The following is a 115,343-nucleotide window of genomic DNA, read 5'->3' as shown; positions in this document are numbered from 1 at the left end:
CGATCGTCGGGCAGCTGGCGCAGCCGTCCGGCCAGCCGGAACAGTTCGGCCTGGTGCTCGACAAGGGATCGTCGTTGACGGCGTGCGTCAGCGCCGCCGTCGACGAGCTACGCGGCAACGGCACCCTGGACAGCCTGCAGGCCGAGTGGCTGGCCGACGTGGCCGGCGCGCCGGTCCTGTCCTGACCAGTGCGCGGTTCCACGGCACCGGCCGGCAGCGCTCTGCCGTCCGCCGGCTATCAGCCCAGTGAGCTGCAGCGAGGGCGGGACGCGTACCGCCGCCGGCAGAGCGTCCGGTCGGTGCTGATCGCCGCCGCCTCCACGGCGGTGCTCGGCACCCTGCTGGTGGTGGCGGTCCGCAACTCCCCTGGCTGGCCCCGGGTCCAGCAGTCCTTCTTCGACCCGGCGGTGGCGGCCGACGCGCTGCCGGCGGTGCTGCGCGGGCTCTGGCTCAACGTACGGCTGCTGGTGTTCTGCGCCGCCGGGGCGTTGGCGCTGGGGTTGGCGGTCGCGCTGGCCCGGACCCTGCGCCCGGCGGTGTTCTTTCCGCTGCGGGCCGCCGCGACGTCCTACACGTACGTGTTCCGGGGCGCTCCGCTGATCATCGTGCTGTACCTGTTCACCTTCGGGGTGCCGGGGCTGCGGCTGGCCGGCACGCCGTCGGTGCTGGTCCTCGGCGGCTGCGCGCTGGTCGTCACCTACGGCGCCTACCTGGCGGAGGTGTTCCGGGCCGGCATCGAGTCGGTGCATCCGGCGCAGCGGGCCGCCGCCCGGTCGCTGGGGCTCAGCCACGCGCAGACGATGCGGTACGTGGTGCTGCCGCAGGCGGTCCGGCGGGTCGCGCCACCGCTGCTCAACGACCTGGTGGCGCTGCAGAAGGACGTCGGCCTGATCTCGTTGGCCGGGCCGATCGATGCGATCCGCGCCGCCCAGATCGAGACCGCGACCAGCTACAACTTCACCCCGTACGTGGTGGCCGGGGTGCTGTTCATCCTGCTGGCGATCCCGCTGGTGGCGGTCACCGACCAGGTGACCATGCGGGCCGCCCGGCGGCAGACCTGGGCCGGTACGGCGTGACACCGACGGCGGACCCGGGCGGGCGCGGTGGGCCGCCGGTGCTGGTCTGTGCCGGGGTCCGCAAGGTCTTCGGTGACCGGGTCGTGCTGCGCGATCTGTGTCTGGAGGTGGCCGAGCACGAGGTGGTGGCGCTGATCGGCGGCAGTGGCTCCGGCAAGTCGACCCTGCTGCGGTGCGTCAACCTGCTGGAGACCGTCGACGACGGCACGATCCACCTGGACGGTCGGGACATCACCGACCCACGGGTCGACCCCGATCAGGTACGCCAGCGCGTCGGGTTGGTGTTCCAGTCGTACAACCTGTTTCCGCACCTGACCGTGCTGGACAACGTCACGTTGGCGCCGCGCCGGGTGCACCGGGTCGGGCGGGCGCAGGCGCAGCGGCGGGCGATGGAGCTGCTGGACCGCGTCGGGCTGGCCGATCAGGCGAAGCAGTACCCGGACCGGCTCTCCGGCGGCCAGCAGCAGCGGGCGGCGATCGCCCGGACCTTGATCAACGCGCCCCGGCTGCTGCTGCTCGACGAGGTCACCTCGGCGCTGGATCCGGAACTGGTCGGTGAGGTGCTGGCGTTGATCCGGGAGCTGAAGACCGACGGGATGACCATGCTGATCGCCACCCACGAGATGGGGTTCGCCCGCGAGGTCGCCGACCGGGTCTGCTTCCTCGCGGACGGTGCCATCTACGAGCAGGGGCCGGCGCAGCGGGTGCTCGACAGCCCCGAGCACCCGCGCACCCGGCAGTTCCTGCGCCGGCTCACCGGCACCCAGGCGGACTGACTGTCACCGGCACTGGGACAGGCTGATTGCGAACCGGCCGGCCGGGTCGGTCCACCAGTGGGTCAGCTCGAACCCGGCAGCGGCCAGCTCGGCGGTCACGCCGGCCCGGCGGAACTTCGCCGACACCTCGGTCCGCAGCTCCTCCCCGGCGGCGAACGGCACCGTCAGCTCCAGGTCGGCGACCTCGACCGTCATGGCCCGCTCGGCCCGCAACCGCATCTCGATCCATTCGTGCCCGGCGTCCCAACGGGCAACGTGCCGGAACGCCGTCGGGTCGAAGTCGGCGCCGAGCTGGCGGTTGACCACGTGCAGCACGTTGCGGTTGAACTCGGCGGTCACCCCCTGGGCGTCGTCGTAGGCGGCGACCAGGGTCGACTCCGCCTTGACCAGGTCGGTGCCGAGCAGCAGCCATTCACCGGGCCGCAGCACCGCGCGCACCGCCGCCAGGAACTCGGCCCGTTCGGCCGGCACCAGGTTGCCGATGGTGCCGCCGAGGAAGGCGACCAGCCGGTGGTCACCGGCCGGAATCCGGTCCAGGTGCCGGGTGAAGTCACCGACGATCGCGTGGACCGTCAGCTGCGGGTAGTCGTGGTGCAGCGCGGTGGCGGCGTCGCGCAGCGCTGATTCGGAGACGTCCAGTGCCACGAACCGGTCCAGACTGCCGGCCCGGCCCAGCGCGTCGAGCAGCAGCCGGGTCTTCTCCGACGATCCGCTGCCCAGCTCCACCAGGGTGACCGCCCGGGTGGCGGCGGCGATGTCGGCGGCGTGCGCGGTCAGCGCGGCGCGTTCGGCCCGGGTCGGGTAGTACTCGGCCAGGGTGGTGATGCGGTCGAACAGTTCGCTGCCGTACTTGTCGTAGAACCACTTCGGCGGCAGCCACTTCGCCTCGGCGGTCAGCCCCAGCCGGACGTCGGCGCGCAACGCCTGCAGCTGGTCGGCCTCGGTCAGTGCGATGTCGATCCGCACAGTTCCTCCATGGTGTAGGCGGTCGGGGTCGCGACGACGAGTCGGTGGTCCGGTACGGCGGTCCACCCCGGATCGTCGTCGGTGGGTTCGGAGGCGACGACGATCCGGTCCGGGGCGGCCCGGACGGCCAGGCTGTGGCCGACGGTGCTGGCCCAGCCCTGTTCGCCGTCGGTGAGCAGCAGGTTGAGCCGGGACGCCGGGGCCACCGCGAGCACGCTGGTGACGGTGTCGGCGATCGCGGTGGCGGGCGGGACGCCGGCCCGCAGCCGGTGGCGCACCAGCGCCCACAGCAGCGCGGCGTCGGTGGGCGCGTCGAGGGTGAGCAGGTCGGTCACCGGCAGGGTGGCGGCGAGGTCGGCGACGCTGCCCGGCCAGCCGGCCACCACCCCGTTGTGGCTGAACAACCAGCGGCCCTCGGCGTGCGGGGCGCAGGCCGTCTCGACCACCGGCATCCCGGGGGTGGCCGAGCGGACGGCGGCGAGCAGCGCGCCGGTGACGGTGGCCCGGGCCAGTTCGGGCAGGCTCTGGTCGGCCCAGATCGGTACGGCCCGGCGGTACCGGACCGGACCTGCGCCGGTTGCGGACCCGGTGCCGGTGCCGGTGTACCAGCCGATGCCGAACCCGTCGGCGTTGACCGTGCCGCCGCCCCGCATCTGCCGGGGTGCCCAGGACTGGCGGTACAGGCTGTGCGCCGGATCGATCAGCAGCGTCGCCAGGCTCGTGGGTGGGCCCAGGTACAGCTGGTGGCGGCACACTAGGCGACCTCGCCGGGCAGCGGGTCGCGGGCGGTCCGGAAGCCGCTGAAGATCTGCCGCCGGATCGGATAGTCCCAGTTGCGGAAGGTGCCCCGGCAGGCGGACCGGTCGGTGCCGAACGAGCCGCCGCGCAGCACCCGGTGGTCGCGGCCGAAGAAGACCTGCGAATACTCCCGGTACGGGAAGGCGGTGAAGCCGGGGTAGCCGTCGAACCAGGTGTCGGTCCACTCCCACACGTCGCCGATCAGCTGGTGCACCCCGGCCGGTGAGGCACCGGCCGGGTAGGCGCCCACCGGGGCCGGGGACAGGTGCCGCTGGCCCAGGTTGGCGTGCTCGGGTCGCGGATCGTCGTCGCCCCACGGGTAGCGGCGGGACCGGCCGGTCGACGGGTCGTACCGGGCGGCCTTCTCCCATTCGGCCTCGGTGGGCAGCCGACGGCCGGCCCAGTTCGCGTACGCCTGCGCCTCGTACCAGCCGACGTGCACCACCGGCTCGTCGGGCACGATCGCCGACCGTCGGCCGAACCGGGTGGCGCTGCCGTCGCCGTGCCAGTGGGCCGGCCCGGCGAGCGCGGCCCGCAGCCGGTGGGCCCAGCCCTGCGGGCTCCACCATCGCTCGTCGTGGTAGCCGCCGTCGTCGATGAAACGCTGGTAGCGGGCGTTGGTCACCGGCGCGCGGTCGATGAGGAACGCCGGCACGTCGACCGGGTGCGCGGGGCGTTCGTTGTCCAGCGCCCACGGCTCGGTGGAGGTGCCCATGGTGAACGGCCCGGCGGGGATGAGCACCTCGCCGTCGACCGGCCCGGCCGACGGCGGGGTGGGCGCGGCGGTGAGCACCGGCGGCCCGGTCCGCAACTGGTGGGTGGCGAGCATCGTCTCGTCGTGCTGCTGCTCGTGCTGGACGATCATCCCGAAGGCGAAGCCCTGCTCGACCAGTGGTCGGCCGTCGAACGCCACCGTGTCGAGCAGGTCGAGGACCTTGTCCCGGACGGTACGGGTGTAGGCGCGCGCCTCGGTCGGGTCCAGCAGCGGCAGCGCGGGGCGGTCGGCGCGGGCGTGCTTGAACGCGTCGTACAGGTGGTCGATGTCGGCGCGGACCGGATCCCGGCCGCCGACGTCGCGGACCAGCCAGAGTTCCTCCTGGTTGCCGATGTGGGCCAGGTCCCAGACCAGCGGCGACATCAGCCGCGAATGCTGGCGGACCAGGTCGGCGTCGTCGACGGCGTCGGTGAGGGCGCTGCTGCGTCGTCGGGCGCGGTCGAGGTCGTCGGCGAGTACGGCGCGTAGGTCGGTCGGTCCGGTCACAGGTCCTCCTTCGGCAGCCGGCGACGCAGCGAGTGCCGGATCGTGGTGGCGGTCGTCGCCGGCAGGCCGGTGTCGGCGAGGTGGTCGCAGGCGAGGCCGACGACGGCCCGTGCGGCGGCGGCCAACGCCGGGTCGGCCAGGCCGACGCGGGCGGCGTCGGCCCACCGGTCGGCGACCGGGGCGGCGTGGCGCCACGCGGTACGCAGCGTCTCGTCGCGGGCGAACAGGCTGGCCAGTACGGCGACCGGCGCCAGCCAGTCGTCGGCCGGTTGGGCGTCGAGGTAGCGGATCTCCAGGTGGCCCTGCGGGCGTACCGGGGGGAAGAGCGTGCTCAGGTGCAGCGACAGGTCGGCGTAGGTGGGTGGGCGGGGCAGGCCGCTGCGGATCCAGTCGCCGAACCCGACGGCGCCGGACCGGGTCCAGCCGTGCCGCCCGTCGGCGATGAACAGCGGCGGGGTGTCCAGGACGCGGCGGGTCCAGGCCGCCACCGGGTCCGTCGGCGGTTGTCCCGCCGGCTCTCCCCGCAGTTGCCCCGGTGCGACGGCGGTCGGCGGGGCGGTGCGGGCAGGGTCGAGGGTGAGCCAGGTCCGCATCCGGTGCGACACCCAGCCGGTGTCCCGGTCGGCGTACCGTGCCGAGTTGGCGAAGGTCGCCAGCAGCACCGGCCCGAGTGCGTTCGCGGCCGCCCAGCGCAGCGGCAGTTGGGCGGGGGTCCCGGCGTCGAGGCACACCTGCAGGCCGGCCGTGGCGCACATCATGGTCGCTCCGGCTGCGCCGTACCGGCCGAAGGCGTCGGCCATCGCGGTGTACCGGCGGTTGTGCAGGATGCGCCGGGGCGGCCGGTGCGGGTCGCAGCCGTGGGAGCCGAGCCGCAGGCCGGCCCGGGCGAGCCGGGCGTCGAGGGCGGCGGTGTCGGCGACGGTGCGCAGGTGCAGGTCGGCGACGGAGTCGACCGGCAGGCTGGAGATCTCCACCTGGCCGCCGGGCTCGACGGTGACCTGCCCGCCGTGCGGCAGGGGCCGGTGTGGGCTGTCGCGGCGCAGGGTGGGTGGGGCGTGGTCGCCGAGCGCCCGGCCGAGGATCTCCGGGTCGAGTGGACGGGCGGGGTCGTCCACGTGGTGCACGGTCCATTCGAGTTCGACACCGACCCGCCGGGGCGGTCCGGTCTTGAAGCAGATCCGACCGATGTGGCCGACGGCGGCGGCGACGTCGGCGATGACCTCGTCACCGTCGGCCGGGCGCACGGCGTCGGACAGGTGCAGGTGCTGCACTCCCACCCCTCCAATTGTCACCGTATGTGACGTTGTGACAACAGTTCATCCCACCCTAGCCGCAGGGTCCGACAATCAGCGCCCCGGCGATCGGGCAGCGCCGCTATCCAGCCCCGTGACCAGGACACCTCGGCAATATGGAAGTTCCCTCAGACGTCCACCGGTCGGCATTCTGATGAACACGCGATCACCTTCAGTGATCGGACTGACACCGCATCATCCGTACGCCGCATCATCCGATCGCCGCACCATGAGGGAGCCACGATGGTCATCCGACGGGTCGTCGCGTCGGTCGCCCAACGCCAGGTGCGACACGTCCGTCCGGTGTCCGAGCAGTCGGCGCTCGGCACGGTCGCGACCGTGTACGCCCAGTGCGCCGAGGAGATGCGGCTGGTCATCCCACCGGTCCTGCTCCACTCGCCGGCACCGGAGACACTCAGCGCCTTCTGGATGCTGATGCGCGAACCGCTGCTGGTGGTGGGCGCGGTGGACCGCGTCGCCAAGGAGGCGGTCGCCGCCGGAGTGTCGGTCGCCAACATCTGCCCGTACTGCGTGGACATGCACAGCACCGGGCTGTACCCGCAGGCCGGCGAGCACGACGCCGAGGCGGTCGTCGCCGACCGGCCACAGACGATGACGGACCCGCGGCTGCGGGCGCTGGTCGAATGGGCCCGCAGCGCCCATCTGCCGGACGCCCCGACACCGGTGCCGTTCACCGAAGCGCAACGGCCGGAGCTGGTCGGCGTCGTCGTCGCCTTCCACTACCTGACCCGGATGGTCAACGTCTTCCTCACCAGCTTCCTGCTACCACCCGGACTCACCCCGGCGGCACGGCGACGGTTCAAGCACGTCGTCGGCCGGCAACTCGACCCGACGCTGCGGGCAGCACCCGTACCGGGGCGGTCGCTGCCGCTACTGCCGGCGGCGACGCTGCCTGCCGACGCCGGCTGGGCGGCCGGTGACCCGACGGTCGCCCAGGCGACGGCCCGGTCGTACGCGGCACTGGCCGCCGCCGGCGAACGCTGCCTGCCCGCACCGGTCCGGCAGCTGGTCGAGGAGCGGCTGGCGAGCTGGCGCGGCGAGGAGACGGGGCTGGCCCGGCAGTGGTGTGAGGACCTCGTCGCCCCGCTCTCCCCACCCGATCAGGCTGCCGCACGGTTGGCACTGCTCACCGCCCTGGCGTCGTACCAGGTGGACAACGAGACGGTCGCGGAGTTCCGCCGGCACCACCCGCGCGACCGGACGCTGATCGAGGCTGCGGCCTGGGCCAGCTTCGCGGCGGCCCGTCGGGTCGGCGCCTGGCACGTCCCGACCGACCCGGGCCTGCCCGAGGCGCCGTCGTCGGGCCGGCACGCCCGGACCGGATGACCGACCCAAAGGGGTACCGGCTGCCCGCGCCGGCCGGTGCCGGCATCGGCCGGCACCCGTACCGGAATGGAGAAACGCATGGCAGGCGTCATCGGCGCCGTCCGGCGGTTGGCCCTGGCGCCACCGCTGGCCGAGGTCACCTTCGCGCGCCGGGGCTTTCCCGGCGCATCGGCACCGGCCGCCCGCCGGTTGGAGGCGGTCCCCCAGGCGGTGATCTGCGGCTTCGAATGGGCCATCGACAGCGTCGACCTGTGGGAGCTGGAACGCCGGCTGGAGCTGGTCGAGCAGGAGCTGCGGGGCTTCGCCTACGAAGGGGCGACGATGGCGCTCACCGTACGGGACGTCACCGGCGCCCGGCGCGGCCGGCGCACCCGCGACCTGCTCACCGGCAGCGGCCGGCCGCACCTGCTGCTGGCGTACATCGGGATCGGGTTCGCGATGGCCCGGCTGCCCCGGCCGCTGTGGCGCAAGGTGCTGCCGGACCTGGCCGGGCTGCCCTACCACCCCACCATGTCGTGGCTGGCGGTCGACGGGCTCGGCTTCGACCGGGCGTACTTCCACACCCGACGCTGGGTCGTCGAGCAGCGGCAGCCGGCGCCCTACCCGTGGCTCGGCCGGCCCGACTACTTCGGCCGCGCCTTCGACCAGGGCATCGGCCGGGCACTGTGGTTCATCCACGGTGGTCAACCACGGGCGGTCGCCGCCGCCGTCGAAGAGTTCGCACCGGCCCGGCGGGCCGACCTGTTCAGTGGTGTCGGGCTGGCGGCGACCTTCGCCGGCGGTGAGCTCGACCTGCTACCGGAGCTGGCCGGCCCGTACCGCGCGGAGCTCGCCCAGGGCGCGGTGTTCGCCGCCAAGGCCCGCGCCGAGTCCGGCTTCGTGCCGGCCCACGTGGAGACCGCGACCCAGGTGCTGACCGGGACGTCGGCGGCGGCCGCCGCCGCGCTCGCCGACGAGGTCGCGGTGACCGACACCGACGGTACGGGCGCCGACGACACCGGTTCGGGCGCATCCCGGCCTGACGGCCCGCCGGCCTACGAAATCTGGCGGCGACGCATACGGGAGAGATTCGCCCCTGGCCTGCATTCGACCCACCACTGAACAACAGAAATCAGAGCAACGCGAAGGAACGGCTGTCACCGTAGACGGCCGGTTGACGCATGCCCGTTCCGCATCATCGAGCAATTTCGGAGAAATTCCCCAACGTGGCATTTCCAAAGAAGGAATTCCGTCGCCCCGCTGGCCATGATGCGGGGCGACGACTGCCATTCATCGAGGACAAGTGAGGGAGAGAGTTGGCAACGTACTGGCGTAAGACGAGACGCGCGCTCCTGACGCCGAAGCTTTCCGAGACGACCTTGGAAGTCCGCGGCTTCCATGCCAAGAACTCCACCTCACGCGACGTTCTGGAGACCGTCGGGCGGTCCTTCATCGCCGGATACGCGGCGGCCATGGAGGCGGGCACACCAGCGGAGGTCGCCACGCCACTGGCCGACCTGCCGGTGCGCTACCAGGGTTTCGCCTACGAGGGCGCGGCCATGGGTTTCGCCATTCTCGACGCACTGCCGTTCGGCCGTTCCGACCACGTCTCACGTTTCCTGGCCGGTCCGGGAGACGCACACGTCTACATGGCCTACGTCGGCATCGGCTGGGCAATGGCCCGGTTGCCGAGATTCCGGTGGCGGACACTGACCGCGCCGGATCCGCTGCTGCGCTGGCTGGCCCTGGACGGGTACGGATTCCACCAGGCGTACTTCCACACCGACCGGTACGTCCACCAGCAGCACGAGGAAACCGACTTTCCGTGGCCGATCAGCGGACCACGCTGGTACGCCAGCCGCGCGATCGACCAGGGCGTCGGCCGGGCCAGCTGGTTCGTCGGGGGCAGCGACCCGCAGCGGGTGGCCGAGCTGATCGACGCCTTCGCTCCCCACCGGCGTGCCGACCTGTACAGCGGTGCCGCGTTGGCGGCGACCTACGCCGGCGGCGCCGACGCCGACGAGCTCCGGACGTTGTGGGACCGCGCCGGTGACGCCCGGCCGCAGGTCGCCCAGGCCAGCGCCTTCGCGGCCGAGGCACGGGTGCGGGCCGGCCTGGTGGTGTCGCACAACGAGCTCGCCACCGAGATCTTCTGCGGAATGTCCGTGTCCGACGCGGCGGCGGTCAGCCGGCAGACCCGGCCCGACCCCGCGACCACCGGCCCGGTGCCGGCCTACGAGGTGTGGCGGGAGCGGGCCGCCAGCCAGTTCGTCTCTCTTGGGAGGTGCTAGTCCGTGTCGTCGACAGTTGGCTTGCTTCGCCGGCAACTCGCCGGGGTCATCGCGGTCCTGCTGATGGTGAGCCTGTTCGTGCTCGCCCGTCAGCCGGGCTACGCCGCTGACACCCGTGCGGGCCTGGCCGCCGGCTACTCCTTCACGCCGATGTCGATCGCGATGCCGGGTGGCTTTACCCAGCAGTCGATCCGCAAGGTCAACCAGGAGTACGAACACATCGACGCCTGGATCTCCTCGGTCGGTGCCGCGATCGCCATGAACGACCTCGACGGCGACGGCCTGGCCAACGACCTGTGCGTCACCGATCCCCGGATCGACCAGGTCGTAGTGAGCCCGACGCCGGACAGTCCGGCCCGGTACGCACCGTTCGCGCTCGACCCGGACCCGCTGCCCATGCACTTCGCGATGGCGCCGATGGGCTGCGCACCCGGTGACTTCAACGCCGACGGCCGGATGGACCTGCTGGTCTACCTGTGGGGCCGCACCCCGATCATCTACCTGGCCAAAGCCGACGTCGACGAACTCGGCCCGGACAGCTACCAGCCGACCGAACTGATGCCGGGGCCGTCCGGATCGGGCTACACCGGCCCGGACTGGAACACCAACACGGTCACCGTCGCCGACTTCGACGGCGACGGCTACGAGGACATCCACATCGGCAACTACTTCCCGCACAGCCCGGTGCTCGACCACACGGTATACGGCGGGGTGGAGATGAACCACTCGATGTCCCACGGGCTCAACGGCGGCCCGGACTACATCTTCCGGTGGGCCGGCGCGACCAGCGGCGCCACACCGACGGTGCGCTACGAACGCGTCGACGACGCCATCCCCGCCGAAGCCTCGACCGGCTGGGCGCTGGCCTCGGGCGCGGTCGACCTCGACGGCGACCTGCTGCCGGAGCTGTACCTGGCGCACGACTTCGGCCCCGACCGGCTGCTGCACAACCGGTCCACCCCGGGCAACATCGACTTCGCCATGGTCGAGGCGGTCCGCAAGGGCACCGTACCGAAGTCCAAGCAGCTCGGCCTGGACTCGTTCAAGGGCATGGGGGTCGACTTCGGCGATCTCGACGGCGACGGCAACTACGACCTGTTCGTCAGCAACATCACCACCACGTTCGGCATCGTGGAGAGCAACTACGCCTTCATCAACGACGCCGCCGACACCGAGGAGATGCGTCGCCGGCTCGCCGCCGGTGAGGCGCCCTTCACCGACCGCAGCGCCCCGATGGGCCTGGCCTGGTCCGGCTGGGGCTGGGACACCAAGCTGGCCGACTTCAACAACAGCGGCCAGACCGTGGTCACCCAGGCGCTCGGGTTCGTCAAGGGCGAGGTCAACCGGTGGCCGCAGCTGCAGGAACTGGCGACCGCGAACGACCTGCTGCTGTCCGATCCGGCCTGGTGGCCGAACGTACGCGCCGGTGACGACGTCGCCGGTGGGCAGACCCTGCGGTTCTTCGTGCCCGACGAGACCGGACGCTACGTCGACGTGGCTGCCGAACTCGGTCTGGCGGTCCCGGTGCCGACCCGGGGCATCGCCACCGGCGACGCCGACGGCGACGGGCTGCTCGACTGGGCGGTCGCCCGGCAGTGGGCCGAACCGGTCTACTACCACAACGACAGCCCGTCGGCCGGCGCCTTCCTCGGCCTGCACCTGACCCACCCCCACGACACCGACCCCGGGCAGGCCGGTTCGCCGGCGACCGGTGCCCAGGTCGTCGCCACCACCGCCGACGGGCGGGTCTTCCTGTCCCGGGTCGACGGCGGCAGCGGCCACTCCGGCCACCGCAGCCACGAGGTGCACATCGGACTCGGCGAGGTGACCGGGCCGGTGCAGGTGCAGATCAGCTGGCGGGACCGCACTGGTCAGGCACACGAACAGACCCTTGAGATGACCCCCGGCTGGCACTCCGTACAGCTCGGGTCCCAGGCCACGGTGAGGTGAACCGATGACCACGACCACCCCGCAGACCGCCCGTTCCGCCCCCCGACACGATCCCAAAGTCGTCACCGCGCTCCGCCGGTTCGCCATCTCGATCACGGTGTTCAACATCCTGGGCTACACCGTGCTCGGCTTCGAGCAACCGTGGCTGTGGCCGTTCGTCGCGCTCGCCACGGCGTACACGATCGAGATCGGCCTGGAGATCATCGGCGCCCGGACCGAAGGTCGCCCGCCACGGTTCCTCGGCGGCGGGGTACGCGGACTCGCCGAGTTCCTGTACCCGGCGCACATCACCGCGCTGGCGGTGAACATGCTGACCTACGTCAACGACCAGATCCTCGCGATGATGTTCGGTGTCGCGGTGGCGATCGGCGCCAAGTGGGTGCTGCGGGCACCGGTACGGGGCCGGCTGCGGCACTACATGAACCCGTCGAACTTCGGGATCATGATGATCCTCGTCGTCTTCCCGTGGGCCAGCATCGCGCCGCCGTACCACTTCACCGAGAACGTGGACGGCTTCGTCGACTGGTTCCTGCCACTGGCCATTCTCGGCCTGGGGACGATGCTCAACGCCAAGCTGACCGGCCGGATGTGGCTGATCGGTGCCTGGCTCGGGGTCTTCGCGCTGCAGTCGGTCGTGCGCGGCGTCCTGCTCGACACCTCGATCCTGGGCGGGCTGGCCACCATGACCGGCGTGGCGTTCGTCCTGTTCACCAACTACATGATCACCGACCCGGGGACCAGCCCGTCCAAACCGGCCTCGCAGGTCGCCTTCGGCGGCAGCGTGGCGCTGGTCTACGGCATGCTCACCGGCGCCGGCATCGCGTACGGGCTGTTCTTCGCCACGGCGGCGGTGTGCGCCGTCCGGGGCATCTTCCTCTGGTCCGTGCACATCGTCAACAAGGTCCGCGAGGCCAACGAGGCCCAGGCCCGCGCCGCCGCTGCCACAGCGGGCGACCCGACCGCGACACCGCTGACCACACCGTCGAACACGAAGGAGGTGGTGGTGGCGTGACCAGGATCTCCATCGTCGGCATGGCCTGCCGCTACCCGGACGCCACATCGCCGCGGGAGCTGTGGGACAACGCCCTCGCCGGGCGGCGGGCGTTCCGCCGACTGCCGGACGTGCGGATGCGGCTGGCCGACTACTGGGACGCCGACCCGGCCGCTCCGGACCGGTTCTACGCCCGCAACGCCGCCGTCATCGAGGGGTACGAGTTCGACCGGATCGCGTACAAGATCGCCGGAAGCACCTACCGGTCGACGGACCTGACCCACTGGCTGGCCCTGGACGTGGCGGCGACGGCCCTGGCCGACGCCGGGTTCCCGATGGCCGAAGGGCTGCCCCGCGAACGGACCAGCGTGGTCGTCGGCAACAGCCTCACCGGTGAGTTCTCCCGGGCCAACCTGATGCGGCTGCGCTGGCCGTACGTACGCCGGATGGTCGCCGCCGCGCTCAAGGAACAGGACTGGGACGACGACCAGCTCGCCACGTTCCTGGCCGACCTGGAGACCAGCTACAAGGCCCCGTTCCCGGCGATCGACGAGGACACCCTCGCCGGTGGTCTGTCCAACACCATCGCCGGGCGGATCTGCAACCACTTCGACCTCAAGGGCGGCGGCTACACGGTGGACGGCGCCTGCTCGTCGTCGCTGCTGTCGGTGGCGACCGCCTGCAAGTCGCTGCTCGACGGCGAGGTCGACGTCGCGATCGCCGGCGGGGTCGACCTGTCGATCGACCCGTTCGAGATCATCGGTTTCGCCAAGACCGGGGCGCTGGCCCGGGGCGAGATGCGGGTGTACGACAAGGGCTCCAACGGGTTCTGGCCCGGTGAGGGCTGCGGGATGATCGTGCTGATGCGCGAGCCGGACGCCACGGCGGCCGGGCACCGCAGCTACGCCACCATCGCCGGCTGGGGCATCTCCTCCGACGGCAAGGGCGGCATCACCCGACCTGAGGTCAGCGGCTACCAGTTGGCGTTGCGCCGGGCGTACGAGCGGGCCGGCTTCGGCATCGACACGGTCGGCCTGTTCGAGGGACACGGCACCGGTACGGCGGTCGGCGACAGCACCGAACTGAAGGCGCTCACCCTGGCGCGGCAGGCGGCCGATCCTGACGGGCGACCGGCGGTGATCGGCTCGATCAAAGGCATGATCGGGCACACCAAGGCGGCGGCCGGGGTGGCCGGCCTGATCAAGGCCGCGATGGCCGTGCATCACGAGGTGCTGCCCCCGGCGATCGGCTGCGTCGATCCGCACGACGAGCTGACCCGCCCGGACGCCGCGCTGCGGGTGCTGCGCCAGGCCGAACCGTGGTCCGCCGACGTGCCGGTGCGGGCCAGTGTGACCGCGATGGGCTTCGGCGGGATCAACACCCACGTGGTGTTGGAGAAGCGCGACGCCCGGCGGCGCAGCCGGCTGGACAGCCGGACCTTCTCGCTGGCGACCTCGGTGCAGGACGCCGAACTGCTGGCCGTCGACGCGCTGTCCCGCGACGAGCTGCGCGAACGGCTGCACCAGCTGGTCGCGTTCGTGCCGACGGTGGCGTACGCGCAGTTGGCCGACCTGGCCGCCACGTTGCACCGGGAGTTGCGCGACCTGCCGTACCGGGCGGCGGTGGTGGTCACCTCGCCGGAGGACGCGGTACGGCAACTGCAGCGGGTCCTCGACGTGCTCGACACCGACCAGACCCGCCTGGTGACCGAGGACGGCCGGGCCTTCCTCGGCTACGCAAGCGGGCCCGGCCGGATCGGCTACCTGTTCCCCGGCCAGGGTTCCGGGCGGGGCACCAGTGGCGGCGCGTTGCGGCGCCGGTTCGCCGAGGCGGACCAGGTGTACCGCCGGTCGGCCCTGCCGGAGTCGGCCGACGGCGTCGCCACCTCGGTGGCCCAGCCCCGGATCGTGACCGGGTCGCTGGCCGGCCTCACCGTGCTGGCGAACCTGGGGGTGGAGGCCACCGTCGCGGTCGGTCACAGTCTCGGTGAGATCTCGGCGCTGCACTGGGCCGGTGCCATCGACGAGGAGACGCTGCTGCGGGTCGCGCGGGTGCGGGGCCAGACCATGGCCGCGCACAGCGCGTCCGGCACGATGGCCGGCGTCGGTGCCGACCCGGACACCGTACGGAAGCTGCTCAGCGGCACCGACGTGGTGATCGCCGGATACAACGGGCCACAGCAGACCGTCGTCGCCGGCCCGGTCGACCAGGTCGAACGGGTCTGCCAAGCGGCCAGGGAGGCCGCGCTGGCGGCGACCCCGCTGGCGGTGTCCCACGCGTTCCACTCGCCGCTGGTCGCCCCCGCCGCCGGAGCCTTCGCCGACCAGCTGACCGGGGAACGGTTCCAGCAGCTGCACCGTACGGTCGTGTCGACGGTGACCGGCGAGGTCCTGCCGGCGGAGACCGACGTGCCGGCCCTGCTGCACCGGCAGATCGTCGACCCGGTGCTGTTCGCGCCGGCGGCGGCGGCCGCCGCCAAGGACGTCGACCTGCTCGTCGAGGTCGGACCGGGCCGGGTGCTCAGCGGCCTGGCCGCCGCCATCACCGACGTGCCCGCGCTGGCGTTGGACACCGACAGCCAGTCCCTGGTGGGGCTGCTACGGGTGGTGGCGGGCGCGTTCGTGGTCGGCGCCGCAGGCATCCACTCCGGGCTGTTCCACGGCCGGTTGACCCGCAGCCTGGCGGTCGGGGCCGAGTTCACGTTCTTCGCCAGCCCCTGTGAGGCGGCGCCGACCGTCACGATCGCCACGACGGCGACCATGGCGGCGGCACCGGCTGCCGAGGCGACCCCGGTCGACGACACCGAGTCGACCGTGGACCTGCTGCGGCGGATGGCCGCCGACCGGGCCGAACTTCCGATGGAGATGGTCCGCGACGACAGTCGACTCCTCGACGACCTGCACCTGAGCTCCATCACCGTCGGGCAGCTGGTCAACCAGGCGGCCGCCCGGCGCGGCATCGCGGCCAGCGCCACCCCGACGAACTTCGCCACCGCCACCGTCGGTCAGCTCGCCGACGCCCTCGACCAGCTCAGCGCGACGGCGACCGACGGCGACGCCCACGCGCCGGCCGTGGTCGACGGTGCCGCGCCCTGGTCGCGGGCCTTCCGGATCGACCTCGACCCGGCCGGTCCCCCGGTGCCGGTCACCGCCGCCGGCGGCGCGTCGGCCGGTGGCGGCTGGCGGGTGTACGCCCGCGACGACCATCCACTGGCCGAGCCACTGCGGCTGGCCCTGGACCGGGCCGGGCTCGGCGGCGGGGTGCTGGTCTGCCTCTCCCCGCAGTGCCCCGCCGACGAGGTGGAGCTCGCGCTGCGGGCCGCCCGCGAGTTGCTCGCCGGCGGTGGCGGCGACCGCTTCGTCCTGGTCCAGTCCGACCGGGGCGCGGCCGGGCTGGCGAAGACGCTCCGGCTGGAGGCACCGCAGCTGAAGGTGACCGTGGTGCACGTGCCGCTGATCCGCGAGGCGCTGCCGTGGGTCTGCGCCGAGGTCGCCGCGACCGACGGGTTCGTCGAGTCCTACTACGAACCCGACGGCAGCCGGCGGGTCCCGGTGCTGCGGGCACTGCCGGTACGGGCCGAACGCACCGCGCAGGTCCTCGGCGGTGACGACGTCCTGCTGGTCACCGGCGGCGGCAAGGGCATCACCGCCGAGTGTGCTCTGGCGCTGGCCGCCGACAGCGGTGCCCGGCTCGCCGTACTGGGTCGCTCCGACCCGGCCGACGACCCGGATCTGGCCGCCAACCTGCGGCGGATGACCGACGCCGGGATCACCGTCCACTACGGCCGGGCCGACGTCACCGACGCCGACCAGGTCCAGCGGGCGGTGGCGCAGGTCACGGACGCTCTCGGGCCGGTCACCGCGGTCCTGCACGGTGCCGGGCGCAACGAGCCGACGGCGCTGACCAACCTCGACATGGCGCAGGTCCGGCAGACCTTCGCCCCGAAGGTCGACGGGCTGGACGCGGTGCTGGGCGCCGTCGACCCCGACCAACTGCGGCTGCTGGTCACCTTCGGCAGCATCATCGGCCGGGCCGGCCTGCGCGGCGAGGCGCACTACGCGACCGCCAACGAATGGCTCGCCGAACGGACCGTCCGGTTCCAGCGGGAACATCCGCAGTGCCGGGCCGTCTGCATGGAGTGGTCGGTCTGGTCCGGGGTGGGCATGGGCGAACGGCTGTCGGTCGTCGAGTCGCTGCAGCGTGAAGGGGTGATCCCGATCTCCCTCGACGACGGGGTGGCGCTGATGCGACGGCTCGTCGGCGATCCCGACGTCCCACCGGTGGTGGTGGTCAGCGGACGGACCACGGGCATCGACACGGTCGCGCACGACCTGCCCGACCTGCCGCTGCTGCGCTTCGTCGACAAGCCGCTGGTGCGCTACCACGGCGTCGAACTCGTCTGCGAGACCATCCTGCACCCGGGCAGCGACCTCTACCTCGACGATCACCGGTTGGACGGCAACCTGCTGTTCCCGGCGGTGTTCGGCATGGAGGCGATGGCCCAGGTGGCGACCGCGGTGACCGGGGCGTCGACGGTGCCCCGCATCGAGCAGGCCGAGTTCCTGCGGCCGATCGTGGTGCCGCCGGACGGCAGCACCACGGTCCGGATCGCCGCGACCGTCGTCGACGACGCGGCGGTGGACGTCACCATCCGCAGCGCGGAGACCGCCTTCGCCGCCGAGCACTTCCGGGCCAGGCTGCGCTTCGACACCGACCCGGCCCCGGACGGGCCACCGGACCAGGTCGCCGACGGACTGCCGCCGGTGGCCCTCGACCCGGCCCGGGACCTGTACGTGGACACCATGTTCCAGGGGGCCCGGTTCCAGCGGGTACGCCGCTACCACCGGGCCGCCGCGCGGCACATCGACACCGAGGTCGCGGCCGACCCGCAGATCGCGTGGTTCGCCCCGTACCTGCCGGGCGACCTGCTGCTCGGCGACCCCGGGCTGCGGGACGCGCTGATGCACGCCAACCAGGTGTGCGTACCGGACGCGACGCTGCTGCCGCAGGGCATCGACCGGGTCCACCCCGGCGGGGCCGACCTGGTCGGTCCGGGCGACTTCCGGTTCTGCGCCGTCGAACGCAGCCGCGACGGCGACACCTACCACTACGACATCGCGGTACGCGACGGCGACGGCAGAGTCGTCGAGCGGTGGGAAGGGCTGCGGCTGCGCGCGGTCCGCAAGAAGGGCGGTGCCGGACCGTGGGTCGCCCCGCTGCTCGGCCCGTACCTGGAGCGCACCGTGCAGGACCTGCTCGGCAGCGACACCGCGGTGGTCGTCGAACCGGCGCTGCCGGACGAGGACGAGGCCACGACCCGGCGGGGGCGCACCGGGCGCGCCGCCGGCCGGGCACTCGGCCGGCCGGTGTCGGTCACCCACCGCCCGGACGGTCGGCCCGAACTGCCCGGTACGGCGGTCTCGGCCGCGCACGGCGCCGGGGTGACCCTCTGTGTGACCGGTACGGGCGACCTGGGCTGCGACGTCGAAGCGGTGGCGGCCCGCTCCGACGACGAGTGGCGTGACCTGCTCGGCAACCACCTGCCGCTGGCCCAACTGCTGGCCCGCGAGCTCGCCGAGCCGCTCGACGTCGCCGCGACCCGGGTGTGGAGCGCGGTGGAGTGTCTGCAGAAGATCGGCCGGCCGCAGCCGACGCCGCTGTCCCAGCTCGCCGGCGGACCGGCGGGCTGGGTGGTGCTGGCCAGCGGGAGTCAACGGATCGCCACGATGGCGACCACGTTGCGTGACCACCCGGGCCCGGTCGTCGTCGCCGTCCTGGCCCAGGGGCGGTGAGCCGGATGTCGGACTACTACGAGTACCGCCACACGGTGGGCTTCGAGGAGACCAACGTGGTGGGCAACGTCTACTACGTCAACTACCTGCGCTGGCAGGGGCGGTGCCGGGAGATGTTCCTCAAGGAACGGGCGCCGAGTGTGCTCGCCGAGGTGCAGGCCGACCTCAAGTTGTTCACCCTCCGGGTGGACTGCGAGTTCTTCGCCGAGATCACCGCCTTCGACGACCTCGCCATCCGGATGCGGCTGGTGGATCTGGCGCAGACCCAGTTGGAGTTCAGTTTCGACTACATCCGGCTGGGTGCCGACGGCGAGTTGCCGGTGGCCCGGGGCCGGCAACGGGTGGCCTGCATGCGCGGGCCGAACACCAGGACCGTTCCGACCCGGGTCCCCGAGGCGCTGGTACGGGCGTTGGCGCCGTACTCCGCGCTGGCGCGTGCCTGAGCACGGCAGGAGGAGGACGAAATGAACGTCGACCATCCACCGCCCGGGGAGGTACTCGACCCGGGCGCCCTACGCCAGGTGTTCGGCACCTTCGCCACCGGCGTCACCGTGGTGACCGTCGGCGGCGGCCAACCGCACGGGATGACCGCCAACTCCTTCGCCTCGGTGTCCCTGGACCCACCGCTGGTGCTGATCTGCGTGGACCGGCAGGCGGTCATGCACGAGTGTCTGGTCAGCGCCGGCGCGTTCGCGGTGTCGGTGCTCGCCGCCGACCAGGAGCCGGTGGCCCGCCACTTCGCCAACCGGTGGCGGCCACTGGGGCAGGCCCAGTTCGACGCGGTCGCCTGGCGGCCGGGGCCGGCCAGCGGGGCGCCGCTGATCGACGGGGCGCTGGCCCACCTGGAATGCGGACTGTGGCGGGCGTACGACGGCGGTGACCACACCATCTTCACCGGTCGCCTGCTGTCGGCGATACGCCACGGCGACGACGAGCCGATGCTGTTCCTGCGGGGACGGTTCCGCCAGCTCGACCCGCGACGCGACGAGGTGCCGACGTGATGCCGGCCCGGACCGGCCAGGCCCCGCCGGGTCCGACCGGACCGGCGTCGCTGGGTACGTTGTGGAAGTTCGGCCGGGACCGGTTGGGCGTGATGAGCGCCGCGGCGCGCCGCCACGGCGACGCCGTCCGGTTGGCCACCTGGCCGTGGCCGTTCTACTTCTTCAACCACCCCGACCACGCCAAGTACGTGCTGACGGAGAACAGCCGCAACTACCACAAGGGCATCGGGCTGGTGCATGCCCGCCGGGCGCTCGGCGACGGGCTGCTCACCAGCGAGGGCGAGCTGTGGCGGGAGCAGCGCCGGGCGATGCAGCCGGTCTTCCAGGCAAAGCGGATCGCCGGGCAGGCCGCCACGGTCGCTCAGGAGGCGGCCGGCCTGGTCGAGCGGCTGCGCGGCCACCGGGGCGGGGCACCGGTCGACGTGCTGCAGGAGGCGACCGAGCTGACCCTCGGGGTGCTCGGCCGGACCCTGCTGGACACCGATCTCAGCCGGTACCAGTCGATCGGGCATTCGTTCGAGGTCATGCAGGACCAGGCGATGTTCGAGCTGGCGTCGATGAGCATGGTGCCGATGTGGGTGCCGTTACCGCAGCAGCTGAGGTTCCGGCGGGCCCGTCGTGACCTTCAGGTCATCGTCGACCGGATGGTGGCCGAGCGGACCGCCCGCGACGGTGCCGACGCGACCGGTGACGACGCGTTGTCCCGGCTGATCGCCTCGACCCGGCGGGAGCCGGACCCTCGGCGCGGTCAGCAGCGGATGCGCGACGAACTGGTCACCCTGCTGCTGGCCGGGCACGAGACCACCGCTAGCACGTTGGGGTGGAGCTTCTACCTGATCGACCAGCATCCGCAGGTCCGCCAGCGGCTCCGGGACGAGGCCGTGGCGGTGCTCGGTGACCGGTTGCCGACCTACGAGGACCTGCGCCGGTTGACCTACACCTCGATGGTGGTCGAGGAGGTCATGCGGCTGTATCCGCCGGTCTGGATGCTCTCGCGGATCGCGCAGGAGCCGGACGAGATCGGCGGGTTCCCGGTGCCCGCCGGCGCCCACGTGCTGATCTGCCCGTACACCCTGCACCGGCACCCGGGGTTCTGGCCCGACCCGGACCGCTTCGACCCGGAGCGGTTCGACCCGACGCGGCCGGTGAGTCGACCCCGGTACGCGTACGTGCCGTTCGGGGCCGGGCCACGCTTCTGCGTGGGCAACCACCTCGGGATGATGGAGGCGGTGTTCGTGATCGCCATGGTCAGCCGGGAGCTGCGGCTGGTGAAGCCGGAGTCGTACCGGGTGGTGCCCGAACCGATGCTGTCGCTGCGGATCCGGGGCGGGCTGCCGATGTCCGTCGAGTCCGCCGACTGACCGGGCACCACGTGGTGGCGGCCGACGGCCGTGGCCGGTACGGCGTTCGCCGTACCGGCCACTCTCGTGTTTGGGTGACCGCCGGGCACGGGGGGGGCAGGTGACCCGCGGGCACGGGGTGACTGCCGGGTCAGGTGGACGGCACGGCCTGCGCCGGGAGTCGGCCGAGCCCGGCCGCGGCCAGCGCGGACTGCTTGACGTCGAGCAGTGCGACCAGCACCGGCGGGTCGAGACTGGTCATCGGCGCGAGGCGTACGTCGGCCCGCAGTGGCGCGCCGGGGCGGACCACGAGCGGGCCGCAGCGGCCCACCCAGGTGGCACCTCCGGCGGCGGTGTCGTCGTCGGCCGCCCAGTAGACGAGGACGTACCAGACTCCAGCTGGGACCGACTCGAGCACGTAGCGGCCCGGTCCGTCCAGCATCGCACACTGCACCGGAAGTCCTTCCGGAATCCGGTCGGGGAACAGTCCCACGAAGATGGTGCCGTTGCCGGGTTCGGGACCGGCAGCGGAGCCGGCGGCGACCCGGACCTCACCGGAGACGGTGCCGGTTGACCGGCGCGCGATGATGTAACGGTCGGCGACACGTACGTCGGTGGTGAAGCCACCGAGGCGGCGGTAGGCGGTCGGGGACAGCCCGACGCTACGGGAGAACCGCGAACTGAAGGTCCCCACGCTGGCATACCCGACCTGGATGCTGATGTCGGCCACCTTCAAGGACGTCGACAGAAGCAGGTGCTTGGCCCGTTGCAGACGCAGCGCGGAGAGAAACCTGCCCGGGGAGACCCCGGTCAACCGCTGGAACGATCTGGAGAAATGGAACTTGCTGAACAACGCAGCGCGCGCCATGTCATCCACGGTCAACTGCTCGCCAAGGTTGTCCCGCATGTACTCTATTACCCGCTCGGCCGCCTTCTCGATTGCGTCTGCCACCGCGACTCCCCATCTGTACGCGACGATAAGAGACCTCATGAAGGCCGCCAGGAACAGGAACATGAACCCATTGGCCGATAACACCGCTAGCCGGCACCAAAATGCCGACCGCCAGCAAATCAACAGGCCCCGGCTTTCGCCTGCCGATCATCTAGATCCGGATCGATGCTAACCCATCACCGGCAGGTGGGCAACGATTAGTCGCTCCACCGATCACCATGAGTGACCGATTGGTTAAAGGCGGGCGTCACTGGACGCATTCGCCGCCCAGGACACACCTGGTTGGTGGAGATCCCCACTATCCATTGATTGCTTGACGACGCAGACAAACGCACGCCATCGTTGCGGAAGCACTATTGCATACCGGACCGATCGGACAATAACCCCCCAGATTGTCGCAATATCCAATGGACGAAGCGCCAGGCAGCACAACGACGGTCAATATTTCCAAACAGGGAACGGCAGTTCGCCACGCACCCACCATCGGAACGCATGCAGACACGGCGCGAGCCAGGTGAGTCGCAGCACTTCACACTCCGCAGCATTCGCCGACCATCGCCGGAGCGACCCAAGGTAACTACCAGTTACACTTAAGGCAATCTTGAAGAAAGGATGCCAGCCGACATGACCGAAGAAATGGAGTTAAACGACCTAGTCGAACAAATCGGAACAAGATAATATTTGCTCCTTAGAACGACAAGTTGCCAGAACTGCCAGGCAAACAACAAGTAGGTACCCGGCGACGCCATGTGGAAGACTGATGAATGTCGCTACCCCTCGACGCCGCCACGGAGCTCGATGCGAATCTCAGAACTGAGCCAGAAAAGCGGGCTCCCCGTCGCGACCATCAAGTTCTATCTGCGCGAGGGCCTGCTGCCGCCCGGTAAGCGGACGGCACGCAACCAGGCAGACTACGGCGACGACCATCTCAGCCGGCTGTACCTCATTACGACGTTGACCGTTGTCGGACGGCTTCCGCTGTCGGCGGTCAGGGAGATCGTCACCGCCCTGGACGACCGCGGCACGCAACTGGACGGACTCTGCCGGGTCATCAACAAGGCACTGGTTCCGCTGGACCGGGAGGAAGAGGCCGGCTCGATCGGGACGACCGCGCGGTATCAGGTGGACACCTTCGTCGACGGCCTGAACTGGAACGTCGAGCCGGGGGCACCGGGCCGGTCGACCCTGACGCAGGTTCTGACCGCGCTACGCCTGCTCGGCTGGGACGACGACGTGGACGTGTTCGTCCCCTATCAGCAGGCGGCTGCACGGATCGCGAGTCGGGAAGTCGACACTATCCCGGTCGACGCGGACGAAGATGAAGCCGCGCTGATGCTGGTCGCACGAACCGTTCTCTTCGAGGTCGCCTGGTGCACTCTACGCGGCATGGCGCATGAGCACATTATCGCCGCCCGGGCCGGCAAAGCACGAAAAACGGACGACGCTTCCTGATCCAATGCCGTTCAGATTGGGGTGTCTGGGCAGGCCAGGTGGGGTGTGGGTGGTCCGGGGTGGCGGGTGTCGCGGTCGGTGGGGCGTTTGACGCGGTAGGAGTTGTGGCGGGCGCGTTTGACGACGCGGGGACAGGTCCGGTGGCGGCGGGGCGGGTTGGGCTGGTGGCGGATCTCGGCGAGAGCGTCGGTCAGGGCCTCGGAAAGGTCCTCAGGGGTGATGGCCGCCTGGTCGGTGACCTGGCGGCGTACGACGCGGAGGCCTTGACGAACGACATGCGGTCCAGGTCGTAGCCGGCGGGGTCGGCGGCGTCGAGCAGGAGGGCACGGATGGCGTAGTGGGCCAGCAGCAGTCCCCACGATCAGGTCACCGTCGGGGTTGCGGTCCGGGACGGTGTACTCGACCATCCGCACGAGGCGGGCCAGCGCGGCGGGAACCTGGTGGCCGGCTCTGGCCTGTTCGGCCAGCCTCGCCCGACGGGCGGCGCTCAGGCCGGGGGCGTAGATCAACGCGTGGTAGGAGCCGTCCGCGAGCCAGTTCAGGTGCCCGACCGACACCGACGCGCCGATGCGCCAGGCCAGGTCCGCGCCGGTGGCCGCGTACCGGTTGAACAGTTCCCAGGAGTACAGGCCGGCGTCGGCCATCACCAACATGCCCGGCCCGACCGTGCCGGTGAGGTCGGCGGCCAGGGTGCGTTCCCCGGTGCGGCAGCCACCGAGCACCGCGCCCACGATCGCGTGGCTGCCGCACTCGGCCACAGCGGTGACGTGCAGTTTCGGATACGCCGACGCTTTCGGCCCCGAGCCCGTCCGGCCGAACCGTTGCAGATTTGTCCGGTGTGTCGGCCACGTCGAAGCTGGTCGCGTCGATCGCCACCAGCCGGCGTCGGCCGATGAAGGCGCCTTTCGTGCCCGGTGTGGCCAGGGGCACCGCGGCCCGTTCGAACAACGCCTTCATCGGCTCGGGCCCGAGTCGCTGCCGGGCCTGGGTGATCGCGGACCTGGTGGGGACCTGCCAGTCGTCGTCCCACGAGCCGAGTCTGCGCAGGTTACCGACCAGCCGGCGCATCACCTCGTCATACGACTCGGCGAAGAACAGCCCCATCGCGATCACGTACCGGACCATCACGTGTGCCGGTAGCCGCCGCGAGCGTTTCTCCCGCCGCCCCGCTGCGGTTGAGGACCTCTTCCAGCAGGTCACGGCCGAACCGGGCCGACACCACACCCAACCCGATATGGTCGGTCAACCGACCCTGCGGCCGTTGCTCCACCGATGACGTCACGGCCAGCCACCGTACCGGCCTCCACAATCGACGTCAGCTCACCGCGCCGGCCCCGACACGCGCCCTATCTGAACGACGTTGCTTCCTGATCCCGCAATAGGACCTACGGTCACGGCGACAAGGGTCGGGTGGGCGGCGGTGAGCCGCCCAGCCGGGCACCGACCCGCCGCGCCGCCTGCAGACTCGCCCACGCGGTCAACCCGATCAGCGTCCCGTCGTCGGCCCCCGTCCGACGGCAGGCGGCGACGGTCTCGTCATCGACCTGGTAGGAGGCGAACGCGGCGAGCACCGCGAGCCGGCCCAGCGGCAGGTCCCCGGCCGACAGTCCGTCGGTGGCGGCCCGGACCCAGTCGCGGCTGAGTCCGGGCGGGTCGCCGGCCCAGCTCACCACTCGTTCGACGACCAGTTCCCGGACGGGATCCGGCACCGTCCGATGGCCCGCCTGCTCGATCGCGGCGACGGCCCGGCCCAACGCGGTCGCGACAGCGGCGTTGCCCTGCGCCCAGGCGAGGTCGTCGGGCACATGCGTTGCCACCGGCAGCAACGCCCGACCCTGATCGGGCAGGCGTGCGGCGGCCAGCCGCATCACCCGGCCGAGTCCCCGCCGCAGCGCCCGGCGCACCATCGGCGGTGCCCCCGACGGCATCGGTGACTCCTGAAGGAAGATGTTGACCATCCGGTTGATCAGGTGGAAGGTCACCACCACCCCGATGTGCTCGGCGGCGGCGCCGGCGGCGAAGGGCGGCGGCGCCGGGTCGGCGTCCAGGCACGACGATTGCCGTGCCCAGCGGGCGACGCGACGTAGCGGCCCCGGCGGCAGCTCGTCGATGCGGCCCTGACCGATCAACTCGGCCGCCCGACCACCGCCGAGGCCACCCAGCACCGAACTGTGCACCTCCACGCAGTACGGACAGCGGTTGCCCACGGATACCGCAGCGGCCACCGCTTCCTTGTCCGCACGGGGCACCACGCCGGGACGGACGAGGGTGGCCTGGAGCATCGACCACACCGCCGCCAGCACGGCCGGGTTCGGCGAGTGCAGCACCAGGGGCGGCGCCAGTACGCCGAACTCCTGCTCCACCTGCCGGTAGGTGTCGGCGACCAGTCCATCGGCGACGCCCCGGGCGACCGGGGTCACGTGGCGCACCTCGGCCAACGACCGTTCCACGCCGGTACGGATGAGCCACCCGCGCATGTACCGCCCCTCCTCGTCCGGACCGGTGTCGTCGTCGACTCAGCGGTGCGCGGTACCCGTCTGCTGCAGCGTGGCCCGCCGGCCTGCGGTCTCACCGCCCGGTGCCGGTGCACCGTACGTCACCGACAGGCCCCGTTGCCGCGCCGCCTCGACGATCGCCGGCACCGCCCGCTCGGCGAGCGCGGCGATCGTCATCGCCGGATTGACGGTCAACGCACCGGGCACCGCCGATCCGTCGGTGACGAAGATCCCCGGGTGTCCCCGCAGCTCGTGACGGTCGTCGAGAGCCGAGGTCGCGGGATCGTCACCGATGCGGCAGGACGCGAGCGGATGCACGGTGTACGCGCCGACCAGGTCGTTGGTCCACGGCATCACCCGGGCCAGCCCGTCGCGTTCGAGAATGTCCCGGATGTCGGCGTCGGCGGCGGCCCAGCCCCGCAGGGTATTCGCCGTCGGCCGGTACCGCAACGGACCCCGGACGAGCATCTGCTGGGACAGCCGGACCCCGTTGCCGGAAGGCGGCGGCTCGCCGAACACCCCTTCGTTGTCGTCCTCGCTCATGATGAAAATGGTCAGCCAGGACTGCCACTTGCGGATCAGTTCCTTCTTCTCCGCCCCGAACCAGGTCGGGCCGGAGGCGTCCGGGACCTGGGCCAGGATGGTGCCGAAGCCGGGCGGGAAGTACAGCTGCTCCAGCGAGTACCGCTCGTACTCCGGCAGCGCCGGATCCAACTTGTCCCAGCTCGCCACCGCCGGCCCCTTGCCGATCTGGTACGCCTGGTAGCCGACGCCGTCGGCCCGCTGCAGCCCGAGGACCTCCCGTACCCGGTCGTCGTCGACGACGGCAGTGTTCAGCCGCTCGCCGTTGCCCGAGAAGTAGCGGCCGACCGCGTCCGGCATCCGCCCCAGGTACGGTGCCGACCGCTGCAGGATCACCGGGGTCGCGCCGGCCCCGGCCGCCACCACGACGATCTTGGCGTCGATCGCCCCGCTCGCCACCTCCACCCGGTAGTCGACCTCGTCCATCACGTTGTAGTGCACCCGGTAGCCACCGTCGGCGGTGCGGGTCAGGTGCTGGACCTCGTGCAGCGGGCGGATCTCGGCGCCGTGGGCGACCGCGGCCGGCAGGTAGTTCAGCAGCAGGGACCGCTTGGCGTCGAACCGGCAACCGGACATCATCCAGTTGCAGTTGGTGCATTTCGCTTCGTCGATCGCGACCGGCACCGGATTGGCGGTACGGCCGGCGTGGTCGCAGGCGGCCGCCCACAGTCCGCCCGCGTACGGCACGTTCTGCCACTGCTGCTGGGTGACCGGCAGGGCTTCGGCGACCCGGTCGTACCAGGGGTCGAGGGTGTCCCGGGAAATGGCCGCCGGCCACATCCGCCGCCCGATGCTGCCGCGACGGTCGAAGATGAACCGTGGCGCGCGAGGCATCGCGGCGAAGTAGACGACGCTGCCGCCGCCGACGCAGTTGCCGCCGAGCACGCTCATCCCGTCCCCGATGACGAAGTCGAAGGCCCGCGTCGTCGACGACCCGAACTTGAAATCCTGGTCGAAGTCGGTGCCGGTCAGCCAGGGGCCGCGTTCCAGAACGGTCACCCGGGCGCCACCGGCGGCGAGGTGGTAGGCCGTGATGGCACCACCGAAGCCACTGCCGATCACCAGGACGTCGGTGCTCTCGATGCTGCTCATGCCGGGCTCCCTGAGGGGGTCGTGTCGGGATGCGGACGGGCCAGTGGCCGGCCGTACGAGTAGGCGGGGAACCGCCAGAGCCCGTCGGCGTCCGGTGGGAAGTAACCGAGCGTGGCCAGCCCGGGATGGCCCGCCGCGATCGCGTCGACGGTGTGCAGGTGGGATCCGGAGTCGAAGGCGATCGTGCTGAACATCGCGAGACTGACCCACAGTTCCCGCTCGCTGTGCCCGGGGTCGGTGAGTTCCTGAACCAGTGCGACCCGCTCGGGGTGGGCAAGGGCGACGAACGGCGGAAGCGACGGCTCGAGTGCCAGACCACGCTCGGCGGCGAACCGGTCGGCATGCTCGTTGAGCTGCTCGGCGAGCGTCGCGAGGGCAGGTTCCATCCCGCCCTCCGGGCTTTGCAGCACCGCCAGGGCGCCGGCGGTGGCGGCACTGCCACCGGGTGCGGCGCCGGCCACCGCGTGATCGTCGGGCGACCGTTTCTCACCGGGCAGAATCGTGTCGGCGTATGCCTCAAGCGTCATACCCATCACGTCGTCGGCGGGAGCTGAATTCACGGGAGATCCTCCTGCTGAAACTGGGCACGAGCGGCAGCGTAAATCGGATCCCGACCCTCGACGACGCGACCGACCGTCGAATATGGGCCGTTACTGTCCAATGCTGAGGCCGCCGATCTCCACCATCATCTTCACGGTTGCTTGACGCCCACGACCGGTTCTGCGGCAGGTCGGCAACGTGCGAGACGCACGAATCCGTCCCGGATACCTAGGCTGACCGCTGACTCCAGATCACCGGAAGGGAAACGCCATGTCCCAGAAATCGGATGTGATCTCAGCGCTGTCCGCCGAAGGTGCCCTCGTCGACGAACTGGTCAGTGGGCTCGACCCGGCGAAGTGGAAGCTCGAGACCCCGTCGCCCGGCTGGACGATCGGCCACCAGATCGCCCATCTGGCGGCGACCTTCCGGATGGCTGCGCTGGCTGCCGCCGACCCGGCGGGCTTCACCGCGATGGCCGCCAGGTTGAGCCCCGACTTCAACGCCAACGTGGACCGGGCGCTCGCGGAGTACCTCGCGGACCCACCGCTGGTGCTGCTCAGCAGGTGGCGTGCAGAACGCGCCGCAGCGGAGAAGGCGCTGGCCGCCGTCCCGGCCGGCCAGGTGGTGCCCTGGCTGGTCCGGCCGCTACCGCCGGCGGTGCTCGCCGCCGCCGGGATGATGGAACTGTTCGGGCACGGCCAGGACATCGCCGACGCGCTCGGCGTCCGGCTGACGCGTACCGACCGGATCGGCTTCCTCGTCGGCTTCGCCGTACGCACCTGGGACTTCGGCTACCTGGCGCGGGAGATGCCGACGCCGGACGTCGAGTTCCGGTTCGAACTGACCGCCCCGTCCGGCACGGTCTGGGAGTACGGACCGGCGGACTCGGCGCAGCGAATCACCGGGCCGGCCGAGGACTTCTGCCTGCTGGTCACCCGCCGCCGGCACCGGGCCGACCTGGCATTGACCGCCGAAGGCACGCAGGCCGACCAGTGGCTGGACATCGCCCAGGCGTACCGGGGTCCGGCCGGACCGGGCCGCCGGCCCGGCCAGTTCGCCGACCTCCGCTGAGGCCGACGCACCGGACATCGCCCATTCGATCGGTACGCGGCGTGCGCCGGGAGGTGTCGTGGGCGGCGCTTCCCGGCGGACCCGGCACCTTTCCCGGCCGACGCGCATGTTCTGCCCGCGAGCGGGTAGAGCCAGAATCGGCCGACGGTGGCATCGACCGTGGGCTGCGGACGACGTACCGGGGGATCACGTGGCTGACGACGACAGGGCTGGTGACGCCGCGCTCGCGCAGGCGGTACGGGCAGCGCGGGCCCACGCCGACGCCACCACCCAGACCGCCCGCTTCCTGGACCAGATGGGCACGGTGCCGGACGCGGCCGGCATCGCCGAGTACGCCAACCTGCTCGCCCGCGAGGAGTCGACCCGCGACGACCGGACGTCGGCGCTGCGCGCCGCCGGGCTGGACGTGTCGAGCCTGGATCCGGAAGCGGCGTGACGCACGCCCGAGGTACCTGAGCCGCCGCCGGTCAGTCGACGCCTGGCCGTGGTGCCGGGCGGGACCCCGGCTGCCCGGCGGACCGTAGAGCGGATTCGGCCCAGCAGGCACCCTGCCGGCCGGCCACGATCACTCCGACGACGGCGCAGGCCAGGCTGATCAGCGCCGCCGTCCGATAGTCGACCACGCCGTGCGACCAGCCGACGAAGGTGACGATCATCGCGGCCGGGACCAGCACCGCGCCGACGACCAGCCACAGCGGCCGCCAGCCCGGTAGACCCCCGACCCGGTCGAGGGCGACGGCCGCGCTCGACTCCGACGGCGACATCTCGCACCTGGAGACCGGTCGGCTGGATCAGCTCGACCGACCAGCAGATGGTCGATGACCCGCTGTCCGGCGGGCCGGCGGGCGCGGCCGGCCGGCCGGCGCGGCCGGCCGGCCGGCGGCACGTCCCGTACGGGTGGGTCAGCGGTGGCCAAGCTGTACCGCAGCGCGCAGGCCGACGTACTGGCCGGGCTCGCCCTGCACCCGGGGCAGGACGTCCTACTGTGGATCATCGGGCAGGAGCCCGGCGGCCTGACGGTCTCCGAGGTCGCCGCCCGACTCGGCGTGGAGCAACCGACGGTGACCCGCAGCCTCAGCCGTCTCGAACCCGGCGGCTGGTTCGTCCGACAATCCGTGCCAGGCGACCGGCGCCTCACCCGGATCGTGCTGACCGACAAGGGCCGGACCGGCATCGCGCAGATCGAAGCGGCCTGGCGCACCCTCGCCACCGAAACCGACTGAGGTACGGTCAGCCGATCGACACCGCCATGCCGCACACGCGCGCCGCGCTCGCCGACGACCTGGCCGCACTCGGGGTACGGCGCGGATCGGTGCTGCTCGTGCACTCGTCACTCAAGGCGCTCGGCTGGGTCTGCGGCGGCCCGGTCGCGGTGGTCCAGGCGCTGCTCGACGCGCTGGGTCCGGACGGCACCCTGGTGGTGCCGACCCACACGCCGGACAACACCGACCCCGCCTGCTGGCGGAACCCGCCCGTACCGCAGTCGTGGTGGCCGGTGATCCGCACCCACACGCCCGGATTCGATCCGGCGGTGACGCCGAGCCGCTGGATGGGCGCCATCGCGGAGACCACCCGTACCTGGCCGGGCGCGCGACGCAGCGACCACCCGCAGGTGTCGTTCGCGGCCGTCGGCCCACTCGCCGACGCCGTGGTGGGCGGGCACCGACTCGACGAGATGCTGGGCGAACACTCCCCCGTCGGCGCCGTCTACCGACTCGACGGCGATGTCCTGCTGCTGGGCGTCGGGCATCACAGCAACACCTCGCTGCACCTGGCCGAATACCGGCTGCCGGACCCGCCGCGCAAGCAGGAAGGCTCGGCCGTACGCACCCCCACCGGTCGCGCCTGGACCCACTGGCAGGACGTCGACATCGACGAAGGCGACTTCGACCAGGTGGGTGCCGCTTTCGAGGCCACCGGCGGCGTATCGATCGGACAGGTCCGCGAAGCCGAATGCCGGCTGATGCGCCAGCGCCCGTTGGTCGACTTCGCCGTCGGCTGGCTCGCCACCCACCGGACGACCCTCTAGCACAGCGTCGGCCGCTGATCGATCGTCGCGATGGCGCGGCGTCGCGCTACCGTCACGCGCTCGAACGCGACCGTAGCCGATCAGCGATGGATGCTCGGTCGCTGCCCGCTTCGATCCGGGCGGCGTCGATGGATGCCAAGATCAAGGACTTGTCGGACGCACTCAATCCGCGCCACTGCGACTCAGCGAGCCGCAGGCCCTGATACTGCTCATTGCCCGTTCGAGACTCCGTGATAGCCGCGCGGATAGTGTCCACATCAGCCAACGCCGAGTCACCTTTCATCAACCCGAGCGCGAGAACCCGGACTGCTGGAGCCCCTTCCGCGAACAGTCGCCGGACCTCAGCCGGGTCGAACTTTCGACGCAACGCCAGAGACGCCGCGTGCTTCACGAGCAGATCCTGCAACGCGACCCTAGCCGCATAGTGCTCAGCGCCACGCAGTTCCTCGTACACCAGCGCGTAGGACTCCGCGAGACCGACCAACTCCGTCTGCCTCAGGATCCCTGCCGATTGGGGAGCAATATGCTCGATGTCCGAAACGAGCCCGACACTCACGCCCTCCAGCCCGATCGCCAACCCCGTCACCCGGTCGACCACGAGTGGGCTGACAGCCAGCAACGCGCCCGCCGCAACGACGGCGACAACACCACCGCCACCGTCCGGTACCCACGCGGTCTGCCACACCCCCGCAGCGAGCAGGAGTAGTCCCACGAAGCCGACGATCCAACGCCAGATTCCCGCCATGGTCAGGGATCTAACCACGGATCCAAAGGAGACACCTCCCCACCCGGCACATCCGTCGATGGTCCGAACGTCCCAGGACCGGCCGGAGCGACTGAGCGCCCCGCGGACCTGTAGTCGATTCGCGCTTCCAGGTGGGTATCCAGCTGGGATGCGCCAGAGCGCGTCGAAGGAACCCCGGTCACCTGGTACGGGTGGCCGGGGTTCCGGGGAGCGCTACGGAAGCGGGTCAGGCGGTGGGGTTGGCGTCCTTGGTCGACTCGACGAACGCCGACCAGGCGGCCGGGCCGAAGGTCAACGTACCGCCGTCGCGGTCCTTGGTGTCGCGGACCAGGATTCGATCGGGAAGGTTGTCGGCGACCTCGACGCAGCTGTCGCCGCCGTTGGCCGATCGGCTGGACTTCCGCCAGCGCGGTTCACTTGCGCTCATCGATCATCCTCAGCATCAGATCCTGGGACTGCACCACCGGCAGCGCGAGTCCGTCCACGGATTCCCAGGCTAGTTCCAGCTCGGCCACTTCGCCATGGCTGGACACCACGGCGCCCTTCAACTGGTTGTCGAGGTAGCCGCAGCGCCGACCGTCCGGCAGGTTGGCGATCACGAACGCGCCACCGAGACCGAGGTGCAGCCCGGCGTCGTCCGGCAGCACCCGGACTTTGACCGACGGCCGGTGGCCGAGGTCCACCAGGTGGCCCAGTTGATTCTTCATCACCTCGCGAGGACCTCGGCTGAGCGCGAACTCATTGATGATGGCCGAGACCACCACCGGGTTGTCCCGGCCGAGCGTCGCGGCCTGTCGCTCCAGCCGGGTGCGCACCAGGTCGTCGATCCGCCCGTCGTTCATCGTGGAGGTCGCCAACAACGCCCGCATGTAGCCCTCGGTCTGAAGCAGTCCGGGGATGACGAGCGGCTGGTAGGTGCGTAACAGCAGCGCCCGACGCTCGTGCTCGACCCACGGACGCATCCACGGGTACCGGTCCTGCCGCGCCTCCGTCGACAACTTCTGGAACTTGTCATCGGTGCCGAACACCCGATCCAGGTTGGTGGCGGTGTCCGCCTGCGGGATGTGCCGCCCCGACTCGAATCCCGCGACGAGCGACTTGGACACCCGCAGCGCGGCGCCAAGCTGACTCTGATTCATCCCACCGGCGATTCGAAGTCGCCGGATCTCGACGCTGAGCTCACTCACGTTTGGATCACCCCAATGTCGTGGTGTGGTGGTTGTTGTCCGCTGAGGGCATCCTCCCACTGATCCAGATGGATAGTCCAGGATGGAATAGACGAATGTCGGGACACCACGAGAAAACGACCCCCGGGGATATTCCCCGAGGGTCGTTCATGCTTGTCGGACGGCGATGATCAGAAACGACCCCAGTCGTCGGCGGCCGGCCGCCACACGTCGATGTTGCGCGGGTCGACGGCCATCCGCCGGGCCCGGTGCGTGGCGTGCTCCTCCGGGGTGAAGACCCGGTGCCGGTCGCACAGCTCGTAGCGCGGCCCGTGCTTCGGGTCGTGCATGTAGAACGCGATCGACGTCGACGCCGAGTGGTTGACCAGGTCGGAGGCGATCGGCACCTTCTTGTACTGGGCCCGCGCCCGGCCCCGCATCACGTGGTCGAAGCTTTTCATCTTGAAGCACAGATGCGCGACGTAGAACTCCTTGTTGCGCTGCAACGCCAGGCTGTGGTGGTAACGGTCCTCGCAGCGCAGGAAGACGGTGACGTCGCCGACGTAGTCGCTGGGCAGGAAGCCGAGCACGTTGGTGTAGAAGTCGAGCGACTCCTCGTACTTGTCGGTGGCGAGGAAGGGGTGCACCAGGTCCTGCGGGCGGAGCTCGATCAGCGGCGGTTCGGCGTACTCGACGAACTCGGTGAACAGCTCGACGATCAGCCCGTTGGGGTCACGTACGGCGAACCCGCGCTGGCACAGGCCCTTCATCCGCTCGTGCAGTTCGAGCACCTCGTGGCCGCCGGCGACGACCCGCTCCCGCAGGTCGTCGAGAACCTCGTCGGACTCGACGCTGAACCCGATCGCGGTGGTCCAGCTCTCGGTGCGCTGCGGGGCGGCGATCAACTCGATGCTGTGGTGCTCGATGTCGGCGCGCAGGTACGCGTGCTCGTCGGTGTGCTGCTCCAACTGCAGGCCGACGTGGTACTGCAGGAACTCGATGGAGGCGGCCAGATCCGGCACCTCGATCCGGGCGTACTCCATGCCGTAGGGCCCGCGACGGCGGGTGGCGGCCTCGGTGGACATCTGCGACCCCTTCTTGATGAGTTACGCGTCCCCGGCGGTGGGGAGGCTGACGATGACCTGGCGTTCGACGACCGGACGCCAGCGTTCCCGGACGAACCGCTCGTGCGACTCGCTGTGCAGGTAGTCGAGCAGCTCCTGCTCGGTGGCGAACTCCACGACGAAGCCGTGCGTCATCGTGGTGTCGCGGGTGCTGACGTTGACCCCGCTGCGCCAGTTGCGCATCGCCGGGTACTTCTGCGGGAAGGTGTCCAGTTCGGCTAGGACCGACTCGGCGACGCCGGCCGGCAGGTCGTCGCGGAACTTGAACGCCAGCATGTGGGTGATCACGGCGGCCCGTCCTAGAGGATGAAGCTGAGTCGGGCGCCGGGGTCCATCGACTCCATCACCGGGATGGCGCGGCGGACCCGGAAACGCAGGCCGTCGTCGTCGACCTTGAGGACGTGCTCGTAGCGGCCCACGTAGGTGTAGGCACCGTTGTCGCGGTAGCGGTGGATCAGGAAGTTGGCGCTGATCCACACCGTTTCCGCGCCGGCCTCCAGCAGGATCACGTTGGAGACCATCCGGTGGGTACGCGAGTGCGGGTTCTCGGCGTGCGCCTTGCGGCTCTTCAGCCGCTTCACCCGGGCCCGGATCAGGTCGTAGTCGTCACAGACGAAGAACCCGGCGGTGGTGGCGTCCCAGCCGGCCCAGTCGGTGGTCGGCACCTCCATCCGGGCGTCGGCCTCGAACAGGGTGAACCACTCGTCGAGACGCCACTCGTCGAGCAGTTGCGCCTCCCGGTAGAGGAAGTCCTCCACCTGCGCCCGGGTCACCTCGCGGGTGCCAACGTGCAGCACTGCTCCGTTGGTCGTCGGGGGCATCGGGTCACTCCTTCCCGCTGGTGGTGGCGGCGGCGGATCCTGCGGTGGCCGCCGGTCCGCCGGCCAGTGCCGTGGACGGGCCGGGGGCGCCGGGGTCGGCCGGCGGGTCACCGGCGACGGCGGTGGCCGCCCCGACCCGGTCGGCCCACTGCCGCCAGAAGCTGCGCATCGCGCCTTCGTCGATGGAGCGGCCCTGGTTGCCCTGCTTCTCGTTGGCCATGCCGCGCGACATGTCCGACCAGTCGTGGGCCGGGTCGGCCGAGTCGGCGGTGGCGACGATGCCGCGCTGCACCGCCTCGTACGCCTCGATGTCGTCCGGGGTGGCCAGGCCGCCGGGGCCGACGAAGCTGACCATGGTCTTGATCCGCAGCGCGCGGACCGACTCCGGCTCGCCGGTCTCGACGAACTGCCAGGCCCGCACGTCGGTGCGGTCGGCGGCGACCGGTTCGAGCTGGCGGATGGTCAGGGCTTCCAGGTCGAACAGCAGCAGGTTCGGGAAGACGAAGAGGATCCGGCTGGCGTCGGCGATCTCGGCGGCGAGTTCCGGCCCGAGCCGGGCGATCATCTCGTTGCGCTTGGCGACGGTACGGGCCTTCTCCTCGTCGCCGAAGCGCGGCTCCCAGACCATCCCGATCCGGCCGTTGTGCCCGGTGAGCACGAGCAGCCCGTGGCCGCCGCCGAGGTCGTAGGCGTACTGGTCGTCGTCGGTGACGGCGAAGCCGGTCTCCCGCAGGTAGCCGACGAAGGTGTTGTGGGTCGGCGCGAAGTGGTAGCCGTCCATGGCGTTCTCGACGGCGAGCTTCCAGTTGCCCTTGACGCTGTAGAGCTGCACGCCGGGCAGGGTCTGCATGCCGTGCTCGCCGATCTTGGCGGTCAGCGACATGTAGTGCGCGGCCGGGCCGAGGTGGGTGAGCAGATCAGGCACGTCGGGGTCGAACGCGATGAAGACGAAACCCTCGTGGATCTGCAGTCGGGGCACCTGGCGCAGCCGCATCGACTCGCGGAAGCCGGGGTCGTCGGGGTAGCTCTCGTCGCCGGGCAGCGCGGCGAGCTCACCGGAGTTGCTGAACGCCCAGGCGTGGTAGAAGCACTGGAAGAACTTGGTGTTGCCCTCGTTGTGCCGGCACAGGATGGTGCCGCGGTGGGTGCAGGAGTTGAGGAACACCTTCACCTCGCCGGCGGAGTCCCGGCAGAAGATCAGCGGTCGGCCCCCGAGGGTACGGGTCTTGAAGTCGCCGGCGTTGGGGATCTCGGTCTCGTGGCCGAGGTAGAGCCAGGTGTGGCCCCAGATCTTGGCGATCTCGTCGCGGAACAGACCCGGGTCGCGGTACGCCGACCGGTGCACCCGGAAGCGCATCGCCTCCCAGTCCTCGTCGATCAGCGCGCCATCGGCTCCGCCGAGCGGTCGCACCGGCGTCTGCTGCGTCATCACCCACCGCCCTCTTCCTCGTCCGGTCCGCCAGCTTTCGGCGGTGCTCCGCCAACCCTCGGCGGCGCTACGAAATGCGAGACAGTATCTCGCCCTCCGATGCTGCTATCAGAGCCGGTCACCTGTCAAGAGCAGGACATCCTCCGTAGCCGGGTTACCGACTGTTAACAGGACAGCAACACATCCGAGCGGGTCCGCCGGAAACGATCCGGTCATCCACCCGTCACCCGGCCCGCCAGCGGCGCCCACCGCCGCGCGTCCTGCGCCCGCCCGGCCGGGTACCCCTTCCGGAGGAACCGATGCTCCAGCCGCACCAGGGACCGATCGCCGGCACCCACTACCTGCCGACCACCCCTGACACCTGCCTGTGGGGTCGGCTCCCCAACCGCAGCCACGCCGAGGTGCTGCGGGTCCGCTCCGGGGAGACCGTGACCATCGACACCCTCAGCCACGAGAGCATCCTCGAGGACCAGGGCCGCGACCCGGTCGGCTACCTCAAGCAGTACGACGTACCCGCCGACGGTGTCCTCGCCGACGCCCGGGACCTGGCCGCCTCCGACGTCGCCCACGACTACGACGACGACGGACCGCACGTGGTCACCGGCCCGATCACCGTCGACGGCGCGCAGCCCGGCGACCTGCTCCGGGTCGACGTGCTCGACCTGACGATCCGGGCCCCGTACGGCTTCGTCAGCAGCCGGCACGGCTACGGCGCGCTGCCCGGCGAGTTCCCGCTCACCCCGATCGACACCGGGCCGGGCAGCGACCCTCGGGAGTACGGCAGCGTCTGCCACTTCACCGAGGTCGTGAGCAGCGGCGGCCGACTGTACGGGGTCCTGCCGTTCGGCGACGGCCGGGCCGCCCGGTTCCCGCTCGCGCCGTTCCTCGGCCTGATGGGCGTCGCCGTCGACACCGACGAGATGGTGCACTCGGTGCCGCCCGGCGGGCACGGCGGCAACCTGGACATCAACGAGCTGCAGGTCGGCTCCAGCCTCTACCTGCCGGTGCAGCTGCCCGGAGCCGGCTTCTACGCCGGCGACCCGCACTACGCCCAGGGCGACGGCGAGGTTGCGTTGACCGCCCTGGAGGCACCGCTGCGGGCCACTCTGCGGTTGAGCGTCATCCCGGCGGCGCAGGCCGGCCTGCTGGTCGGCGCCGGTGAGGCGCCCCTGGCCGAGACCGCCACCCACTGGATTCCCGTCGGCCTGGACGCCGACCTCAACGAGGCGATGCGCCGAGCGGTCCGCGCCGCGGTCGACTTCCTGGCCCGCACCCAGGGCATGCCCCGCGACACCGCCCTGGCCTACCTGAGCGCCGCCGCCGACTTCGAGGTCAGCCAGGTCGTCGACGCGGTCAAGGGCGTGCACTGCCTGATCCGCAAGGCCGACTTCCCGGCCCACATCTGAGGTGCTCGCCCGCGCCGGACCGGGTCGACCGACGGGTCCGGCGGATACCTATCGCTGCAAGGCAGTATTCCTGTGAGGAATAACTATTCCTCACAGGAATACTGGACTGAACCACACCTGTCCGCGACGCGCGGTGCGAGCGTCCACGCACGGGGCGAACGTCCACTCACGGGGCGGTCCGCCAGGCCCGAACCGCATAGGCTGGCACAATGGCCGGCTGGTACCGGGGCGACTGCCACCTGCACTCCGTGCGGTCGACCGGGGGCGAGCTGACCCCGGCGCAGCTCACCGCCGCCGCCCACGCGGCCGGGCTCGACTTCGTCGCCGTCACCGAGCACAACACCACCGACGGGTACGCCGACTGGGTCGACCACGCCGGCGGGCTGTGCGTGGTGGCGCACCCGTACGCGCCCTACCCGTCGGGCACGTTCGAGTACCCGTACCAGGGCTTCGACGCCGTCGAGGTCTGGAACGGACAGTGGGCATCGGACCTGCCGTGGAACGCCGACAACGAGGCGGCGTTGGCCGACTGGACCGCGAGCCTGGCGGCCGACCTCCACAGGGGTGGCTGGCGGCCGGCGATCGGTAACAGCGACACCCATCTCGCCGGCCAGATCGGCATCCCGCACACCGTGGTGCGCGCTGGTGAACGCACGGTGGAGGCACTGCTGGCCGGCATCGCCGCCGGTCACAGCTGGATCGCCGGCTCGACACCGGCGGAGCCACGGCCACCGTCGAGGTCGAGGTCCGTGGCGTGCCGTCGGGCGTGGTCGAGATCCACACCGACCGGGGTACGGCGTACCGCGCCGCATTGTCCGCCGACGGCGCCGGCAGCATCCGATGGCGCACAGATGCCACGGCGTCGGTGTTCGTCCGGGTCGAGGTGCGCCACCTCGATGGGCGGCTGGCGGCCCTGACCAACCCGGTCACGCTGGCCTGATCCCGTCCGTGGCGTACGGTCGGGCGTGATCTGTTCCGACGCCGACCGGGGTACGCCATGCGCCGGGGGCTGACCTTCCTGTTCGCGGTGGCCGCCGGTGCCGCTGTCGCCAACCTCTACTGGGCGCAACCGCTGCTCGACCTCATCGCCGCCGACCTCGACGTCACCACCGCGACGGCCGGTCTGCTGGTCACCGCCACCCAGGTCGGCTACGCCGTCGGGATCCTGTTCCTGGTGCCGCTGGGCGACATTCTCGACCGACGCCGGCTGGTACCGGTGCTGATGCTCTGCGCGGCGGGCACGCTGGTGGCGTGCGCGCTCGCGCCGTCGTTCGGCGTGCTGCTCGTGGCGATCACCGTGCTCGGGGTGGCCACGGTCTCCGGGCAGTTGCTGACCCCGCTCGCCAGCGATCTCGCCGACGATGCCCGCCGAGGCAGGGCGGTCGGTACGGTCGTCGCCGGGATCCTGACCGGCATCCTCGCCTCGCGGACCATCAGCGGCCTGGTCGCCGACGTCGCCGGCTGGCGGGCGATCTTCCTGTTGGCGGCGGTGGTCGCGGTCGGCTTCGCCGTGGTGATGTACCGGGCGATCCCGTCGCTGGCACCGAAGACCCGGCTGGCGTACCCGGCGCTGATCGCGTCCGTCGCCGTGGTGGTCGCCCGCGAACGCGCGGTCCGGTGGACGTTGGTGCTGTCCGCTACCGGCTTCGCCGCGTTCACCATGTTCTGGACGGCGTTGACGTTCCTGCTCAGTGGCCCGCCGTTCGACTATCCGGTGTCGGTGATCGGGCTGTTCGGCCTCGCCGGGCTGGCTGGCGCGGTCGCCGCGCAGCGCAGCGGCCGGCTGCACGACCTGGGCTGGTCGTTGCCCGCCACCGGCGCGGCGTGGGTCCTGGTGCTCGCCTCGTTCGTGGTGGCGTTGTTCGCCGGCCGCAGCGTCCTGCTGGTGATCGTCGTGGTGGTCGTGCTCGACGCCGCGTTGCAGGCGGCCGGGATCCTCAACCAGTTGCGAGTGATGGCCGTCTCACACGAGGCACGCAGCCGGCTGAACACGGCGTACGTGACCGCGAACTTCCTCGGCGGCGCCGCTGGCTCGGCCGCCGCCGCGATGCTCTGGGTGGCCGGCGGCTGGACGGCGGTGTCGCTGGCCGGGGTGGGGCTGAGTTGCTTCGCCCTGGCCCTGTGGGTGGTGGGCCGTCGGCACGCGCTCGTTCCGGTCGACCCACTGGCCAGATAGTCAAATGGTTTGTATATTCAACCGCGTGACACGTCCAATGAGAGAACCGACGTTCTGGATCCTGACCGCGCTGGTCGACCAGCCACGACACGGATACGGGGTGATCCAGCAGGTCACCAGGCTGTCCGGGGGTGAGACGCGGCTGCTGGCGGCGACCCTCTACGCCGCGCTGGACCGGCTGGCCGCCGAGGGTCTGGTGGCCGTCGACCGGGAGGAGGCGGTCGACGGGCGGCTGCGCCGCTACTACCGGCTCACCGACTCCGGTGGCGCCGCGCTGGCCGCCGAGACGCAACGGCTGAGCCGCAAGGTGGCCACCGCGTCCCGGCTGCTGGACGCGCTGCGCCCACCGGCCGGGCCGGCCACGGTGGCGTTCGGATGAGCCGGACCGCGCCCGCCCGCTTCCGGCGTTACCGCCTGCTCGCCCATGCCTACCCGCCCGGGCCCCGTCGCGCCGAACTGCTCGACACCATGCTGATGGTCGCCGAGGACACCGGCCGCCGACGCCCGAGCGCCCGCGAGGTCGGCAACGTGCTCCGGCACGCCCCGCGCGCCCGGCTGGGGCGGCCGGGCAACCGCCTCGTGGTGCTGGTCGCCGTCATCGTCTCGATCCTCAGCGGCTTCGTCGCCGCGTCGCTGACCGCCCGCGCCTACGGCGAAACCGACCGGCCGCTGCCCAGCACGGCCGAAATGACCACCATCGCCGGGCTGGTCACCCCGGACGTCGAGGTACCGCCACTGGAGCGGCACGAGCAGGTCTTCGTCAACGGCAACGGCGAGGCACAGTTCGGCCAGGTCCGGTACCAGGCCGAACACGCTGCCCCGATATCCGACCTGCGCGCGTACGACGCCGAGGTCGCCGACCGGCTGACCGCGGACGGTTGGCGGCTCGGCCCGCTCTCCTACTCGGGCCACGCCGATCTGCGTACCGCCGAGATCCTGACCGCTACCAAGGACGGCTGGTTGCTGACCTTCGCCAACACCTACCAGACGCTGGAACCGGCCGACGGGGGCTGGTTCGAGGTCTCGGTACGCCGGGTCGAGCCGGCCGGGATGCCGGTCGGTTTCGCCGCCGGCGGCCTTGCCGGCATGGCCCTCGGCTGGCTCCTCGCCGGTTGGGCGAGCCGCCGGACCGAGCACAGCACGGCGGCCAGCGGCGTCCTCGCCCTGCTGGCCATCATCGCGGCCGGCAACTCGTTCTTCCTGATCAACTTCGTCGTTCGGGACTACCTGACGATCGTCGACCAGGGCTTCTCGTTGCATGAGGGACCGATCTGGTCGTGGACCGTGCCCGGTGACGAAGGCCTGCTGCTGCTCGCCCCGACGATCCTCGCCACCCTCGCAGCGGGGGTCATCCTGGCGGTGTCCCGCCGACCGCGCGGCAGCGCGCCGCGCCGGGTCGCCGCCAGGTCCACGCCCACCCGGGTCGGCTGGACGCTGACCCTCGTCACGTTCGGCCTGGGCGTGCTCAGCGCGTGCACCGGCTTCGGCCTGTTCGGCTTCGACCTGTTCGTGGTGGCTCTGCTGATGGCGACCGGGTTGACCGTGCACCGGATCATGCGGCGCCGGCAGACCGCCTAGCCGACGGCGAGCACCTCGGCCCGGCGCGGGGCGGCGGCCATCGCGCCGGGCCGGGTCACCGTCACCGCCGCCGCCCGGCTGGCCCACCGGGCCGCGTCGACGATCGCCGCCCCGTCGAGCAGCGCGTCGGCCAACGCCGCGCAGAAGGTGTCCCCGGCACCGGTGGCGTCCACCGCGTCGACCTGCTCGGCCGGCACCAGAAGCTCCCGGTCGGCGGTCACCACCAGGGCGCCGTCGACGCCGAGCGTCACCACCACCGGCCCCCGGGTGCGCAGCGATCGGGCCATCGCGGCCAGCGCGGCGGCATCGCCGGCCCCGCCACCGGACACCGACGAGCCGGCACCGGCCAGCGCCGCCAGTTCGCCCCGGTTGGGCACCAGCACGTCGACCCGGGCCAGGGTCGCCGCGTCGACCGGTCGGGCCGGCGCCGGGTTCACCACGACCAGGCCGCGGGCGGCGGCCACCGCCGCGGCCACCACCGCCGCGTCGACCTCCTGCTGCAGCAGTACGGCGGCGGCGTCACCGATCAGGTCGGCGTACGGCCGCAGGTGCTCGGCGGCGAGCCACATGTTGGCCCCGGAGCTGACCGCGATGGTGCTGTCGCCGTCGGCGGTGACCAGCACGATCGCCTGCCCGGTGGGGCGGGGGGCGCGCAGCACCGCCGAGGTGTCGACGCCTTCGGCGGCCAGCAGCCCGGTCAGCCACTGCCCTTCCGGGTCGTCGCCTACCGCGCCGACCATCGCCACCGAACGACCGAGCCGGGCGGCCGCCACCGCCTGGTTGGCACCCTTGCCGCCACCGGCCCGGGAATGGTCGGCGGCGCTGAGCACCGTCTGCCCGGGGTCGGGCAGCCGATCCAGGGGCACCACCACGTCGACGTTGAGGCTGCCGACCACCACGATGTCGGGCATCTCAGCTCAGTCCTGCGTGGCGGGACGCCAGGCGTGCGCCAGGAAGTCGGCACGCGGCGGGGCGAACACGTCCAGGTTGATGCAGGGCCCCTCGGTCGGCTCGACGTAGTGCTCGGCACCGCGCGGCACCAGCAGCATCGAGCCCGGACCCATGTCGTGCGGCACGCCGTCGACGTAGTAGTTGCACCGGCCGCCGAGGATCATCACCAGCTGGTCGAAGTCGTCGTGGGTGTGCGGGTTGAGGTCCATCCCGACGGCGAGTTCGTGCCAGGCGAGCACCACCTCGTCGGTGGCGTACACCTTGCGTCGCACGCCGGGGCGCACGTCGGTGGCGGGGATGTCGTCCCAGTTGACCGAGGTGCGGTAGAGCTGCGGGTTCAGCACGTCCGGACTCCCTTCGAGGGGTTCAGCTGTCGGTGGCGAGGTGGCGCAGTCCGGCGCCGAGCAGTTGCAGGTCGGAGCCGGCGACCAGGTAGGTGGCGCTGGTCAGGCCGTACCGCCGCAGGATGTCGTCGGCACGGCCCGGCGCCCACCCGCCCAGGGTGACACCGGCGGCGCGGGCGGCGTCGGTGATCTCACCGACCCGGCGGAGCAGCGGCGCCTGGTCGTCGGTGGTGGCCAGGCCGAGACTGACCGCCAGGTCGGTGGTGCCGGCGAAGGCGACGTCGACGCTCGGCGCGCCACGGGCGTCGGTGAGCAGGTCGGGCAGCGGGTCGTCGGTGTCGGCGGTCTCGATCTGGGCCACCAGCAGCGGCGGGTCGGCGGCCTCGGCGGCCAGGTAGGCGTCCAGGCCGGCGGCCCCGTAGCCGGCCGCCGGGTGGGCCAGGCTGATGCTGCGCCGGCCGACGGGGGCGTACCGGACGGCGGCCTGCAGCGCGGCGACCTGCGCGCGGGCCCGTACGGTGGACAGCTGCACCCCGGCCGCGCCGGCCTCCAGCAGCCGGTTGACCTGCGCCGGGTCGACCGCCGCCAGCCGGACCAGGGCCGGCAGACCGAGCAGGGCGGCGTGCCGCAGCTGCCCGGCGGCGGTCCGCTCGTCCAACCCGGAGTGCTCCAGGTCGACCACGACGAAGTCGAGGCCGGCCTGGGCGGCCAGCTCGACCGCGTCGGTGCCGGGCAGTTTGACAAACGTGCCGACCACCCGCCGGCCGCGCCGCAGCCGCTCACGCAGCGCGGCCCGGCCGGTGTGTACCCCCGTACGCATCACGGTCGGCCCTCAGCCGGCCCGGCCGGCAGCCCCGGCCTGGTCGGCGGGCAGGCCGCGCCACGGTACGGTCGGCACCCGCTCGCCGGCCAACAGCACCACTTCCGGCTCCAGCCGGGGGGCGGTGATCTGGTTGCCGGCCGCGTCGGGCAGCACCGCCTCGTCGGCATCGGCGAGCACGGTGACGTGCGCCGGGCCGCCCTCGACGAGGCTGCCGTAGCCTTCGGCGTCCAGGCCGGTCAGCCGGGCCGGGGCGCTGGTCACCCGGGGCACGATCTGCTCCATCGTCATGCCCAGCGCCCGCAGCTTGGCCATGCTGGTGACCAGGTCGAACACCGGGCCACGCCAGTTGCGGGCCGAGGTGTCGGAGGTGATCACGTCCGGGTAGAAGCCCTGCGCGATCGCCGGCTCGGCCACCTTGAAGCTGAGGTTGCTCTTGCCGTGCGCCGACTCGAACAGCACACCGCGCTCCCGGGCGGCGTACACCTCGGGCAGCACGGTGCCGTCGGCCATGATGCCGTACGGCTTGCCGGTGTAGCAGTGCGCGACGACGTCGCCGGGGCGCAGCATCTCCAGCACGGCCGGCAGCGGCTCCGGGGTCTCCCCGATGTGGATCATGAGCGGCAGGTCGGCGTCGGCGGACAGCTCCAGGGACCGCTTGAGCAGCGGGCGCCAGTCGTGGCCGACGACGTCCTCGGAGAGCCGGATCTTGAAGCCGCGGACCCGGTGCGGGTTGTCGGCGGCGACCGCCAGGGCATCCTCGATCACCAGGGTGTCCGGGTTGATCAGCTCGCCGAACCGGAAGTCGATCAGCCCGAGGACGCTGACGTTGAGGAAGTTGACCAGCCGCATCCGCGCCGGCGCGGCCACGTACCGCTCGAAGGCGGCGAAGGTGGAGGCGCCGACGGTGCCGGCGTCGCAGGCGGCGACGACACCCCGGTGCAGATGCGCCTCGTCCGGCGGGGCTCCCACCTTGGAGACCTCGGCGAAGATGTGGGTGTGCCCCTCGACCAGGCCGGGCAGCACGTACCGGCCGGCGCAGTCGATCACCTCGCGGGCGTCGCCGGACAGGCCGGGGGCGATCCGGGCGATCCGGTCGCCGGTCACCGCGACGTCAGCGACCTGGCTGGCGCCGGTGGCCGAGTCGAACACCTCGCCGCCGGCCAGCACCAGGTCGTACCGGGGAGCATTCTCAGTCATGGGTGTGCGGCTTTCTGTGCGAAGGAGAGTTTTCGGCCGGATCACCGGCGGGGGTCTCGGTGGGGGTCTCGGCGCAGAACCGGGTACGCAGCGGCAGCACCCCGCCGACCGAGACCTCGACCAGGTCACCGGGGCGTAGGAAGCAGCCCCGGTCCTGGCCGGTGCCGGCCGGGGTTCCGGTGAGCACTACGTCACCCGGTTCGAGGATCACGTACCGGGTGATCCAGGCGAGCAGCTGCGGCACCGGGAAGATCAGGTCCGCGCTGGTCGCTTCCTGGCGTACCTCGCCGTTGACCGTGGTCCGCACTTCGATGGCGTCGCGGTCGGGCACGGCGGCGATGTCGAGCACCGAGGTGCCGAGCGCGCCGAAGCCGGGGAAACTCTTGGCCAGGGTCGGGTTGGCCGAGGTAGCCATCACGTCCCGGGCGGTCAGGTCGTTGGCGGCGGTGATCGCCGCGACGTGCGACCAGGCCTGTTCGGCCGGCGTACGGTGCATCCGGGCCCCGATGACCAGGGCGATCTCGCCTTCGTAGTCGGGTTGGCTGCTGACCGAGGCGGGCAGTGCCACGGTGGCGTCCGGGCCGGAGCCGGCGCTTGCCGACTTGAGGTAGAGCACCGGTTCGGCGGGCAGCGCCCGGCCGGCGGCCCGGGCCTTGCAGTGGTAGTTGAGGCCGACGCCCCAGACCGCCCGGGTGCTGCCCAGCGGGGCGACCAGCTCGGCGGTGAGGGTGTCCAGCGGTAGCCGCTCGCGCGCCGACGCGGTCGCCGCCGGGGCGAGGCCGGCGCCGGCCCGCAGCAGGTCGGCCACGTCACGGTACGGCAGATCGAGCAGTTCGGCGGTGCCGTCACCGCAGATGCGGGCCAGCCCGCGCCGGGTGGCGAGCAGCGCGAGCCCGGTCGGTGCGTCGGTGCCCACGGTCTGGCCGGTGCCGGGGGTACGCCGCGCGTCGGCGGCCGGGGCGCTCACGCGGCGTCCGAGGAGTGGCCGGGGACGGTGCTCAGCGCCGGATTGACCAGCGGTGCCAGGTTGTTGACGGCGGCGGCGGCTTCACCGAAGCCGACCGAGATCAACCGCACCTTGCCGGGATAGTCGGTGACGTCGCCGGCGGCGAAGACCCGGGGCAGGTTGGTACGCATCGACCGGTCGACGGCGATGTGCCGGTTGGTCATCTCCAGTCCCCACTGCCGCATCGGTCCGAGGTCGGCGATGAAGCCGAGAGCGGCCACCACCGCCTGGGCGGGCAGCTCCTCGCGCCCGTCGCCGCGGACCTCGCTGATGGTCACCGAGGTCAGCTGCGGGTCGCCGGCGATGCCACTGACCTCGTACGGGGTGACCACCCGCACGGTGGAGGCGTGCAACTGCTCGACGCTGCGTTCGTGGGCCCGGAACTGGGGCCGACGGTGCACCAGGGTGACGCTGGTGGCGTACGGCTCCAGGGCCAACGCCCAGTCGACGGCGGAGTCCCCGCCACCGACGACCACCACGTCCTGGCCGGCGAGCTCCTCCAGCCGGGGCACGAAGTAGCGCAGTCCCCGGCCGAGGTGGTCGTTGCCGACGGGCAGTTCGCGTGGGGTGAAGGTGCCGATCCCGGCGGTCAGCAGAACCGCCTTGGCGCGGACCTGGCTGCCGGCGTCGGTGCCGATCCGTACGTGGTCGTCGGCGTTGGTCAGCTCCACGGCGCTCTCGCCCAGCAGGAAGGTGGGTTTGGCGGTGGCGGCCTGGGTGAGCAGGGCGTCGACGAGCTGCTGCCCCTTGATCGCCGGCAGGCCGGCGATGTCGAAGATCTCCTTCTCCGGGTAGAGGGCGGCGATCTGCCCACCCGGTTCGGGCAGCGAGTCGACGATCGCGACCGTCATCCCCCGGAATCCGGCATAGTAGGCGGCGTAGAGCCCGGCCGGGCCGGCACCGACGATGGCGAGGTCGACCTCGTGTTCGATGCTCATCAGCTGGCCCCGCCGCTGACCGCCGGATGGTCGTGGCCGATCCGGCCGATCTTGCGGGCGCCGCCCGGGGTGCCGATCTCGGTGAAGAACTCGGCGTTGATCGGGCCGAACCGGGCCTGATCGGCGGGCAGGTCGTCCAGGTGGAAGATCGAGGTGACCGGGCAGACCGGTTCGCACCGACCGCAGTCGACGCACTCGTCCGGGTTGATGTACATCATCCGGTCGCCCTCGTAGATGCAGTCCACGGGGCATTCCTCGACGCACGACCGGTCCTGCACGTCCACACATTCGTCGGTGACCACGTAGGTCATCGGTCCTCCTGCGCCAATGGGGGGCAGTCGCCGGTCCGGGCGTCCCGGCACCCTCCGCGACCTGCGCTCATCGGGTGGGGCGGCGACCTGGTTGATGTCACGTCACGCTAGAGACAGCGCCCCGGCTATGTCAACATGCGAGACGTCATCTTGGATAACTGTCACGGCGGTGATGGGATGAGGCGATGAGCGAGCAGCGGATCGTCGAGACGCTGGCGGTGCTGACCGCCGGACCGACCCCGTACGGTCACGAGCAGGCGACCGCGCGTCGACTCGCCGGCTGGGGCCGGGCCACCTGGCCGCAACTGGACTGGCGGGTCGACCCGCTGCCGGTCAGCGCCGAGGCACCACACAGCGCCAACCTGGTCGCCACCGCGCAACTCGGCAGCGGGGCACCCGAACTGCTCATCTACTCCCACCTCGACACCTCGCTGACCGGCGCGGCGGAATTCGACGAACCGGTCACCGGCACCTCCGGCGGCGCCGCAGGGCCGTGTCCGGTCGGCGGCTTCCGCCGGTCCACCGAACCGGACGGCGCCACGCTGGTCAGCGCCTTCGGCCTCGGCGTCGCCCGGGCCGCCGCAGCCAGCGCCCTGGTCGGGTTCACCACCGCCGCCGACGCGCTGCGGGCCGCCGGCCGGCCGCACCGGCTCACCCTGCTGCTGGCCGCCGCCGGCACCCACCGGTACCACCCGCACGGCGACCAGCCCAGCGGCGTACTGCATCACCTGGACCGCCACCCGCCGCCAGCGGCGGCGGTGGTCGCCAAGACCGGCCCGGCCGGGGTGCTCACCGCCGAACCCGGGGCGATGTTCCTACGGGTACGGCTGAGCACCGCGTTCCACCCGGTACTCGCCCGCGAGAGCGCCGTACCGCCCGGGGGCATGCTCGCCCACCTCGGCACCGTGATCGCGGCGCTGGAGGAGTTCCGGTGCCGGCACCTGGCCGACCGCGCCGACCCGACAGCACCGGTCGGCGCCGAGCTCGGCATCGGCGCGGTCCGGGCCGGGCAGCCCGGCAAGCCCGATCTGCTGCCCGGACGGCTCGACCTGTACCTCTATCTGGTGACCGTGCCCGGCGACGACCCGGCGCGGATCCGCGCCGGACTGCACACCGCACTGACCGCCGCTCTCGCTGGCACCCCACTGGCCGGCTGCGGCGTCGCGGTGGACGGGCAGCTGGTGCATCCGGCCGCCGCCACCGGGGCGGACGCGCCCATCGCGCGGCACGCCGCCGACGCCTGGGCGGCGGCCCACGGCACGCCGCCGTCGCCGGTCACCGGATGGACCGGGTCCACCGACGGGGTCGTACTGCGGGGTCGCGGGGTGCCCACGGTCCGACTCGGGCCGCCGTCGCGCGGACCGGACCCGACCGATCCCCGGCTGGACCGGTACGCCATCGCCGACCTCGTCCGGTTCGCCGACATCTACACCGACATCGCGCTACGGCACGCGGGTGCATCGACAAGATAAGGTACCGTATGCCATGATGCTGTCTCACTTTCCGTGCATGTATCGGCGGTCGATGTATCGACGCCGTCGCGGCGCAGCCACCACCCCGCGCCTTCGCCGCACATGCCGCGCCTCTCGTTAGGAAGCCAGATGGCGGACGACAGCCCCCCGGCTGCCGGGCAGAGCGCCCCGGTGGCGGAGCCCGCAGTGGCCGAGCCTGCGGAGCCCGCAGTGGCCGGCCCGGCGGTGGCCGAGCAGAGCGCCCCGGCGATCCAGACCGTGCAGCGCGCCGCGGTGATCCTCAACGCGTTCACCGCCGCCCGCCCCCGGTTGAGCCTCAACGAGCTCACCGCCAGCCTCGGCACCAGCAAGGCCACCGCCCACCGCTACACCAAGGCGTTGCGGGAGAGCAACCTGCTGCGCTACGACGAACGCGAAGGCCTCTACTCCCTCGGCCCGCAGATCCTCACCCTGTCCGCCGCCGCCCGCGCCGCGATGCCGGTGATCAGCATCGCCGGCCCGCACATGCAGCAGCTCGTCCGCGAGGTCGACGAGACCGTGGTGCTCAGCGTCTGGGACGGCGACACCGCCGTGGTGGTCCGTGCCGACGACAACACCGACCGGGTGATCCGGGTCAGCGTGCGGACCGGCTCCCGGCTGTCGCGGACCGAATCCGCCCAGGGGCGGGTCTTCTGCGCCTTCCTGCCCGCCGAGGACGTCCCCGGCCTCGCCGACGACCTGGCCGCTTCGGCCGAGCTGCGGCACGAGGTCGACAAGATCCGCCGGACCGGGATCTCCGCCAACACCCCGTCGGTCAACGGGGTCCGCAGCATCGCCGCGCCGATCTTCCGGGGTCAGACGCTGATCGCCGCCATGGCGATCGTCGGGACCACCACCTCGGTGCCGGAGGGCACCGACAGCCCGCTCGCCGCCGCCCTGCAACGGGCCGCCGCGGTCGTCACCGCCGAGTTGGGCAGCGTCGCCGGCAACGGCCACCACCCGGGCAACGGCAACGGGCGTACCGCTGGTGGCGCAACCGGGCGCGGCGGCCGGCGCTAACCGGCGATCGCCCCCAGCGCCTCGGACAACTCCCCCGCCACCTGCCGCAGCAGATCGGCCGCCGCCGCCTGGGCCGCGCCGGCCAACGCCACGCTGGTGCCGAGCACCGCCAACGCGGCCACCACCTGGGCACGCTCGAACACCGGGGCGGCGATCACCCGTACCCCGAAGTCCTCCGGCGAGTTGACCGCGACGCCGTCGCGGCGGACCTGCGCGACCACCTCACGCAGCGCGGCCGACAACCGCAACTGCCGGGCCACCACCGGGCTGTCCCGCTCCGGGAGGTAGGCACAGAACACCCGGCCCTGCGCCGAGCGGGTCAGATCCAACGGCGACCCGGTACGCACACTGAGCCGCACGTCGCCGCTGGTGTTGTCCATGCAGCGGACCACGGTGGGGGCCTCGCCGTTCCAGACGCTGAGCACCGAGGTCTGATTCGTCGATCTGGTCAGCTGGTCCAGGAAGGGCTCGGCGACGGTGACGATCGGCAGCGCGGCGCGGGCCGCCGCCTCCATCGCCAGGATCTGCGGACCCAACGTGTAGGTGGCGGTGGCGACGTCGAAGCGCAGCAGGTTGGCGGCGCGCAGCGCCCGCGCGTACCGGTGGGCGGTGGCCCGGCTGATCGCCAGGTCGGCGGTCAGCTCCGCCAGGGTGAGCCGGGGCCGTTCCACGGTGAACGCCTGCAGGATCGTCGCGGCGCGCTGCACCGTCTGGATGGCCGGCCCGTCGCCGGTCACCTCGTCAGTCGGGTTCGCCGGCCGGCCTGTGACCACCACGGGCGCCACTCTACCTACCCGCACACCCCTGACCCTCGACGATCTTGCACTTATCGTCCGACAATCCGGACATTTCTTCGCGATGAGCGCAAGATCGTCGCGATCATGAGCGGTCAGTCGGAAGCGGTCCGGCCAGCGGCGAGTTGACGGTGCACCTCGGCGGAGTCCCAGTAGTCGATCCGGTGCGCAACAAGGCCGTCGGCGTCGACCTTGAAGCGGAACATGCCACGGATACGCACCGGCACCTTGCCCGCCGAGACCAACCGGAACGACATCCGGTACGCCACCGCCGCCCGGTCGCCGTCCACCAGCATCTCCTCGACCTCGTAGTGCAGGTCGGCGAACTCGGCCAGAAAGCCGTCCAGCCGGGCCCGGTACGCGGCCCGGCCGGTGACGGTACGTCCCAACGCGGCGGTGTGCTCGTTGACGAAACCGGCGCTGACGCAGTCGGCGACCGCGTCGGCGTCCCGGGCGTTGAGCGCGGCCAGGTAGCGCCGTACCGCCTCGCCGGTGCGCTCGCCGGTCAGGCCCACAGCCGCCGTACGGTGTCGAACACCTGCTGGTCGTGGGAGATCTCGATGACGTTGCCGTCGGGGTCCTTCAGCGCGCAGATGTAGCCGACCGGCGGCGGCATCTGCCGCGGCTCCCAGTGCAGGCAGCCCAGCTCACGGGCGCGATCGGCGATCTCGTCGACGTCGGACCGGTTCGGCACCTCGATGCCGATGTGCGCGAACGGGTGCAGCAGCCCGAGCTGGCCGCCCTTGTCCTTGTTGAACGAGACCAGTACGAGCACGAACGGCGTCTCGACCTGCTTGTCGTTGGAGAGCCAGACGCTCTCGCCGTCAGCGTCGGCGAACCGTTCGACCACCACCAGCGGGGTGAGCGAGGTGTAGAACGAGATGGCCTTGTCGAGGTCGCCGGTGGGCAGTGCCACGTGCGTCCAGCGGGCGTGGGTCAGGCCGGTGGCCACAGGAACCTCCAGGTGCCGAAAAGCTGTTACTTCCGCGTCTACCAGGCTATTCAGCACGGTACCGAGCGACCATGTGCCGGGGACACAAACCGGGAGACAGTGCTTCGATCCGGTGGGACGGTGCCCACGGCCCCCGCCCGTGCCAGCGTGGTCGGTACACGTCTGGGAGGTCAACTGATGCGTTACCGCACGCTCGGCGGCACCGGGGTCGAGGTCAGCACGCTCTGCCTGGGCACCATGATGTTCGGTGCCTGGGGCAACCGCGACGAGGCCGAATGCCACCGGATCGTCGACGCCGCCATGGACGCCGGTGTCAACTTCGTCGACGTCGCCGACGTGTACGCGCACGGCGAGTCCGAGGAGATCCTGGGTCGGGCGCTGCGCGGCCGGCGCGACGACGTGGTGCTGGCGACCAAGTTCCACGAGCCGATGGGCGAGGACCGCAACCGACGCGGCAACTCGCGACGCTGGATCCGCCAGGCCGTCGAGGGCAGCCTACGGCGGCTCGGCACCGACCGGATCGACCTCTACCAGGTGCACCGGCCGGACCCGGACACCGACCTCGACGAGACCCTGGGAGCTTTGTCCGACCTGGTCCGCGAGGGCAAGGTGCTGATGATCGGCAGCTCGGCCTTCCCCGCCGAGGAGATCGTCGAGGCGCAGTGGGTGGCGCACCGGCGCCAGCGGGAGCGTTTCACCACCGAGCAGCTGCCGTACTCGATCATGGCTCGTGGGGTGGAGGCCGGTGTGCTGCCGACCTGCCGGCGGCACCGGCTCGGGGTGCTCGCGTTCAGCCCGCTCAACGGCGGCTGGCTGACCGGCAAGTACCGCTCGACGGACGTACCGGACGACTCCCGGGCCGGCCGCAACGGCGACCATTTCGACTTCCGTGACGCCGCTGCCCGGCAGCGCAAACTCGACATCGTCGGCGAGTTGGACACCCTCGCGGCGCAGGCCGGCCTCACCCTGATCGACCTGGCGTTGGGCTTCGTGCTCAGCCATCCGGCGGTCACCAGCGCCATCATCGGACCGCGTACGCTGCCGCAGCTGCACAGCCAGCTCGGCGCCGGTGACCTGGCGACGTTGCCGGCCGACGTGCTGGACCGCATCGACGAGCTGGTGCCGCCGGGCAGCAACGTCAACCCGGCCGACGCCGGCTACCAACCACCGGCGCTCACCGACCCGACGCTGCGGCGACGCTGACCAGCCGGTCACCCAGCACCGTAGCGCCGGCGGGCGACAAGCCGGGCGACCCGGCCAGCGAACCGGCGGTCATGCCGCGCGGATCAGCAGCAGCACCACCGCGCCGAGATAGATCGCCGGGATGGCGACGCCCTCGAACCCGATCCCGCGCCGCTCGCGCAGGATCAGCCCGGCGGCGAGGGTGGCCGTCAGCAGGGTCGTAGCCCCGGCCAACAGCAGCCCGGCCGAGGCCGCGTCACTGTAGATCGACCCTGGCCGGTACGTCGCGTCGGCAAGGAAGATCATCAGCGAGTCGAAGGCATTGCCGCCGAGGATGTTGCCGACGCCGAGGGTCAACGCGCCGATGCGTACCGCCGCGATCAGCGCGACCAGCTCCGGCAGTGACGTGATCGCGGTGGTGATGGTGAATCCGACGAAGCCGCTGGGCAGCCCGGTCGCGGCGATCACCCCGAGGCCGCCCTGCCCGATGAGGTAGCCGGTGCCGCCGACCAGGACGGCGAGTGCGGCCAGCCGCAGCCACAGGCGTCGGGTGCTCGGCCCACCGGCGGCCTCGCCGTTGGCGTCGTCCGGCACGTCCTGGCGGGTGTCCGAGGTCTGCTCGGCCCGCCACATCGGGTTGCGGCGCAGCCGGCGCACCAGGTGCAGCCCGTACAGGTAGAGGAGCGGAATGAACAGGCTCACCGGGTGCACCCAGCCGACGCTGAGGGTCGGGGTGGCGTAGGCGACGATCGGCAGACAGAGCAGTGCCACCAGCACCAGCGCCTGCATGATGTTCTCCAGCGAGGCGGCGGCGTGCTCGATGTTGGACCGCCGGTAGAGCAGGTCGGCGATGGCCAGCCAGACCGTCTGTACGGCGATCCCGCCGATCGGGTTGGCGATGGCGAACTGCGCGTCGCCCTGCCACGCGCCGATCGCGGTGGTGGCGATACCGGGCAGTGAGGTGACCGCGCCGAGCAGCAGCGCCCCGGCGACGGCCTCCCCCATGCCGGTCCGGTCAGCGAGGGTGTCGGCGGTCGTCGCCAGTGACTTACCGGCGGCGACGATGACCGCCAGGGCGACCACGAGCGCGGCGATACTCGGCGCCAGCGGCCAGGTCGACCCGGTCACCGTCTGCGGCCGGCAGGTCGTCGCGCACCAGGACGGCGGCGCTGGTCGGGGAGCTCTGGTGGACATCGGTACGGCATGCCGCTCCCCTACCCCGGTGCGGTGGCGGTGAATCACCGCCACCGCACCGGGGCCGGTGGGGGCCGGCGCGCTAGGTGGTGCCGCGTTGGAAGGGTTGGGCCAGGGCTCTGGGCTCCCGGTGCGCGGTGGCGAAGACCAGCATGGCGAGCAGCGCCAGCAGGTACGGCGCGGCGATCAGCAGCTGCGAGTTGACGGTGATGCCGAGCGCCGGCAGGGCCAACCGCATCGCGTCGGCCAGGCCGAAGACGGCACAACCGATCATGGTCCGGCCCAGCCGCCAGGCACCGAAGATCACCGCGGCGATCACCAGGTAGCCCCGACCAGCGGTCATGTTCTGGTTGAACGAACCGACCTCACCGACGGCGAGGTAGGCGCCGCCGAGCCCGGCGAGCAGGCCGCAGAAGAGCAGCGCCTGCCGCCGCCGGTGGTTGACCTTGATCCCGCTGACGTCGGCCGCCTGCGGATTCTCGCCGACCGCCCGCAGCTCCAGACCCCACCGGCTGCGTTCCACGAGCCACCAGGTCAACGGGATCGCGATCAGCAGCAGGTACGCCGGCCAGCGCTGCACGAACAGCATCGGCCCGATGACGGGGATGTCGCGCAACACCGGGATGTCCACCCGCCAGACCTGGTGGCCGGTGAAGGTGCTGATGGTGATCAGATAGCTGGTGAGCCCGAGGACGAGTGCGTTGAGCACCAGACCGACGACGAAGGTGTTGATCTGGGCCCGGTGCGACAGGTTCGCGTGCACCACCGCGATCAGCACTCCGATCAGCGCGCCGGCCGCCAACCCGACGGTCGCGCTGCCGGTCGCGCTGGCGACCGCGATCGAGCCGAACGCGGCACCGAGCATCATCGCCTCGACCGAGATGTTCAGGGTGCCGGCGCGTTGGGCGACGTACTCGCCGCAGGCGGCGAACGCCAGGGGGATGGTCAGCCGGGCCCCGCTGGACAGGATGGTGGCGATGTTGTCGGCGGCGCTCATGTCAGCTTGCCTTCCATAGCGTTCTCCTTGCTACCGCCGGTCCTGGGACGACCGTCGGGGTCGGACGCGTCGGGGTCGGACCCGTCGGCCTGCGCCACGTCGATCTCCGGCACGTCACGGCCGGGGGCCGCCGGGTCGTCCGACGGGGTGGTCGGGGTGGGCAGCCCACCGGCGGGCGGCGGGGTGCCGGCCGCCTGGCCACCGGCCCGGCGCCGGCGCAGCATGCCGATCACCACCGGCGGTGCGACGAAGGCCAGCACCAGCAGCGCCTTGACCACGTCGACCAGGAACGACGGCACGCCGGTCGCGGCGAGGAAGCTACCGCCGGCCCGCAGTACCCCGAACAGCACCGCGACCGGGATGGCCAGCAGTGGATTGTTCCGGGCGACCAGGGCCACCAGCAGCCCGTCCCAGCCGATGTTCAACGACATGCCGGGCTGCAACCGGTGGCTGCCGACCGGGCTGGTCAGCAGCAGCGCCCCGGCGAGACCGGCGAACGCCCCCGAGATGGCCAACGCCATTCCGCCGAGGGCACCGACGCGCACCCCGGCGTGTTGCGCGGTGACCGGGTTGAGGCCGAGCATCTTCAGTCGGAAACCCCAGCGGGTACGGGTCATCGCCAGGCTGAGCGCGACAGCGACCAGGATCGCCAGAATCAGACCGCCGTTGACCTGCAGGTTCGGGTACTCGCCGAAGGAACCGAGACGGCCGTTGTCCGGCAGCGGGTTGGACTGCGGCGAAACGACGCCGCTGCCCAGCCGGGACTCCTGCAGCAGCCAGGGGGTGTTCACCGCGAACGCCACCAACTGCTGGGCGAGGAAGGTCATCAGCAGGGTGCTGACCACGACGTTGACACCCCGGAAGCGGTACATCAGCGCGCTCAGGCCGGCCCAGGCACCGGAAGCCAGCAACGCGGCCAGCAGCACCACGACCAGCAGCGCCGGCCCGGGCAGCGCGAGTCGCAGCCCGACCCAGGCACCGGCCAGCGCGCCGATGAGCACCTGGCCCTCCTGGCCGATGTTGAAGAATCCGCTGCGGGCGCTGACGCAGGCGCCGACCGCCACCAGCAGCAACGGCGCGACGTAGAGCAGCGAGTTGCTCCATGCCCGTGGGCTGGACATGCTGCCCTGGTAGAGGGCCTGCACCGAGGCGCTCGGCGAGCCGCCGGTGACGGCGATCAGCAGGGCGGACAGGCCGAGGGCGGCGGCCACGGTGGCCACCGTCGCGGCGGTCACCTGCCAGCCGCCCACGCCGGGGTTCAGCCGGGCGAGCAGCCGCCGGGCGGTGCCGTCGAGTCCGGTCGTCGCGGTCATCAGTGGCTCACCCCGCCGACCAGCATGCCGAGCCGCTCCGCGGTGGCCTCCGCCGTGGTGAGCACCCCGACGATGCGTCCGGAGGAGATCACCGCGATCCGGTCGGCCAGGGCCATCACCTCCTCCAACTCTGTGGAGATCAGCAACACCGCCACCCCTTCCGCCGCGGCACGCCGCAGCCGCACGTACATGTCTTCGATGGCGCCGACGTCGAGCCCGTGGGTGGGTTGGGCGGCGACCAGCACGGTGGGGCCGGCGGACAACTCGCGGGCCAGGACCACCCGCTGCTGGTTGCCGCCGGACAGGCTGCGGACCGGGGTGTCCGGCGACGGAGCGATGATGTTGAACTCGGCCATCCGCTGCCGGGCGATCTGGTGCATCCTGCGCCGGCTGAGCACGCCGCCGGCACCGTAGACCGCCGCCAGCGACTTCATCGCCAGGTTCTCGGCGATCGTCATGTCGAGCACCACCCCGGAGCGGTGCCGGTCCTCGGGCACGATGCCGAGTCCGGCGTGGTGCAGCGCACCTGGCCGGGCCAGGTCCACCACCGCGCCGGCGATCTCGACCGTACCGGCGTCGGGGGTCAACAGCCCGGAGAGCAGGTCCCCGAGGGTGGCCTGGCCGTTGCCCTCCACGCCGTACAGGCCGACGATCTCGCCGGCGGCGACGTCCAGGCTGAGCGTGTCGAGGATCTTCAGGTCGCCGAGGAGCACCGTGACGTCGTGCAGCCGCAGCGCTGGCGCCTTCGCGGCCGGTGCGGTCGGCCGCTCCGGTGGCTCCACCGCCGACTGGTCGGCCGGGGCCGCCGGCTCCGCCGGTGCGCCGGCCTCTGCCGGGGCGGCGGCCTCCGCCGACGCGCCGGCCTCCGTGGTCGGCCGTTCGACGGGCAGCAGGCCCAACGCGGCGCTCTCCGCCCGTAGTGACACCTCCCGGCCGACCATCTGCCGGGCCAGCAACTGCGGGGTGGTGTCGGCGGTGGCGCCGTGGAAGACCACCGCGCCACGGCGCAGTACGGTCACCCGGTCGGTGGCCGCGATGATCTCGGCCAGTTTGTGGCTGATCAGGATGACCGCCCGGTTCTCCGCCTGCACCACCCGGCGCAGTACGGTGAACAGTTCGGCCGACTCCGCCTGGGTGAGCACCGACGTCGGCTCGTCCAGGATGAGCACCGACGGGTCCCGGCGCAGGCACTTGATCAGTTCGACCCGCTGACGTTCCCCGGCGGAGAGCCGGTCCACCCGGGCCAGCGGGTCGATCGGCAGGCCGTACCGCGTGGCGACCTGCTCGACCTGCGCGCAGGCCGCCGCCTTGTCGACCCGGCCGGTGTCGCCGAGGATCACGTTCTCCCAGACCGCGAGCGGCTCGATCAGGCTGAAGTGCTGGTGCACCATGCCCAGCCCGAGCTCGGCCGCCACCTGCGGAGTGTCGATCTCCACCGGTCGGCCGTCCCGCTCGATCGTGCCGGCGTCGCGGTGCACCAGCCCGAGCAGGATCTTCATCAGCGTCGACTTGCCGGCCCCGTTCTCGCCGAGGAGGCCGTGGATCTCACCGGGTCGTACGGTGAGATCCACGGCGTCGCAGGCGACGACCGGACCGTAGCGCTTGCTCACCGCGCTCAGGGTGAGCGCCGGCGCCTGCTGGTCGTCGGTGTCCACAGTCCGTTCCACCTCGTTGTCGGCTCAGGCAGCGGGGTCAGAGTGCGTTCGGTGGCGGGGTCAGTTACCCAGCCGCTCCACCTCGGCGGCGGTGTCGATGCTGCCGCTCGCGACGTCCGCCACGAACGCGTCCATCTTCTCCGTCTGCTCCGGCGTCGGGTTGCAGATCTTGATCGCCGGGTACGGGTCGACACCGATCTGCCACACCTTCGTGGTGCCCATCTCCAGCTCGCCGTCGGCGAACAGGGTCAGCGCGGCCGCGAAGTAGGCACCCGGGTCGAAGATGACCGAGATGTCGAACTCCGGCTCGGTCGACTCGCACCGGTCGGTACCCGGGGTCAGCGTCAACGCGTCGTTCTCGTTGGCCAGCGCGGCCGCCGCGTCGGTGGCACCGCCCAGGTACGGGTAGACCACGCCGACGCCCTGGTCGATCTGCGCCTGCACGGCCTCGCGGGCCTTCGCCGAGTCGTTGAAGTCACCGGTGTAGGTGATCACCAGGTCGGCCTCGGGGACGACCATCCGGATGCCGGCCTTGAAGGCGCGGGCGGCGTTGATGGCGAAGTCGACCTCCATGCCGGTGACGAACCCGGCCTTGGTGTCGCCGCTGTCGGCCATCAGCAGCCCGGTCGCGTAACCGGCGGCGAGCATGCTCTGGTTCGGGTCGTCGCTGGAGATGACGATCTCCGGCGTCTGCGGGATGTTCTCCGAAGACGGCACGTACCAGGCGACGTTCTCGCAGGCCGGTTCCGTGGAGGCCGGGATGGCGTCCTTGAGCTCGGAGGCGCCCAGGGCGACCATGTCCACGCCCTGCTGGCACAGCGCGCGGGCGGCGCTGAGTGCCTCGGTGGGCGGCACCGAGCCGCGCTTGATGACCTCCCAGCCCTGCTCGTTGGCGAACCGCTCGGCCTCGGCGACGAAGCTCTCGTAGTAGCCGTTGTCGTTGATGTCACCGGGGCTGAGCACCCCGATCAGCACCTTGCCGTCGGCGTTGACGTCCGGCTGACCGGCGATGACGGTGCCACCGCCCTCGCTGCCGGCCGGGGCCGGTGCGGTCGCGTCGTTGTCGGCACAGCCGACCAGGGCGAGGCTGACGGCGCCGGCGAGCAGCGCCGCCGCACCCTTACGAATCCGTATTGTCACTGCGGTTCCTCTCACTGTGGGGGCGTCACGCCGGCCGTGCCGGTCCGGTGTGCGCGGTACTCGGTCGCCGGCACGGCAGGCCAGCGATGCGGGATGTCGATGCCGGCCCGACGCAGCAGGTCCGCGCGGCGTCGCGTGGCCTCGGTACGCAGGGCGTCGACGTCGACGGTGGTGATCCGGCGGTCCCGGATCACCGGCCGGCCGTCGACCAGTACGTCCCGTACGGTGTGACTGGCCGCCCCCCAGACGAGCTGGGTGGCCAGGTCACCGGGCGGGGTCCACGCGATGGTGCGGGTGTCCAGCACGACCAGGTCGGCGGCCTTGCCGACTTCGATCGAGCCGGTCAGCTGCCCGAGCCCGACGGCGGCCGCGCCGTCGATGGTGGCCAGGGCGAAAACCTCGTCGGCGCGCAGCGGGTCGGCCGCACCCCGGTCCCGTTCCAGCCCGGCGAAGAGCCGGGCGGCACGCCACACGTCCGGGGTGTCGCCGGCGTTGTGCGAGTCGCAGCCCAACGCCAACCGGCCACCGGCGCGCAGCAGTTCGGTGTGTCGGCCGGCCCGGGTGAAGCCCTGCCCGAGCCGCAGGTAGGCGCCGGGGCAGGAGGCGACGGCGGCGCCGCTGGCGGCGAGCACGTCGACTTCGTCGTCGTCGAGCCAGACGGCGTGGCCGAGCAACAGTCGGGGGCCGAGCACGCCGAGGTCGCGCAGGTGCAGCACCGGGCGGGGGCGACCGGCCACCGCGTACGCGGCCGGGTCGTCGGCGCTGGGCGACAGGTGCCAGGTCATCGGTACGTCGAGCCGATGGGCCAACTCGGCGGCGCCGGTGAACAGCTCGTCGCTGGCCAGGTCGTGGCCGACCAGGGTGACCCACCCGGTGACCAGACGGTCGCCGGCCAGGGCGGTGACCGTCTCGGCCTGGGCGGCGAGGGTGTCGGCGGCGGGCATCGCGTACGGGGCGTCGGCGACGTCCCAGCCCCAGCCGCCGACCCGGGCCCGGATGCCGGCGGTACGCAGGCCGGCGGCGACCCGCAGCGGATGGCCGACGGTGCCCGGCTCCAGCAGGGTGGTGACGCCGTAGCTGAGCGCCTCGACGGCGGTGAGGGTCGCCGACAGTTCGTCGTCGTCGCCGGTGACGGCGGCGTGCAGCGGCACGATCCAGTCGAAGATGGCCTGCTGCGCGGGGACGTGGTCGGGGATGCTGCTGCGGATCAGCGGGTCGGCGGTGGTGTGCTGGTGGGCGTCGATCAGGCCGGGGACGACCAGGCAGCCGGCGGCGTCGAGTTCCGGGGCGTGCGGGTACGCGACCCGCAGGGCGCCGGTGGGGCCGATGTCGGCGATCCGGCCGTCGACGACGGCGATCGCTGCGCCGGTGACCACCTCCCGGCCGGGGGCCATGGTGACGATGTCGGCGTCGACGATCAGCAGGTCGGCGGTGCCGGTGGCACCGTCGACGGCCGGGGCGGGGTTCGGTGGCGTGGTCATGGCCGGATCAGGATCTTGCCGACGAGGTCACCGGACTCCTGCCGGGCGTACGCCTCGGCGAGGTCGGCGAGGGGGTATTCGGCGGCCCGGACCACCCGCATGCCACCGGCGAAGAAGGCGGCGAGCATGGCGGCGAAGTCGGCCGGGGTGTAGGCACCGGCGCCGAGCAGCCGCAGGCCCCGGTGGTAGACGTTGGCCAGTGACAGGCTGACCTGGTCGCCGCTGGTGTTGCCGAGCAGGACCAGCCGCCCCTCGGTACGCAGGCTGGCCAGCGAGAGTTCCCAGGTGGCCGCGCCGACGTGGTCGACGACCAGGTCGACGCCGTGGCCGTCGGTGTGCGCGGCGACGGCGGCGGCCGTCCGGTCGTCGAGGTCGAGCACGACGTCGGCCCCGAGGTCGGCGGCGGCAGCACGCTTGGCCTCGGTCCGGGCGATCGCGACGACCCGGGCACCGGCCTGGCGGGCGAGCTGGATGGCGGCCATGCTGACCGCGCTGGTGGCCGCCGGGATCAGCACCGTCTCGCCGGAGCGCAGCTGACCGACGCGGTGCAGGGCGTTGAAGGCGACCGCCCAGGCGGTGGGCAGCGCGGCGGCGTCGGCGAGGGCGACGTGGTCGGGCACCCGGTGGGCCAGCGCGGCCGGTACGGCGACGTACTCGGCGAAGCCGCCGGGGCGGTTGCCGCCGATGACCGCGACGGTGGCGCAGTAGCCCGGGTTGCCGCTGACGCAGTCGGTGCAGCGTCCGCAGCCGGTGGTGGGGTCGACGACGACCCGGTCGCCGACCCGCAGGCTGGTCACGGCCGCTCCGGTGGCGACCACCCGGCCGGCGAGGTCCATGCCGGCGATGTGCGGCAGCGCGAACCCGGGCAGCAGCCCGGGGCCACGCCGCTGCAGCAGGTCGAGCCGGTTGAGTGCGGCGGTGTCGACGGCGACGACGGCGTCGGTCGGGCCGGCGACGGGCTCGGCCAGGTCGTGCAGGCGCACGACCTCGGGCCCCCCGAAACCGGTCTGAACCATCGCTCGCACGGTGCCCCTCCGCTGTCTACCAAACGATATGCCGTCTTGCATTGTGATGCAGGTTGCTTAGCGACGTACTTTGCCTGCGGGCCGGCGGCCTGTCAACGCCTCGACCGAAACTGGCTCAGCGACGTAACGTGCCTGTGATCCGCGGGCCGCCAGCAGCCGCCAAGATCGCGATCGACCTGCGGTTATCCGGCATCGGCCGCGATGATCAGCAGCTCCCGCGCGACCAGCGCGGTACGCAGCACGGCAGCCGTCGACGGATCCAGCGGATCCACCCCCAGCAGCCGCTTGATCAACCCGACCCGGTAGCCCACCGAGTTACGGTGCAGATGCAGTTGCTCACTCACAGCTTGCCTGCTGCCCCCACTGGCCAACCAGTGGTCCAGGGTGCGCAGCAGATCGTCACGGCCGGCGATCGGCCCGAGGTGGCGGTCCACGTACCAGTGCAGCCGCTCGTCCGGGACCGCCAGCAGCAACTGGGCCAGCCCGGCCCGGTCGAACGGCAACTCACCGGCCGGCCCACCAGGCGACAGCCCCGGCGGACCGGCCGGATGACGCAGCAGCAGCCCCAGCAGCAGCCGCGCGTCGCGGAACGACTCCGGCGTCCGACCCGGATCGGCGACCGCGCGACCGCAGGCGACCAGAACCTGTCCGGCACCGACGATCTGCTCCAGCCGGCGGCGCAACCGGGCGACCTCCCGCTGCGGGTCGTCGTGCAACAGCGTCCAGCCGTACCCGTCCTCGATCAGCACCGGCCGGTCCAGCCAGGTCAACGCCGAGGCCCACCGCCGTCGCTGGGCACCCGTGTAGCCCAGGGCGACCGCCGCGTGCGGCTGGTCCAACCGCCAGCCGTACGCGGCGGCGGCCCGCAACAGCTCCTCGGGCCCGGCCACGGCCCCCGCGCCGGGGCCGTCACGCAACGCCCGCAGCACCGCATCGGCACCGACCGGTACGGGCGGTTGCGGCGGCTCACGGCGTACCGCCTCGATCAACAGCGCGGTGACCGCGGCCCGGCCGTAGTCGAGCTGGCGTCCGTCGACCGGCTCGGCCAGCAGCAGTACGCCGAGTCGCCGGCTGCCGGTCCCGACCGGTACCGCCCGGCCGAGCCAGCCGTCGGTGCACCGCACCCGCTCGGCACCGAGCAGGTCGGGGTCCGCCACCCGCGCCCCGGACCAACCGCCCCGGCGGCGGTCGACCCCGCCGCCCGCTCCCCCGGCACCGTCGTCCCGGCCGCTGTCGCCGCTGTCGGCCAGCAGGTCACCAGCCGGGCCGACCAGGCGTACGCCGGTGCCGGTGACCTCGGCCACCCGGGCCAGCAGCACCGGCCAGCCGGCACCGCCGAACGCCAGATCGGTCAGCCACTGGGCGAACTGCTCCGGGTCCGGCTCGGCCGCCACCGACAGCCGTGGCCGCGCCGGTACCGGGCGTTCGGCCGGGCCGGTCACGTCGGCGGTCGATCGAGCAGCCGGACCGCGACGGCCTTCTCCTGGGTGTACTCGCGCAGCGCCGCGTACCCGCCACCCCGGCTGAACCCGCTCTCCTTCTGCATGTTGAACGGGAAACCGATCACCCCGGCGTCGTGGAACTGGTTGACCGTCACCTGGCCGCTGCGGGCCTGCCCGGCGACCCGCAGGGCGCGGGACACGTCCGAGGTCCAGATGCAGCTCAGCAGGCCGAAGTCGGTGCCGTTCATGATCGACACCGCCTCCTCGGTGGTCCGGAAGCCCTGGACGGCCAGCACCGGGCCGAAGACCTCCTCACGGGCCAGCCGCATCGTCGAGTCGACGCCGTCGAAGACCGTCGGGGCGACGTACCAGCCGTCGCCGGACCCGGACGCCGCCGACGCCCCGCCGGTGACCAGGCGTGCCCCGGCCGCCGGGGCCTCGGCCAGAAAGTCCCGGACCCGCTCGTACTGAGCCTGGCTGACCAGCGGACCCATGTCCAGGTCCTGGTCCCAGGAGCCGACCCGGACCTGCGCCATCGCGGCGGCGATCCGCTCGACCACCTCGGCGCGGATCGACTCCTGTACCACCAGGCGGGAACCCGCGTAGCAGTTCTGCCCGGCGTTCTCGGTGATCGACGCGACGATCGCCGGCACCGCGGCGTCGAGGTCGGCGTCGGCGAAGACGACGTTCGGCGACTTGCCACCGAGTTCGAGCTTGACCGGCACCAGGTGCTCGGCGGCGGCCCGCATCACCGCGCGGCCGGTGACCGTGGAGCCGACGAAGCTGATGTGGTCGATGTCGGGGTGTCCGGTCAGGGCGACCCCCGCCTCGGGCCCGAGCCCGGTGACGACGTTGAGCACCCCGGGCGGCAGGCCGGCCCGGCGGGCCAGCTCGGCCAGCGCGAACGGGGCCAGCGGTGCGATCTCCGAAGGCTTGAGCACCACCGTGTTGCCGGCGGCCAGGGCCGGGGCGACGTTCGCGGCGGTCAGCACCGCCGGCACGTTCCACGGGATCACCACCGCACAGACCCCGTACGGCTCCGGCTGGGTGTAGCCGAAGTAGTCCGGGGTACGGGTGGGCAGGGTGACGCCGGTGAGCTTGTCGGCGGCACCGGCGAAGTAGTCGACGATGCCGTGCGCGATGTACATGTTGAGCCGGCCGCCGGAGCGGGGTTTGCCCACGTCACGGGCCTCATGGACGGCAAGGTCCTCGACATGGGCGGCGATCAGGTCGGCCCATCGGCGCAGCATCGCGCCCCGCTCGCTCGGCGACGTGGCCGCCCAGGCGGGGGCCGCCCGGCGGGCGGCGGCGACGGCGCGGTCCACGTCGGCGGCGCGGGCCCGGGCCACCGGCTGGATCGTCTCCCGGGTCGCCGGGTCGAGGACAGGGAGTTCGCCACCGTCGGCGGCCGCCTCCCAGGCACCGTCGATCAGCTGGCGGGCAGCGGGAATGTCCAGGTCAGCCATGGTGGAATCCTTGACCCTTCATGTTCCGCATGTCAAGATGCAGTCTCGCTTTGTGAGTCATCGGGGAGGTCGTGTGCGCATCACGGCGGCGGTTGTGAACAACGCGGGGGGTCCGTTCGCCCTCGAGGAGGTCGAACTGGCCGGGCCCCGTCCGGACGAGGTGCTGGTCCGGGTGCACAGCGTCGGCATCTGCGGCACCGACCTGGAGTTCGCCACCTTCTTCCCCACCCCCGCCGTACTCGGCCATGAGGGCGCGGGCGTGGTCGAACAGGTCGGCGAACGGGTCACCGGAATCTCGGTCGGCGACCACGTCGCGATGAGCTTCACCTCGTGCGGCACCTGCTCGCTCTGCCTGACCGGCAGCCCGGCCTACTGCCGCAGCTTCGACGCGGTCAACTTCACCGGCCGCCGACCCGACGGCAGCAGCGCGCTGTCGCGCGACGGCGAACCGGTCAACGGGCACTTCCTCGGTCAGTCGGCGTTCGCCAGTCACGTCGTCGCCCCCGCCCGCGCGGTGGTGCCGATCAGCAAGGAGATCGACCTGCGCCTGGTCGGACCGTTCGGCTGCGGGTTCGGCACCGGCGCGGGCGCGGTGCTCAACGTGCTCCGGCCACCGGTGGGGTCGACGATCGCCGTGTTCGGCGCGGGCGCGGTCGGTGTCGCGGCGATCCTGGCCGCCAAGGTCGCCGGCTGCTCGACGATCGCCGCCGTCGACGTCAACGCCGACAAGCTGGACACCGCCCGGCTGCTCGGCGCCACCCACGGCGTCGACTCGCGCTCCGGCGACACCAAGGAGCTGCTGGCCGCGATCGCACCGCACGGCTTCGACTTCGCCATCGACGCCACCGGCCGCGAAGAGGTGGCCCGCACCGCCGTGGAGGCCCTGGGTCCGCTGGGCCGGTGCGGGATCGTCGGGGTCGGCCCCAGCGAACAGATGAGTTTCGACTGGCGCAGCATCCTCAACGGACGCAGCGTCACCGGGATCATCGGTGGCGCCAGCCTGCCCCAGGTGTTCCTGCCGAAACTGCTGGACCTGCACACCGCTGGGCGGTTCCCGGTCGACAAGCTGCTCAGCTACTTCCCGTTCACGCAGATCAACGAGGCCGTGGCGGCGGTCCGCAGCGGTACGGTCGGCAAGGCCGTCCTCACCTTCTGACCCTCCATGATCGCGACGATCTTGCAGTTATCGAGAGCTTTTGTCCGATTTCCCGGTCGATAAGCGCAAGATCGTCGCGATCATGAGGCAACGCGGAGACCCTGGCACGACAGGCAGGCGAGTTACAGTGTCTCAAGGTGAAACGTTGTCTCGTAATGTGAACACGATTACTCTCGGCGACAGACACCCAGTGGCGCGGCTGGGAAACACCGCGCGGTAGCCAGCATCCGTGGAGCTCGTGCGCCATGACTGACTTCGACCACCACTCCGCCACGTGCAACGCCGACCCGGTCGGGTACTACCGGACGTACCGGGAAAAATGTCCGGTCGGGCGGACCGCCGCGCACGGCGGCTTCGTCTACACCACCCGGTACGCCGACGTGGTCCGCGTCGCCCGCGACGACGACACCTTCTCTTCCGCCAGGGCCACCGCCGGCGGCGACGGCACCGCCATCGTCATCCCGCGCGGACCCGGCCTGGAGCAGTACCCGATCGAGCTGGACCCGCCGGCCGCCACCGGCTACCGGGACCTGATCAACCCGCTGCTCACCCAGGACGCGGTGGCGAAACTCGCCCCGATGATCGCCCGGCACACCACCCGCGTCGTCGACGCCTTCATCACCGAAGGCTCCGTCGACTTCGTCCGCGACCTGACCAACCCGCTGCCGGCCGCCGTCACCCTGGACTGGCTCGGCTTCCCGGAGTCGGACTGGGCCAAGCTGGCCAAGCCGATCCACGACATCTTCGCCGCCCTGCCCGGCAGCGACCGCGCCATCCGGGGCGCACAGGGGCTGGCGTACCTGGACGAACGCATTCGGGACCTGATCCGCGACCGGCGCGCCGAACCCGCCGACGACGCGGTCAGCTACCTCGCGGCCCAGCGCCGCGCCGACGGTGAACTGTTCAGCGTCGACGAACTCGTCTCGGTGATCGGGCTGCTGGTCGCCGGCGGCGTCGACACCACCACGTCGCTGACCGGATCCACCCTGGTGCACCTGAGCCGTCACCCCGAGCAGCGCCAGCGGCTCATCGACACCCCGGACCTGCTCGACAGCGCCACCGAGGAGTTCCTGCGGGTCTTCGCCCCGTCGCAGTCGATGGCCCGCACGGCCCGCGCCGATGCCGAGGTCGGCGGCTGCCCGGTCAGCGCCGGCGAGCGGATCCTGATTCCCTGGGTCGCCGCCAACCACGACCCGGCGGTCTTCCCCGAGCCCGAACAGGTCCGCCTCGACCGTGACGCCACCCGTCACCTCAGCTTCGGCATCGGCAGCCACCGCTGCGCCGGCGCGCACCTGGCCCGGCTGATGTTCCGCGAAATGATCACCCAGGTGCTGACCCGGCTGCCGGACTACCAGGTTGTCACCGACGGTCTCGTCGGCTACCCCACCAAGGGGAACCAGACCGGCTGGGACGCCATCCCGGCCGTGTTCACCCCCGGCCGCCGCGCCGCCGACGCGGCGACCGGGGGTATCCCGGTGGCGAGCCGCCCAGGTGGGGACCGGGAACTGGTCGTCCAGGCGGTCACCCGGGCCGCCGACGAGGTGCTGGAGGTACGGCTGGCCGCCGCCGACGGCGCACCGCTGCCGGCCTGGGCACCCGGCGCCCATCTGGAGGTACGGCTGCCCTCCGGTCGACTCCGGCAGTACTCGCTCTGCGGTGACCCGGCCGAAACCGGGCACTACCGCATCGGCGTGCTGCGCGAGACCGCCGGCCGGGGCGGCTCCGTCGAGCTGCACACCGTCGCGGCCACCGGCGCGACCCTGACCGTACGGGGACCACGTAACCACTTCCCGCTGGTCGACGCCCCCGCGTACCTTTTCCTGGCCGGCGGCATCGGGATCACCCCGATCCTGGCCATGGTCCGCGAGGCCGTCCGGCGCGGTACGCCGTACCAGGTCGTCTACGGCGGCCGCAGTCGCGCCTCGATGGCCTTCGCCGACGAACTGGCCGCCCTCGCCGGTGACCGGGCCGCCCTGCTCCCGCAGGACGAGGCCGGACTGCCCGACCTGGCCGCGCTGATCGGCGGCGTCAACGACGGCACCGCCATCTACTGCTGCGGACCCGGCGCGATGATCAACGCCGTGGAGCGGGTGTGCGCCGACGCCGGCCGGAGCGGGCAGCTGCACGTGGAACGCTTCGCCGCCGGCGACGACCTGGAGGTGCCGTTCGACCCGGCAGCCAACACCGAGTTCGACGTGCACCTGGCCCGCACCGGCGTCACCCTGCGGGTGCCGAAGGACAAACGGATGATCGAGGTGCTACGCGAGGCGGTACCCGGGCTGACCTACGACTGCGAGAAGGGGTACTGCGGCGCGTGTGAGACGCGGGTGCTGGCCGGTACGCCGGAACACCGCGACTCGCTGCTCACCGCCGACGAGCGGGCCGCCGGCCGCAGCATGATGATCTGCGTCGGGCGGTGCAGCTCGCAGCGGCTGGTGCTCGATCTCTGAGCCGGCTGTACGACGACAACGCTGAGCCAGCCGTACGACGGCGAAGGGCGGGACCGGATGAACCGGTCCCGCCCTTCGCGTGATGTCACCGATGCCCTGGCACCGATGCTGGTCGGCTTAATGCGGACGGCCCGGCACGCTACAACGTTGGAGCGTGTCGGGCCGTCCACGTACCGGAGTGGTCAGTTACCCCACTCGATGTTCACCTCGGCCGCCTCGGCGATCTGGAACCGGCCGCCCGGCACCACGTCCGCCGCGCCCCGGTCGCTGACCACGTTCTTGCCGAAGCCGTCGACCAGCGGGCGGCCGACGTCGCGCTTGAGCCACAACCGCAGCAGGTGGCGACGACGCTCCGGCTCCGGGTAGTCGACGTAGCCGGTCCGCGAGTGCAGGGCGGCGTAGTTCAGCAGCCACTGCACGTCCCCGGGCTGGAAGTTCATGTCCAGCGCCAGACCCGGCTCCTGGGAGATCTCGTCGTAGAGGTGCAGCAGCTCGATCTGCGCCTCGGTGAGGCGCGGCACCTCGGGGTAGTCCTGCGCCGAGAAGATCATCGAGCTGCCGGCGTACGTGCTGAAGATGCCGTCGACGTAGCTGCAGATCGGCGACTCGTAGGTCTTCGCCGGGGCGTCGTGGTCCTGCTTGTACCAGTCCCAGTGCCACGGCTCGAACAGCAGCGGCGCCAGGTCCGGCCGGCGGCGCAGGATCTCGTTGTAGATGGTGGTACCACTGACCAGGCTGCTCGCCCCGCCGTCCTTCGCCGCGCGCAGGCACATCAGCGCGACGACGTCGGAGCTGTCGGAGTGGAACGGCAGCCGGTCACGCACCCGCGACGGCAGCGCCGACGGGTCGTCGAGGGTCTTGTTGGAGGTGGCGATGACGTGGTCGAGCACGTCGCCCATCTGGTTCTGCGCCATCGGTACGCCGAGGTGCAGCCCCATCACGAAGAAGATCGCGCCGGCCAGGGTGTCGCCGTACTCCTCGGTGCGCAGGCCGCGGACGAGGATGAAGCCACGGCCGGAGTCCATCTGCTGGGCGCACTCGGCGTTGAGGCCGGCGCAGACCGGCAGCGGGTAGTCGGCGGCGGTCACCGTACGCAGGTCGGGGTCGTCGGCGACGAACTTGCGGCCGACGGTCTCCAGTTCGGTCCGCTCGGCGTCGCTGAGGTGGTAGATCCATTCGGTGGACGTGCTCAGCTCGTCACCGCGCCAGGCGGACGGGCCGGAGATCGGTGCGAGGTCGATTGCGGTCGTCATGATGATGCGCTCCGAGGTCGTCGATTCTGATGGGAGAGTGCCGGTGTCCCGGTGCGACGCAGGTGGCGTTTCTGCACCGGTGCTTCAGGACAGGGCTGGCTTCCCGCCGGACCGGCGGCGCACACGTGCGCGGCGGTCGACGGGACTCGAAATCAGAACGGGGTCTGCGGGTCCCCGGCAGCGGTCCCGGGGCGCATGCCCTCGCGCGGCGGGTGGACCCGCAGCGGCTCCTCGTAACCGCGCACCAACAATCCAGAGCCTTGCGGAACTCGGATCATGGCGTTCTCCTGCGGCTATGTGGTCGTGCGATCCAGCCTAAGCCAGCGCCCGTCGGCCGTCAACAGAGACGCCGTCTCGCAATACGATCAATCTTGGCGGCTCTCGGCGGGGGTGCCAGCCCGACTCTCGGCGGGGGGTGCCAGCTGACGGAGCGCCCGGTCGAGCAGGTCGACGAGCGTGTCGGCGGCCCCGGCCGCATCGAAGCCAGGGTCGGCGAGGCGCTGCGCCACGATCGCGTCGATCGCACCGTTGACGATGACGGCCGTACTGCGGGAATCGACCTCGGCGCGGTAGTCGCCGGCCGCCCCGGCCGCGTCGATCAACCCCGCGACCACCGCCTGGCGGCCCCGGTCGTCCGGGCTGTCGGTGACCCCGGCCTCGGCGGTGATCGCCTCGATGATCATGCGAGCGTGATCGGGACGGGCGTCGAGGTGGCCGACCAGCGCCCGGATGTACGCGTACAGGGCCTGCGCGCCCGACTGGTCGGCGACCGCCGCGCCGACCGCGCTGGTGAGCGCGTCGATCACCGACTGGTACGCGGCCCGGACCACGGCGCCCTTGGTCGGAAAGTGGTAGAGCACGGCCGCCTTGGAGACCTCGGCGGCCTCGGCGATCCGGGCCAGCGACGTGCCGGGATACCCGTGCTCGGCGATGAGGTCGATGGTCACCTGGACGAACTGCGCCCGCCGGGCTCGCTCGGTGATCGTCAGCGGTTTGCCCGCCAGGTCCGGACCGGTCGATGACATGGGGTGAGCTTACCGGTCAGGCAGAAATTCTACCGTGCGGTTAGACTTCTGACCGTACGATAAGTCCGCCGACCCGGAGCCCGCAAGGAGGACGCAGGTGCGCCGTCCACTCCCCCGCCCGCGCCGCCGCTGGCTGATCATCGGTGGCGCCGCCCTGATCGCCGTCACACTCCTGATCGCTGCCCTCGCCATGCGCGCCCCAGCGCCGGTCGGCCATTTCACCTCGGCCGCCGCGCACGACCGCTTCCTGGCCGCTTACCGGCAGGCCATGGCTGAGCTCCCCAGGCCCGATCAGACCCACGACGTGCGGACCAGCTACGGCGTGGTGCGGCTCTACCACTTCGCCGGTGCCGAGCCGGACGCCAATCCGCTGCTGCTGTTGCCGGGCCGGACGGCGGCCTCGCCGGTCTGGGCCGACAACCTGCCCGCGCTGCTTCGACTGCGCAGCGTCTACACCATCGACCTGCTCGGCGAGCCGGGGATGAGCATCCAGCAGCGGCCGATCGAAACCCCCAGCGACCACGCGCAGTGGCTACACGAGGTGCTGGTGGAATTGCCGGAGCCGGCCATCCACCTGGTCGGGCTCTCGATCGGCGGCTGGACCGCGATGAACCTGGCGGTGCACCGGCCGGAGAAGATCGCCAGTGTCACCCTGCTCGATCCGGTCCTGGTCTTCGCTGACCTGTCCTGGCAGGCGATCCTCCGGTCGATCCCGGCCAGTGTCCGCTGGTTCCCCAGGTCATGGCGCGACGACTTCGCCAGCTGGACCGCCAACGACGCGCCCGTCGAGGACGTACCGGTCGCCCAGATGATCGAGGCCGGCATGCAGACGTACGCGCTGAAGCTCTCCGCCCCACACCGGATCACGCCTGAGGACCTGGCCGGGGTACGGACTCCGACGCTGGCGCTGCTCGCCGGCGAGTCCCGGATGCACGACACCGCCGAAGCGGCCGAGGTCGCCGACAGCACGCTGCCCGAGGCGACCGTGGTCGTCTACCCGGACGCCTCCCACGCCATCAACGGCGAGTACCCGGACCGGATCGCCGCCGACATCGCCGACTTCCTCGCCGCGTCCGGTCGATAGCCGCCCAGACCCGGCCCTGGGGCAGCGGCCTCGATAAGGCCGGAAACGTGGCCAGCAGTCGTCGGGGGCTGCGCGAGAGCCCGACTCACTCCACCGTGTAGCGGACCTCGCCGGCGACCACGGTGGCCAGGACGGTGCCGGCGAGCAGCGCGTCGGCGTCCGGGGTGAGCGGATCGACGTCGAGCACGGTCAGGTCCGCCGGCTCGCCGACCCGCAGCACGCCACCGCCCCAGCCGGCCTGCGGACTGCCCGCCACCTGCGCCGCGCCGGTAGTGAACAGTGCCAGCGCCTCGGCGGCGGTGACCGCCTGATCCGGCCCGAGCGGCTCGTCGCGGCCCCGGACCCGACGGGTGCGGGCCTGCCAGATGCCGTGCAGCACCGACATCGGCGGTCCCGGCCCGTCGGAGCCGCCACCGACCGTCACGCCAGCGTCCAGCCAGGTTCGCAGCGGGTTCGCGGCGGCCGCCGCCGGCTCGCCGAGCCGCTCGATCAGGTTGAGCCCGAACGCCCACTGCAGCGCCGGGTGCGCCGACACCGGCACGCCGAGTCGCCGGGCGGTCGCCATCGCCGCCGGCCCCGGCCCGAGGTAGGCGTGGATCAGGTGGAAGCCCAGGCCGGCGATCGGCGTACCGGCCGCGACCTCGGCGAAGACCGACAGGGTCAGGTCGATCGCGGCGTCGCCGACGGCGTGCACGCCGACGCCCCGACCGTGCGCCGCCGCAGCGGCGCAGTGCGCCCGCACCGTCTCGGTGCGCAGACTCTGGTTGCCGTGGTAGCCGTCGGTGCCCGGCCAGGGCGACGAGCGCAGTGCGGTGCCGAGCGAGCCGCCGCCGTCGAGGAAGAGCTTCGTCGGCCCGGCGCGCAACAGCCCGGGTGCGACCCTGTCAAGATCAAGTTCATCGAGGGTACGCCGTACCTGCGCGTCGTCCACGTCGTCGCCGCCCAGCGGCATCGCGACGGTGCGCAGCCGCAACGCGCCGGACCGCCCGGCGGCGGCGTACGCGGCCAGTTCGGCGGCCGGCAGCGCCGGGTCGACGGCGGTGGTGATGCCGTGGGCGAGCAGTTGCGCCTGTCCGGCGGTGATCCAGTCGATCCTCGTCCGCTGATCCGGCTCCGGGATCACCGCACGGACCAGGGCGACCGCCGGATGCTCGACGAGCAGCCCGGTCGGGCTGCCGTCGGCATACCGGTCGATCCGCCCGCCCGGCGGGTCCGGGGTGGCGGCGGTGATCCCGGCCAGCCGCAACGCGGTCAGGTTGGCGATGCCGTCGTGGCCCTTGCGGTCCAGCAGCACCGGCCGACCCGGGGCGGCGGCTTCCAACTCGGCTGCCGACGGCAGGCGGTGTTCGGCCAGGTCACCGGGGTCGAAGCCGGCGTCGGCCTCGATCCACCGGCGGGTGGGGTACCGGCGGGCGTACCGGGTGATCCGGTCGCAGATGTCGCGGACGCTGGTCGCGTCGTCCAGGCCGACGCGGGCGGCGGCCCGGCCGGCCCAGATCAGGTGCACGTGACTGTCGACGAAGCCGGGCAGCACGACCCCGCCGGGCGGGGCGAGCTGCGGCGTACCAGTGGGGACGGCATCGCGGACGGCGCGCAGGTCACCGACGGCGACGATCCGGCCGGCGCGCACCGCCACGGCTTCGGCGCGCGGGCCGGCCGGGTCCATCGTGTGCACGTCGCCGACGACCAGCAGGTCACCGCCGGTCACGATGTCACCTGCCGGATGGTGAGCGCGTCGTGCAGGGTACGGGCGGTGTCCGCCCCGGCGTGCACCGCGTCGTGCAGCCGTGCCGGGCGCAGCGCGTCGCCGCAGCGCAGCACCGGTCGGCCGGCGGCGACCGCCGTAGCATCGTCGTACAGGTCGTTGCGGGGCTCGCGGCCGACCGCCGCGACGATCAGTCCAGCCGGCACCGTCTCGCCGTTCACCTGCACCTGCCGTTCCTCGATGATCCTGGCCCGGCCGCCGAGGACGAGCCGGACGCCGAGGTCGGCGAGCAGATCGGTCCAGGTCGGCGGGTCGTCGGGGGGTTCGGTGTCGAGCACCCGGGTGGTGTCGCCGATCAGGGTGACGTCGGCACCCCGGCGGGCCAACGCGGCGGCGGTGCTGGTGCCGGTCCGGCCGGCACCGATCACCACCACCGGGCCGTCGGACGGCGGCGGCACAGTGCCGCGCAGCACGTCGAGCGCGGGTACGGCACCGGGCAGCACCCGCTGGTCGCTGCCGGTGGCGACCACCAACCCGGCCCACTCCCCGCCCAGCTCACCGGGGTGCAGCGGGGCGTCGACGACCTCGACGTCGCTGGCCGCCAGCCGGGCCGTCAACCAGCGCAGGTACGGGGCGAAACTGTCGTGCACGCCGGTGTCCACGGCGTCGCGCAGCGCACCGCCGAGTCGGCCGCCGGTGTACAGGCGGACCCGGTGGCCACGCTCGGCGAGTGCGTGGGCGGCTTCCAGGCCGGCCGGACCGGCGCCGGCGACGAGCACCGGCGGCACACCGGCACCGGCGACGGGCACTGGAAGATCCACCGTGGACCGGCGCGGCGCGGTGCGATCCGGTCGACTCAGCGCCGGGTTGACGGTGCAGGCGACCGGACGGCCGACCAGGGCGGCGCGGGCGTGGCAGCCGTCGTTGCCGCGTACGCACGGACGGATCCGGTCGGCGGTGCCGGCCAGGGCTTTCCCGGCCCAGTCGGGGTCGGCGAGGAAGGCCCGGCCGAGCGCGACCAGGTCGGCGGCGCCGTCGCGGATCAGGGTGGCGGCCTGCACCGGGTCGGTCACCCCACCGCAGGCGATGACGGGCAGTCCGTACCGGCGCAGGTCACCGGCCGACCGCCAGGCGGCACCGGGCGGTACGGCGGCCGGCGGCACCTGCCGTACCCGGGTCTCGTGGTTGCCGGACGAGACGTGCACGGCGTCGACCTGGCCGGCGGCGGCCAGGGTGCGCACCAGGGCGGCGGTCTCGGCGAGGTCCTGGCCGCCGGGCTCGTGGTCGCGGTCGGACAGCCGTACGGTGAGCGCCACCTCGGGGGGCAACGCGGCCCGGCAGCGGGCGACGACCTCCAGCAGGATGCGGCGTCGCCGGGCCGGGTCGCCGCCGTAGCCGTCGGTACGGCGGTTGGTGTGCGGCGACAGGAACCCGGCGAGCAGGTAGCCGTTGGCGGCCTGGATCTCCACGACCCGGAACCCGGCCCGGGCGGCGCGGTCGGCGGCCCGGGCGAACCCGGCGACGACCTCGGCGATCTCGTCGACGGTGATGGAGCGTGGGCGCAGCCCGAGGCGGCGTTCGATGGTCGGCCAGGGCACCTCCGAGGCGGCGACGGCTTCGCCGGGCAGGGTGCGTTGCCGGCCGGCGTGGGCGATCTGCAGACCGGGCACCGCTCCGGCGGCGGCGATCCGCTCGGCGACGGCGGCGAGCGCGGCGGCGTGGTCGTCGCTGGCGATGCTGAGATGGCCGGGGAAGCCGCGGGCGGTGTCGTCGTCGATCGCGGTGAACTCCACGATGGTCAACGCGGCACCCCGGCCGACCCGCCCGTAGTGGTCCCGGTGCCACGGCTGGGCGAACCCGGCGGCGTCGGCCGCGCCGGTCGAGGTGGGCGCCTTGACGATCCGGGACCGCAGCCCGACCGGCCCGAGTCGGTACGGGGCGGCGAGCACCGCCGCCGCGTCGGCGGAGTCCATCAGCCGCCTCGCAGCACCCGGGCGGCGCCGTCGGCGCGGGGGTCGCTGGCGGCGTCGAGGCCGGCCGGGGTGAGCCGGGCCAGTTGCACGTGCCCGGCGTCGTCGTGACGCTGCGGCAACTGGACCACCTGCAGGTCGAGGTCGGCGGCGGTGGCGCGCAGCGCGTCGGTGTCCGGGGTGTCCGGCTCCAGCAGCAGGCTGGGCCGGTCCTGGCCGACGTCGCGGGCACCGATCACCCACCGGGGGCGGGCCAGCAGCCCGGCCGGGTCGGTGGTGGTCAACGCGTCGGCGGCGACCTGGGCAAGGATCCACGGCTGAGCCCGGCCACCCTGGCAGCCCAGCGCGAGCACCCGGTCCGGGCCGGTGGCGATCGCCGGGCAGAGGGTGTGCGGTGGGCGGGCACCGGGGCGCAGCCGGCCGGGGTGGGCCGGGTCGAGGCTAAACACCGACCCCCGGTTGTGCAGCACCAGGCCGGTGCCGGGTTCGCAGATGCCGGCACCGAAGGTCTGGAACACGCTCTGGATCAGGGTGACGGCGGTGCCGTCGCTGCCGACGGCGGTGACGGCGACGGTGTCCCCGGCAGGTTTCGGACCGGTCGGCGGGGTCGGTCCGGTGGGGGTGCCGGTGCGCAGCAGCAGTCCGTCGAGGTCGATCGGGCCGGTCCGAGGGTCGCCGAGCAGGGCGTCGCGCCGCTGCTCGGCGGTCCGGGCGGTGGTCAGCGCGGCCGACAGGTGGTTGGCGGGGGCGGTGGTGGTCGCTGCGGTGGCAGTAGCAGTGTCGGCGGTTGCTCCGGAGAGCATGGCAAGCAGGGTGGCCCCCTGGCTGGGCGGCGGGGCGACAGACCAGGTCACCTCGGAGCCGGCGGCGGCGTACCGCAGTGGGTCGGTGATCTCGGCGGCGTGGCCGGCGAGGTCGGCGGCGGTCAACGGGCTTCCGAGGGCGGCCAGCCCGGCGGCCAGCGCCTCGGCGAGTTCGCCCTGGTAGTAGTCGCGCCAGTCGGCACCGACCGTGCCGAGGGTGCGGGCCAGCGCCGGCTGACGCAGCACCGACCCGGTCGGCAGCGGCGTACCGTCGCCGTCGAGCAGCAGCGCCGCGAGGCCGGGATCGGCGCGGACCACGTCGAGGCGGCGCAGGATCGCCGCAGCCAGGCCGGGGCTGACCGGTACGCCGCCGGCGGCCAGCTCCACCGCCGGTGCCAGCACCCGGGCCAGCGGCAGCTGGCCGCCGAGGTCGGCCAGCGCTGCCCAGCCGGCGACGACGCCGGGCACGGTGACGGTCAGCGGCCCGCCCGGCGGCATCCGGTCGGCGGTGGCACGCAGCGCCGCGACGTCGATGCCGACGGCGGCCGCACCGACCGACAGCACCGCCCGGACCTGGTCGTCGGGGGTACGGACCAGCGCGATCAGGTCACCGCCGGCCGAGCACTGGTGCGGGTAGGCGACGGTGAGCGCGGCAGCGGCGGCGAGGGCGGCGTCGACGACGCCGCCTCCGGCGGCCACCACGTCGGCGGCGGCGTCCAACGCGGACGGGTGTGGTGCGGCGATCGCGATCTCGGTCGGCATGCGGATCAGTCTCGCCGGTCAGTCGCGCTGGATCAGGATGGTACGGGCGAACGCCCCGTCGGCGCCGACCAGTTTGGTGGGCAGGCAGACCAGTTCGTACTCCCCCGGTGGCACGGCGTCGAGGTCGGCGTTCTCCAGGATGATCACGCCGGAGCCGAGCAGCGCGTGGTGGGCGTCCCAGGTGTCGGTGCGCCGGTGGCTCTCGATGGTCAGGTAGTCGATGCCGATCAGCGCGACCTGCTGGTCGATCAGCCAACGGGCGGCTTCCGGGGAGAGCCCGACCCAGGACTCGGCACGTTCGGTCTCGCGCAGCGGGCCGGCCGAGTTGCTGGTCTTGAGCAGCACCCGCGACGCCCCGGAGACGCCGGCGGCGACCAGGTCGTCGACGGTCACGTCACCGTCGACACCGGTCAGGTCGGCGACGACCGCCGGGCCGACCAGGGTCTCCAGGGCGACCTCGTCGATCGGGGTGGCACCGTCGACGAAGTGCGCGGGGGCGTCGACGTGGGTGCCGGTGTGTGCGCCGAGCCGCCACCGGGTGACGTTGGAGGCGTCGCCGTTGGCCAGCGACTCGACGATCTCCACCTCGGGTTTGCGGCCCCAGTGCAGCATCTTCGGGTGGATCGGCAGGGTGATGTCGTAGATCTTCACGCGGGTCCTCCGGGCAGAGCGTGGCGGGACGGTCAGGGCGCGGGCGGTCGGGGCCGTGCAGGACGGTCAGAACCGGGGCGTGACGGTCAGGGCCGGTGGGTGGGGTCGGGCCAGGGTTCCCGGACGGCGGCGGCGACGGCCCGGGCGGTGGTGGCCACGCAGCGGTCGAACTCGGCGCGGCCGTGCTCGGCGGTGGCGTCGGCGACGTCGCGGCCCCACACGCCGGTGTCGCTGACCTGGTCCATCCGGTAGTCCCAGAAGGAGTCGACGTCGCGGTGCGAGGTGGCCTTCGCCATCTGGACCAGGTCCGGGTGCAGGTGCAGCATCACCGAGGTCTCGAAGTAGTTGGCGTGCATCAGGCCGCGGCCGTAGTAGACGTGCCCGTCGACCTCCGGCCCGGGGTACATGGTCACGTAGGCCAGGGCCCGCACCCGGGCGTCGCGGTGGCGTACCCGCAGCTTCTCGGCCGAGACGTCGAGCGAGCCGGCGTTCCAGATGTGCCCGTTGAGCAGGATGAACTGCCGGACACCGCTGGCGTGCAGCGAGTCGATGACGTCTTCGACGACGGCGATGAGGGTTTCCGGGCGTAGCGCGATGGTGCCGGCGAAGTCGCCGTGTGAGGCGGAGACGCCGTAGCCGATCGGCGGCACCACGGGTACGCCGGTGAGCGCGGAGACCTCGCGGGCGACCGCGTCGCAGATCAGCGTGTCGACGGCGAGCGGCAGGTGCGGGCCGTGCTGTTCGGTGGCACCGACCGGGACGATCACCGCATCGACCGTGGTCGCCGTCTGGCCGGCCTCCGGCCAGGTCAGGTCGGCCCAGGCAACCGGGGTGCCGGGGCCGCCGAGTTCGGCGGCGAGCGCCGCCCGGTCGAGGTCGGTGTGGGACTGGTCGGACACGGTGTTCCTCTCGGTACGTGGACGTGGTCGGCGCGGGCCGCACGGTCGTGGTCGGCGCGGGTTTCGCGGTCGGGTCGCCTCACCAGGCGCGGCGGGACTTCTCCGGGAGCAGGTCGATGGCCGCCATGGCGGTGACGGCACCGTCGACGGTGGTGATCCAGACGCGGGTCTGCGGGCTGTAGTCACTGATCAGCTCCCGGCACACGCCGCACGGGGCGATGATCCGGAACCGTCCGGCGGGTTTGATCTGGACGGAGACGACGCTGTCGACGGTGAGCGGTGCGTCCGGTGCCAGCGCGCCACGGGCCGCCCCGAGGGCGACCCCCTCGGCGCAGATGGAGCTGCGCCGGCATGACCCTTCCAGGTGGACGCCGGTGTGGATGGCACCGTCGGGGGTACGCAGCGCGGTGGCGACCTCGTGTCGGCCGGCGACCCAGACCTTCGACAGCAGCCGCTGGGCGACGTCGAGCAGTTCGACGTCGCCCGGGGCCATGTCGGCCGGCGGCGGCACCGGGGCGACGTCGGCGGCGGTCACGCGGAGATCCCGAGGAGTTTCGCCATGTTGCCGCCCTCGACCAGGGCCCGGTCGGCCGCGTCCGGGATCGCCTTGGCGATCTTCATCCGTTCCAGGTCGAAGTCGGAGCCGGGCCACTCGCTGCCGAGCAGGATCTGCTCCGGGCCGAGCCGGGCGTACGCGCGCCGGACGTCGCTGATCAGCGTCGCCGAGGTCTCCAGGTAGATGTGCGGGTTGCGTTCGGCGACGATGATCGCCTCCGGGACGTTCCACACCGCGCCCATGTGGGCGATGATCGTCGGCACCTGCGGGTGGCCCTTGGCGATCTCCTCGATCGCCAGGGGTGCGCAGAACGCGTCGTCGAGCGCGTTGATCAGCACCATCAGACCGTGTTCGGCGCAGGCGGCGAAGACCGGGTCGAGCAGACCGTGGTCGGCGACGTGGTAGCCGTGCATGCTCGGATGCAGTTTGAGGCCCTTGAGGCCGGCGTCGGCGATCCGGGCGATCTCGTCGAGCGCGTCGTCGTCGGCCGGGCGGACCTGCCCGAACCCGAACAGCCGGTCGGGGTACGCCTTCGTCAGGCCGATGATGAAGTCGTTCTCGATCCGCTGGGCCAGCGAGCAGACCATCGCCATGTCCACCCCGGCGGCGTCCATCCGGTCCAGGATGCGGCGCGGGTCGAACGGTGTGTACGGCGGCGGGGCCTGGCCGGGACGGGCACCGGTGAGGTAGTCGGACCGGCCCCGTACGTCCTGGGTGGTGTTGTACGCGTCGATGATCATCGTGGTGCGCCTCCGGTGGTGACGGTCGATGGTGCCGGGATGTCGGCCGGCACCAGGGGCAGATGGCAGCGGACCGTGCGGTCCGCGGCGATGGGCCGCAACGCGGGGGGTTCGCTGCGGCAGCGGTCGACGGCGTACCGGCATCTGGTGTGGAACAGGCAGCCGGCCGGCGGATGCGCAGGATCGGGCAGCTCGCCGGCGAGCACGATCCGCTCCCGCCCGCCGGTGCGGTCCAGCGTCGGTACGGCCGACAGCAGTGCCTCGCTGTACGGGTGCGCCGGGCCGGCGAAGAACGCGTCGCGGTCGGCGACCTCGATGATCTGGCCGAGGTACATGACGGCGATCCGATCGGCGATGTGCCGCACCACGCCCAGGTCGTGCGAGATGAACAGCATGGTCAGGCCGCGCTCGCGGGTCAGGTCGGCGAGCAGGTTGACCACCTGGGCCTGGATGGAGACGTCGAGGGCGGAGACCGGCTCGTCGGCGACGATGAACCGGGGGGACGGGGCGAGCGCGCGGGCGATGCCGATCCGTTGCCGCTGCCCGCCGGAGAACTCGTGCGGCCGGCGCCGGCCGGCGTCGCGGCCCAGCCCGACGAGGTCGAGCAGGTCGTCAACGGTACGGCGGGCCTGGGCCCGGCTCATGCCCCGGCCGCGCAGCAGCGGCTCGGCGACGCTGTCGGCGATCCGCCGCCGGGGGTTCAACGAGCTGAACGGATCCTGGAACACCATCTGCAGGTCGGCGCGGGTCTGCCGGAACACCGTGCCGCGCAGGCCGGTGATCTCCTTGCCGAGCAGTCGGATGCTGCCGGCGGTGGGTTCGGTGATCCGCAGGATGGCCCGGCCGAGGGTGGACTTGCCGCAGCCGGACTCGCCGACCAGGCCGAGGGTCTCCCCCGACCGGATCTCCAGGTCGACGTCGCGCACGGCGCGGACCGGGTCCCCGCCGCGCCCGGGGTACTCCACCCGCAGGCCGGTCAGCTGGATCAGCGGCACACCGGTCACGGCTGACCTCCGACTCGTGCGGGGCTACGGGCGGCGTGGCGGGCTGCCGCGTCGAGCAGGCAGGCGTCGAGGTGGCCGGCGTCGCCGTACCGGCGGATCAGCTCGGGTGGCGCGGTGTCGCAGCCGTCGTGGTGCAGCGCGCAGCGCGGGGCGAAGCCGCAGCCCGGCGGGCGGGTGACGCCGGTGAGCGGGCTGCCGGGGATGGCTGGCAACGCGTCGGCGACCGGACCGTCGACCCGGGGCACCGAGTCCAGCAGGCCCATCGTGTACGGGTGTTGCGGCTGGTACAGCACCTGGTCGCGGGTGCCCTGTTCGACGATGCGGCCGCCGTACATGACGGCCACCCGGTCGGCCACCTCGGCGACCACCCCCAGGTCGTGGGTGATCAGCACGATCGAGGTGCCGTGCTCGGCCTGCAGCCGTTTGAGGGTGGCCAGCACCTGGGCCTGGATGGTCACGTCCAGGGCGGTGGTCGGCTCGTCGGCGATGAGCACGGTCGGGTCGTTGGCCAGCCCGATGGCGATCATGACGCGTTGCCGCATCCCGCCGGAAAGCTGGTGCGGGTAGGCGCGGGCGTTACGGGCCGGGTTGGCGATACCGACGTCGGCGAGCAGTTCCTCGGCCCGCCGCCAGGCCTGCGCCCGGCTGACCCGCTGGTGGGTGCGGATCATCTCGGCGACCTGGGCACCGGCGCGTTGCAGCGGGTTGAGCGCGGCGAGGGCGTCCTGGAACACCACCGAGACGTCCCTGCCCCGGACCTGGCGCAGGGTGGCCTCGCTGGCGGTGGCGAGGTTGCACCCGTTGAAGTCGACCTCGCCGCTGATGTGGGTGCCCGGTGCGCGGTTGAGCCCGACCAGGCTCATCGCCAGGGCGGACTTGCCGGAACCGGACTCGCCGACCAGGGCGAGGATCTCCCCGGCGTACAGGTCGAGGTCGACGCCGGCGACGGCAGGCAGCCGTCCGGCGGGCACGTCGAACTCGACCCGCAGCCCGCGTACGGACAGTACGGGCGGTGCCGGGGCCGCCGGGGCGGAGGTCACCGGGGCGCTCCGGCGAGGCTGGCGGCGGCCCGCTCCACCAGGTCGGCCACCTCGCGGGGCCAGACCCGGGGGGTGAAGTGGCTGCCGGTGATCTCGGCGACGGTGGCGCCGGCGCGGGCCGCCATGTCCCGTTGGGTGTCCGGACGCAGCGTCTTGTCCTGCGCGGCGACCAGGTACCAGGCCGGCGTGGTGCGCCAGGCGGGCACCCCGGTGGGCTCGGCGAAGATCGCGTTGGAGCTGGGCCGCGAGTCGGCGTCGAAGCTGGCCCGTTCGTCCTCGGGCACATCCCAGCCGATCTCGGCCCAGTACTCGGGGCTGTGGTCGGAGAACCATTCGCCGTCGGGTCCACGCCGCATGTGCCGGCTGACCTCGGCCGGCGGATACCGGCCGATGATGTCCTGGATGGATTCGCCTTCGTCGGGGGCGAACGCGCAGACGTAGACGAGCCCGGCCACCCGCTCGTCCCGGCCGACGTTGGTGATCACCGCGCCGCCGTAGGAGTGGCCGACCAGCAGCACCGGCCCGGCGGTGGCGTCGAGAAGGGCGGCGGTGTTGGCCACGTCCTCCCGCAGCGAGTTCATCGGATTGGTGACCAGCTGCACCCGGTGGCCGGCGGCGCGCAGCAGCGGTGCGACGCCGGACCAGGTGCTCGGGGTGCCGCCGGCACCGTGCACCAGCACAATATCCATGATGGACTCATCCTTTCCGCAGGCGGGGATCGAGGACCAGGTAGAACAGGTCGACGGCGGCGTTGACCAGTACGAAGAGCAACGCGATCGCCAACGCGGCTCCCTGGACGACCGGGTAGTCGCGTTGCAGCACCGAGCTGACCAGCAGATTGCCGACGCCGGGATAGGAGAAGACGGTCTCAGTGATCACCGAGCCGCCGAGCAGCGAGCCGAACTGAAGGCCGAGCACGGTCACGATGGGCAGCCCGGCGTTGCGCAGCACGTGCCGGCGCAGGATGGTCCGCTCCCGCAGGCCCTTCATCCGGGCGGTCCGCACGAAGTCGTCGCTGAGCACCTCCAGCACCGAGGCCCGCACGATCCGGGTGATGAACCCGGCCATCGCCAACGCCAGGGTCGTGGCCGGCAGGATCAGGTACTGCAGCCAGGGCCAGACGAGCTCCGGCCGGTCCTGCAGGATCGCGTCGAGCAGCACGAAGTTGGTGGTGGGCCGGTAGTCGAGCTGGCTGGGCAGCCGGCCGATGACCGGCAGCCAGCGCAGCCACACCCCGAAGATCACGATGCTGAGTACGCCGAGGGCGAACCAGGGCAGCGAGAAGCTGACCGTGGCGATGGACCGGGTGGTGGTGTCCACCCAGGTGTCCTTGCGCAACGCGGCGATCACCCCGGTGACCACGCCGAGCACCACGGCGATCAGCATCGCGGCGACGGTCAGCTCGATGGTCGCCGGCAGCGCCCCACCGAGCAGGCCCAGTACGTCGTTGCCGCCGTAGAACGACCGACCGAGGTCGAGCCGGGCCAGGTCACCGAGGTAGGTGAGGTACTGCTCCCAGACCGGCCGGTCCAGGCCGAGCGCCTCGTTGATCCGGGCCTCGTTGGCGGAGATCTGTTCGGCGGTGAGCCCCTGGGTGCCGCTGACGGCCAGCGTCGACGACGGCGAGCCGGGCAGCCGGCGGATGGCCAGGAACACCAGCGAGGCGAGGACGAACAGCACCAGCGGGACGCTGGCGAGCCGGCGTACCGTCAGCATCGGCAGCGACCTGCCGCGCAGCAGCCGGATCATCGGCGGCTCCTCGGGTCCAGCGCGTCGCGCAGGTCGTCGCCGACGAAGTTGCCGGCGACCACGAAGGTCAGCGTCAGCGCGGCGGGCAGCACCACCAGTCGGGGTGCCGAGTAGATGAACTCCTGCCCGGCCTGCACCATGTAGCCCCAGTCCGGGGTCGGCGGCTGGATGCCCAGCCCCAGGTAGGACAGGCCGGCGGCGAACCCGGCGGCGACGGAGAGGGTCATCACCACCTGGGCGAGCATCGGGCCGGCGATGTTTGGCAGGATCTCCTGCACGATGATCCGGGGCGACCGGGTGCCGCCGAGGCGGGCGGCGAGGACGTAGTCCCGCGCGGCCTCGCGGGCGGTCAGCGCCCGGGCCAGCCGGGCCAACCCGGGTGACAGGGCGATCCCGACGCCGATCACCAGGCTGGTGACGCCGGGACCGCTGGCCGCGACGACCAGGATGATCAGAAGCATCGACGGGAAGGCCAGCCCGATGTCGGTCAACCGCATCAGGATCTGCTCCCCCCAGCCGCCGAGGTAGCCGGCGAGCATCCCGACGGTGGTGCCGATGGCCGCGGCGAGGCCGGTGGCGAGGAAGGCGACCTGCAACAGCGGTCGGGCGCCGTACACCAGCCGGGCGAGGAAGTCGCGGCCGAGGTCGTCGGTGCCGAGCGGATGCCCGGCCGCGCCGACCCCGGCCAGCGTCACGTTGGTCTGGCGTTCCGGGTCGGCGCCGACGAGCAGCGGGCCGACCAGAGCGATCAGGATGAACCCGATCAGCACCAGCCACGAGACGGCGGCCAGCCAGGACCGGGCGATGGAGCGCCGGGCGTAGCCGGCTCTCCATCGCCCGACCGGCCGCGCCCCTGCGACCGTCACTGCTCCCCCGGACGGGCCGAGGGGGTGGACTCAGACACTGGCGTTCTCCATGAAGCAGCGGTGGCTGCCGAGCGCGGCGACGTTGGCACCTTCGACGTTGGCGCCGGTGACCACCGGGTTGGCCGAGTAGCAGAGCATCGACAGCACCATGTACTGCTCGGCGAAGCGACGCTGGATGTCGGTGTACGCGGCGGTGCGCTCGTCGCCGTTGGGCAGGTTCTTCGCCGCGGCCAGGTCGGCGGCGAACGCCTCCGACCCGGGCAGGGTCTTGAACCCGGAGGTGAAGTCGCCGTACACACCGGACGGCATCCCCATCGCGCCGATCATGTTGTCCGGGTCCGGGATGTAGGAGTTGCGTTCCCAGATCATCAGCTCGTGGAACGGGTCGTCCGGGTCGAGCAGCCGGCTGAAGTAGGTGGCCGGGTCGACCGAGTCGGTGACCACGGTCAGCCCGATGTCGGTGAGGTTCTGCGCGACGATCTGGGCGGCACGCGGGTGCCACGAGTCGCTGGCGGCCATCAGGGCGACCTCACGACCGGTGGCACCGGCGGCCTCGATCAGCCGGCGGGCCTCGTCGGGGTCGAACCGGCTCAGGTCGGCCAGGCTCGGGTCGTAGCCGTTCTGCGACGGCGGGATGGTGTATCCCTCGGGCAGGGCCGCGATGCCGAAGAACGCCTGGGCGATGATCGCTTCCCGGTCGATCGCCAGGTTGATGGCCTGGCGCACCTCCAGCTCCGGGATCCGCCGGGCGTCGATCATCATCATGGCGTCGAAGCTGTACGGCGTCTCGTGGAAGGTCACCGCGTCGTCGGCCTTCAGCTGTTCGATCGCCGAGTACGGGGTGAACTGGGTGGCGGACAGGTCGCCGCTGAGCAGCGAGCTCACGATCGTCGACGGGTCCTGCACCTGCTGCAGCACCAACCGGTCGACCTTGGGACGGCCGGTGCGGTAGTCGTCGAACGCGGTCAGCACCACCTGCTGGCCGGCGGTCGCCGAGGAGAACTTGAACGGCCCGGTGCCGACGAGGTTCTTGCCGATGTCGGCGCCGTACTCGTCGAGGGCGGCCTTGGAGATGATCCGCCCACCGATGTCGGACAGCCGGTTGAGCACCGTCGCGTCGGGGGTGTTGAGCACCATCACCACGGTGTACTCGTCGGGGGCGTCGAGCGAGGCGACGTTGGCGCCGAGGCTGTTCAACGGCCGGGAGGCACCGTCGGGCAGGGTCGGGTCGTCGGCGTTGAACTGCCGGCCGAGACTGGCCAGCACGTCGGCGGAGGTGAAGGTGTTGCCGTCGTGGAAGGTCACCCCCTGGCGCAGGGTGAACGTGTAGGTCAGTCCGTCGTCGGAGATTTCCCAGCTCTCGGCCAGGTCGGCCTGCGGCTCGGTGGTCTCGAACGAGATGAAGGTCAGGCCCCGGCAGATGCAGTCGACGGCCATCCAGTCACCGAGCGAGGTGTAGAAAGCGGGGTCGTTGACGGCGCTGGTGGCGTCGATCCCGAGGGTCAGGGTGCCGCCGGTGGTGCCGCTGTCGTCGCCGTCGTCGTTGCCGTCAGACGCGACGCCACAGGCCGCGAGCAGGCTGCTGGCGCCGAAGCCGAGGCCGAGCAGGCCGGCGCCGCGCAGCATCGCGCGACGGGATATCAGGTTCTGTGGAAGATTGCGGAAATCGTCCGACATAGTGCGCTCCTCGGCAGGGTATGGGACGAAGATGGATTAAATTTCATCAGGATTGGATCCAAAACCATGATCTGCGGTACCCAATTCGGGACCGTATCGCGATTGTGAACGTCTGATTTCCGGACGCTCGGGCTAATGTGGATATTTCCCCGTGGCCGGTCGACTGGCGGCCGGCGTACCGGCCGTCAGTCGGCCGGCACCACGTCAGAGTCGGTCGCGCAGCAGGCGTCCGCGGTGCCCCGCGCCGCCGCCGGATCCGGCACGTCCATCGCCGGATTGCGGTCGAAGAAGCCGTCCGGCTCCAGGATCATGTGGATGGCGTCCACCGGCATCACCGGCCACTGCTCCGGGCGGGGGAAGTGGTGGGTGCCGAGCACCGGCCAGAGCACCAACTCGGTGCCGTCGATCGACCGGTCCTGACGCTGCCAGACCTGGACCCCGTCGGAGCCGGGCTCGGCGTGGTTGGGGTACTGGCCGCCGAGGAACTGCTCGCTCGGGTCGTACGGCGTGGCCCACAGATGCTGATGGATGAACGGTGCCCGGCGGGCCATCACCGAATCGGGCCGGGCGAACGACCGGGTGGTGTTCGGCAACAGCAGCCGGTAGGCGGTCGGTTCACCGTACCGGTTGGTCCGGGTGGCGCTCTCCACCCGCCAGCGCCGCGCGGTCGCCGGGTCGGTGCGCCGCGCGGCCTGCGACTCGCGCAGCAGCGGGGTCCGCACGTTGCGCACCGCGTTGCCGTACGGGTCGAGCGCCGGATCGGTCTCCCCCTCGGCATGCTCCTCGACGAGGCGGTTGTGCGGCCCGTCCACCGCCATGTCCAGGCGCAGCCCGAAGTAGTGCTGGTGGGTGGGGGTCTGCACGTTCGGTGCGACGACCCGGCCGTAGCGCACCTCGTCGCCGTCGTGAATGCCGGAGGCGGAGAGCATGCCGGTGAGCTTGACCTCCAGCTCGATGCGGCCGTCCTGGTACAGCGACCAGTAGAAGCCGTAGTCGTAGTTGGCCACCGTCTGGAAGTTCGAGATCACCAGTCGCCGGGAGCGACGCACCTGGCTGACCCCACGGCGCAGGTCGTTGTGCTTCCAGAGGACGCTGTGGTCCTCCTCGTGCATGCAGATCGCGTTCGGGATGGTCACCGGGTCGCCGTCGCCGCCGAGGTAGGCGGTGTCGAAGTAGTAGATGACGCCGAGGCAGTCGCAGCCCAGGGCCAGCGAGTTGGTCAGTGGTCCGGCACCGTACTCGCCCCAGTCGAAGAAGTTCTTGCGGTACTGGGTGGAGTTGGGGTCCAGGTACGGCACGTACATCTCGTTGCAGGCGGCCCGCTTGACCACCGGTCGCCCCTGGAACTCCAGGTCGTGCAGGACCAGGCCCTCCCGGTGGGTGAACCCGACCCGCAGCCGCCAGCCCTGCCAGCTGACCTGCCAGCCGTCGACGTCGAAGCTGGGCCCGTCGGGCTGCACCACGTCCAGCGGCTTGAGGCCGGGTCGGGTCGGCCAGGCCGCCGCCTCCAGCGGGCCGGCCTCGTCCGAGATCGGGACCACCCCGTGGTCCTCGACCTCCAGCACCTCCATGGTGGCCATGTCGATGATCGGCACCACGCCCTGCACCGGGCGGACGTAGCCGTTGTCGCCCTCGTCGACCCGGTGCCAGACGGTGCCCCAGGTCAGCCGACGGTCGGCGTAGCGCTTCGGCTCGAAGCCGCCCATCGACTCGGCGTCGACCATGACCAGGGAGACGTCGTGGATGCCCCGCTTGGCGAGCACCTCACGGAACAGCGGGCTCTGCCGGCAGGCCTGGGCGGCGGCGCGGGCCTCCTCGGAGGTGATGCCCGGCCGGCGTGGGTCGAGCGGACGCCAGTCGAGGCACCGGTCGGCGGCGCCGTCCGTTCCTGCAGTCAACGCGACGTCGATCTCCCAGGCGGTGCCGGCGGCGTGGTCCATGGCCACCAGCCCGATGCGGACCTCGCCGGCAGCGGCGGCCCCGGTGGCGACGGCACGGGCGTGGGCTTCGTCCAGCGTGGCGCCCCAGTAGCGGGTCCGCTCGCCGAGCCGGCCATCGGCGCGGGCGGCCGCCACGGCACGGGCGATCTCCGCCGGGCTCGGCGGGTCGAGCGGGTGGCTGCGGTGGGTCCGTGCGTCCGGGGTGGGGTGGCAGGCACTCACGGTTGCTCCTGTCGCCGTCGCGGGAGTCGTCCCGGGGTGGTCCGGCTCGCCTGGGTCGGTCTGCGTCGGGGTCGGTGCGGCTGCGGCGGGCCGGTGCTTCCGGAAAACTCCCTGGCCAAGGTAGTCTCGGATACTACCGCAGGATGTTTGGATCCAAAACCGGGATCCAAAGGCAAATGTACGGGACCCGCAGCTCTCCGGGCGGGCTTGCTATCGTGACACCCACATCGCACCACTGTGGAGGCGATGGCAGCCGGCCGGACGTCCGGCCGGCTACGCCGTACACCGATCAGACAGGGGCACCGGGCATGCCAGTCAGCTCGACGGAAACGACCAGCAGTGCCCTCGTCGACGCCACCGCCGCCGCCATCCGCGCCAAGATCATGTCTGGCGAGATCCCGATCGGTGCCCAGCTGCGTCAGGCGGAACTGGCCAAGCTGCTCGGCGTCAGCCGGACCCCGGTCCGCGAGGCGCTGCGGCAGTTGCAGACCGGTGGGCTGATCGAGGTGGTGCCGCACCGGGGCGCGGTGGTGCGGGTGCCGGCGCCCTGGGAGGTCCGCGAGGCCTACGAGGTCCGCGCCGAGCTCGAGGCGCTGGCCTGCGAGCGGGCGGTCAGCCGGATCACCGACGACGTCCTCGACGAGCTGCGGGCGGCCAACTCGTTGCTGCGTCGCACCGAGCAGGCGGCCCGGGGCAACATCCCGCAACGACGGGTCGAGGACGACCCGGGGGTCGCCCGCGCCAGGCTGGCCCTGGCGACGTCGACCAACGCCGCGAACGACCGGTTCCACACCCTGATCCACCAGGTCGCCGGCAACGACTGGCTGGCCCGGGTGATCAAGGAGATCAACGAGGCGTTCCCGCGCAACGTCTCCGCGCTGGTGCTGCAGGACAACCCCCGGCACCGCGACGACAACTTCCACGAGCACGAGCGGATCATCGCGGCGCTGGCCGAAGAGGACGGTGAGCGCGCCCGACGCGAGATGCAGGCCCATGTGATCAGCGCCGGTGAGCAGTTGGCTCGCTGGTACGAGCGGCGGTCGGCGACGGTGTTCCGGGGGTGACCGGGTCGGGGCCGGGACCGTCCGGGTCGCCGGGCACGATCCCGGCCACGCCCATCGCCGCCGGGGCGAGGAAGTCCAGGTCCGACCGGGGCACCCCGGTGGCCAGGTCGGCCAGCGCCGCGCCGATCGCCGGGCCGAACTTGAACCCGTGCCCGGAGCAGGCCGCCGCCAGCAGGACCTGCGGATGCGCCGGCAGCGCCCCGACCGCGAACCGGTTGCCCGGCGCCATCGTGTAGCGGCAGGCCACCTCGGCGGTGACCGGGCCGTCGGCGGCCGGCAGGAACCGGCGCGCGACGGTGAGCAACGCGTCGCGCTCGGCGGCGGTGACCGGCCCGGGCGGCCGGGTGAGGTCGTCGACGGGCCCGTGGTCGAAGCCGACCTTGACCGTGTCCGGGCCGTACGCCGGGATGCCGTAGAGCAGCCCGACGCCGGGGACCTCCACCGAGAAGGGGCCGAGCGCCGGCGGGGCCAGCAGCGCCGGGGACGACGAGCCGATGTGGATGTTGACGATCCGTACGACGGAGAGTTGGCCGGCGAGATCCGGCACCAGATCGGCGGTCCACGGGCCGGCGCAGATCACCAGCCGGTCGGCGAGCAGGTCACCGTCGTCGGTGCGCACCCGGACCCCGGCACCGTCGGGGTGCCAGCCGGTGACGGCGCAACCGTCCCGGCGGTCCACCCCGGCGGCGGCACCGAGCGCGGCCAGCGCCGACATCGCGGCTGCCGCGTCGATGACGCCCGCCGCCGGGTCGTGGACGGCGACCATGTCGGCGCCGAGGACCAGGCCGGGCAGGATTCCGGCGGCCTGGTTGGCGTCGACCAGCATGCACCCCGGGCCCCGCAGCGTGCCGCTGGACCGGGCCGGCCGGGCGTAGAGCCCACCGACGGTGGTGACCAACCGGCGATCGGCGGCCTGCTCCAGCTCGTGCCAGCCGGTGTACGCCCGCTGCACCAGGTCGTCCCAGACCGGCGACGGGTAGGCGCGCCGGATCATCCGGGTCCGCCCGTGCGACGAGCCGTCGGTGTGGTCGGCCGGGTGCCGGTCGAGCTGCACCACCCGGACCCCCCGGGCGGCCAGCGACCAGGCGGCGCTGCGGCCGTGGATGCCGGCGCCGACCACCACCACGTCGGCGTGCCGGTCGGTGCCGGTGACCAGGGCAGGGGCGGCACCGGTGGCAAGGGTGCCGGAGCTGGGGCCGGGGGGCGGGGCGACGACCGGCGACGGCGGCGCCGGTTCGGGCGTCGTCACCTGCCCGGCGGCGGGCGGGACCGGGCGGGCCAGCTGGGTGAGCAGCGCGTCGATGTCACTGTCGTCGTTGTAGACGTGCACCGAGGCGCGGACCACGGCCGGCAGGCCGCGTCGACCCAGGTCCCACTGCCCGTGGCTGGCCGGCACGGCGACCAGGTGCAGGCCGGCGGCCCGTAGGGTGCGTACCGTCTGTGCCGGTTCCTCGCCGTCGCGGACGAACGTGACGATGCCGCCGCCGGCCGCCGGCGGGTCGACCACCCGCACCCCGGCGAGCCCGGCCAGGCCGGCGCGCAACCGGGCGGCCAACCCGCTGACGTACGCCGAGATCACGTCGACGCCGATGGCGAGCGCCTCGGTGAGGGCGGCGCCCAGACCGAGCCGCAACGCGTGCGACGCTTCCCAGGTCTCGTAGCGTCGCGCGCCGGGCAGCAGGTCGTACTCCTCGTCGCTGGTCCACCGGGCACCCCGTACGTCCGGGGTCAGTGGGCGGGCCTGCTCGTGCAGCGCCGGGTCGAGGTAGAGCAGCCCGGTGCCGCGCGGACCCCGCAGGAACTTGCGGCCGGTGGCGACCACGATGCCGGCCCGCATCGCCCGTACGTCGACCGGCAGTTGACCCACCGACTGGGTCGCGTCGACCAGCAGCGGCACCCCGGCGGCGGCAGACAGGGCGCCGACCTGTGCGACGGGCTCGATCAACGCCGACGAGGTCGGTACGTGGGCCACCGTGACCAGCGCCGCCGGTCGGCGCAGGGCCTGCTCCAGCTGGTACAGGTCGACACCGCCGGAGTCGTCGGTGGGCAGCACCTCGACGACGATGCCCCGGGTGCGGCGCAGTTCGAGCAGGTGCAGCGCCGAGCTGACGTAGCTGGACGCCGAGGCGAGGATCCGGTCCCCGGCCTGCAGCCGCAGCGCGTCGATCGCCCGGTGCCAGGCGACGGTGGCGCTCTCCACCAGGGCGATGTCGGCGGCGGAGGCGCCAATGAGATCGGCGACGAGCTGGTACACCTGGGCGGTTCGCTCGCCGGCGGCCTCGGCGGCCTCGTAGCCGCCGAGGCGGGACTCCAGCCGCAGGTGGGCGATGACCGTGTCGAGCACGGTGAGGCTGGGCAGAGCGGCACCGGCGGAGTTGAGGTGGTGCGCCAGGGCCGCACCGGGGGTGGCGGCGCGCAGGGCGGCGACGTCCAGGGCGGAGCGAACGCCGATCTGGGATGCGGTGTCTGTCAAAGTGGATCCCATCAGTGTTCAGGGCGGTGCCCGTACCGGCCGCAGCGGTCGACCGGTGCCGGCACCGCCGGTCAGAGCGCGACCACGACGCCCTTGCGTTCGCAGTACGAGTACAGGGCGTCGTCGCCCAGGTCCCGGCCCAGACCGGAGTCACCGACCCCGCCGAAGGACAGCGCCGGGTCGAAGATGTTGTACGTGTTCACCCAGACCGTGCCGACCCGCAGCGCGGCGGCCATCCGGTGGGCGCGGGACAGGTCCCGGGTCCACACCCCGGCCGCCAGCCCGTACGCCGTGTCGTTGCCGATCGCGACGGCCTCGTCCTCGTCGTCGAAGGCGATCACCCCGGTCACCGGCCCGAAGATCTCCTCCCGGGCGATGACCATGTCGTTGCGGACCCCGGTGAACAGGGTCGGCTCGACGAAGTAGCCGGGCCGGTCCGGCACCCCGCCGCCGACGGCGACCGTGGCGCCCTCCCGGATGCCGGTCTCGATGTAGGACAGCACCTGCTGCCGCTGCTCCTCGGAGACCAGTGGGCCGACGGTCACCCCGCCGTCGAGACCGTTGCCGACCGGCACCCGGCGGGTCGCCTCGGCCAGCCGCTCGGTCATCTCGTCCAGGATGGAACGTTGCACCAGCAGCCGGCTGCCGGCGGTGCACATCTGGCCGGAGTGGCCGAACGACGCCCGCATCGCGGTCAGCACGGCGGCGTCCAGGTCGGCGTCGGCGAAGACGATGTTCGGGCTCTTGCCGCCCAGCTCCAGGGTGAGCCGCTTCATCGTCGGCGCCGCGCCGGCCATCACCACCCGGCCCACCTCGGTGGACCCGGTGAACGACACCTTCGCCACGCCGGGGTGGGCCACCAGGGCCGCGCCGACCTCACCGTCGCCGGTCAGCACGTTGAAGACCCCCGGCGGTACGCCGGCCTCGGCGGCCAGCGCCGCCAGCCGCAGCATGGTCAGCGGGGTCTGTTCGGCCGGTTTGACCACGATCGGGCAGCCGGCGGCCAGCGCCGGAGCGATCTTGAAGCTGCCGGTCATGATCGGGAAGTTCCACGGCAGGATCAGCGCCGCGACGCCGACCGGCTCCAGCACCGTGTAGACGTGGTGGGCACCGCCGTCGATCGGCACCACCGTGCCGGTGAGCCGGCTGGTGGCCCCGGCGAAGTGCCGGAAGGCGCGGGCCGCCGCGCCGGTGTCCGCCCGGGACCGCTCGATCGGCTTGCCATTGTCCCGGGTCTCCAGCACCGCCAGCTCTTCGAGGTGCGCCTCGATCAGGTCGGCCAGCCGGTGCAGCACCCGGGTGCGCTCCAACGGGGCCAGCCCGCTCCAGCGCCGGTCGGCGTACGCCCGGGTGGCGGCGGCCACGGCGGCGGCCACGTCGTCGGCGGTGGCCTGGGCGACCCGGCTGATCACCGCACCGTCCGACGGGTCCCGCACCTCGATCAGGGTGCGCTGCCCCGGCGCGATCCACTCGCCGTCGACGTGGAACGGCTCCAGCTCGGCCAGCGGGGCGACGGATGACGGCATCGACGGCTCCTTCTAGATCAGGTCGAAGTACTCGCGGTCAGATCAGATCGAAGTACTCGCGCTGCTCCCAGTCGGAGACGTACGCGAGGTAACGGGCGAACTCACGGCGCTTGAGCGTCAGGTACCAGGAGACCACCGGGTCGCCGAGGGCGGCGGCGAACGCCGGATCGGCCGCCAACGCGGTCAACGCCTCGGCCAACGAGGTCGGCAGCCGGGGCGCGTCGGCCGCGTACGGATCCTCCACCGCAGGGGGTGGGGCGAGTCGCCGCTCGATCCCGTCCAGGCCGCTGATCAGCTGCGAGGCGATGTAGAGGTACGGGTTGGCGGCCGGCTCGCCGCAGCGGTTCTCCAGCCGTACGCCGGTGTCGGAGCCGGCACCGACGGCCCGCACCATGGCCCCTTTGTTGTCGATCCCCCACACCACCCGGTCCGGGGCGAGCGAGAACGGCAGGTAGCGCTTGTAGCCGTTGACCGTCGGGGTGGCGAACGCGGCGGCCGCGCCGGCGTGCTCCAGCAGCCCGGCCAGGTAGTGCCCGGCGACCGGCGAGAGCGCCTCGCCCGGTGTGGTCGGGTCGAAGACCGCCGCGCCGGAGTCGACAGCGCGCAGCGACTGGTGCAGGTGCCAGCCGGTGGAGGCGGTCTCGGCACCGGCCGGCCGGGACATGAACGTGGCGTGGTAGCCGTGCCGGCGACACAGCTGGCGGATCGCCGAGCGGGCCAGCAGCACCTGGTCGGCGGCGTCGGCGGCGTCCCCGGCGGTCAGGGTGATCTCGAACTGGCTCGGCCCGAACTCCAGCTCCAGTGACCGCAGCGGCAGGTCGAGCCGGGTCAGCCCGTGGTGCAGCAGCTGGACGAGGTCGTCGGCGCGGTCCAGGCCGTCCTCGTGCAGCAGCTGCGCGCCCCGGCTGACCGGCCGCACCACGCTGGGCCGACCGGGCGCGGCGGGGCGGCCCACCTGGTCGGCGTCGAGTCCGCCGTCGGGGCGGGCGTCGGCGGCGAACACGTGGAACTCCAGCTCCACGCCGACGGTCATCGCGTACCCGGCGGCGGCCAGCCGGCCGAGCTGACCGCGCAACAGGCTGCGGGTGCACAGCGGCACCGGCGAGCCGTCCGGCAGTCGCAGGTCGCACAGCACCCAGCCGGTCCGCTGCGCCCACGGCAGCACCCGGAACGTGGTCGGGTCCGGCACCAGCACCAGGTCACCGGCACCGGCGAAGCCGGGCACGCCGACCTGCGGGTCGGCGGCGAAGACCGGGAAGACCGACGCCCCGGACGGGTCCTTGAGCAGCAGCGACGACGGGACGGTCACCCCGGAGCGCAGGGCCGCGCCGGCCGCCGCCCGGGTCAGCGTCTTGCCGCGCAGTACGCCGTGCTGGTCGGCGAAGGAGAACCGGATCAGCTCGATGCCCAGCTCGTCGACGACCCGGCGCAGTTGGCCGGCGGCGGCGTACTGGGCGTCGGTCCACAGCTGGTGGCGGTCGATGAAGCCGCCCCGGTCGGCGGCGAGCATCGGCAGCGCACGCTGCCCGTCGCCGCCGTCGGCGACCGCGCGTTCGTCGACGCTACGCATCGGCGGCCATCCCGGTGCCGCCGGTCGCACCGGTCGGTCCGACCGGACCGGCCACCTCGGCCCGGCCGGCGGCCCATGGGGAGTCGGCCCGGCGCTGTGCCTCACGGTCGCGCCAGGTCTGTTCCCAACCGTCGGTCGGGGCGACGGTGTCGACGGCCAACGGGCCGGTGAGCGCGGCGGCGGCGGTCTCGTCGGCGGGGCGGGCCGGGACCGGGTTGCCGGCTTCGAAGGCGTCGATGGCGCGCAGCAGCAGCCGACGGTTGGCGGTGACGGCCCGGTCGGAGACGCCGAGCCGCTCGACGGTGCGGTCCTGGATCGGCCCCATGCTCTCCACCGCCCACTGGTCGTGGACGTTGATGTCCAGGCCCATCCCGGTGTAGGTCAGGTCGCGCTGCTCGGCCGGGTCGAAGCCCCAGTTGTTGGCCCGGTTGCGCAACGGCCGGTAGTCCGGCAGGGAGACCTCGGCGAGCCGCTGGGCGAGCAGGGTCTCCTTGTCGGTCGGCTCGGCGAAGTCGTAGAAGATCATGTACCAGTAGTGGTGGTGGTCGTCGATCGGCACGTGCCACTGGCAGAAGACCTTGCTGTTGCCGAACGGCACCACGAACGCGTTGGGGAAGACCAGGTTCGTGATGCGTACGTGCCGGATCTCGTCGGTGAGCTGGCGCAACGCGTACACCCGCAGGCCGTGCTCGGCCTGCTCGACCTCGATGTCCGGCCGGTCGGCGTCGCCGACCAGCTTGGACAGCTTCTGCCCGGTGCCGGCGACCTCCTCACTGAACTGCTGGCCGTAGACGTCACGCGGATCTTCGTTGATGAACCGGTGCAGGAAGGAGACGTGGCTGGGGTCGATGCCGCCCTCGACGCCCTGCAGCCAGTTGCACTCCCACAGCCCTTTGAAGGCGAAGGTGTACTCGTCGGGGGCCTGGAAGCAGTCGTAGTGCGGCATCGGCGGCGGGTCGCCCTCGCCGAGGTAGGCGAAGATGATCCCGTTGCGCTCGACGCACGGGTAGCTGGGGATGCGGACCTTGCTGGCGAAGGTGCTGTGCGGTGGCTCGGCCGGCTGTTCCAGGCAGCGCCCGTCCGGTCCGTACAGCCAGCCGTGGTAGAGGCAGCGCAGCCCGCCGTCCTCGTGCCGGCCGTACGCCAGGTCGACGCCCCGGTGCGCGCAGAACCGGCCGACCAGCGCCCAGCCGCCGTCGGCACGTTTGAACAGCACCAGGTCCTCGCCGAGCAGCCGGACCGGGTTGACCGGTCGCTGCGGGTCCAGCTCCGAGACCAGCGCCGCCGGCTGCCAGTACGCGCGCATCAGCCGCCCGAGTGGGGTGCCCGGCCCGGAACGGGTGATCCGCTCGTTCTCCTCACGGCGCAGCATGGGCACCCCTTCCAGCTAGGCATCCGATCCGACGAGCATTGGATCCAATCCTGGCATAGATGTTGGCATCGCGGTAGGTGCGGCATCCCGCTATCTACGAATCGCGGACGGTAGCTCCATCGTCACGCCGTACCGGCGCAGCTCCGCCACCAGCTCCGGCAGGCCGGTCAGCTGGTCGATGTGCAGCACCCCGGCCGGCAGCCTGGCCGGCAGCCCGGCCGGTACCCCGGTGCCGCCGGTCAGTACCTGCCGGGCGACCACCGCCGCGACCGCCCCGGTGACCTGACTCGTGCCGCGCCCGACCACCGCCCGCGTCACCGCCGGCCCCCTCGATGCACTGGCGCTCGCCCGCACCACGAACCGGTCGGCACCGACCCTTGCCCCGACCAGGGCCGACACCAGTAGGTCGTTCAGCCGCAGCCGACGGGCCAGCCGAAACAGCCCGGACGACCGACCAACGAACAGCGTCCACGTCAGAACCCTGGAGTCCAGGCACATCCGGGTGGTGGCCCGGACGCCGTGCCGGGCCGCCAGGACATGCTGATCCGAGAACGGGAAAGGAAAGACGGTACGGCGTCCGACCCCCGGCAGCTCGACCCGGGCCCGACGCGGCCGGTCGGCACCGGCACCGGTCCTACCGGCCGACGCGGTCGCGGCCTGCTCGACGATCCACCGGACCGAGTCACGGCCGTGCGGATCGCCGGTGCCGAGCATCAGCGTCAGCTCCACAGTGTCCGCTGCGGGCAGCTCCCGCAGGCACTCGTCGGCGAGCAGGTTCGTCAGGCCGGGAGCCACGCCGACGCTGAGCACGACGGTCGATCCGGTACGGACGGCGTGCCGGTCGAGGTCGGTGAGCGGCCGCAGCAGCTGCGGCGAGGCGGTGACGTCGACGCAGTGGACGCCTCGGCGTACCGCCTCCTGCGCTACCGCCACGTTCGCCCGCTCCACCGCCATCACCACCAGCGCCGCGTCCGCGAGCAGTCGGGCACGGTCGGCCGCCGACGTCACGTCGACCTGCCGCCAGGTGGTGCCGCCCCCGATGGCTTCGGCCGCCCGCGCCGCCCGCGCCGGATCCCGACCCGCCACCACCACCCGGCCGGGAAACCATCCCGCCAGCATGCTCGCGGTCGCGTGGCCGACCGCCCCGTACCCGCCGACCACGACGACCTTGCCGGCCTGGGAGGTCACCGGTCCCCCTCCGGCCGGGTCGCCGTGACCAGCCAGTACGCCCCAGGCAGTGCCACCCCGTCCGGCCCCAGGTAGGGACGCAGACCGGCGGTCAGCCGTTGCCGGGCCCGGGCAACGGTCAGACTCCCCTGCTCCAGCAACGCCCGCACTGGCCCGGTGCCGATGACGAACTCGACCGCCCCGGCCACGTCGACGCCGTACGTCATCGGTGCCGCGACCGGCTCCGGACGGATGTCGACGAAGCCAGCGGCCGTCAGCACCTCGGTCACCCGGCCCGGCTCGGCCAACGAGAACATCCCCGACTCCGGCAGCGGCCCGTTCTCGGTACCGTGCAGGGCCATCTGCGGCACCCGGTACCAGGCGTTGCGCCGCGCCGGCTGCGGGCAGACGAAGGCAAGTCGGCCACCCCGGCGCAGCGCCCGCCTGATGTTGCCGAAGGCGGCGACCGGGTCGGCAAAGAACATGATCCCGAATCGGCTGATCGCCACGTCGAACGACTCGGCGGTGAACGGATGGACCTGCGCGTCGCCGTACTCGAAGGTGATGTTCGTCAGGCCGTCGCTGGCGGCGAGGGTCCGAGCCTGGTCGAGCATCGGACCGGAGAGGTCGATGCCGACGACCGTACCGCCGTCTGATCCACCCAGTCCGTCGGTGACGGCGCGGGCCGCTCGACGAGTGGTGCCCCCGTTGCCGCAACCGATGTCGAGCACCCGGTCTCCGACGCGGATGCCGGCAGCGGTCAGCAACGGCTCGTCCAACACCGAATGCATCGCTTCGATGCGCTCGGGCTGGCGTGCCCAGTGGGCACCCTCCGGACCGCTCCACGACTCGGCCTGCGCGGAGTTGACGATCCTGGTCATAGGTCCTCCAGAGCGTGTAGTGCGCGCCCGCCGGCACCGCCGGTCGGCTGTCTCCTCCTACGCTGTCGCCACCAAGCCATAAGCACAAATGCCGATTGATCCTGCCTGCCATAAGCTGAAGGCATGCTTGACACCTGGTCTCTGCGAGTGCTCGTCGAGGTCGCCGAGCAGCAGTCGTTCTCCGCAGCGGCGCACGCGCTCACGATGACCCAGCCGGCGGTCTCCCGACAGATCGCCGGGCTGGAGCGCCGGCTCGGCGTACCGCTGTTCCGCCGACTGCCCCGTGGCGTACGGCCGACCTCGGCCGGCATCGCCGCCGTCGAACAGGCCCGCGAGGTGCTCGCCCGGCTGCGGGATCTGGAGTCACGGGTGGCGGCCTTCGGTGGACTGGCCGGCGGCGAACTACGCATGAGCGCCTTCGCCAGCGCCAACACGACCCTCGTTCCGGCGGCGATCAGCCGGTTCCGCGCCCGACACCCCGACGTCGCGCTGCGGCTGATCACCATCGACCCTGCCGCCTCGCTGCACGCGGTCGCCGACGGCCTCGTCGACCTCGCGTTACTCACCGAGTGGCAGTTGTGGGCCGACCCGGCGGCGGCCCGCACAGCCGCCGACCCGGCCGGTGTCCCGCACACCGTGGTCGAGGGCGTCGACCTGGTCGCCCTGGTCGCAGAGGAGCTGCAGGTCGCGCTACCCGCGACGCACCCACTGGCCGGCAAGAAGCGGGTGCACCTGCCCGACCTGGCGGACGAGACATGGATCGATGGCGCCTACCCGGACTGTCTCGGCCCGCTCACCACACTGGCCACGGCCCTCGGTGGCCCGCCCCGGATCGCGTTCCACTGCGACGACTGGCACGGCAAGCAGGCCCTCGTCGCCGCCGGAGCGGGCGTCATGCTGGTGCCGACGCTGGCCAGCGGCACGACCCGTACGGGTGTGGTGCTGCGACCGACCAGCCCGGCCCTGCCCCGGCGGAAGCTCTTCGCCGCCATGACCGCCCCACCGTTCCGCCCACCGGCGGTCACCGCGATGCTTGCCATGGTCCGCGACCTGGTCGACGCCGGCCCGCTCTCGCCCGAGGACGAGGCGGTCCACCACGGTCACGAATAGGTGATGCCGATGCCGGCTCAGCCGAACCACGGACCGCCGACGAACGCCTCGGAGCGCTCCGGCAGCCGGACGTCCTGGCCATCCGCCAGTCGGCGGCACAGCTCCATCAGCTGGCGGTGGTCCGGGCCCCGACCCGCGCCGCCCGACTCACCGCCGTCCGGGTGCCACCGCGCGTACCAGCCCGCACCGCGCAGCAGCACCATCGGGCCGGCGACGACCTGACCCACCCAGCTGTCGATCGCGTCGAGCAGGTCCTGTGAGCCGTGGTCGCAGGCGTCGCAGCCGCAGTCCGGCAGCATGCCGACCGCCGTTCCGGGCCGCGCGACGTCGACGTGCAGCACCGGCAGTGTTCCCTCGGCCCGGTCGGGGGCCCGGTCGAGTGGGGCGTCGCGCTCCAGCAGCAGCAACGGCAGGGTGCCCGGCCTGGCCGGGGTGATCCGCACGCCACGGTCGAAGGTACCGAGCGATCCCTCGACGTCGCGCGACCCCGACCCGAGCACGTCGACGACGACGCCGGTCCGGTCGCCGAGCACGTCGGCCCACACCCGGGCACGGGCGTGCACGATCGCGTACCGGCCCGGGTCGGTGACCCGCGAATACTCCTCCTCGGGTGGCGAGTCCATCCCGGCGTGCGGGTTCGGCCAGGCCGGCAGACCCAGCCGGTCGTACGCGGCCGTCACCCGCGCCCGCAGCTCGTCGACACTCGTCACGGCTACGACGATAGGTCGCCGGGGCGCGGCACCCACCAGTCCCCGAGGATCCCGTTCAGGACCATGGTGAGGAAGCTGATCAGGAACGCCGCGAGCAGACCGGTCCCGAAGCCGAGAAGCCCGGAACGTCGGCGCGGCGTACCGCCGTCGAGGAGGCCGAGGGGCGCGGTCGCCGTACCCGTCCAGGGCCGGTCCACCGCCAGCCAGAACAACAACCCGAGCCCGTACGGGACGAGGTAGACCAGCCAGAACCAGTACCAGCGGGTTCCGGTGGCCGGGGCCGGACCGCCGACGATGACGGCGAGGCAGACGACGCCCAGGACGAAACCGGCCCCGAGGCCGATCGAACCGGCCGGCTGGACGCCGCCCACCCGTTGTTCCAGACCGGCGGCGCGCAGATCGCGGGCGAGGGCGGCAGCACCCGGGCCGCTGAAACCCTCGTCGTCGACGACGGCCCCCGCCAGGGCGACCTGACCGAAGACGTCCGCGTCGGTCCAGTGCACCCGACCATCTGCGGTACGCCACACGAACAGTGGGCCGAGGTCGCCGGAGGAGCGCAGCGGTGCCTGACCGAACCAGGTGCCGGGCCGGCGGTCCCAGTTGTCACCCCACTGGTACGCCATCACCCGGCCGGCTGCCACGTCGGCCCTCGCCTGCTCATAGCTCTGCTGGCGAGGTGTCGTCCACCAGGCGGTCCCCGCCGCGACCAGCCAGAGCAGGACCAGGGCGAGCCGCAGTACGTCCCACCACCGCCACCGGATCAGGGACAGTGTGCCGCGTAGACCGTCGCCCATGGACGCATTCTCGCAGCGCCGCTCCAGGCGCCGCTGGCCTCGTCGAGGAGCATTCAGACGCTCCGTACCATGGCGGCGCGGACCTGGACGAGTGGAGGAGGCGGGTCCTGTGAGCGAGCCGGACTTCGACCGGATGACCAAGGACGAGGTCATCGCCTGGTTTCAGAACACCGACAGCCTGGCGCCGGTCATCAGGTCGGTGACCCCTGCGCCGGCGACCGGTCCTGCACCGGAGGCACCGATGATGCTGGTGAGCATCCGGCTGCCCGTGGCGCTCGTCGAGCAGCTCGACCGTCTCGCCGAGGAGTCGACGGCCCGCCGGTCCGATGTCATCCGCGAGGCTCTGACGGGATACGTGGCCGGCCGCACCGCACCCGTCGGCCGGCACGAGGCTGAGCAGGCTCTCGACGTGCTCCGCCGCATCGTCACCGCACACACCAACGAGGGCCACGCCGACGCAGCGTGACGGCGGTCGCCGGTGTCAGCCGACGCGCGCTCGCTGGTACTGGGTCAGGACCACGCAGGCCAGCACCCCCAGCGCGGTCATGATCGAAGCGCCGCTGACCGTCTCGCCAAGCAGCACGGCGGACCAGAGCAGGGTGAGCACCGGCTGGGCGAGCTGAACCTGACCGACCCGGGCGACACCACCCCGGGCCAGCCCGGCGTACCAGGCGAAGAAGCCCAGGAACATCGAGACCACGGTCAGGTAGCCGAACGCCGACCAGGTCACGGCGTCGGCGTGCGGCAGCCGGTTCACGGCGACGACCAGCGTCACGGCCACCGTGACCGGCAGTGACAGCAGCAGCGCCCAACAGATCGTCCGGGCACCACCGAGTTCACGGGCGAGCGCGCCGCCCTCGGCGTACCCGAGACCACACAGGACGACCGCGACGAGCAGAAACAGGTCGGCGGCGGTCAGCGCGCCGCGTACCGCGCCGCCGGCGGCCAGGAAACCGAGCACCGCGAGCAGCCCGCCGCCGGCGGCGGCCCAGAACAGCGGTGGTGGGCGCTCCCCCGCCCGTACCACCGCGAACACGGCGGTGACCGCCGGCAGTACGGCGATGACGACTGCGCCGTGCGCGGACGGCTGGGTGGTCAGCGCCAGCGAGGTGAACAGCGGGAACCCGACGACGACGCCGAGGGCGACGACCGACAGCCGCCGCCACTGGCTGCGGGTGGGTCGCGGGGCGCGGGTGAATCCGAGGTACGCCCAGGCGAGCAGCGCCGCGCCGACGGCTCGGCCGAAGGCGACGAACCACGGGTCGAGTTGGTGGACGGCGACCCTGGTGGCGGGTAGCGACATGCTGAACGCGAGCACCCCCAGCGCGCCGAGGGCGAGCCCGGTGAGCCGGTCCGCTGTTACCGGCCGGACCACAGTAACGCTACTCTTAGCTTTCATGAATGACGGTAACGCAGCCGACCGTGTTATCCAAGATCTGCTCCGGATGGTCGCCGCGGCGGCCCCTGGGACGCGGCTGCCCTCAGTGCGCGAGCTGACCGCCCGACACGGTGCCTCACCGGTGACCGTCGCCGAGGCGGTCCGGCGTCTGGTTGCCCGTGGGCTGGTCGAGGCGCGTCCCGGCAGAGGCACCTTCGTCGCCGCCGGCCCCGACGACCGGCACTCGCCTGAGGCAGCACCCGACCTGGCCTGGCAGACGGTGGCGCTCGGTGCCCGCCGGCCAGGTGAGGACGAGATGCAGGCGCTGCTGGCGTTGCCGAGGCCCGGCGCGATCGCGCTGACCGGCGGCTACCTGGACGCGGAGCTGCAGCCGGCGGCGGCGCTCGGCGCGGCACTGGCCCGGGCCGCCCGCCAGCCCGCTGCCTGGCAACGCGGCCCAGTCGAGGGGCGGGAGGATCTGCGTGCCTGGTTCGCGCGGGCGACCGGCGGCAGGCTACGCACCGACGACATGATCATCTGTTCGGGCGGGCAGGCCGCGCTCTCCACCGCGTTGCGGGCGCTCGTCGCGCCCGGTGACACGCTGCTCGTCGAATCCCCGACGTACCTCGGAGCGTTGGCCGCCGCCCGCGCGAACGGGCTGCAGGTGGTGCCGGTGCCGGCCGACCCCGACGGCGTACGCCCAGACCAGCTCGCCGCCGCGTTCGCCCGCACCGGCGCGCGGCTGTTCTACTGTCAGCCGCTGCACGCCAACCCGACCGGGGCGACACTGGCTGCGCACCGCCGGGCGGCGGTCATGACAGCGGTACGCGACGCCGGAGCGTTCCTGATCGAGGACGACTACGCCCGCGACCTCACCATCGACGGCGAAGCTCCGCCGCCGCTCGCCGCCGACGACGTCAACGGGCACGTGGTCTACCTGCGGTCGCTGACCAAGTCCGCCGCACCCGGCCTGCGGATAGCCGCGATCGGCGCGCGCGGACCGGCCGGTGCCCGGCTGCGGGCCGCCCGGCTGCTCGACGACCTCTTCGTCGCCGGCCCACTGCAGCAGGCCACTGTGGAGCTGGTGACCGCCCCGGCCTGGCCACGGCACCTGCGCGGGCTGCGTACCGCCCTCCGGGTCCGGCGGGACGCGTTGTTGGCCGCGCTGCGCCGGCACCTGCCCGACCTCGTCCCCGCCACGGTCCCGCGTGGCGGGCTGCACCTGTGGGTGACGCTGCCCGACGGCACCGACGATGTCGCACTGGCTGCCGCAGCCGCAGCCGAGGGCGTAGTCGTCTTCCCGGGCCGTCCCTGGTACGCGGCCGAACCACCGGCACCGCATCTGCGGCTGACGTATGCCGCCGCCCCACCCGACCAGATGGACGAGGCCGCCCGCCGCCTCGCCACGGCAGCCGGGTAAGCAGCCGGCGGCCCTGCACCACGTCCGGTATGGGCTGTCGCCGTGCTGGCCGGGTCAGCTGGCCTTCGTCAGTTCGACGAACGCCGACCACGCAGCCGAACCGAACGTCAACGTCCCACCGTCGCGGTCCTTCGTGTCCCGGACCAGGACCCGCCCCGGCAGGTTGTCCGCCACCTCGATGCAGTTGCCGCCCTGCCCGTTGGATCGGGAGGACTTGCGCCAGCTCGGCTCCCGGGCCATGGCCATGTCTCCACCACTTCCTTGATTATCCTCACCGCCGCCGAGTGCGGCAGCGCCTCGCTCCGCATAGCGTCCCATCGGACGTGAAGGCCGCAAAGTCGTTGGGATACTGAGGGGCCTCGCGTTTTCCGGACAGTGGTTCGGCCGGTTCTTTCACGCCGCGATTTGAAGGTTCTCGAACTCTGCGTGGACTTCCCGGGGAGGTCGGTAGCCCACCGCTGAATGCAGACGCTGACGATTGTACCAGAATTCGATGTAGGCAGTAACGTCCCGGCGTGCCGCCTCACGAGTGGGATACTTCACACGCGACACGCGTTCGTTCTTCAGCGCACCGAAGAACGATTCCGCCATCGCATTGTCGAAACAAGTTCCGGTCCGGCCAGCAGATCGCCGCAACCTCAGATCCCGCAGCGTTCTGCCGTAGTCGTCCGACATGTAGTTGCTGCCCCGGTCCGAATGAAAGATGGCGTTCTTCCTGAGTTCGCGATTCCGGGCGGCGTTACGGATGGCGCGGGATATCAACGGCGTCTGGTAGTGGTCGTCCATCGCGTATCCGATGACTTCCTTCGTGCAGCAGTCGATGACGGTCGCCAGATACAGCCACCCCTCGCCGGTCGGGATGTACGTGATGTCGCCGACGAGCTTCTCGCCAGGCGCGTCGGCGGTGAACTCCCGGCCGACGAGGTCAGGCACCGTGCCGGACGACGACTGGGTGAGACCCCACCGCCTCGGGCGGGGCTGGCACGGCACGAGCCCGAGCTCGCGCATCAGCTGGCGGACGAGTTCCGGCCCGGCGGACACGCCCTGGCGCCGCAGTTGCGCGTGGACACGTCGATGCCCGTAGGTGCCGTCGGACGCGGCGAACACCTCCTCGATGGCCGATCGAAGGTGGGCGCGGCGGGTGGCGGTCGCGGAGTCGGGGCGGGTTCGCCATTCGTAGTATCCGGACCTGGACACGCCGAGTTGTTCGCACATGAAGTCGACGGGGTAGGCGTACTTCGCGGTGTCGAGTCGCATCGTCTCGATGAACTCGTACAAGCTCGTTACCGAGGGTCCTTCGCGAAGTACGCCGCGGCTTTTTTCAGGAAGCTGTTCTCCATTTCGAGTTCCCGGTTGCGACGTTCGAGTTCCTTCAGTCGAGCGCGCTCGTCGACGCCGATCGGTGGGCTGTCCTGGGCGCCGCTGTTTTCCCGCCGGTACTGGCGGACCCAGGAACGGAGCGTCTCCGGGTGAACGTCGATCTCCCGGGCAACCTGCGACACTGGCTTGTTCGACTGTAGAACGAGTTGCACTGCTTCTTCACGGAACTCTGGGGTGTATGAGCTTATGCGTGCCATCGCGCTTCTTCCCTCGACTTTCCTTACAGGGTAACCTTATTGGCTCCCTGTCCGGAATCCTCGGGGCACCTCATACATCAAGGAGTACGGCATCACGTCACTGGGAGCACCATGTGCGTACCTCGGGCCGAGGCCTGGGGCACGGGCAGTTCGCTCAGTGACGGCCCCGCACCACATCCGGTACGGGGCCGTCGCCGTGCCGGTCGCGTCAGCTGGCCTTCGTCAGTTCGACGAACGCCGACCACGCAGCCGAACCGAACGTCAACGTCCCACCGTCGCGGTCCTTCGTGTCCCGGACCAGGACCCGCCCCGGCAGGTTGTCCGCAACCTCGACGCAGGTAGACCCACCGTTGCCGGATCGACTTGACTTCCGCCAGCTCGGCTCCCGGGTCATGTCCATGTCTCCGCCACTTCCTTGATCATCCTCACCGCCGCCGAGTGCGGCAGCGCCTCGCTCCGCATAGCGTCCCATCGGGCGTGAAGGGCCGCAATGTCGTTCGGTCGGTCGGTGATCCCTGCCTCCAGGGCCGCATCAATGTGGGCGGCCTCGGTGCCCTCCGTACTCCGGGCCAGGATGAACGCCCCCGCCAGCCCGGCATGTGGTCCGGCTCCGGAGGGGATCACCTGTAGGTGTACATGGGGCATCTCTGACACCTTCAACAAGCGCTCGTACTGCTCGCCCATCACCGCGGCGTCCCCCACGGTTCGCCGGAGTGCCTGCTCGTCGACTACGAAGAACGCCATGGGAGGCGTCGGTTCACGGCACAACACCGCCTGCCTGTCCATCCGCGACGACAGCCGCTGCTCGATTTCCACCGCCGTCAGCAGTCCACCCCATGAGAGAACCGCACGCGCGTACGCCTCGGTCTGCAGCAACCCGGGGATGAGACTTGGCTCGAACCAGCGCAGCACCGCAGCCTCGCGCTCGATCTCGATCCACTCACGGAGCCAAACGGGGGCGGATTCACTGAGCACGAAGTTCTGATAGAAGTGCAGGAAGGTTGTCCCGTAACGTCCATCGACCCTAGCGAGGTAGTCCGGCAGTGCCGCACGGTTGCCACGCTCAATAGCACTGACATGCTGCGCCGAGTATCCGATGCTGGCACCCCACTGTTCCTGGGTCAGCCCTGCCGACTCCCGGAAGCACCGAAGACTCATGATCAAATACTCGCTCGGGCTCATCGGTTTCATGTTCTTCAGGCTCTCCTCAGGACCATGGGGCGATTCTTCAGACAGGACGCTCTTCTCTCCGTGACAGCTGCTGCACTGACTCGCCCTATCCGATCTGTCGCCTAATCTTCCGCCAGCACGGCTCGGCAGTCCAGGGTGGAGTTCGACGAACGCTCGACTGTTCTCCATTCGAGGAGGATCAATGCCAAGGAACGACGGAATCGGCGGGACACCCCGCCTTGCCCGCTACACTTCGATCGGCACACCGCGAAACGTCGATCCGACGCCGAACCGTCCGCCGCTGCCGCAGCGGACGCCCGGCGAGACGGACATCGACCGGGATCCGCGCTTCCGGCTGGCCAGCGCCCGGGGCGTCGCCCCGGCCCCCGCAGCCGCACGGCGTTCTTTCGCCGACTCGGTGGCCGCTGCCCGCGCCACCGAGCAGGCCCGGGAGGACACGAAGACCCACCTGCCGTCCCGGCACGGAGACTGTCCGAAGTGTGAGGAGACCGCGCCGTGCCGGCCGTTCCGGCGGTCGCTGACCATCCTGGACACTCATGATCCGGGCAGGGCCCGCCGGGTCCGCGCGGTGCTTGCGGTTCTCGCGCTGCCGGCACCGCCCCTACCCGGCACCGGAGCGGCGTGATGGCCACCGACGATCCGCTGCTGTGCGTCGGCGACGTGCTGCACCTGGGCAAGGCCGACTGGGTGTACGGCGACCGGGACCTGACCGTACGGGTCTCCGACATCCGGTACGGGATCGACAGACCGGACTGCCTGGTGATCGCGATCCTCGGCACGGTGATGGAGTTCGGCCGGGACGGGCGCATGTTGATGCTCAACGTCTACAAGTCCGCCCTGAGCCGCCCCGGCGTACGTGAGCACCGCCGGGCGGTCAACGGAGTCGACCCGCCGCTGGAGACCCCTTGAGCCCCGGGGCGCGGACCTGCACCCGGCCCGGTCCGCGCCCCGGGCCGCAGCACCCGGAGCGGCCGTACTGGTCGGAGCTAGGACGCGGTCGCCGATCTGGTGAAACGGTCGGCGGCGGAACCCGCGAGCCGGCCCGGCGGGAGGCGCCGGCCGCAGACAACCAGCAGCAGATCCTGTGCCGCCCCGTGCACCGGTGTCCCGCTGCCGTGGCTCCAGTCGAGGTCGGTCGCCTGTAGTTGGACGCCGGTCAGGTCGGTGCCGAAGTAGGCGATGTTGCGGGGCCGCATCCCGGCCAGCACCAGTTTGAGCCGATCGATCGGCACCCGGTAGCCGAGCCCGAGACCGACGCTGATGTCCAGGCCGTGGATGACCTCGTGGGCGAGCGCCCCGGCCGGGCCGCCGCCGGGCGGCGCCCAGGGGTGGTCGATGTTGTCCCGCAGGGCGGTCGACAACTGCTCGTGCGACATGGCGGTGGCGTCGCGGCGGGCGCTGCGGTCGGCCATCCGGTCGAACCGGCCGCCGGCGCGGACCAGGTCCAGCATCATTCGGCCCAATGAGGTACGGAACGGCATGGTGATGTGGGCGACGACCTCACGTACCCGCCAGCCGGCGCACAGCGTCGTGCCGTCCCACTGGCCCGGGTCGAGCTCGGCGAGCAGCGCCACCAGGTCGCGGCGATGCGCGGCGACCGCCTCCCGTACCCGATCGGTCTGATTCATGTCTTTTCCCTCCGTGGCCGGCGCGCCGGTCGCGCCTCCGCAGAGGTGTACGGCGTGGGCCGGCGAAACTCATCGGTCGTCGCCGGACCTGCCCGGCCGAGCGGCGGCCCGTATCGTCGGGCGGGTGGCACCGACCTCGACCAGCGACGCGGAACGGCTGGAGCCGTTCCGCGTCGAGTTGACCGGCTACTGCTACCGGATGCTCGGCTCCGGTTTCGAGGCCGAGGACGCGGTCCAGGAGACGATGCTCCGCGCCTGGCGTTCGTTCGACCGGTACGACGGGCGGCGCGCCTCGCTGCGTACCTGGCTCTACTCGATCGCGACCAACGTCTGCGTCGACATGCTGCGCAGCGCACAGCGGCGGGCGTTGACCATGGACCTCGACCCGGCGGCGCAGGCCGGCGGTGACCTCGGCCCACCGGTGCCGGAGCACGCCTGGGTGCTGCCGGTCCCGGACGACCTGGTCGTGCCGGTCGACGCGTCCCCAGAGAGCGTGGTGCTGCAACGGGAGTCGCTGCGGCTGGCGTTCGTCGCCGCGCTGCAGCACCTGCCGCCCCGGCAGCGGGCGGTGCTGATCCTGCGCGACGTGCTCCGCTGGCGGGCCGACGAGGTCGCGCACCTGTTGGACAGCAGCGTCGCGTCGGTGACCAGTGCATTGCAACGGGCGCGGGCCACGCTGCGCACCGCCGCCCCCGACCCGGGGGAACCGCTGCGACCGTCCGACAGCCGGCAACGCGACCTGCTCACCCGCTACTGCGCCGCGTTCGAGCAGCACGACGTCACGGCCCTCGTCGCGCTGCTGCACGAGGACGCCACGATGACCATGCCGCCGTTCCGGTGGTCGCTGCGGGGCCGCGAGCACATCCGGACCGCGTTGCTCGACCCACGGTCGGGCTGTGCCGGCGCGCGGCTGCTGCCGACCGCTGCGAACGGCTCGCCGGCGTTCTGGCAGACCCGACCTGGCCCGGCCGGGCACGTACCGTTCGCCCTGGTCCTGCTCGATGTGGCGGACGGCCAGGTCGCCGCCATCACCACGTACCTCGACGTCGATCGTCTGTTGACGCTGTTCGCGCCGGACGATGACGATTGGCGCGAGACGGAGTACCTGTCCCGGGGCGCCAACGGCCGTGAGCTGCGCCGCCGGATCGCAGAGATGGAAGCGGGCGCGGGCGTCCCACGCGAGTTGACCGAACCCGACGATGCGACCGGTGCCGCTGCGCTGGGCGGCACCCGGTCCGCCTCCGATGGCGCTGATGTCAGTTGGTCGGCACCGGCGACAGGTGGGCGCGTTCGCCCTGGGCGCCGAAGAGGGTGAGCGTCTCCGCCGGTTGGGCGTCGGCGCTGCCGAGCCAGTGCGGCGTACGGGTGTCGAACTCGGCTGCCTCGCCGGGGCCGAGCTCGAACTCCTGGTCGCCGAGGACGAACCGGATCCGCCCGTTGAGCACGTAGAACCATTCGTACCCGTCGTGGGTCTGCAGTTTCATGGTGGGTGACCGGCCGGCCGGCGGATAGATCACCTTGTACGCCTGGACACCGCCGGCCCGCCGGGTCAGCGGCACGATCGTCAGCCCGGAGCGGCGGATGGGCCGCAGGTGGATCCGTGGGTCGCCGGTGGGTGGGGCCGCGACCAGGTCGTCGAGCGGTACGCCGTGTGCCCGCGCCAGCGGCAGTAGCTGCTCCAACGTCGGGCGGAGCAGGCCGTTCTCCAGGCGGGAGAGCGTGCTCGGGGTCAGACCGGTCTCTTCGGCCAGGCCGGCCAGGGTGACGCCACGTGCCCGGCGCAGGGCGCGCAGCCGTGGGCCGACCCCGGCAAGGACGTCCGCTGCGGTGACGTTCATGGCACCCATGATGCGGATCGGCAACTTTTCTTGCAACCTCGTCGCGGTGATCCGGATGCTGGCGGCGGAGGTAACGAAAACGATGATCACCACGACAGCACCATCGACGACCGCCGTACGGTGGTCACGCCGCCTGACCGCACTCGCGGCCGCGCTCATTCTGACGGCCGGCTGCACGACGGCAGACGGATCGACACCGGACACCGCTGCGGGTACGTCTGCCACTGGATCGTCGACGGCGGCCGACGCGGCCACCCGCGACGACGCCGAGTTCAACCGGCTGTTCCGGCACGGCAGCGCCGACGTCGACGGCGTACGGATGCACTACGTCACCGGCGGGACCGGCGAGCCGCTGGTCCTGCTGCACGGCTGGCCGCAGTCCTGGTACCAGTGGCGGCCGATCATGCCTGCGCTCGCCGAGCGGTTCACGGTGTACGCGGTCGACCTGCCGGGGCTGGGCGACAGCGAGGGCGCGCCGCCGAGCTACGACAAGGCCACCCTGGCCCGGTACGTCCACACGCTGCTCGCCGACCAGCTCGGCCTGCGCCGGGTCAACCTGGTCGGGCACGACCTGGGGGCCGGGGTCGGGTTCCAGTACGCCGCGCAGTTCCCCGACGAGGTGGTCAGGTACGCCCACCTGGACTACCCGCTGCCCGGCCCGGCGCTCGACGCCGCGACGTACCGGACGTTGAGCTGGCATCTCGCCTTCCACGACCAGGACACGTTCCCGGAGACGATCGTCGCCGACGACGTCCGCGAGTACCTCGACCTGTTCTTCGGCTACGTCGCCTACGGCGGGACGAGCTTCGGCGGGCCCGGTGCGGAGGCTCCGTACAGCGACGCGCAGATCGACGAGTTCGCCCGCACCTACCGCCGCCCGCAGGTGCTGACCGGTGGATTCGAGCTGTACCGCACCCTGGATCAGGACGAACGGGACAACACGGCTGCGGCGCCAATCAGCATGCCGACGATGCTGATGACCGCCGAAGGCCTGTTGGAGTTCACCCGGTCGACCGTCGAGCCCCGGATGACCCGGATCACCCGCGCGGTGGAGGTGCCGGCCGCCGGCCACTGGCTGCCGCAGGAGAACACGACGTTTGTCACCACCGAACTGCTGGCGTTCTTCACCGAAGGAGAAGACCGATGAATGGATGGCAGGGCCCGAAGTTGGACGCCGGCCCCGAGTCGTTCTGGGAGGAGCTGCACCGCAACCTGGCCGGCTCGGCCAAGCCGCCGAACCAGCGACTCGTCGAGATCGCCGAATCGCTGAGCCCTGGCGTGGCCCTGGATCTGGGATGTGGCCCCGGCGGCGACGCCATCTGGCTCGCCCAGCGTGGTTGGCGGGTCACCGCCGTGGACATCTCCGGTACGGCGGTGGCCCGCGTCGAGGCGGCAGCCGGCGAGCTCGGCCTCGGCGACCAGGTGACCGGCGAACGGCACGATCTGGCGCACAGCTTCCCGACCGGCACGTTCGACCTGGTCAACGCGCAGTACTTCCACACGCCGTTCGCGCTGGACCGCAGCCGGGTGCTGCGTACCGCCGCGCAGGCGCTGCGGCCCGGCGGCCGGTTGCTGATCGTCGACCACGGCTCCGTCGCGCCCTGGTCGTGGAACCAGGACCCGGACGCCCACCTGCCGACGCCCGACGAGGTCGCCGCGAGCCTCGATCTGGATCCGCAGCAGTGGACGGTGCTGCGCGCCGAGATGCCGCAGCGGCGGGCCACCGGGCCGGGCGGCCAGACCGCCACCGTGATCGACAACGTGCTGCTCATCCGGCGCACCGAAGGGGACGGCTGATGCCGGCAACGGAGCGGCCGACGTCACCAAGGGCACGGCGCAGGCGCAAGGACACCGGGCCGGCGTGGACCGCGCCGGGCGAGCAGGCCACCCTGGTGGGCTTCCTCGACTACCTGCGGGACTCGATCGCGGGCAAGGTCGCGGGCACGCCGGAGCCGCAGGTCCGTACCGCCGGGGTGCCGTCCGGCACCAGCCTGCTGGGGCTGATCAAGCATCTGGCCCACGTCGAGCGGTTCTACTTCCTCGGCGAGCCGATCTCCGATCTGCGCGCCACCCTGCGACCGGACCCGCAGGAGACGGTCGACGGGCTGCTCGCCGACTACCGGGAGACGATCGCGCGGGCGAACGAGGTCGTCGACGGCTGGACCGACCTGGCCGGTCCCGCGGCCCGGCCGCCGGGCCGCGGCCTGCCGCCGACGAGACGGTGGGTGCTGGTGCACATGATCGAGGAGACCGCGCGGCACGCCGGTCACGCCGACATCCTGCGGGAGAAGATCGACGGCTCCACCGGCCGCTGACCCACCGGACATGCGCGGGATCGGTCTGGTTTGCCCGCTGTCGCGTCCGGCTGCTTACCGTCAGGAAACACCGTGGAAGCACGACGCCCCTACGGTCCGTTCATGGATCCGGCGTTGGATACAAGACTGGACACACCTCCGCGAGCACAGGCCGGTGAGCACGCCTACACCGAGCTGAAGCGGCGGCTGCTGGTCGGTGACTTCCCGCTGCGGATCCGGCTCGGCGAGGAGCGGCTGGCCACCCTGCTGTCGGTTTCGCGTACCCCGGTCCGCCAGGCCCTGGCCCGGTTGCACGCCGAGCGCCTCGTCGAACGCCTGCCGGACGGGGGTTACGTACCGGCGGCGTCCAACCTGGTCGAGGTCCGGCAACTGTACGAGGTACGCCGCGCCTTGGAGCTGGCGGCGCTGCACCGGCCGGCCGAGACCGGTGAGCCGCACGACCCGGCCGTCGTCGAGCCGCTGCGCGACGACTGGCTGGTGCTGCGCCGCGACACCCCGGAGCCGGATCCCGGCTTCGTGCTGCTCGACGAGAGCTTCCACGTCCGGCTGGCCGAGGCCACCGGCAACAACGCCCTCGCCGGGATGCTCGGCGTGGTCAACGAACGCATCCGGGTGGTCCGGATGCACGACTTCCTCTCCGCCGAGCGGATCGACCGGACGATCGCGCAGCACCTCGGCATCCTGGAGGCCGTCCTCGGTGGCGACCTCGACACCGCACACCGGAGGTTCACGATGCATCTGGGGGAATCCGTCGCCGTCGTCGAGCAACGGGCCGCGCAGGCCCTGACCCGGATGATGGCCGTCGAGACAAGGCCGCTGCAATGACCGCCGTGGCCACGCCGGTGGACTGCGCCACCGCGCTGCTGTCGGTCCGCAACCTGACCTGCCGGTTCGGCGCGGTCGTCGCCAACGACGGCGTCGACTTCGACGTCGCACCCGGCGAGGTGCACGCCGTACTCGGCGAGAACGGCGCCGGCAAGAGCACACTGATGAAACTGATCTACGGCGTGTACCGGCCGGACGCCGGTGAGCTGCGGGTGGACGGCGTACCGGCGGCGATCGACTCGCCGGCGGCGGCCCGCGCGGCCGGGATCGGCATGGTCTTCCAGGATCTGCGGCTGATCCCGGCGTTCACCGTCACCGAGAACATCGCCCTGGCCCTGCCCGGTCGCGGGCTGCGGTTCCAGCGGCGGGCACTGTCCGCGCGGATCGCCGAGCAGGCCCGGCGGTACGGCCTGCCGGTGCACCCGGACGCGCTGGTGGCGCACCTGTCCATCGGGGAACGCCAGCGGGTGGAGATCCTCAAGGTGCTGATGGCCGGGGCACGGCTGCTGATCCTCGACGAGCCGACCAGCGTGCTGGCCCCGCAGGAGGTCGACGCGCTGTTCGCCGCGGTGCGGGCGTTGCGGGCCAACGGACTGTCGATCGTCATCATCACCCACAAGCTGGCCGAGGCGCGGGCGATCGCCGACCGGGTGACCGTGCTGCGCGGCGGTCGGGTGGTGCTGCGCAACGCCGATCCGGCCGGGCACACCGACGCGGAGCTGGTCGAGGCGATGGTCGGCCGCTCGGTGCCGGGGCTGGCCGGCCACCGCCAGCCGCCGGGCGCTGACGTCGAGCCGATCGTGCGGCTGCGTGGTGTCGACGTCACCGGGGACCGGGGTGCGCCGGCGCTGCGCGCGATCGACCTGGACCTGCGCCCGGGTGAGCTGGTCGGGGTGGCCGGGGTGGCCGGCAGCGGGCAACGTGAGCTGTGCGAGGTGATCCTCGGCGAGCGCCGGGTGGCCGCCGGTTCGGTGCACATCGGGGACGTCGTGGTGCACGGCCGGCCCCGGCAGGCCCTCGCCGCCGGGGCGGTCGGGGTGCCGGAGGATCCACTCACCGACGCGGTGGTGCCCGGGTTGACCGTCACCGAGCACATGGCGTTGGCCGATCTCGGCGCGGTCCGTCGGGGTCTGGGCATCGACTGGCGGACGGTGACGGCCGAGGCGGTGCGGCGGGAGGAGCGGGCCGGGCTGCGGATGGCGGCCGGTGACCGGGTGGTGGCCGAGCTGTCCGGCGGCAACGTGCAGCGGGTGCTGCTGACCCGGGCGCTGGGCGCGCCGGCGACGGTGGTGGTGGCCGCGTACCCGAGTCGGGGGCTGGACATCGCGACCACCCGGCGGACCCAGGAGCTGCTGCTGGAGCAGCGCGACGCCGGGGCGGCGGTGCTGGTGGTCTCGGAGGACCTGGACGAGCTGCTGGCGATCAGCGACCGGATCGCGGTGCTGCACAACGGGGAGCTGGCCGGGGTCGTGACACCGGCGAGCACCGACCGGTACGCGATCGGCCAGCTGATGCTGGGCAGCGCTGGTGGCGGCAACCACGCCGAAGCGGCTGGTAGGAGTGACCTGAGGTGACCGACACGTTGGTACGCCCTGCCCCCGAACAGGCAAAAACTGTCGACAATCGAGCAGAACTGTGGCTGCGGGTCGTCGTCGCCGTACTCGCCGCTCCGGTGATCTTCGGCGCCTTCGCCGCCGCCAAGGGCGTGGACCCGCTGGCCATGTACGGCGACATGGTGACGTCGCTGGCCGACCCGGCCCAGGCGCAGACCGTACTGGTGCGGGCCTCGGTGCTGGTGCTCGCCGCGCTCGCCGTCGCCGTACCGGCGCGGGCCGGCCTGCTCAACGTCGGCGGCGAAGGCCAGATCGTGATCGGCGCGGTCTGCGCCGCCGGCGTCGGCCTCGTCACCGACCAGCGGCTGCCCGGCCCGGTCGTCCTTGCCCTGATGATCGTCGCGGCGATGGTCGGCGGCGCGGCGTGGGCCGGCATCGCCGCCGGCCTGCGGCTCGCCGTCAAGGTCAACGAGGCGATCACCACGCTGCTGATGAACTTCATCGCCATCGACATCATGCTGCTGCTGATCTACGACCCGTGGAAGGACGCCTCCGGCTTCGGCCAACCCGCCAGCCGACCCCTGGAAGACACCGCCCGGCTGCCACTGTTCGTGCCCGGCGGCACCCTCAACACCGGCATCGTCGTCGCCGGGATCGCGCTGGTCGCCATCTGGTGGCTGATGTCGCGCACCGGCTGGGGATTCCGGCTGCGGGTCGTCGGCGGCAACCCGGAAGCGGCCCGCCGCGCCGGCCTGCGGGTCGGCACGCTGCTGGTCACCTCGATGCTCGTCGGCGGCGCACTCGCCGGCCTGGCCGGGCTGGTCCACTTCGCCGGTACGGAGTTCAAGCTGCGCCCCGGCATGACCGCCAACTTCGGCTACGTCGGCTTCCTGGCCAGCTGGCTGGCGCTGCACCGGCCGCTGCGGGTCGCGTTGGCCGCGCTGCTGCTGGCCGCGATCGCGATGACCGGCGACAGCCTGCAGATCGACGCCAACCTGCCGGCCGCCTCGGTCAACGTGCTGATGGCCATCGTGCTGCTCGTCGTGCTCGGCTTCACCCGAAGGAGCAAGAAGTGATCGTCGACGTCCTCACCGGCGGGGTGCGCGGCGGCACCGCCATCCTCTACGCCGCCCTCGGCGAGACCATCGCCGAACGCGCCG

107 protein-coding genes and 2 pseudogenes (2 of these 109 cut by a window edge) are annotated in these 115,343 nt (G+C 72.0%); 42 read left to right on the top strand and 67 right to left on the bottom strand.

The genetic code is table 11. The annotated features are described in order from the left end of the window. The 3 genes in view from O7608_RS13170 to O7608_RS13160 are tightly spaced (at most 3 nt apart) and all read left to right on the top strand, a layout consistent with a single transcriptional unit that may run on beyond the window. Positions 1–185, top strand: partial view of an ABC transporter substrate-binding protein gene (locus O7608_RS13170; protein ID WP_289210240.1) — the 3' end only. Its footprint begins 691 nt before the window's first position; the window shows 185 of its 876 coding nt (coding positions 692–876); its start codon lies beyond the left edge, outside the window; it ends in the stop codon at positions 183–185. Positions 186–188: 3 nt separating this feature from the next. Continuing rightward, positions 189–1,076, top strand: coding sequence for an amino acid ABC transporter permease (locus O7608_RS13165; RefSeq protein ID WP_421359922.1), 888 nt, complete (start codon positions 189–191; stop codon positions 1,074–1,076). Then, a complete protein-coding gene (locus O7608_RS13160) occupies positions 1,073–1,852 on the top strand; it encodes an amino acid ABC transporter ATP-binding protein (protein WP_289210239.1) in 780 nt (259 codons plus the stop codon). Before O7608_RS13165 ends, O7608_RS13160 begins: the two co-directional genes overlap by 4 nt. A 3-nt stretch (positions 1,853–1,855) precedes the next feature. On the opposite strand, the gene egtD is transcribed toward O7608_RS13160, so the two are convergent. From egtD to O7608_RS13140, 4 genes are read right to left on the bottom strand one after another with little or no spacing between them, the layout of a single operon-like run. Beyond that, entirely contained in the window at positions 1,856–2,818 is a 963-nt protein-coding gene (gene egtD, locus O7608_RS13155; RefSeq protein WP_289210238.1) for an L-histidine N(alpha)-methyltransferase, read from the bottom strand. After that, the gene (gene egtC, locus O7608_RS13150; protein ID WP_289210237.1) at positions 2,797–3,573 is read right to left on the bottom strand and encodes an ergothioneine biosynthesis protein EgtC; all 777 of its coding nucleotides are present in this window, start codon (positions 3,571–3,573) and stop codon (positions 2,797–2,799) included. Before egtC ends, egtD begins: the two co-directional genes overlap by 22 nt. Then, positions 3,573–4,877: an ergothioneine biosynthesis protein EgtB gene (gene egtB / locus O7608_RS13145; protein WP_289210236.1), complete on the bottom strand. Its 1,305-nt coding sequence runs from the start codon at positions 4,875–4,877 to the stop codon at positions 3,573–3,575. Before egtB ends, egtC begins: the two co-directional genes overlap by 1 nt. After that, positions 4,874–6,154: a glutamate-cysteine ligase family protein gene (locus tag O7608_RS13140; RefSeq protein WP_289210235.1), complete on the bottom strand. Its 1,281-nt coding sequence runs from the start codon at positions 6,152–6,154 to the stop codon at positions 4,874–4,876. Before O7608_RS13140 ends, egtB begins: the two co-directional genes overlap by 4 nt. Positions 6,155–6,412: 258 nt before the next feature. Here O7608_RS13140 and O7608_RS13135 point away from each other — a divergent pair, with 258 nt between their 5' ends. The 9 genes from O7608_RS13135 (at position 6,413) to O7608_RS13095 (ending at position 20,881) form a co-directional block, all read left to right on the top strand. Further along, the gene (locus O7608_RS13135; RefSeq protein WP_289210234.1) at positions 6,413–7,516 is read left to right on the top strand and encodes a carboxymuconolactone decarboxylase family protein; all 1,104 of its coding nucleotides are present in this window, start codon (positions 6,413–6,415) and stop codon (positions 7,514–7,516) included. A gap of 78 nt (positions 7,517–7,594) precedes the next feature. After that, entirely contained in the window at positions 7,595–8,617 is a 1,023-nt protein-coding gene (locus O7608_RS13130; RefSeq protein WP_289210233.1) for a DUF1702 family protein, read from the top strand. 194 nt (positions 8,618–8,811) lie between these two features. Continuing rightward, the gene (locus tag O7608_RS13125; protein WP_289210232.1) at positions 8,812–9,786 is read left to right on the top strand and encodes a DUF1702 family protein; all 975 of its coding nucleotides are present in this window, start codon (positions 8,812–8,814) and stop codon (positions 9,784–9,786) included. 3 nt (positions 9,787–9,789) lie between these two features. Then, complete coding sequence (locus O7608_RS13120) at positions 9,790–11,736, top strand: CRTAC1 family protein (protein ID WP_289210231.1); 1,947 nt, start codon at positions 9,790–9,792, stop codon at positions 11,734–11,736. 4 nt (positions 11,737–11,740) lie between these two features. After that, positions 11,741–12,748 (top strand): enediyne biosynthesis protein, encoded by a 1,008-nt coding sequence (locus O7608_RS13115; protein WP_289210230.1) that lies wholly within the window; start codon positions 11,741–11,743, stop codon positions 12,746–12,748. After that, on the top strand, positions 12,745–18,519 hold the full coding sequence (locus O7608_RS13110; protein ID WP_289210229.1) for a type I polyketide synthase: 5,775 nt from the start codon (positions 12,745–12,747) through the stop codon (positions 18,517–18,519). The genes O7608_RS13115 and O7608_RS13110 overlap by 4 nt, the downstream gene beginning before the upstream one ends. Positions 18,520–18,524: 5 nt before the next feature. Further along, the gene (locus O7608_RS13105; RefSeq protein WP_282228748.1) at positions 18,525–18,962 is read left to right on the top strand and encodes an acyl-CoA thioesterase; all 438 of its coding nucleotides are present in this window, start codon (positions 18,525–18,527) and stop codon (positions 18,960–18,962) included. A gap of 21 nt (positions 18,963–18,983) precedes the next feature. Then, positions 18,984–19,520, top strand: a complete 537-nt coding sequence (locus O7608_RS13100; protein ID WP_289210228.1) for a flavin reductase family protein — start codon at positions 18,984–18,986, stop codon at positions 19,518–19,520. Next, the gene (locus O7608_RS13095) at positions 19,520–20,881 is read left to right on the top strand and encodes a cytochrome P450 (protein WP_289210227.1); all 1,362 of its coding nucleotides are present in this window, start codon (positions 19,520–19,522) and stop codon (positions 20,879–20,881) included. Before O7608_RS13100 ends, O7608_RS13095 begins: the two co-directional genes overlap by 1 nt. Positions 20,882–21,011: 130 nt before the next feature. On the opposite strand, the gene O7608_RS13090 is transcribed toward O7608_RS13095, so the two are convergent. Then, a complete protein-coding gene (locus O7608_RS13090) occupies positions 21,012–21,812 on the bottom strand; it encodes a helix-turn-helix domain-containing protein (protein ID WP_289210226.1) in 801 nt (266 codons plus the stop codon). A gap of 798 nt (positions 21,813–22,610) precedes the next feature. Between O7608_RS13090 and O7608_RS13085 the strand changes: the two genes are divergently transcribed. Beyond that, entirely contained in the window at positions 22,611–23,264 is a 654-nt protein-coding gene (locus O7608_RS13085) for a MerR family transcriptional regulator (RefSeq protein ID WP_289210225.1), read from the top strand. A 212-nt stretch (positions 23,265–23,476) separates the two neighbouring features. Here O7608_RS13085 and O7608_RS13080 read toward each other — a convergent pair. From O7608_RS13080 to O7608_RS13065, 4 genes and pseudogenes are all read right to left on the bottom strand, one after another. Further along, positions 23,477–24,552, bottom strand: a pseudogene (locus tag O7608_RS13080) (IS4 family transposase); the annotation flags it as partial. Positions 24,553–24,655: 103 nt separating this feature from the next. Then, positions 24,656–25,741 (bottom strand): carboxymuconolactone decarboxylase family protein, encoded by a 1,086-nt coding sequence (locus tag O7608_RS13075; RefSeq protein ID WP_289210224.1) that lies wholly within the window; start codon positions 25,739–25,741, stop codon positions 24,656–24,658. 39 nt (positions 25,742–25,780) lie between these two features. Next, positions 25,781–27,433 (bottom strand): FAD-dependent oxidoreductase, encoded by a 1,653-nt coding sequence (locus O7608_RS13070; RefSeq protein ID WP_289210223.1) that lies wholly within the window; start codon positions 27,431–27,433, stop codon positions 25,781–25,783. Next, positions 27,430–27,960, bottom strand: coding sequence for a DUF5987 family protein (locus O7608_RS13065; RefSeq protein WP_289210222.1), 531 nt, complete (start codon positions 27,958–27,960; stop codon positions 27,430–27,432). The genes O7608_RS13070 and O7608_RS13065 overlap by 4 nt, the downstream gene beginning before the upstream one ends. 283 nt (positions 27,961–28,243) lie before the next feature. Here O7608_RS13065 and O7608_RS13060 point away from each other — a divergent pair, with 283 nt between their 5' ends. After that, positions 28,244–29,044 carry a TIGR03084 family metal-binding protein gene (locus O7608_RS13060; RefSeq protein WP_289210221.1) on the top strand — a complete coding sequence of 267 codons (801 nt, stop codon included), beginning with the start codon at positions 28,244–28,246 and terminating at the stop codon, positions 29,042–29,044. A 190-nt stretch (positions 29,045–29,234) separates the two neighbouring features. Continuing rightward, the gene (locus tag O7608_RS13055) at positions 29,235–29,480 is read left to right on the top strand and encodes a hypothetical protein (protein WP_289210220.1); all 246 of its coding nucleotides are present in this window, start codon (positions 29,235–29,237) and stop codon (positions 29,478–29,480) included. A gap of 31 nt (positions 29,481–29,511) precedes the next feature. Here O7608_RS13055 and O7608_RS13050 read toward each other — a convergent pair whose 3' ends face one another. Then, positions 29,512–29,808, bottom strand: a complete 297-nt coding sequence (locus O7608_RS13050) for a hypothetical protein (protein WP_289210219.1) — start codon at positions 29,806–29,808, stop codon at positions 29,512–29,514. Between the two features lie 54 nt (positions 29,809–29,862). On the opposite strand from O7608_RS13050, the gene O7608_RS13045 reads away from it, so the two are divergent. Together O7608_RS13045 and O7608_RS13040 are read left to right on the top strand one after the other, a co-directional pair. After that, entirely contained in the window at positions 29,863–30,267 is a 405-nt protein-coding gene (locus O7608_RS13045) for a MarR family winged helix-turn-helix transcriptional regulator (protein WP_289210218.1), read from the top strand. Between the two features lie 26 nt (positions 30,268–30,293). Continuing rightward, positions 30,294–31,073, top strand: coding sequence for an AAC(3) family N-acetyltransferase (locus O7608_RS13040; RefSeq protein WP_289210217.1), 780 nt, complete (start codon positions 30,294–30,296; stop codon positions 31,071–31,073). Between the two features lie 52 nt (positions 31,074–31,125). Here the strand turns inward: O7608_RS13040 and O7608_RS13035 are convergent, their stop codons facing one another. The 7 genes from O7608_RS13035 to O7608_RS13005 form a co-directional block, all read right to left on the bottom strand. After that, on the bottom strand, positions 31,126–31,818 hold the full coding sequence (locus tag O7608_RS13035; protein WP_289210216.1) for a hypothetical protein: 693 nt from the start codon (positions 31,816–31,818) through the stop codon (positions 31,126–31,128). A 226-nt stretch (positions 31,819–32,044) separates the two neighbouring features. Continuing rightward, complete coding sequence (locus O7608_RS13030) at positions 32,045–32,245, bottom strand: DUF397 domain-containing protein (protein ID WP_289210215.1); 201 nt, start codon at positions 32,243–32,245, stop codon at positions 32,045–32,047. Next, positions 32,232–33,005, bottom strand: a complete 774-nt coding sequence (locus tag O7608_RS13025; RefSeq protein WP_289210214.1) for a helix-turn-helix domain-containing protein — start codon at positions 33,003–33,005, stop codon at positions 32,232–32,234. Before O7608_RS13025 ends, O7608_RS13030 begins: the two co-directional genes overlap by 14 nt. A 170-nt stretch (positions 33,006–33,175) precedes the next feature. Beyond that, complete coding sequence (locus O7608_RS13020) at positions 33,176–34,069, bottom strand: VOC family protein (protein WP_289210213.1); 894 nt, start codon at positions 34,067–34,069, stop codon at positions 33,176–33,178. A 21-nt stretch (positions 34,070–34,090) separates the two neighbouring features. Then, positions 34,091–34,396, bottom strand: a complete 306-nt coding sequence (locus tag O7608_RS13015; RefSeq protein ID WP_282228761.1) for a Dabb family protein — start codon at positions 34,394–34,396, stop codon at positions 34,091–34,093. 11 nt (positions 34,397–34,407) lie between these two features. Next, positions 34,408–34,929 carry an aromatic-ring-hydroxylating dioxygenase subunit beta gene (locus O7608_RS13010; RefSeq protein ID WP_289210212.1) on the bottom strand — a complete coding sequence of 174 codons (522 nt, stop codon included), beginning with the start codon at positions 34,927–34,929 and terminating at the stop codon, positions 34,408–34,410. 4 nt (positions 34,930–34,933) lie between these two features. After that, on the bottom strand, positions 34,934–36,358 hold the full coding sequence (locus O7608_RS13005) for an aromatic ring-hydroxylating oxygenase subunit alpha (protein WP_289210211.1): 1,425 nt from the start codon (positions 36,356–36,358) through the stop codon (positions 34,934–34,936). A gap of 299 nt (positions 36,359–36,657) precedes the next feature. On the opposite strand from O7608_RS13005, the gene O7608_RS13000 reads away from it, so the two are divergent. The 5 genes and pseudogenes from O7608_RS13000 (at position 36,658) to O7608_RS12980 (ending at position 41,518) form a co-directional block, all read left to right on the top strand. Further along, on the top strand, positions 36,658–37,764 hold the full coding sequence (locus tag O7608_RS13000) for an acetamidase/formamidase family protein (RefSeq protein ID WP_289210210.1): 1,107 nt from the start codon (positions 36,658–36,660) through the stop codon (positions 37,762–37,764). Positions 37,765–37,973: 209 nt separating this feature from the next. Next, positions 37,974–38,704, top strand: a pseudogene (locus O7608_RS12995) (PHP-associated domain-containing protein). A 57-nt stretch (positions 38,705–38,761) separates the two neighbouring features. After that, entirely contained in the window at positions 38,762–39,940 is a 1,179-nt protein-coding gene (locus O7608_RS12990; protein ID WP_289210208.1) for an MFS transporter, read from the top strand. Positions 39,941–39,977: 37 nt separating this feature from the next. Then, positions 39,978–40,319, top strand: a complete 342-nt coding sequence (locus O7608_RS12985; RefSeq protein WP_353850565.1) for a PadR family transcriptional regulator — start codon at positions 39,978–39,980, stop codon at positions 40,317–40,319. Further along, a complete protein-coding gene (locus O7608_RS12980) occupies positions 40,316–41,518 on the top strand; it encodes a hypothetical protein (RefSeq protein WP_289210206.1) in 1,203 nt (400 codons plus the stop codon). Before O7608_RS12985 ends, O7608_RS12980 begins: the two co-directional genes overlap by 4 nt. Here the strand turns inward: O7608_RS12980 and O7608_RS12975 are convergent. From O7608_RS12975 to fdxA, 7 genes are read right to left on the bottom strand one after another with little or no spacing between them, the layout of a single operon-like run. Further along, on the bottom strand, positions 41,515–42,429 hold the full coding sequence (locus O7608_RS12975; RefSeq protein ID WP_289210205.1) for a ribokinase: 915 nt from the start codon (positions 42,427–42,429) through the stop codon (positions 41,515–41,517). The two genes, O7608_RS12980 and O7608_RS12975, sit on opposite strands and share 4 nt — an antisense overlap. A 6-nt stretch (positions 42,430–42,435) precedes the next feature. Then, positions 42,436–42,813, bottom strand: a complete 378-nt coding sequence (locus O7608_RS12970; RefSeq protein ID WP_289210204.1) for a cupin domain-containing protein — start codon at positions 42,811–42,813, stop codon at positions 42,436–42,438. A gap of 22 nt (positions 42,814–42,835) precedes the next feature. After that, entirely contained in the window at positions 42,836–43,633 is a 798-nt protein-coding gene (locus O7608_RS12965; RefSeq protein WP_289210203.1) for an aldolase/citrate lyase family protein, read from the bottom strand. Between the two features lie 12 nt (positions 43,634–43,645). Further along, on the bottom strand, positions 43,646–44,833 hold the full coding sequence (locus tag O7608_RS12960) for a hypothetical protein (protein ID WP_289210202.1): 1,188 nt from the start codon (positions 44,831–44,833) through the stop codon (positions 43,646–43,648). Beyond that, entirely contained in the window at positions 44,826–45,800 is a 975-nt protein-coding gene (locus tag O7608_RS12955) for a fumarylacetoacetate hydrolase family protein (protein WP_289210201.1), read from the bottom strand. Before O7608_RS12955 ends, O7608_RS12960 begins: the two co-directional genes overlap by 8 nt. After that, complete coding sequence (locus O7608_RS12950; protein WP_289210200.1) at positions 45,797–46,777, bottom strand: NAD(P)/FAD-dependent oxidoreductase; 981 nt, start codon at positions 46,775–46,777, stop codon at positions 45,797–45,799. The genes O7608_RS12955 and O7608_RS12950 overlap by 4 nt, the downstream gene beginning before the upstream one ends. Then, positions 46,777–47,088 (bottom strand): ferredoxin, encoded by a 312-nt coding sequence (fdxA, locus tag O7608_RS12945; RefSeq protein ID WP_289210199.1) that lies wholly within the window; start codon positions 47,086–47,088, stop codon positions 46,777–46,779. Before fdxA ends, O7608_RS12950 begins: the two co-directional genes overlap by 1 nt. A gap of 185 nt (positions 47,089–47,273) precedes the next feature. Here fdxA and O7608_RS12940 point away from each other — a divergent pair, with 185 nt between their 5' ends. Together O7608_RS12940 and O7608_RS12935 are read left to right on the top strand one after the other, a co-directional pair. After that, complete coding sequence (locus tag O7608_RS12940; RefSeq protein ID WP_289210198.1) at positions 47,274–48,560, top strand: hypothetical protein; 1,287 nt, start codon at positions 47,274–47,276, stop codon at positions 48,558–48,560. Positions 48,561–48,689: 129 nt separating this feature from the next. Beyond that, positions 48,690–49,598: an IclR family transcriptional regulator gene (locus O7608_RS12935; RefSeq protein ID WP_289210197.1), complete on the top strand. Its 909-nt coding sequence runs from the start codon at positions 48,690–48,692 to the stop codon at positions 49,596–49,598. Here the strand turns inward: O7608_RS12935 and O7608_RS12930 are convergent. The 3 genes from O7608_RS12930 to O7608_RS12920 all read right to left on the bottom strand — a co-directional run bounded on the left by O7608_RS12930 (position 49,595) and on the right by O7608_RS12920 (position 51,344). Then, positions 49,595–50,374 carry an IclR family transcriptional regulator gene (locus O7608_RS12930; protein ID WP_289210196.1) on the bottom strand — a complete coding sequence of 260 codons (780 nt, stop codon included), beginning with the start codon at positions 50,372–50,374 and terminating at the stop codon, positions 49,595–49,597. The genes O7608_RS12935 and O7608_RS12930 overlap by 4 nt on opposite strands. Positions 50,375–50,487: 113 nt before the next feature. Next, positions 50,488–50,907, bottom strand: coding sequence for a nuclear transport factor 2 family protein (locus tag O7608_RS12925; protein WP_289210195.1), 420 nt, complete (start codon positions 50,905–50,907; stop codon positions 50,488–50,490). Next, the gene (locus O7608_RS12920) at positions 50,898–51,344 is read right to left on the bottom strand and encodes a VOC family protein (RefSeq protein ID WP_278113802.1); all 447 of its coding nucleotides are present in this window, start codon (positions 51,342–51,344) and stop codon (positions 50,898–50,900) included. Before O7608_RS12920 ends, O7608_RS12925 begins: the two co-directional genes overlap by 10 nt. 177 nt (positions 51,345–51,521) lie before the next feature. Between O7608_RS12920 and O7608_RS12915 the strand changes: the two genes are divergently transcribed. Then, positions 51,522–52,547, top strand: a complete 1,026-nt coding sequence (locus O7608_RS12915) for an aldo/keto reductase (protein ID WP_289210194.1) — start codon at positions 51,522–51,524, stop codon at positions 52,545–52,547. A gap of 69 nt (positions 52,548–52,616) precedes the next feature. Here O7608_RS12915 and O7608_RS12910 read toward each other — a convergent pair whose 3' ends face one another. The 9 genes from O7608_RS12910 to O7608_RS12870 form a co-directional block, all read right to left on the bottom strand. Beyond that, positions 52,617–53,720 (bottom strand): sodium:calcium antiporter, encoded by a 1,104-nt coding sequence (locus O7608_RS12910; RefSeq protein WP_289210193.1) that lies wholly within the window; start codon positions 53,718–53,720, stop codon positions 52,617–52,619. An 82-nt stretch (positions 53,721–53,802) separates the two neighbouring features. Then, on the bottom strand, positions 53,803–54,717 hold the full coding sequence (locus O7608_RS12905; protein WP_289210192.1) for an ABC transporter permease: 915 nt from the start codon (positions 54,715–54,717) through the stop codon (positions 53,803–53,805). Then, the gene (locus O7608_RS12900; protein WP_289210191.1) at positions 54,714–56,030 is read right to left on the bottom strand and encodes an ABC transporter permease; all 1,317 of its coding nucleotides are present in this window, start codon (positions 56,028–56,030) and stop codon (positions 54,714–54,716) included. The genes O7608_RS12905 and O7608_RS12900 overlap by 4 nt, the downstream gene beginning before the upstream one ends. Further along, entirely contained in the window at positions 56,030–57,685 is a 1,656-nt protein-coding gene (locus O7608_RS12895; protein WP_289210190.1) for an ABC transporter ATP-binding protein, read from the bottom strand. Before O7608_RS12895 ends, O7608_RS12900 begins: the two co-directional genes overlap by 1 nt. 60 nt (positions 57,686–57,745) lie before the next feature. Then, entirely contained in the window at positions 57,746–58,825 is a 1,080-nt protein-coding gene (locus O7608_RS12890) for a BMP family ABC transporter substrate-binding protein (protein WP_289210189.1), read from the bottom strand. Between the two features lie 11 nt (positions 58,826–58,836). Beyond that, positions 58,837–60,306 (bottom strand): amidohydrolase family protein, encoded by a 1,470-nt coding sequence (locus O7608_RS12885; RefSeq protein WP_289210188.1) that lies wholly within the window; start codon positions 60,304–60,306, stop codon positions 58,837–58,839. Beyond that, a complete protein-coding gene (locus O7608_RS12880) occupies positions 60,303–61,322 on the bottom strand; it encodes a zinc-binding dehydrogenase (RefSeq protein ID WP_289210187.1) in 1,020 nt (339 codons plus the stop codon). The genes O7608_RS12885 and O7608_RS12880 overlap by 4 nt, the downstream gene beginning before the upstream one ends. A 191-nt stretch (positions 61,323–61,513) precedes the next feature. Beyond that, positions 61,514–62,773: a PucR family transcriptional regulator gene (locus O7608_RS12875; protein WP_289210186.1), complete on the bottom strand. Its 1,260-nt coding sequence runs from the start codon at positions 62,771–62,773 to the stop codon at positions 61,514–61,516. Next, a complete protein-coding gene (locus tag O7608_RS12870) occupies positions 62,770–64,239 on the bottom strand; it encodes an aldehyde dehydrogenase family protein (RefSeq protein WP_289210185.1) in 1,470 nt (489 codons plus the stop codon). Before O7608_RS12870 ends, O7608_RS12875 begins: the two co-directional genes overlap by 4 nt. A 94-nt stretch (positions 64,240–64,333) precedes the next feature. Between O7608_RS12870 and O7608_RS12865 the strand changes: the two genes are divergently transcribed. Together O7608_RS12865 and O7608_RS12860 are read left to right on the top strand one after the other, a co-directional pair. Further along, the gene (locus O7608_RS12865; RefSeq protein WP_289210184.1) at positions 64,334–65,395 is read left to right on the top strand and encodes an NAD(P)-dependent alcohol dehydrogenase; all 1,062 of its coding nucleotides are present in this window, start codon (positions 64,334–64,336) and stop codon (positions 65,393–65,395) included. A gap of 245 nt (positions 65,396–65,640) precedes the next feature. Continuing rightward, positions 65,641–67,845 (top strand): cytochrome P450/oxidoreductase, encoded by a 2,205-nt coding sequence (locus O7608_RS12860; RefSeq protein WP_289210183.1) that lies wholly within the window; start codon positions 65,641–65,643, stop codon positions 67,843–67,845. A 182-nt stretch (positions 67,846–68,027) separates the two neighbouring features. Here O7608_RS12860 and O7608_RS12855 read toward each other — a convergent pair whose 3' ends face one another. Next, on the bottom strand, positions 68,028–69,098 hold the full coding sequence (locus tag O7608_RS12855; protein WP_289210182.1) for a TauD/TfdA family dioxygenase: 1,071 nt from the start codon (positions 69,096–69,098) through the stop codon (positions 68,028–68,030). Between the two features lie 365 nt (positions 69,099–69,463). Then, complete coding sequence (locus O7608_RS12850) at positions 69,464–70,123, bottom strand: TetR/AcrR family transcriptional regulator (RefSeq protein WP_289210181.1); 660 nt, start codon at positions 70,121–70,123, stop codon at positions 69,464–69,466. Positions 70,124–70,220: 97 nt separating this feature from the next. Here O7608_RS12850 and O7608_RS12845 point away from each other — a divergent pair, with 97 nt between their 5' ends. Continuing rightward, positions 70,221–71,207 (top strand): alpha/beta fold hydrolase, encoded by a 987-nt coding sequence (locus O7608_RS12845; protein WP_289210180.1) that lies wholly within the window; start codon positions 70,221–70,223, stop codon positions 71,205–71,207. 85 nt (positions 71,208–71,292) lie between these two features. Here the strand turns inward: O7608_RS12845 and O7608_RS12840 are convergent, their stop codons facing one another. The 14 genes from O7608_RS12840 to O7608_RS12775 form a co-directional block, all read right to left on the bottom strand. Next, positions 71,293–72,915, bottom strand: coding sequence for an amidohydrolase (locus tag O7608_RS12840; protein WP_289210179.1), 1,623 nt, complete (start codon positions 72,913–72,915; stop codon positions 71,293–71,295). Then, a complete protein-coding gene (locus O7608_RS12835; RefSeq protein ID WP_289210178.1) occupies positions 72,912–74,885 on the bottom strand; it encodes an oxidoreductase in 1,974 nt (657 codons plus the stop codon). Before O7608_RS12835 ends, O7608_RS12840 begins: the two co-directional genes overlap by 4 nt. Further along, the gene (locus tag O7608_RS12830) at positions 74,885–76,447 is read right to left on the bottom strand and encodes a gamma-glutamyltransferase (RefSeq protein WP_289210177.1); all 1,563 of its coding nucleotides are present in this window, start codon (positions 76,445–76,447) and stop codon (positions 74,885–74,887) included. The genes O7608_RS12835 and O7608_RS12830 overlap by 1 nt, the downstream gene beginning before the upstream one ends. A gap of 18 nt (positions 76,448–76,465) precedes the next feature. Beyond that, positions 76,466–77,098 carry a cyclase family protein gene (locus tag O7608_RS12825; protein WP_289210176.1) on the bottom strand — a complete coding sequence of 211 codons (633 nt, stop codon included), beginning with the start codon at positions 77,096–77,098 and terminating at the stop codon, positions 76,466–76,468. 86 nt (positions 77,099–77,184) lie between these two features. Next, complete coding sequence (locus tag O7608_RS12820; RefSeq protein ID WP_289210175.1) at positions 77,185–77,997, bottom strand: creatininase family protein; 813 nt, start codon at positions 77,995–77,997, stop codon at positions 77,185–77,187. A 79-nt stretch (positions 77,998–78,076) separates the two neighbouring features. Next, complete coding sequence (locus tag O7608_RS12815; protein WP_289210174.1) at positions 78,077–78,532, bottom strand: cytidine/deoxycytidylate deaminase family protein; 456 nt, start codon at positions 78,530–78,532, stop codon at positions 78,077–78,079. After that, positions 78,529–79,293: an amidohydrolase family protein gene (locus O7608_RS12810; RefSeq protein ID WP_289210173.1), complete on the bottom strand. Its 765-nt coding sequence runs from the start codon at positions 79,291–79,293 to the stop codon at positions 78,529–78,531. Before O7608_RS12810 ends, O7608_RS12815 begins: the two co-directional genes overlap by 4 nt. Continuing rightward, positions 79,290–80,297: an ABC transporter ATP-binding protein gene (locus O7608_RS12805; protein WP_289210172.1), complete on the bottom strand. Its 1,008-nt coding sequence runs from the start codon at positions 80,295–80,297 to the stop codon at positions 79,290–79,292. The genes O7608_RS12810 and O7608_RS12805 overlap by 4 nt, the downstream gene beginning before the upstream one ends. Then, positions 80,294–81,337, bottom strand: coding sequence for an ABC transporter ATP-binding protein (locus O7608_RS12800; RefSeq protein ID WP_289210171.1), 1,044 nt, complete (start codon positions 81,335–81,337; stop codon positions 80,294–80,296). Before O7608_RS12800 ends, O7608_RS12805 begins: the two co-directional genes overlap by 4 nt. Continuing rightward, positions 81,334–82,026: an alpha/beta fold hydrolase gene (locus tag O7608_RS12795; RefSeq protein ID WP_289210170.1), complete on the bottom strand. Its 693-nt coding sequence runs from the start codon at positions 82,024–82,026 to the stop codon at positions 81,334–81,336. The genes O7608_RS12800 and O7608_RS12795 overlap by 4 nt, the downstream gene beginning before the upstream one ends. A gap of 7 nt (positions 82,027–82,033) precedes the next feature. Beyond that, positions 82,034–83,086, bottom strand: a complete 1,053-nt coding sequence (locus tag O7608_RS12790) for an ABC transporter permease (protein ID WP_289210169.1) — start codon at positions 83,084–83,086, stop codon at positions 82,034–82,036. Then, positions 83,083–83,952 (bottom strand): ABC transporter permease, encoded by an 870-nt coding sequence (locus O7608_RS12785; protein WP_289210168.1) that lies wholly within the window; start codon positions 83,950–83,952, stop codon positions 83,083–83,085. Before O7608_RS12785 ends, O7608_RS12790 begins: the two co-directional genes overlap by 4 nt. Positions 83,953–83,982: 30 nt before the next feature. After that, positions 83,983–85,629, bottom strand: coding sequence for an ABC transporter substrate-binding protein (locus O7608_RS12780; protein ID WP_289210167.1), 1,647 nt, complete (start codon positions 85,627–85,629; stop codon positions 83,983–83,985). Positions 85,630–85,814: 185 nt separating this feature from the next. Then, positions 85,815–87,791 carry a primary-amine oxidase gene (locus O7608_RS12775; RefSeq protein ID WP_289210166.1) on the bottom strand — a complete coding sequence of 659 codons (1,977 nt, stop codon included), beginning with the start codon at positions 87,789–87,791 and terminating at the stop codon, positions 85,815–85,817. A gap of 308 nt (positions 87,792–88,099) precedes the next feature. On the opposite strand from O7608_RS12775, the gene O7608_RS12770 reads away from it, so the two are divergent. After that, on the top strand, positions 88,100–88,855 hold the full coding sequence (locus tag O7608_RS12770; RefSeq protein ID WP_289210165.1) for a GntR family transcriptional regulator: 756 nt from the start codon (positions 88,100–88,102) through the stop codon (positions 88,853–88,855). On the opposite strand, the gene O7608_RS12765 is transcribed toward O7608_RS12770, so the two are convergent. The 6 genes from O7608_RS12765 to O7608_RS12740 form a co-directional block, all read right to left on the bottom strand. Continuing rightward, positions 88,791–91,328, bottom strand: a complete 2,538-nt coding sequence (locus O7608_RS12765) for an FAD-dependent oxidoreductase (protein WP_289210164.1) — start codon at positions 91,326–91,328, stop codon at positions 88,791–88,793. The genes O7608_RS12770 and O7608_RS12765 overlap by 65 nt on opposite strands. Positions 91,329–91,399: 71 nt before the next feature. Then, positions 91,400–92,854 carry an aldehyde dehydrogenase family protein gene (locus O7608_RS12760; protein ID WP_289210163.1) on the bottom strand — a complete coding sequence of 485 codons (1,455 nt, stop codon included), beginning with the start codon at positions 92,852–92,854 and terminating at the stop codon, positions 91,400–91,402. A 37-nt stretch (positions 92,855–92,891) separates the two neighbouring features. Beyond that, positions 92,892–94,424: a glutamine synthetase family protein gene (locus O7608_RS12755; RefSeq protein ID WP_289210162.1), complete on the bottom strand. Its 1,533-nt coding sequence runs from the start codon at positions 94,422–94,424 to the stop codon at positions 92,892–92,894. Continuing rightward, a complete protein-coding gene (locus O7608_RS12750; protein WP_289210161.1) occupies positions 94,417–95,796 on the bottom strand; it encodes a Rieske 2Fe-2S domain-containing protein in 1,380 nt (459 codons plus the stop codon). Before O7608_RS12750 ends, O7608_RS12755 begins: the two co-directional genes overlap by 8 nt. Before the next feature lie 90 nt (positions 95,797–95,886). Continuing rightward, the gene (locus O7608_RS12745; protein ID WP_289210160.1) at positions 95,887–96,984 is read right to left on the bottom strand and encodes a saccharopine dehydrogenase NADP-binding domain-containing protein; all 1,098 of its coding nucleotides are present in this window, start codon (positions 96,982–96,984) and stop codon (positions 95,887–95,889) included. Continuing rightward, positions 96,981–97,844, bottom strand: a complete 864-nt coding sequence (locus tag O7608_RS12740; protein WP_289210159.1) for a class I SAM-dependent methyltransferase — start codon at positions 97,842–97,844, stop codon at positions 96,981–96,983. The genes O7608_RS12745 and O7608_RS12740 overlap by 4 nt, the downstream gene beginning before the upstream one ends. A gap of 123 nt (positions 97,845–97,967) precedes the next feature. On the opposite strand from O7608_RS12740, the gene O7608_RS12735 reads away from it, so the two are divergent. Beyond that, entirely contained in the window at positions 97,968–98,954 is a 987-nt protein-coding gene (locus O7608_RS12735) for a LysR family transcriptional regulator (RefSeq protein ID WP_289210158.1), read from the top strand. A 17-nt stretch (positions 98,955–98,971) separates the two neighbouring features. Here O7608_RS12735 and O7608_RS12730 read toward each other — a convergent pair whose 3' ends face one another. Beyond that, positions 98,972–99,664, bottom strand: coding sequence for a DUF6226 family protein (locus O7608_RS12730; protein ID WP_289210157.1), 693 nt, complete (start codon positions 99,662–99,664; stop codon positions 98,972–98,974). Positions 99,665–99,666: 2 nt separating this feature from the next. Then, complete coding sequence (locus O7608_RS12725) at positions 99,667–100,458, bottom strand: hypothetical protein (protein WP_289210156.1); 792 nt, start codon at positions 100,456–100,458, stop codon at positions 99,667–99,669. Between the two features lie 109 nt (positions 100,459–100,567). On the opposite strand from O7608_RS12725, the gene O7608_RS12720 reads away from it, so the two are divergent. After that, positions 100,568–100,924: a ribbon-helix-helix domain-containing protein gene (locus O7608_RS12720; protein ID WP_289210155.1), complete on the top strand. Its 357-nt coding sequence runs from the start codon at positions 100,568–100,570 to the stop codon at positions 100,922–100,924. Between the two features lie 15 nt (positions 100,925–100,939). Here O7608_RS12720 and O7608_RS12715 read toward each other — a convergent pair whose 3' ends face one another. After that, positions 100,940–101,857, bottom strand: coding sequence for a DMT family transporter (locus O7608_RS12715; protein WP_289210154.1), 918 nt, complete (start codon positions 101,855–101,857; stop codon positions 100,940–100,942). Here O7608_RS12715 and O7608_RS12710 point away from each other — a divergent pair. Further along, the gene (locus O7608_RS12710; RefSeq protein WP_289210153.1) at positions 101,856–103,256 is read left to right on the top strand and encodes an aminotransferase-like domain-containing protein; all 1,401 of its coding nucleotides are present in this window, start codon (positions 101,856–101,858) and stop codon (positions 103,254–103,256) included. The two genes, O7608_RS12715 and O7608_RS12710, sit on opposite strands and share 2 nt — an antisense overlap. Before the next feature lie 54 nt (positions 103,257–103,310). On the opposite strand, the gene O7608_RS12705 is transcribed toward O7608_RS12710, so the two are convergent. The 4 genes from O7608_RS12705 to O7608_RS12690 form a co-directional block, all read right to left on the bottom strand. Continuing rightward, positions 103,311–103,502 carry a DUF397 domain-containing protein gene (locus tag O7608_RS12705; RefSeq protein ID WP_421359807.1) on the bottom strand — a complete coding sequence of 64 codons (192 nt, stop codon included), beginning with the start codon at positions 103,500–103,502 and terminating at the stop codon, positions 103,311–103,313. 147 nt (positions 103,503–103,649) lie between these two features. Further along, positions 103,650–104,833, bottom strand: a protein-coding gene (locus O7608_RS12700) for an IS3 family transposase (protein WP_421359974.1) whose coding sequence is annotated in 2 segments (ribosomal slippage) — positions 103,650–104,578 and positions 104,578–104,833 — 1,185 coding nt in all. Because the reading frame shifts where the segments join, the coding sequence is not laid out codon by codon here. A 208-nt stretch (positions 104,834–105,041) separates the two neighbouring features. Beyond that, a complete protein-coding gene (locus O7608_RS12695) occupies positions 105,042–105,233 on the bottom strand; it encodes a DUF397 domain-containing protein (RefSeq protein ID WP_289210152.1) in 192 nt (63 codons plus the stop codon). After that, positions 105,224–106,024 (bottom strand): helix-turn-helix domain-containing protein, encoded by an 801-nt coding sequence (locus O7608_RS12690; RefSeq protein WP_289210151.1) that lies wholly within the window; start codon positions 106,022–106,024, stop codon positions 105,224–105,226. The genes O7608_RS12695 and O7608_RS12690 overlap by 10 nt, the downstream gene beginning before the upstream one ends. Positions 106,025–106,205: 181 nt before the next feature. On the opposite strand from O7608_RS12690, the gene O7608_RS12685 reads away from it, so the two are divergent. Together O7608_RS12685 and O7608_RS12680 are read left to right on the top strand one after the other, a co-directional pair. Beyond that, the gene (locus O7608_RS12685) at positions 106,206–106,649 is read left to right on the top strand and encodes a hypothetical protein (RefSeq protein ID WP_289210150.1); all 444 of its coding nucleotides are present in this window, start codon (positions 106,206–106,208) and stop codon (positions 106,647–106,649) included. Beyond that, entirely contained in the window at positions 106,649–106,933 is a 285-nt protein-coding gene (locus O7608_RS12680) for a hypothetical protein (protein WP_289210149.1), read from the top strand. Before O7608_RS12685 ends, O7608_RS12680 begins: the two co-directional genes overlap by 1 nt. Positions 106,934–107,010: 77 nt before the next feature. Here the strand turns inward: O7608_RS12680 and O7608_RS12675 are convergent, their stop codons facing one another. Further along, complete coding sequence (locus tag O7608_RS12675) at positions 107,011–107,652, bottom strand: maleylpyruvate isomerase family mycothiol-dependent enzyme (protein ID WP_289210148.1); 642 nt, start codon at positions 107,650–107,652, stop codon at positions 107,011–107,013. A gap of 124 nt (positions 107,653–107,776) precedes the next feature. Here O7608_RS12675 and O7608_RS12670 point away from each other — a divergent pair, with 124 nt between their 5' ends. Then, positions 107,777–108,967 carry a sigma-70 family RNA polymerase sigma factor gene (locus O7608_RS12670; protein ID WP_289210147.1) on the top strand — a complete coding sequence of 397 codons (1,191 nt, stop codon included), beginning with the start codon at positions 107,777–107,779 and terminating at the stop codon, positions 108,965–108,967. Here the strand turns inward: O7608_RS12670 and O7608_RS12665 are convergent. Beyond that, positions 108,909–109,490 carry a helix-turn-helix domain-containing protein gene (locus O7608_RS12665; protein WP_289210146.1) on the bottom strand — a complete coding sequence of 194 codons (582 nt, stop codon included), beginning with the start codon at positions 109,488–109,490 and terminating at the stop codon, positions 108,909–108,911. The genes O7608_RS12670 and O7608_RS12665 overlap by 59 nt on opposite strands. Between O7608_RS12665 and O7608_RS12660 the strand changes: the two genes are divergently transcribed. The 7 genes from O7608_RS12660 to O7608_RS12630 all read left to right on the top strand — a co-directional run. Next, a complete protein-coding gene (locus O7608_RS12660) occupies positions 109,489–110,637 on the top strand; it encodes an alpha/beta fold hydrolase (RefSeq protein WP_289210145.1) in 1,149 nt (382 codons plus the stop codon). The genes O7608_RS12665 and O7608_RS12660 overlap by 2 nt on opposite strands. Continuing rightward, complete coding sequence (locus O7608_RS12655; RefSeq protein WP_289210144.1) at positions 110,634–111,287, top strand: SAM-dependent methyltransferase; 654 nt, start codon at positions 110,634–110,636, stop codon at positions 111,285–111,287. The genes O7608_RS12660 and O7608_RS12655 overlap by 4 nt, the downstream gene beginning before the upstream one ends. Further along, positions 111,287–111,805 (top strand): DinB family protein, encoded by a 519-nt coding sequence (locus tag O7608_RS12650; protein WP_289210143.1) that lies wholly within the window; start codon positions 111,287–111,289, stop codon positions 111,803–111,805. Before O7608_RS12655 ends, O7608_RS12650 begins: the two co-directional genes overlap by 1 nt. A gap of 102 nt (positions 111,806–111,907) precedes the next feature. Further along, positions 111,908–112,630 carry a GntR family transcriptional regulator gene (locus tag O7608_RS12645; RefSeq protein ID WP_289210142.1) on the top strand — a complete coding sequence of 241 codons (723 nt, stop codon included), beginning with the start codon at positions 111,908–111,910 and terminating at the stop codon, positions 112,628–112,630. Then, positions 112,627–114,204: an ABC transporter ATP-binding protein gene (locus O7608_RS12640; protein ID WP_289210141.1), complete on the top strand. Its 1,578-nt coding sequence runs from the start codon at positions 112,627–112,629 to the stop codon at positions 114,202–114,204. The genes O7608_RS12645 and O7608_RS12640 overlap by 4 nt, the downstream gene beginning before the upstream one ends. After that, positions 114,201–115,259 (top strand): ABC transporter permease, encoded by a 1,059-nt coding sequence (locus O7608_RS12635; protein ID WP_289210140.1) that lies wholly within the window; start codon positions 114,201–114,203, stop codon positions 115,257–115,259. Before O7608_RS12640 ends, O7608_RS12635 begins: the two co-directional genes overlap by 4 nt. Continuing rightward, positions 115,256–115,343: the 5' end (the start) of an ABC transporter permease gene (locus O7608_RS12630; protein ID WP_289210139.1), read on the top strand. The gene runs 824 nt beyond the window's last position; the window shows 88 of its 912 coding nt (coding positions 1–88); it begins with the start codon at positions 115,256–115,258; its stop codon lies beyond the right edge, outside the window. The genes O7608_RS12635 and O7608_RS12630 overlap by 4 nt, the downstream gene beginning before the upstream one ends.

Origin of the sequence: Solwaraspora sp. WMMA2056, from assembly GCF_030345095.1 — a bacterium.
GTDB lineage: Bacteria > Actinomycetota > Actinomycetes > Mycobacteriales > Micromonosporaceae > Micromonospora_E.
The sequence above is the reverse complement of the archived record's forward strand: the minus strand, read 5'-3'. Positions and strand labels throughout refer to the sequence as shown.

Coding starts and splice junctions, on each gene's coding strand:
- O7608_RS13010 (WP_289210212.1), bottom strand. CDS start 34,929: ATGCCCCCGACGACCAACGGAGCAGTGCTGCACGTTGGCACCCGCGAG.
- O7608_RS12685 (WP_289210150.1), top strand. CDS start 106,206: ATGCCAAGGAACGACGGAATCGGCGGGACACCCCGCCTTGCCCGCTAC.
- O7608_RS13135 (WP_289210234.1), top strand. CDS start 6,413: ATGGTCATCCGACGGGTCGTCGCGTCGGTCGCCCAACGCCAGGTGCGA.
- O7608_RS13040 (WP_289210217.1), top strand. CDS start 30,294: ATGCCGCACACGCGCGCCGCGCTCGCCGACGACCTGGCCGCACTCGGG.
- O7608_RS12705 (WP_421359807.1), bottom strand. CDS start 103,502: ATGGCCATGGCCCGGGAGCCGAGCTGGCGCAAGTCCTCCCGATCCAAC.
- O7608_RS12900 (WP_289210191.1), bottom strand. CDS start 56,030: ATGACCGCGACGACCGGACTCGACGGCACCGCCCGGCGGCTGCTCGCC.
- O7608_RS12715 (WP_289210154.1), bottom strand. CDS start 101,857: ATGAAAGCTAAGAGTAGCGTTACTGTGGTCCGGCCGGTAACAGCGGAC.
- O7608_RS13030 (WP_289210215.1), bottom strand. CDS start 32,245: ATGAGCGCAAGTGAACCGCGCTGGCGGAAGTCCAGCCGATCGGCCAAC.
- O7608_RS12990 (WP_289210208.1), top strand. CDS start 38,762: ATGCGCCGGGGGCTGACCTTCCTGTTCGCGGTGGCCGCCGGTGCCGCT.
- O7608_RS13000 (WP_289210210.1), top strand. CDS start 36,658: ATGCTCCAGCCGCACCAGGGACCGATCGCCGGCACCCACTACCTGCCG.
- O7608_RS12950 (WP_289210200.1), bottom strand. CDS start 46,777: ATGAGCATCGAACACGAGGTCGACCTCGCCATCGTCGGTGCCGGCCCG.
- O7608_RS13020 (WP_289210213.1), bottom strand. CDS start 34,069: ATGTCCACCGAGGCCGCCACCCGCCGTCGCGGGCCCTACGGCATGGAG.
- O7608_RS12975 (WP_289210205.1), bottom strand. CDS start 42,429: ATGCCCGACATCGTGGTGGTCGGCAGCCTCAACGTCGACGTGGTGGTG.
- O7608_RS12915 (WP_289210194.1), top strand. CDS start 51,522: ATGCGTTACCGCACGCTCGGCGGCACCGGGGTCGAGGTCAGCACGCTC.
- O7608_RS12940 (WP_289210198.1), top strand. CDS start 47,274: ATGAGCGAGCAGCGGATCGTCGAGACGCTGGCGGTGCTGACCGCCGGA.
- O7608_RS12735 (WP_289210158.1), top strand. CDS start 97,968: ATGCTTGACACCTGGTCTCTGCGAGTGCTCGTCGAGGTCGCCGAGCAG.
- O7608_RS12665 (WP_289210146.1), bottom strand. CDS start 109,490: ATGAACGTCACCGCAGCGGACGTCCTTGCCGGGGTCGGCCCACGGCTG.
- O7608_RS12835 (WP_289210178.1), bottom strand. CDS start 74,885: ATGGACTCCGCCGACGCGGCGGCGGTGCTCGCCGCCCCGTACCGACTC.
- O7608_RS12880 (WP_289210187.1), bottom strand. CDS start 61,322: ATGGTTCAGACCGGTTTCGGGGGGCCCGAGGTCGTGCGCCTGCACGAC.
- O7608_RS13115 (WP_289210230.1), top strand. CDS start 11,741: ATGACCACGACCACCCCGCAGACCGCCCGTTCCGCCCCCCGACACGAT.
- O7608_RS12935 (WP_289210197.1), top strand. CDS start 48,690: ATGGCGGACGACAGCCCCCCGGCTGCCGGGCAGAGCGCCCCGGTGGCG.
- O7608_RS12680 (WP_289210149.1), top strand. CDS start 106,649: ATGGCCACCGACGATCCGCTGCTGTGCGTCGGCGACGTGCTGCACCTG.
- O7608_RS12740 (WP_289210159.1), bottom strand. CDS start 97,844: ATGACCAGGATCGTCAACTCCGCGCAGGCCGAGTCGTGGAGCGGTCCG.
- O7608_RS13130 (WP_289210233.1), top strand. CDS start 7,595: ATGGCAGGCGTCATCGGCGCCGTCCGGCGGTTGGCCCTGGCGCCACCG.
- fdxA (WP_289210199.1), bottom strand. CDS start 47,088: ATGACCTACGTGGTCACCGACGAATGTGTGGACGTGCAGGACCGGTCG.
- O7608_RS13105 (WP_282228748.1), top strand. CDS start 18,525: ATGTCGGACTACTACGAGTACCGCCACACGGTGGGCTTCGAGGAGACC.
- O7608_RS12660 (WP_289210145.1), top strand. CDS start 109,489: ATGGCACCCATGATGCGGATCGGCAACTTTTCTTGCAACCTCGTCGCG.
- O7608_RS12695 (WP_289210152.1), bottom strand. CDS start 105,233: ATGGACATGACCCGGGAGCCGAGCTGGCGGAAGTCAAGTCGATCCGGC.
- O7608_RS13070 (WP_289210223.1), bottom strand. CDS start 27,433: ATGAGCAGCATCGAGAGCACCGACGTCCTGGTGATCGGCAGTGGCTTC.
- O7608_RS12755 (WP_289210162.1), bottom strand. CDS start 94,424: ATGCGTAGCGTCGACGAACGCGCGGTCGCCGACGGCGGCGACGGGCAG.
- O7608_RS13100 (WP_289210228.1), top strand. CDS start 18,984: ATGAACGTCGACCATCCACCGCCCGGGGAGGTACTCGACCCGGGCGCC.
- O7608_RS12850 (WP_289210181.1), bottom strand. CDS start 70,123: ATGTCATCGACCGGTCCGGACCTGGCGGGCAAACCGCTGACGATCACC.
- O7608_RS12985 (WP_353850565.1), top strand. CDS start 39,978: ATGAGAGAACCGACGTTCTGGATCCTGACCGCGCTGGTCGACCAGCCA.
- O7608_RS13085 (WP_289210225.1), top strand. CDS start 22,611: ATGCGAATCTCAGAACTGAGCCAGAAAAGCGGGCTCCCCGTCGCGACC.
- O7608_RS12770 (WP_289210165.1), top strand. CDS start 88,100: ATGCCAGTCAGCTCGACGGAAACGACCAGCAGTGCCCTCGTCGACGCC.
- O7608_RS13065 (WP_289210222.1), bottom strand. CDS start 27,960: ATGACGCTTGAGGCATACGCCGACACGATTCTGCCCGGTGAGAAACGG.
- O7608_RS12960 (WP_289210202.1), bottom strand. CDS start 44,833: ATGACTGAGAATGCTCCCCGGTACGACCTGGTGCTGGCCGGCGGCGAG.
- O7608_RS12750 (WP_289210161.1), bottom strand. CDS start 95,796: ATGCTGCGCCGTGAGGAGAACGAGCGGATCACCCGTTCCGGGCCGGGC.
- O7608_RS12860 (WP_289210183.1), top strand. CDS start 65,641: ATGACTGACTTCGACCACCACTCCGCCACGTGCAACGCCGACCCGGTC.
- O7608_RS12910 (WP_289210193.1), bottom strand. CDS start 53,720: ATGTCCACCAGAGCTCCCCGACCAGCGCCGCCGTCCTGGTGCGCGACG.
- O7608_RS12650 (WP_289210143.1), top strand. CDS start 111,287: ATGCCGGCAACGGAGCGGCCGACGTCACCAAGGGCACGGCGCAGGCGC.
- O7608_RS12645 (WP_289210142.1), top strand. CDS start 111,908: ATGGATCCGGCGTTGGATACAAGACTGGACACACCTCCGCGAGCACAG.
- O7608_RS12885 (WP_289210188.1), bottom strand. CDS start 60,306: ATGACCACGCCACCGAACCCCGCCCCGGCCGTCGACGGTGCCACCGGC.
- O7608_RS12790 (WP_289210169.1), bottom strand. CDS start 83,086: ATGATCCGGCTGCTGCGCGGCAGGTCGCTGCCGATGCTGACGGTACGC.
- O7608_RS12725 (WP_289210156.1), bottom strand. CDS start 100,458: ATGGGCGACGGTCTACGCGGCACACTGTCCCTGATCCGGTGGCGGTGG.
- O7608_RS13005 (WP_289210211.1), bottom strand. CDS start 36,358: ATGACGCAGCAGACGCCGGTGCGACCGCTCGGCGGAGCCGATGGCGCG.
- O7608_RS12710 (WP_289210153.1), top strand. CDS start 101,856: ATGAATGACGGTAACGCAGCCGACCGTGTTATCCAAGATCTGCTCCGG.
- O7608_RS12760 (WP_289210163.1), bottom strand. CDS start 92,854: ATGCCGTCATCCGTCGCCCCGCTGGCCGAGCTGGAGCCGTTCCACGTC.
- O7608_RS13050 (WP_289210219.1), bottom strand. CDS start 29,808: ATGTCGCCGTCGGAGTCGAGCGCGGCCGTCGCCCTCGACCGGGTCGGG.
- O7608_RS12675 (WP_289210148.1), bottom strand. CDS start 107,652: ATGAATCAGACCGATCGGGTACGGGAGGCGGTCGCCGCGCATCGCCGC.
- O7608_RS12810 (WP_289210173.1), bottom strand. CDS start 79,293: ATGATCATCGACGCGTACAACACCACCCAGGACGTACGGGGCCGGTCC.
- O7608_RS12690 (WP_289210151.1), bottom strand. CDS start 106,024: ATGAAACCGATGAGCCCGAGCGAGTATTTGATCATGAGTCTTCGGTGC.
- O7608_RS12640 (WP_289210141.1), top strand. CDS start 112,627: ATGACCGCCGTGGCCACGCCGGTGGACTGCGCCACCGCGCTGCTGTCG.
- O7608_RS12655 (WP_289210144.1), top strand. CDS start 110,634: ATGAATGGATGGCAGGGCCCGAAGTTGGACGCCGGCCCCGAGTCGTTC.
- O7608_RS12830 (WP_289210177.1), bottom strand. CDS start 76,447: ATGCCGACCGAGATCGCGATCGCCGCACCACACCCGTCCGCGTTGGAC.
- O7608_RS13035 (WP_289210216.1), bottom strand. CDS start 31,818: ATGGCGGGAATCTGGCGTTGGATCGTCGGCTTCGTGGGACTACTCCTG.
- O7608_RS12795 (WP_289210170.1), bottom strand. CDS start 82,026: ATGGATATTGTGCTGGTGCACGGTGCCGGCGGCACCCCGAGCACCTGG.
- O7608_RS12780 (WP_289210167.1), bottom strand. CDS start 85,629: ATGTCGGACGATTTCCGCAATCTTCCACAGAACCTGATATCCCGTCGC.
- O7608_RS12965 (WP_289210203.1), bottom strand. CDS start 43,633: ATGCGTACGGGGGTACACACCGGCCGGGCCGCGCTGCGTGAGCGGCTG.
- O7608_RS13045 (WP_289210218.1), top strand. CDS start 29,863: ATGACCCGCTGTCCGGCGGGCCGGCGGGCGCGGCCGGCCGGCCGGCGC.
- O7608_RS12855 (WP_289210182.1), bottom strand. CDS start 69,098: ATGACGACCGCAATCGACCTCGCACCGATCTCCGGCCCGTCCGCCTGG.
- O7608_RS12980 (WP_289210206.1), top strand. CDS start 40,316: ATGAGCCGGACCGCGCCCGCCCGCTTCCGGCGTTACCGCCTGCTCGCC.
- O7608_RS12905 (WP_289210192.1), bottom strand. CDS start 54,717: ATGAGCGCCGCCGACAACATCGCCACCATCCTGTCCAGCGGGGCCCGG.
- O7608_RS13060 (WP_289210221.1), top strand. CDS start 28,244: ATGTCCCAGAAATCGGATGTGATCTCAGCGCTGTCCGCCGAAGGTGCC.
- O7608_RS13075 (WP_289210224.1), bottom strand. CDS start 25,741: ATGCGCGGGTGGCTCATCCGTACCGGCGTGGAACGGTCGTTGGCCGAG.
- O7608_RS13095 (WP_289210227.1), top strand. CDS start 19,520: ATGCCGGCCCGGACCGGCCAGGCCCCGCCGGGTCCGACCGGACCGGCG.
- O7608_RS12870 (WP_289210185.1), bottom strand. CDS start 64,239: ATGGCTGACCTGGACATTCCCGCTGCCCGCCAGCTGATCGACGGTGCC.